The sequence below is a fragment of the Timaviella obliquedivisa GSE-PSE-MK23-08B genome (genome assembly GCA_019358855.1).
GTDB lineage: Bacteria > Cyanobacteriota > Cyanobacteriia > Elainellales > Elainellaceae > Timaviella > Timaviella obliquedivisa.
This window is the reverse complement of sequence record JAHHII010000008.1, coordinates 115,343-229,896: the sequence shown is the minus strand read 5'-3', so window position 1 is coordinate 229,896 and position 114,554 is coordinate 115,343. Positions and strand designations below refer to the sequence as shown.

At 48.6% G+C, this 114,554-nt stretch carries 110 protein-coding genes and 3 pseudogenes; 50 read left to right on the top strand and 63 right to left on the bottom strand.

Translation table 11 applies throughout. The features are described from left to right. Both KME11_15810 and KME11_15805 read right to left on the bottom strand, forming a co-directional pair. Positions 1-115 (bottom strand): photosystem II q(b) protein (locus tag KME11_15810; GenBank protein ID MBW4516674.1); only part of this gene is annotated, 115 nt, incomplete at its 3' end. A 213-nt stretch (positions 116-328) separates the two neighbouring features. After that, positions 329-880 (bottom strand): helix-turn-helix domain-containing protein, encoded by a 552-nt coding sequence (locus tag KME11_15805; protein ID MBW4516673.1) that lies wholly within the window; start codon positions 878-880, stop codon positions 329-331. Between the two features lie 1,152 nt (positions 881-2,032). Between KME11_15805 and KME11_15800 the strand changes: the two genes are divergently transcribed. After that, complete coding sequence (locus KME11_15800) at positions 2,033-2,689, top strand: hypothetical protein (GenBank protein MBW4516672.1); 657 nt, start codon at positions 2,033-2,035, stop codon at positions 2,687-2,689. Here KME11_15800 and KME11_15795 read toward each other — a convergent pair. Beyond that, positions 2,673-3,824 (bottom strand): extracellular solute-binding protein, encoded by a 1,152-nt coding sequence (locus KME11_15795; protein MBW4516671.1) that lies wholly within the window; start codon positions 3,822-3,824, stop codon positions 2,673-2,675. The two genes, KME11_15800 and KME11_15795, sit on opposite strands and share 17 nt — an antisense overlap. A gap of 42 nt (positions 3,825-3,866) precedes the next feature. After that, positions 3,867-4,523, bottom strand: coding sequence for a phycobiliprotein lyase (locus KME11_15790; protein MBW4516670.1), 657 nt, complete (start codon positions 4,521-4,523; stop codon positions 3,867-3,869). Positions 4,524-4,842: 319 nt separating this feature from the next. On the opposite strand from KME11_15790, the gene KME11_15785 reads away from it, so the two are divergent. Continuing rightward, on the top strand, positions 4,843-5,223 hold the full coding sequence (locus tag KME11_15785; protein MBW4516669.1) for a hypothetical protein: 381 nt from the start codon (positions 4,843-4,845) through the stop codon (positions 5,221-5,223). A gap of 69 nt (positions 5,224-5,292) precedes the next feature. On the opposite strand, the gene KME11_15780 is transcribed toward KME11_15785, so the two are convergent. Then, entirely contained in the window at positions 5,293-6,402 is a 1,110-nt protein-coding gene (locus KME11_15780) for a TIGR00303 family protein (GenBank protein MBW4516668.1), read from the bottom strand. 11 nt (positions 6,403-6,413) lie between these two features. Then, entirely contained in the window at positions 6,414-7,223 is an 810-nt protein-coding gene (locus tag KME11_15775; protein MBW4516667.1) for a DUF2232 domain-containing protein, read from the bottom strand. 256 nt (positions 7,224-7,479) lie between these two features. On the opposite strand from KME11_15775, the gene KME11_15770 reads away from it, so the two are divergent. The 4 genes from KME11_15770 (at position 7,480) to KME11_15755 (ending at position 11,258) form a co-directional block, all read left to right on the top strand. Further along, positions 7,480-7,911 (top strand): MarR family transcriptional regulator, encoded by a 432-nt coding sequence (locus tag KME11_15770; GenBank protein ID MBW4516666.1) that lies wholly within the window; start codon positions 7,480-7,482, stop codon positions 7,909-7,911. Between the two features lie 70 nt (positions 7,912-7,981). Beyond that, complete coding sequence (locus KME11_15765) at positions 7,982-9,316, top strand: efflux RND transporter periplasmic adaptor subunit (protein ID MBW4516665.1); 1,335 nt, start codon at positions 7,982-7,984, stop codon at positions 9,314-9,316. Positions 9,317-9,325: 9 nt separating this feature from the next. After that, entirely contained in the window at positions 9,326-10,543 is a 1,218-nt protein-coding gene (locus KME11_15760; GenBank protein MBW4516664.1) for an ABC transporter permease, read from the top strand. A 10-nt stretch (positions 10,544-10,553) separates the two neighbouring features. Next, positions 10,554-11,258: an ABC transporter ATP-binding protein gene (locus KME11_15755; protein MBW4516663.1), complete on the top strand. Its 705-nt coding sequence runs from the start codon at positions 10,554-10,556 to the stop codon at positions 11,256-11,258. A gap of 46 nt (positions 11,259-11,304) precedes the next feature. Here KME11_15755 and KME11_15750 read toward each other — a convergent pair whose 3' ends face one another. Beyond that, positions 11,305-12,609 carry a hypothetical protein gene (locus KME11_15750; protein ID MBW4516662.1) on the bottom strand — a complete coding sequence of 435 codons (1,305 nt, stop codon included), beginning with the start codon at positions 12,607-12,609 and terminating at the stop codon, positions 11,305-11,307. A gap of 53 nt (positions 12,610-12,662) precedes the next feature. Here KME11_15750 and KME11_15745 point away from each other — a divergent pair, with 53 nt between their 5' ends. Next, positions 12,663-12,845 carry a type II toxin-antitoxin system PemK/MazF family toxin gene (locus KME11_15745; protein MBW4516661.1) on the top strand — a complete coding sequence of 61 codons (183 nt, stop codon included), beginning with the start codon at positions 12,663-12,665 and terminating at the stop codon, positions 12,843-12,845. Between the two features lie 286 nt (positions 12,846-13,131). Here the strand turns inward: KME11_15745 and KME11_15740 are convergent, their stop codons facing one another. Continuing rightward, positions 13,132-13,776: a Uma2 family endonuclease gene (locus tag KME11_15740; GenBank protein MBW4516660.1), complete on the bottom strand. Its 645-nt coding sequence runs from the start codon at positions 13,774-13,776 to the stop codon at positions 13,132-13,134. A gap of 221 nt (positions 13,777-13,997) precedes the next feature. Continuing rightward, a complete protein-coding gene (locus KME11_15735; GenBank protein MBW4516659.1) occupies positions 13,998-14,180 on the bottom strand; it encodes a hypothetical protein in 183 nt (60 codons plus the stop codon). A 62-nt stretch (positions 14,181-14,242) separates the two neighbouring features. Here KME11_15735 and KME11_15730 point away from each other — a divergent pair, with 62 nt between their 5' ends. Continuing rightward, complete coding sequence (locus KME11_15730; GenBank protein MBW4516658.1) at positions 14,243-14,416, top strand: type II toxin-antitoxin system HicA family toxin; 174 nt, start codon at positions 14,243-14,245, stop codon at positions 14,414-14,416. 77 nt (positions 14,417-14,493) lie between these two features. On the opposite strand, the gene KME11_15725 is transcribed toward KME11_15730, so the two are convergent. From KME11_15725 to KME11_15690, 8 genes are all read right to left on the bottom strand, one after another. Further along, positions 14,494-14,634 carry a hypothetical protein gene (locus KME11_15725; protein ID MBW4516657.1) on the bottom strand — a complete coding sequence of 47 codons (141 nt, stop codon included), beginning with the start codon at positions 14,632-14,634 and terminating at the stop codon, positions 14,494-14,496. Positions 14,635-14,765: 131 nt separating this feature from the next. Next, positions 14,766-15,116: a type II toxin-antitoxin system RelE/ParE family toxin gene (locus KME11_15720; GenBank protein ID MBW4516656.1), complete on the bottom strand. Its 351-nt coding sequence runs from the start codon at positions 15,114-15,116 to the stop codon at positions 14,766-14,768. Beyond that, positions 15,109-15,369: a hypothetical protein gene (locus tag KME11_15715; protein MBW4516655.1), complete on the bottom strand. Its 261-nt coding sequence runs from the start codon at positions 15,367-15,369 to the stop codon at positions 15,109-15,111. The genes KME11_15720 and KME11_15715 overlap by 8 nt, the downstream gene beginning before the upstream one ends. Positions 15,370-15,396: 27 nt before the next feature. Next, entirely contained in the window at positions 15,397-15,561 is a 165-nt protein-coding gene (locus KME11_15710; GenBank protein ID MBW4516654.1) for a hypothetical protein, read from the bottom strand. A 21-nt stretch (positions 15,562-15,582) separates the two neighbouring features. Further along, positions 15,583-15,780, bottom strand: a complete 198-nt coding sequence (locus KME11_15705; GenBank protein ID MBW4516653.1) for a DUF2283 domain-containing protein — start codon at positions 15,778-15,780, stop codon at positions 15,583-15,585. After that, the gene (locus tag KME11_15700; protein ID MBW4516652.1) at positions 15,777-16,037 is read right to left on the bottom strand and encodes a DUF4258 domain-containing protein; all 261 of its coding nucleotides are present in this window, start codon (positions 16,035-16,037) and stop codon (positions 15,777-15,779) included. Before KME11_15700 ends, KME11_15705 begins: the two co-directional genes overlap by 4 nt. 87 nt (positions 16,038-16,124) lie before the next feature. Beyond that, complete coding sequence (locus KME11_15695) at positions 16,125-18,440, bottom strand: tetratricopeptide repeat protein (protein MBW4516651.1); 2,316 nt, start codon at positions 18,438-18,440, stop codon at positions 16,125-16,127. Between the two features lie 12 nt (positions 18,441-18,452). Then, positions 18,453-18,860, bottom strand: a complete 408-nt coding sequence (locus tag KME11_15690) for a hypothetical protein (GenBank protein MBW4516650.1) — start codon at positions 18,858-18,860, stop codon at positions 18,453-18,455. Between the two features lie 291 nt (positions 18,861-19,151). Between KME11_15690 and KME11_15685 the strand changes: the two genes are divergently transcribed. Further along, positions 19,152-19,301: a hypothetical protein gene (locus KME11_15685; GenBank protein MBW4516649.1), complete on the top strand. Its 150-nt coding sequence runs from the start codon at positions 19,152-19,154 to the stop codon at positions 19,299-19,301. A gap of 38 nt (positions 19,302-19,339) precedes the next feature. Beyond that, positions 19,340-19,807, top strand: a complete 468-nt coding sequence (locus KME11_15680) for a hypothetical protein (protein ID MBW4516648.1) — start codon at positions 19,340-19,342, stop codon at positions 19,805-19,807. Here KME11_15680 and KME11_15675 read toward each other — a convergent pair. The 5 genes and pseudogenes from KME11_15675 to KME11_15655 form a co-directional block, all read right to left on the bottom strand. After that, positions 19,804-20,772 (bottom strand): Gfo/Idh/MocA family oxidoreductase, encoded by a 969-nt coding sequence (locus KME11_15675; GenBank protein ID MBW4516647.1) that lies wholly within the window; start codon positions 20,770-20,772, stop codon positions 19,804-19,806. The genes KME11_15680 and KME11_15675 overlap by 4 nt on opposite strands. A 121-nt stretch (positions 20,773-20,893) precedes the next feature. Then, a complete protein-coding gene (locus KME11_15670) occupies positions 20,894-21,268 on the bottom strand; it encodes a group 1 truncated hemoglobin (GenBank protein MBW4516646.1) in 375 nt (124 codons plus the stop codon). Between the two features lie 432 nt (positions 21,269-21,700). Then, entirely contained in the window at positions 21,701-21,925 is a 225-nt protein-coding gene (locus tag KME11_15665; protein ID MBW4516645.1) for a hypothetical protein, read from the bottom strand. A 261-nt stretch (positions 21,926-22,186) separates the two neighbouring features. Further along, on the bottom strand, positions 22,187-22,600 hold the full coding sequence (locus KME11_15660; GenBank protein ID MBW4516644.1) for a PIN domain-containing protein: 414 nt from the start codon (positions 22,598-22,600) through the stop codon (positions 22,187-22,189). Further along, a pseudogene (locus KME11_15655) lies at positions 22,597-22,857 on the bottom strand (DUF2281 domain-containing protein). The gene KME11_15660 and the pseudogene KME11_15655 overlap by 4 nt, the downstream one beginning before the upstream one ends. Before the next feature lie 149 nt (positions 22,858-23,006). Here KME11_15655 and KME11_15650 point away from each other — a divergent pair. The 3 genes from KME11_15650 to KME11_15640 all read left to right on the top strand — a co-directional run bounded on the left by KME11_15650 (position 23,007) and on the right by KME11_15640 (position 24,045). Continuing rightward, positions 23,007-23,252 carry a hypothetical protein gene (locus KME11_15650; protein MBW4516643.1) on the top strand — a complete coding sequence of 82 codons (246 nt, stop codon included), beginning with the start codon at positions 23,007-23,009 and terminating at the stop codon, positions 23,250-23,252. Between the two features lie 72 nt (positions 23,253-23,324). Next, positions 23,325-23,579 (top strand): UPF0175 family protein, encoded by a 255-nt coding sequence (locus KME11_15645; GenBank protein MBW4516642.1) that lies wholly within the window; start codon positions 23,325-23,327, stop codon positions 23,577-23,579. After that, positions 23,563-24,045, top strand: a complete 483-nt coding sequence (locus KME11_15640; protein ID MBW4516641.1) for a DUF3368 domain-containing protein — start codon at positions 23,563-23,565, stop codon at positions 24,043-24,045. Before KME11_15645 ends, KME11_15640 begins: the two co-directional genes overlap by 17 nt. 72 nt (positions 24,046-24,117) lie before the next feature. On the opposite strand, the gene KME11_15635 is transcribed toward KME11_15640, so the two are convergent. Continuing rightward, the gene (locus KME11_15635) at positions 24,118-24,975 is read right to left on the bottom strand and encodes a hypothetical protein (GenBank protein MBW4516640.1); all 858 of its coding nucleotides are present in this window, start codon (positions 24,973-24,975) and stop codon (positions 24,118-24,120) included. Positions 24,976-25,558: 583 nt separating this feature from the next. Here KME11_15635 and KME11_15630 point away from each other — a divergent pair. From KME11_15630 to KME11_15605, 6 genes are all read left to right on the top strand, one after another. Continuing rightward, entirely contained in the window at positions 25,559-26,500 is a 942-nt protein-coding gene (locus KME11_15630) for an aldo/keto reductase (GenBank protein ID MBW4516639.1), read from the top strand. Between the two features lie 21 nt (positions 26,501-26,521). Continuing rightward, positions 26,522-27,037 (top strand): isoprenylcysteine carboxylmethyltransferase family protein, encoded by a 516-nt coding sequence (locus KME11_15625; GenBank protein ID MBW4516638.1) that lies wholly within the window; start codon positions 26,522-26,524, stop codon positions 27,035-27,037. Between the two features lie 8 nt (positions 27,038-27,045). After that, complete coding sequence (gene fumC / locus KME11_15620) at positions 27,046-28,428, top strand: class II fumarate hydratase (GenBank protein MBW4516637.1); 1,383 nt, start codon at positions 27,046-27,048, stop codon at positions 28,426-28,428. Between the two features lie 121 nt (positions 28,429-28,549). Beyond that, the gene (locus tag KME11_15615; GenBank protein MBW4516636.1) at positions 28,550-29,773 is read left to right on the top strand and encodes a hypothetical protein; all 1,224 of its coding nucleotides are present in this window, start codon (positions 28,550-28,552) and stop codon (positions 29,771-29,773) included. 78 nt (positions 29,774-29,851) lie between these two features. Next, positions 29,852-30,223, top strand: coding sequence for a metal-sensing transcriptional repressor (locus KME11_15610; GenBank protein ID MBW4516635.1), 372 nt, complete (start codon positions 29,852-29,854; stop codon positions 30,221-30,223). A gap of 88 nt (positions 30,224-30,311) precedes the next feature. Continuing rightward, positions 30,312-31,637 (top strand): PhoH family protein, encoded by a 1,326-nt coding sequence (locus KME11_15605; GenBank protein MBW4516634.1) that lies wholly within the window; start codon positions 30,312-30,314, stop codon positions 31,635-31,637. Positions 31,638-31,755: 118 nt separating this feature from the next. Here the strand turns inward: KME11_15605 and KME11_15600 are convergent, their stop codons facing one another. Continuing rightward, positions 31,756-32,208, bottom strand: a complete 453-nt coding sequence (locus tag KME11_15600; GenBank protein ID MBW4516633.1) for a DUF1311 domain-containing protein — start codon at positions 32,206-32,208, stop codon at positions 31,756-31,758. A 42-nt stretch (positions 32,209-32,250) separates the two neighbouring features. Then, positions 32,251-34,041 (bottom strand): ABC transporter ATP-binding protein/permease, encoded by a 1,791-nt coding sequence (locus KME11_15595; GenBank protein ID MBW4516632.1) that lies wholly within the window; start codon positions 34,039-34,041, stop codon positions 32,251-32,253. A 286-nt stretch (positions 34,042-34,327) separates the two neighbouring features. Between KME11_15595 and KME11_15590 the strand changes: the two genes are divergently transcribed. Further along, positions 34,328-35,068 (top strand): cytochrome c biogenesis protein CcdA, encoded by a 741-nt coding sequence (locus KME11_15590; protein MBW4516631.1) that lies wholly within the window; start codon positions 34,328-34,330, stop codon positions 35,066-35,068. 33 nt (positions 35,069-35,101) lie between these two features. Next, the gene (locus KME11_15585; GenBank protein ID MBW4516630.1) at positions 35,102-36,445 is read left to right on the top strand and encodes a cytochrome c biogenesis protein; all 1,344 of its coding nucleotides are present in this window, start codon (positions 35,102-35,104) and stop codon (positions 36,443-36,445) included. A 206-nt stretch (positions 36,446-36,651) separates the two neighbouring features. On the opposite strand, the gene KME11_15580 is transcribed toward KME11_15585, so the two are convergent. The 3 genes and pseudogenes from KME11_15580 to KME11_15570 all read right to left on the bottom strand — a co-directional run bounded on the left by KME11_15580 (position 36,652) and on the right by KME11_15570 (position 37,790). After that, entirely contained in the window at positions 36,652-36,966 is a 315-nt protein-coding gene (locus KME11_15580; GenBank protein ID MBW4516629.1) for a hypothetical protein, read from the bottom strand. A gap of 197 nt (positions 36,967-37,163) precedes the next feature. Further along, positions 37,164-37,569, bottom strand: a pseudogene (locus KME11_15575) (PIN domain-containing protein). After that, the gene (locus KME11_15570) at positions 37,569-37,790 is read right to left on the bottom strand and encodes a hypothetical protein (GenBank protein MBW4516628.1); all 222 of its coding nucleotides are present in this window, start codon (positions 37,788-37,790) and stop codon (positions 37,569-37,571) included. The pseudogene KME11_15575 and the gene KME11_15570 overlap by 1 nt, the downstream one beginning before the upstream one ends. A gap of 410 nt (positions 37,791-38,200) precedes the next feature. Between KME11_15570 and KME11_15565 the strand changes: the two genes are divergently transcribed. Beyond that, the gene (locus tag KME11_15565) at positions 38,201-38,401 is read left to right on the top strand and encodes a hypothetical protein (GenBank protein MBW4516627.1); all 201 of its coding nucleotides are present in this window, start codon (positions 38,201-38,203) and stop codon (positions 38,399-38,401) included. Positions 38,402-38,501: 100 nt separating this feature from the next. Here the strand turns inward: KME11_15565 and KME11_15560 are convergent, their stop codons facing one another. The 9 genes from KME11_15560 to KME11_15520 form a co-directional block, all read right to left on the bottom strand. Then, complete coding sequence (locus KME11_15560) at positions 38,502-38,696, bottom strand: hypothetical protein (GenBank protein ID MBW4516626.1); 195 nt, start codon at positions 38,694-38,696, stop codon at positions 38,502-38,504. Beyond that, positions 38,693-39,598: a ribokinase gene (gene rbsK, locus KME11_15555; protein ID MBW4516625.1), complete on the bottom strand. Its 906-nt coding sequence runs from the start codon at positions 39,596-39,598 to the stop codon at positions 38,693-38,695. Before rbsK ends, KME11_15560 begins: the two co-directional genes overlap by 4 nt. An 8-nt stretch (positions 39,599-39,606) precedes the next feature. Further along, the gene (locus KME11_15550; protein MBW4516624.1) at positions 39,607-40,788 is read right to left on the bottom strand and encodes a chromate transporter; all 1,182 of its coding nucleotides are present in this window, start codon (positions 40,786-40,788) and stop codon (positions 39,607-39,609) included. 71 nt (positions 40,789-40,859) lie between these two features. Further along, positions 40,860-43,097 (bottom strand): UDP-forming cellulose synthase catalytic subunit, encoded by a 2,238-nt coding sequence (bcsA, locus tag KME11_15545; protein MBW4516623.1) that lies wholly within the window; start codon positions 43,095-43,097, stop codon positions 40,860-40,862. Positions 43,098-43,119: 22 nt separating this feature from the next. Continuing rightward, positions 43,120-45,573 (bottom strand): cellulose biosynthesis cyclic di-GMP-binding regulatory protein BcsB, encoded by a 2,454-nt coding sequence (locus KME11_15540; GenBank protein ID MBW4516622.1) that lies wholly within the window; start codon positions 45,571-45,573, stop codon positions 43,120-43,122. A gap of 38 nt (positions 45,574-45,611) precedes the next feature. Continuing rightward, positions 45,612-46,871 carry a glycosyl hydrolase gene (locus tag KME11_15535; protein MBW4516621.1) on the bottom strand — a complete coding sequence of 420 codons (1,260 nt, stop codon included), beginning with the start codon at positions 46,869-46,871 and terminating at the stop codon, positions 45,612-45,614. Between the two features lie 20 nt (positions 46,872-46,891). Continuing rightward, the gene (locus KME11_15530) at positions 46,892-49,306 is read right to left on the bottom strand and encodes a tetratricopeptide repeat protein (protein MBW4516620.1); all 2,415 of its coding nucleotides are present in this window, start codon (positions 49,304-49,306) and stop codon (positions 46,892-46,894) included. A gap of 2 nt (positions 49,307-49,308) precedes the next feature. Next, positions 49,309-50,766, bottom strand: a complete 1,458-nt coding sequence (locus KME11_15525; protein MBW4516619.1) for a carbohydrate porin — start codon at positions 50,764-50,766, stop codon at positions 49,309-49,311. Positions 50,767-51,240: 474 nt separating this feature from the next. Next, a complete protein-coding gene (locus KME11_15520) occupies positions 51,241-51,660 on the bottom strand; it encodes a hypothetical protein (protein ID MBW4516618.1) in 420 nt (139 codons plus the stop codon). Positions 51,661-52,581: 921 nt separating this feature from the next. Between KME11_15520 and KME11_15515 the strand changes: the two genes are divergently transcribed. Together KME11_15515 and KME11_15510 are read left to right on the top strand one after the other, a co-directional pair. Continuing rightward, a complete protein-coding gene (locus KME11_15515) occupies positions 52,582-53,685 on the top strand; it encodes a glycosyltransferase (GenBank protein ID MBW4516617.1) in 1,104 nt (367 codons plus the stop codon). A gap of 145 nt (positions 53,686-53,830) precedes the next feature. Continuing rightward, positions 53,831-54,625: a pentapeptide repeat-containing protein gene (locus tag KME11_15510; GenBank protein MBW4516616.1), complete on the top strand. Its 795-nt coding sequence runs from the start codon at positions 53,831-53,833 to the stop codon at positions 54,623-54,625. A gap of 15 nt (positions 54,626-54,640) precedes the next feature. On the opposite strand, the gene puuE is transcribed toward KME11_15510, so the two are convergent. Continuing rightward, complete coding sequence (puuE, locus tag KME11_15505) at positions 54,641-55,546, bottom strand: allantoinase PuuE (GenBank protein MBW4516615.1); 906 nt, start codon at positions 55,544-55,546, stop codon at positions 54,641-54,643. Between the two features lie 64 nt (positions 55,547-55,610). On the opposite strand from puuE, the gene KME11_15500 reads away from it, so the two are divergent. Then, entirely contained in the window at positions 55,611-57,365 is a 1,755-nt protein-coding gene (locus KME11_15500; GenBank protein ID MBW4516614.1) for a hypothetical protein, read from the top strand. Here KME11_15500 and KME11_15495 read toward each other — a convergent pair. Together KME11_15495 and holA are read right to left on the bottom strand one after the other, a co-directional pair. Continuing rightward, positions 57,362-57,832 (bottom strand): DUF4168 domain-containing protein, encoded by a 471-nt coding sequence (locus KME11_15495; GenBank protein MBW4516613.1) that lies wholly within the window; start codon positions 57,830-57,832, stop codon positions 57,362-57,364. The two genes, KME11_15500 and KME11_15495, sit on opposite strands and share 4 nt — an antisense overlap. A 128-nt stretch (positions 57,833-57,960) precedes the next feature. After that, positions 57,961-58,941 carry a DNA polymerase III subunit delta gene (gene holA / locus KME11_15490; GenBank protein ID MBW4516612.1) on the bottom strand — a complete coding sequence of 327 codons (981 nt, stop codon included), beginning with the start codon at positions 58,939-58,941 and terminating at the stop codon, positions 57,961-57,963. Positions 58,942-59,034: 93 nt separating this feature from the next. Here holA and KME11_15485 point away from each other — a divergent pair, with 93 nt between their 5' ends. Then, positions 59,035-59,811 carry a DUF1868 domain-containing protein gene (locus tag KME11_15485; GenBank protein MBW4516611.1) on the top strand — a complete coding sequence of 259 codons (777 nt, stop codon included), beginning with the start codon at positions 59,035-59,037 and terminating at the stop codon, positions 59,809-59,811. A gap of 170 nt (positions 59,812-59,981) precedes the next feature. Here the strand turns inward: KME11_15485 and KME11_15480 are convergent, their stop codons facing one another. Both KME11_15480 and KME11_15475 read right to left on the bottom strand, forming a co-directional pair. Beyond that, positions 59,982-60,527, bottom strand: coding sequence for a tetratricopeptide repeat protein (locus KME11_15480; protein MBW4516610.1), 546 nt, complete (start codon positions 60,525-60,527; stop codon positions 59,982-59,984). A 142-nt stretch (positions 60,528-60,669) separates the two neighbouring features. Next, positions 60,670-61,395, bottom strand: a complete 726-nt coding sequence (locus tag KME11_15475; protein ID MBW4516609.1) for a Bax inhibitor-1 family protein — start codon at positions 61,393-61,395, stop codon at positions 60,670-60,672. A 78-nt stretch (positions 61,396-61,473) separates the two neighbouring features. Here KME11_15475 and KME11_15470 point away from each other — a divergent pair, with 78 nt between their 5' ends. The 3 genes from KME11_15470 (at position 61,474) to KME11_15460 (ending at position 63,940) form a co-directional block, all read left to right on the top strand. Continuing rightward, positions 61,474-61,632 (top strand): hypothetical protein, encoded by a 159-nt coding sequence (locus KME11_15470; GenBank protein MBW4516608.1) that lies wholly within the window; start codon positions 61,474-61,476, stop codon positions 61,630-61,632. A gap of 140 nt (positions 61,633-61,772) precedes the next feature. Continuing rightward, the gene (locus KME11_15465) at positions 61,773-62,558 is read left to right on the top strand and encodes an RNA polymerase sigma factor SigF (protein MBW4516607.1); all 786 of its coding nucleotides are present in this window, start codon (positions 61,773-61,775) and stop codon (positions 62,556-62,558) included. 50 nt (positions 62,559-62,608) lie between these two features. Next, on the top strand, positions 62,609-63,940 hold the full coding sequence (locus KME11_15460; protein MBW4516606.1) for a hypothetical protein: 1,332 nt from the start codon (positions 62,609-62,611) through the stop codon (positions 63,938-63,940). A gap of 62 nt (positions 63,941-64,002) precedes the next feature. Here KME11_15460 and bchD read toward each other — a convergent pair whose 3' ends face one another. Genes bchD through KME11_15445 form a run of 3 tightly spaced genes read right to left on the bottom strand, consistent with a single transcriptional unit; the run spans position 64,003 to position 68,099 of the window. Further along, complete coding sequence (gene bchD / locus KME11_15455) at positions 64,003-66,045, bottom strand: magnesium chelatase ATPase subunit D (protein MBW4516605.1); 2,043 nt, start codon at positions 66,043-66,045, stop codon at positions 64,003-64,005. Between the two features lie 35 nt (positions 66,046-66,080). Further along, complete coding sequence (locus tag KME11_15450; protein MBW4516604.1) at positions 66,081-67,001, bottom strand: LD-carboxypeptidase; 921 nt, start codon at positions 66,999-67,001, stop codon at positions 66,081-66,083. Positions 67,002-67,013: 12 nt separating this feature from the next. Continuing rightward, entirely contained in the window at positions 67,014-68,099 is a 1,086-nt protein-coding gene (locus KME11_15445) for a glycosyltransferase family 4 protein (protein ID MBW4516603.1), read from the bottom strand. 237 nt (positions 68,100-68,336) lie between these two features. On the opposite strand from KME11_15445, the gene grpE reads away from it, so the two are divergent. The 9 genes from grpE (at position 68,337) to dacB (ending at position 79,543) form a co-directional block, all read left to right on the top strand. After that, positions 68,337-69,041, top strand: a complete 705-nt coding sequence (gene grpE / locus KME11_15440) for a nucleotide exchange factor GrpE (protein MBW4516602.1) — start codon at positions 68,337-68,339, stop codon at positions 69,039-69,041. A 206-nt stretch (positions 69,042-69,247) separates the two neighbouring features. Then, positions 69,248-71,218, top strand: a complete 1,971-nt coding sequence (dnaK, locus tag KME11_15435) for a molecular chaperone DnaK (GenBank protein ID MBW4516601.1) — start codon at positions 69,248-69,250, stop codon at positions 71,216-71,218. A 217-nt stretch (positions 71,219-71,435) separates the two neighbouring features. Next, positions 71,436-72,566, top strand: coding sequence for a molecular chaperone DnaJ (gene dnaJ, locus KME11_15430; GenBank protein ID MBW4516600.1), 1,131 nt, complete (start codon positions 71,436-71,438; stop codon positions 72,564-72,566). Continuing rightward, positions 72,563-72,823, top strand: coding sequence for a sulfurtransferase TusA family protein (locus tag KME11_15425; protein ID MBW4516599.1), 261 nt, complete (start codon positions 72,563-72,565; stop codon positions 72,821-72,823). Before dnaJ ends, KME11_15425 begins: the two co-directional genes overlap by 4 nt. 2 nt (positions 72,824-72,825) lie before the next feature. Beyond that, a complete protein-coding gene (gene rsgA / locus KME11_15420) occupies positions 72,826-73,920 on the top strand; it encodes a small ribosomal subunit biogenesis GTPase RsgA (GenBank protein ID MBW4516598.1) in 1,095 nt (364 codons plus the stop codon). A 391-nt stretch (positions 73,921-74,311) separates the two neighbouring features. Then, a complete protein-coding gene (locus KME11_15415; protein ID MBW4516597.1) occupies positions 74,312-75,925 on the top strand; it encodes a pentapeptide repeat-containing protein in 1,614 nt (537 codons plus the stop codon). Positions 75,926-75,955: 30 nt separating this feature from the next. Further along, positions 75,956-76,252, top strand: a complete 297-nt coding sequence (locus tag KME11_15410) for a DUF3493 domain-containing protein (protein MBW4516596.1) — start codon at positions 75,956-75,958, stop codon at positions 76,250-76,252. Between the two features lie 28 nt (positions 76,253-76,280). Further along, complete coding sequence (locus KME11_15405) at positions 76,281-78,077, top strand: FAD-dependent oxidoreductase (GenBank protein ID MBW4516595.1); 1,797 nt, start codon at positions 76,281-76,283, stop codon at positions 78,075-78,077. Further along, positions 78,074-79,543, top strand: a complete 1,470-nt coding sequence (gene dacB / locus KME11_15400) for a D-alanyl-D-alanine carboxypeptidase/D-alanyl-D-alanine-endopeptidase (GenBank protein MBW4516594.1) — start codon at positions 78,074-78,076, stop codon at positions 79,541-79,543. The genes KME11_15405 and dacB overlap by 4 nt, the downstream gene beginning before the upstream one ends. 94 nt (positions 79,544-79,637) lie before the next feature. Here dacB and KME11_15395 read toward each other — a convergent pair. From KME11_15395 to KME11_15385, 3 genes and pseudogenes are all read right to left on the bottom strand, one after another. Then, a pseudogene (locus KME11_15395) lies at positions 79,638-79,949 on the bottom strand (DUF1815 family protein). Positions 79,950-80,316: 367 nt separating this feature from the next. Then, positions 80,317-80,529, bottom strand: coding sequence for a DUF2839 domain-containing protein (locus KME11_15390; GenBank protein ID MBW4516593.1), 213 nt, complete (start codon positions 80,527-80,529; stop codon positions 80,317-80,319). 60 nt (positions 80,530-80,589) lie between these two features. Then, the gene (locus tag KME11_15385) at positions 80,590-82,146 is read right to left on the bottom strand and encodes an ATP-dependent DNA helicase (GenBank protein ID MBW4516592.1); all 1,557 of its coding nucleotides are present in this window, start codon (positions 82,144-82,146) and stop codon (positions 80,590-80,592) included. A gap of 686 nt (positions 82,147-82,832) precedes the next feature. On the opposite strand from KME11_15385, the gene KME11_15380 reads away from it, so the two are divergent. From KME11_15380 to nadA, 3 genes are all read left to right on the top strand, one after another. Then, a complete protein-coding gene (locus KME11_15380) occupies positions 82,833-83,726 on the top strand; it encodes a sugar ABC transporter permease (GenBank protein ID MBW4516591.1) in 894 nt (297 codons plus the stop codon). A 10-nt stretch (positions 83,727-83,736) separates the two neighbouring features. Next, the gene (gene sfsA, locus KME11_15375) at positions 83,737-84,459 is read left to right on the top strand and encodes a DNA/RNA nuclease SfsA (GenBank protein ID MBW4516590.1); all 723 of its coding nucleotides are present in this window, start codon (positions 83,737-83,739) and stop codon (positions 84,457-84,459) included. A gap of 121 nt (positions 84,460-84,580) precedes the next feature. After that, a complete protein-coding gene (gene nadA, locus KME11_15370; protein MBW4516589.1) occupies positions 84,581-85,543 on the top strand; it encodes a quinolinate synthase NadA in 963 nt (320 codons plus the stop codon). Positions 85,544-85,563: 20 nt separating this feature from the next. On the opposite strand, the gene pip is transcribed toward nadA, so the two are convergent. Continuing rightward, a complete protein-coding gene (gene pip, locus KME11_15365; GenBank protein ID MBW4516588.1) occupies positions 85,564-86,511 on the bottom strand; it encodes a prolyl aminopeptidase in 948 nt (315 codons plus the stop codon). 67 nt (positions 86,512-86,578) lie between these two features. Here pip and KME11_15360 point away from each other — a divergent pair, with 67 nt between their 5' ends. Then, positions 86,579-86,992, top strand: coding sequence for a hypothetical protein (locus KME11_15360; protein MBW4516587.1), 414 nt, complete (start codon positions 86,579-86,581; stop codon positions 86,990-86,992). Positions 86,993-87,018: 26 nt separating this feature from the next. Here the strand turns inward: KME11_15360 and KME11_15355 are convergent, their stop codons facing one another. After that, the gene (locus KME11_15355; protein MBW4516586.1) at positions 87,019-87,213 is read right to left on the bottom strand and encodes a hypothetical protein; all 195 of its coding nucleotides are present in this window, start codon (positions 87,211-87,213) and stop codon (positions 87,019-87,021) included. A 680-nt stretch (positions 87,214-87,893) separates the two neighbouring features. Here KME11_15355 and KME11_15350 point away from each other — a divergent pair. Together KME11_15350 and KME11_15345 are read left to right on the top strand one after the other, a co-directional pair. Next, positions 87,894-88,238, top strand: a complete 345-nt coding sequence (locus KME11_15350; protein MBW4516585.1) for an STAS domain-containing protein — start codon at positions 87,894-87,896, stop codon at positions 88,236-88,238. Positions 88,239-88,349: 111 nt separating this feature from the next. Continuing rightward, the gene (locus KME11_15345) at positions 88,350-90,995 is read left to right on the top strand and encodes a TIGR03960 family B12-binding radical SAM protein (GenBank protein MBW4516584.1); all 2,646 of its coding nucleotides are present in this window, start codon (positions 88,350-88,352) and stop codon (positions 90,993-90,995) included. Between the two features lie 73 nt (positions 90,996-91,068). Here KME11_15345 and KME11_15340 read toward each other — a convergent pair whose 3' ends face one another. Continuing rightward, positions 91,069-91,218 (bottom strand): hypothetical protein, encoded by a 150-nt coding sequence (locus KME11_15340; protein MBW4516583.1) that lies wholly within the window; start codon positions 91,216-91,218, stop codon positions 91,069-91,071. Positions 91,219-91,461: 243 nt separating this feature from the next. Between KME11_15340 and KME11_15335 the strand changes: the two genes are divergently transcribed. Both KME11_15335 and KME11_15330 read left to right on the top strand, forming a co-directional pair. Then, positions 91,462-93,639, top strand: a complete 2,178-nt coding sequence (locus KME11_15335) for an Rne/Rng family ribonuclease (protein MBW4516582.1) — start codon at positions 91,462-91,464, stop codon at positions 93,637-93,639. 81 nt (positions 93,640-93,720) lie between these two features. After that, positions 93,721-94,395, top strand: coding sequence for a ribonuclease HII (locus tag KME11_15330; protein MBW4516581.1), 675 nt, complete (start codon positions 93,721-93,723; stop codon positions 94,393-94,395). Here KME11_15330 and KME11_15325 read toward each other — a convergent pair. After that, positions 94,346-94,948: a DUF1997 domain-containing protein gene (locus KME11_15325; protein MBW4516580.1), complete on the bottom strand. Its 603-nt coding sequence runs from the start codon at positions 94,946-94,948 to the stop codon at positions 94,346-94,348. The genes KME11_15330 and KME11_15325 overlap by 50 nt on opposite strands. 551 nt (positions 94,949-95,499) lie before the next feature. Between KME11_15325 and KME11_15320 the strand changes: the two genes are divergently transcribed. After that, positions 95,500-96,930: a DNA cytosine methyltransferase gene (locus tag KME11_15320; GenBank protein ID MBW4516579.1), complete on the top strand. Its 1,431-nt coding sequence runs from the start codon at positions 95,500-95,502 to the stop codon at positions 96,928-96,930. Here KME11_15320 and KME11_15315 read toward each other — a convergent pair. Beyond that, a complete protein-coding gene (locus tag KME11_15315) occupies positions 96,922-97,674 on the bottom strand; it encodes a SinI family restriction endonuclease (protein MBW4516578.1) in 753 nt (250 codons plus the stop codon). The two genes, KME11_15320 and KME11_15315, sit on opposite strands and share 9 nt — an antisense overlap. A 386-nt stretch (positions 97,675-98,060) precedes the next feature. On the opposite strand from KME11_15315, the gene KME11_15310 reads away from it, so the two are divergent. Further along, on the top strand, positions 98,061-99,410 hold the full coding sequence (locus KME11_15310) for a TIGR03279 family radical SAM protein (protein MBW4516577.1): 1,350 nt from the start codon (positions 98,061-98,063) through the stop codon (positions 99,408-99,410). Between the two features lie 3 nt (positions 99,411-99,413). On the opposite strand, the gene KME11_15305 is transcribed toward KME11_15310, so the two are convergent. The 9 genes from KME11_15305 to KME11_15265 form a co-directional block, all read right to left on the bottom strand. Next, positions 99,414-100,400 carry a glycosyltransferase gene (locus tag KME11_15305; protein MBW4516576.1) on the bottom strand — a complete coding sequence of 329 codons (987 nt, stop codon included), beginning with the start codon at positions 100,398-100,400 and terminating at the stop codon, positions 99,414-99,416. Positions 100,401-100,413: 13 nt separating this feature from the next. Continuing rightward, a complete protein-coding gene (locus KME11_15300) occupies positions 100,414-101,286 on the bottom strand; it encodes a M23 family metallopeptidase (protein MBW4516575.1) in 873 nt (290 codons plus the stop codon). A gap of 493 nt (positions 101,287-101,779) precedes the next feature. After that, the gene (locus tag KME11_15295; GenBank protein ID MBW4516574.1) at positions 101,780-105,412 is read right to left on the bottom strand and encodes an AAA-like domain-containing protein; all 3,633 of its coding nucleotides are present in this window, start codon (positions 105,410-105,412) and stop codon (positions 101,780-101,782) included. A 44-nt stretch (positions 105,413-105,456) separates the two neighbouring features. Further along, positions 105,457-106,848, bottom strand: a complete 1,392-nt coding sequence (locus KME11_15290) for an AAA-like domain-containing protein (protein ID MBW4516573.1) — start codon at positions 106,846-106,848, stop codon at positions 105,457-105,459. Between the two features lie 165 nt (positions 106,849-107,013). Then, positions 107,014-107,724 carry a PHP domain-containing protein gene (locus tag KME11_15285; GenBank protein MBW4516572.1) on the bottom strand — a complete coding sequence of 237 codons (711 nt, stop codon included), beginning with the start codon at positions 107,722-107,724 and terminating at the stop codon, positions 107,014-107,016. A gap of 103 nt (positions 107,725-107,827) precedes the next feature. Further along, positions 107,828-108,307, bottom strand: a complete 480-nt coding sequence (gene ispF, locus KME11_15280; protein MBW4516571.1) for a 2-C-methyl-D-erythritol 2,4-cyclodiphosphate synthase — start codon at positions 108,305-108,307, stop codon at positions 107,828-107,830. Positions 108,308-108,365: 58 nt separating this feature from the next. After that, positions 108,366-109,298, bottom strand: coding sequence for a hypothetical protein (locus KME11_15275; protein ID MBW4516570.1), 933 nt, complete (start codon positions 109,296-109,298; stop codon positions 108,366-108,368). 184 nt (positions 109,299-109,482) lie between these two features. Further along, a complete protein-coding gene (locus tag KME11_15270; GenBank protein MBW4516569.1) occupies positions 109,483-110,565 on the bottom strand; it encodes an AI-2E family transporter in 1,083 nt (360 codons plus the stop codon). 20 nt (positions 110,566-110,585) lie between these two features. Next, on the bottom strand, positions 110,586-111,755 hold the full coding sequence (locus KME11_15265) for a tetratricopeptide repeat protein (protein MBW4516568.1): 1,170 nt from the start codon (positions 111,753-111,755) through the stop codon (positions 110,586-110,588). Positions 111,756-111,873: 118 nt separating this feature from the next. Between KME11_15265 and KME11_15260 the strand changes: the two genes are divergently transcribed. Further along, positions 111,874-112,209 carry a YbjQ family protein gene (locus tag KME11_15260; protein ID MBW4516567.1) on the top strand — a complete coding sequence of 112 codons (336 nt, stop codon included), beginning with the start codon at positions 111,874-111,876 and terminating at the stop codon, positions 112,207-112,209. Positions 112,210-112,236: 27 nt separating this feature from the next. After that, positions 112,237-113,331 (top strand): hypothetical protein, encoded by a 1,095-nt coding sequence (locus KME11_15255; GenBank protein MBW4516566.1) that lies wholly within the window; start codon positions 112,237-112,239, stop codon positions 113,329-113,331. Between the two features lie 16 nt (positions 113,332-113,347). Here KME11_15255 and KME11_15250 read toward each other — a convergent pair whose 3' ends face one another. Further along, the gene (locus KME11_15250; GenBank protein ID MBW4516565.1) at positions 113,348-114,355 is read right to left on the bottom strand and encodes a hypothetical protein; all 1,008 of its coding nucleotides are present in this window, start codon (positions 114,353-114,355) and stop codon (positions 113,348-113,350) included. Positions 114,356-114,554: the final 199 nt, after the last annotated feature.

The window sequence follows — 114,554 nt, the reverse complement described above, 5'->3', positions numbered from 1 at the left end:
GAATCATCAAAACGCCGAACCAGCCTACGTAGAGGCGGTTGTCGGTGGAGGTGACCCAGCTACAAAAGCGATCCCACAGGGATGCACTTTCGCGTTGTTGTAAGGTTGTTGTCATGGTAATGATTGCTTGTCTATAAATTAATTATCAACGAGCGATTAACTCGTCTGAACTTATATTAGAGCCTTTATTGACTTTTGTAAAGCAGTGTTGAGCAATTCCTCACTTTTTGTTGGGTTTTGTTTACTAATCGAAAAGTAGGCGGGGTAAAACTTAGTTTTACCCCGCCTACTGTCAGTTCTAGGACTTATTAAGAAAGCGATCGTGTCCTTAAGCATTTCCTAAGCGCGCCCGTCGAGGACGAGAGGTTCTAGCATTCTCTTGGGTGACTGCATTCCGCTTCCACTTTTTGGACTCTGCCTGCTCAGATGGTTCACTGTCAGATCGATTATCGCGCCAGCGATATCGCATTGACTTGAGGTATTCCCAACCCCGCTGACGGCTAACTGTACGACCGAGTTGCTGGCTCATCCAATCAGCAACCTTGGCACCATTCCATCGCCCTCCATCAATAGGAGGTGATTGCAAAACCTGTCTCAGAAGAGCCTGCTGAGATTCGTCAAGTAGTGGCTCAGCACCCGGATGCTCGTGACGTTTATCACCTAATGTATCGGGCCCAATCCTGTTGTAACCCCAGACGAGTTCATAAATCCAACTGCGGCTGTACCCGGTAATGGATGCAACTTCTTCGCTAGGTCTACCTTGAGCCAGCAGCCAGATAATTTGATAGTGGCTCCGTTCAACCGGATCTTTTGCTTGACGATAGCGGGTTTCGAGTTCGTCAAGGCTAAGGCAAGGCTGGATAGTAATGCGTCTTGGCATAGGGATAATTGTGTTTGGCGTGAGAACAAAGTTTTCGGAAATATCTTTAGCAGTGAATCTTTTAATAAATCCCAATGAGATTAAGCAAAGCATCATCTCTTTAAACGTTTTTAAAGACCCATACTTTGCTAAGACGGCTTTAGGTAGCTATGCACCCGGACTTTGTTGATGCTCATAGTATTTCTCTTGATCTAAAGGATTACAACCAGGGAGAGAGCTAACAACCTAAAGAAAACTGAAGCAAGGTACCTATAAATTCTTCATATCCCGATCGCATCGAAAGCCGTATTCAACTGGCTTTAAACCTAGACTAGGGTTTTCTGCTGGTATGCACGCCCTGTATATGACAATGAATATTTGTCTCTCAAGTTTTGAAACTAGCTAACCCCATGGATCTGGAACCAAAAGCTATGGTTTGTGAAAATACAACACATACCTGCCCGTCGTGTCTGTCTCTCCTATCCTCACAGCAGACAAAAAATCTTCTGCTCTGCTCACGATCTAGAGGTAAATAACAATCACGGGTAACATCTTTCAGAAGAAATCATAGGTTGAATTAAGCCGTATTAAATTCAACTAAGTATTGACATTTATTACTTTTTAACTCAACCTACTTAGCTTCAGGTTAGAGCTCATCCGAATAAAGTGAATGTTACATTACCTTTATAGAAAAGTACAGTGGTTTAACTGAGAACGCAGTTTTTTTGAGACATAGATATCCTCAATATTTAGCTGGATGGAACGAAGGGCAGGTCTTACGCAAGTTCAACTTTATAAAAAAACGTTTTATTAACCAGGTATATACTGAGAAGAGCCAAGTCTCTTATACTACAGACCATGTGAAATTACTGACATTGTTGGATTTGCCATTTTGAACTTGTCATTCTATGAGATGATTACTCGAGCTTTAGTCTTTCAAAAAACTTTATGGGGAAGATCAACCTAGAAATTTTGATCTTCACTGACTGGCTAGACTTAATGGATTGTAGCGAGTCAGTCAGAGTTAAACTGTAAGTTTGCTAACTATAGCCATAAGGACGAAGTTGCCGTAGCGCTATATCAAGCTGACTGAATAAAGTTGAGTGCGATTTTCTAAGTCTCCAATCTTAAGGTGAAGCCAGTTGCCCTTGATGCACAGTAATCTTAAATAAGATGCAAGGTATAGTCATGTCGGTGATGAACAGCCAATTATTAAGTGGGTTGCTGGGTGGGATTATTGGGCTAGGTTTGGGGCTAAATGAATGCAATCCGGCGATCGCCCTTGATGCTCAAGCGCTATTGCTTTTAACTCAGCCATTAACGCCCTCTGAAGTTAACCTTTTGGAGCAAGGCGTAGCTCCAGCCAACCCTGCTTGGGTAACGGCAAATACCATTTCGCAAACTGGATTGACAATGCCTAGCTTGTGGTGGGCTAAACAACAATTTGGGGGGAAGTTGCTAACTAACTGGATTGCAAAGCCTGGAACTGACGATATGCCTAATCGGGTTGACTTACTGGTTAATCAACAAGCTTGGACAAGCTATAACTATCTCGATCGCTACGCTTTTCTCAATCAAATGGGAAGGGTTGCCCAAGACTTTGGCTACAGCACTCGAGTTTTTAATGCCCAAGGAGAACTGTTAGGAGCCTATATTTGTGATTTTGATTTGACTGAACCGATTTCTTCGAGCAATCCGCAAGAAATCACCTCTAATGTGTCCTTTACCGCACCTGATAGTTCAGCCTTGGCTACTTCAGCCTGTAGAATTTTTCTTGACCCTTCTGGCGTAGGAGCAGTACGGGGAGCAGGCACTACTGGCGCATTATGAGCCATTGACGGCGATATTGTTCGCTAGCGGTAGGAGTAAGGGGTAGGAGAAACTCGCTGCGTTGAAGAACGACAGCAGGGGGCAAGAGCAGGGGCTTTCGCTGGAGCGCGATCGGGATCTCAATATTTTGTCCTTTAAATAAGGGTGAAGCCGCCGAACTCAATAGCGAAAGCTGAGTGGCAATTTCAGGTTGCCAGCAAAAGTTGATCCATTTGAGGAGAAGATCGGCTTGAGAGGGATTGGGCTGGGCAGTCATGGGATGAACCCAGAGGTCGGCAGTCAAAAGGGTGCCAGTCGTAGGAACAAGGGCAGCGAGGGAGCGATCGCGGTTAATGGTCGGCAAAATTTCGTTTGACCAACCGACAGCTACCCAGGTATCTCCCAAAGACAGAGGCTGTAGGTAAGCATCAGAACTATAAAACTTAACTTGTTGATGGAGAGCTTGGAGTTCGCCTCCCAAGGAGGGAACCGTCTCCAGGTCTTGTAGATGAGCCGATTGCCCCAACTTCTTCAGCACTAAGCCAATGACTGTTCGAGCACTATCAGGCAAAGAAAGATGCCCTTTAAGTTCAGGTCGCCAAAGATCACTCCAATCTTTAGGAACCCAGCCCAGAGACTCAAATTTCTCAGGCTGATAAGCAATCATGAGCGTACTCCAACGGTAAGGAGCAGCCCAAATTTCGCCTTGGGGATCAGGTTGTCCTTGGCGATCGCGCCTGACCAGCGTTTGCCATTCGGGGGCAAGCAACTCCCACTGTAACTCCAGGTCAAGCGGACGAATCAACCCTTGCTGAATGGCTGGAGTTAGCCAAAAATCGCCTAGGGTTACCAAGTCTGCGACAGGAACGATGCGATTTTTGAAGGGCAGGGAAAAGCCCGATGGTTCCGGGCTGGGAACTATTTTCTGGTTTTTCCAAGTCTCTAGTAGGCTGAATAAGTCAGCAAGCTGTTCGTTTTGTAAAAAACTGAGATCTGCCGCTTGCTCTATTTGCCGCTGAAACTCCTTTAGAATTTGGGCGGGGACTGAACCTTTGAGCAACCGGACTTGAGCGGCATTACGGGGTTGGCTACAGGCAAGGAGAAGCTGGCTAATAGCCAAGGTGGCGGCGGCGAGGAAAGTGCGACGAGTGGGCATGGGCAAAAATAGTAGAAGTTTTAGAGGAGAGGGGGCATAATTTTAAGCAATTTGCTTCCGTTCTACCCCAAACCCAATCAGATTAATGACTGTCGGCATTGAGCCGTCTTGAGGACGTTCATAAGTCACAATAGTGCGCAGTCGCAGGTCAGGCTTCACAAACCGCATTTGATCCACCGCGACCGAGCGATTGTAATACGTGGTCATTTCTAAGGTTTGACGAGTCGGTTGATAGGTGAATCGTCCGGCGATCGCTCCTCCCTCAGAGTAACCTTTGTCCCGCAAATAATATCCTTGAATGACCTCGCCATCCGTTTGCAAAGGCACCTGAGCCGCCAAGGGAAAGGGAATAGGAGCATCGGTGGTTTGACCGGTCACGTAGACATCTGGCACAAATAGGGCGGTTAAACTCATCGAAACTTCTTCACCCGTTTCCGATCGAGTTTCAAAAGCAATGGCGAAACCAGGACAGGCAGAGGGATCATGCATACCTCGTTCAGTGTCAATCTTGATTCCTGGAAAGGCTAGATCAGTCGGCGTTGTTCCTGATAACATTTTCTGTTTTTGAGCTTGATTTAAAGTCTCGGCTCGAAACTCGGTGTAAGACCGTTCAATGGCATCTTCAAGCACCGAGTGATAGGTTCTTTCGGTCGTCCAAAACCCGTCGCAAGCAACGAAAAAGTCTTGAAAAGTCAGCATATTTTTTCACTATTTACTTAATTTAGATTTATGGCTTTTGTTAGCGACAAGGGATACAGATTTTACCTTAATAAATATTTATCCTACCTGGAATTTGTTGAATCTGAACAACCATGAAAGCTTGACAGCAGAGCTTTTCAAGTTTATCAATTCTTGCCTTGAGGCATGAGCGGACTTGGGCAGTACTGTCACTTCAGAATCAATGAATGACTTATTTAAAAGCGTTACTAAAGGTTAAATGATTCAGGAATATCTGCCCCCACGAGGAATGCTTCTCTAGGATGTAGGGAACTACTCTATGGAACAAATTGAGTCTGCTATGGATTTACTGAAAGACCAAGTCGCTATCTTGACGCTTAAGGTTGACTCAATGCACCAAATTATTGAACATTTGAGCCATCAAACGACCGAAGTTTTGTCGGAACTTAGATCGCAGGGAAAAGAGCGCGCCGAAGTGCCCCAGTTAGATGCGAGTGTAGGATGGTATTCGCAACAGCGCAGCAAGTTGAATGAGCAGATGGAACATAAGGATGTGCTGGTTGATGTGCGGTTTCCAGAAACTGAGCAGCAGAGTGGCGATCGCCTTTTATCTCCAGAGGTTCAGGTGCAGCGCTTAACGGCACAGCTAACCGCCGCTTACAACCGAATTGCAGCTTTAGAAGAGCAGCTTCTGTCTCGACGAATGCCTTCAAAGGGTTAAATCTCATTAGCAATTGGACTGTAGCAATTGGACTGTTAGCTGAGTTTCGTCTAGAAAATGGTTAATGTTTTATGAAGCGAATTGTTCATGTTCCTCTGCGATCGCTTCTATGGCATTAAGCATTTGCTTTTGCTCCCAATTTTGGTAGAGGTGTGCTGCGATCGCGCAGCCGCCAGCGCCCATACCCTCTTTTACAAAGCCCTGCTCGTAAGCCCGCAGCGTTGCATACTGAGATTGTGCAAAGCTAAGCTGAGTCGCAATGAGGGGCGCTTTCAAGATTTCTGCTAACCCTACTGTGTCTCCACTAGGGTCTTCTGCAACCCAGCGAGTCGTGCCAATGATGATTTGCGCAGGTTGCCACGGCAAACTTTGGGCATGAGTGATGGCTTGAATCAAAGCATAGACTGCTAGCATTTGCGTACCGCCTGCCAAGAGAACCCCGCAAGTTCGGCTAGCCGCGATCGCCATTCCTGCCACTACAACTTGCATTGGATCACCGACTGCGGCTATAACTTTTTGCCAGTGCTGAGTTTCGGCTGAGTGGCTCTGAAGTTGCTGGACCGACAGACCTTGTTGCACAATCTGCCATTTTTGTGAGTGGTTACAGGTGGGATGGCTGCTGTTAACTTTACCTGAGGCATCGTAGCCGAGTCCAGTTAAAACTGCCAGAGCCGTTGTCGTTCCACCTACCACACATTCTCCTAAAATCACGTAGCTCTGCGGAGTTTGAGCAGCTAGTTTTTCGCCCCAAAGTAGTCCTTGCGCTAACAGATGATTAACTATTGAGAGATCTAAGGCATTCCCTTGGCTCAGACAGCGGGCGGGCATTCCTTGTAAATCGATGGTTGGAATAGAAGGCGCATGAAGCAGTCCGGCATTGAAGAGGTGAACGGGAATGTTTTGTGCCGTGACGATCGCCCGCGTAATCAGCACAGGAGAAGCGCCTGCATGAAGAGGCGGCAGAGGATACTGAGGATGGGGTTGAGCGCCCTGGTAAAGAAATTCGGCATCGGCGATCGCTGTATATTGGCGATCGGTAGGCGTTGTGCCTGCGGCTGAGATGCCCGGAATGAGACCTGTTTCGGTAAAGCCCAGCACGCAGGCAAAAACAGGCAGTTGTTTCTGAAACCGCTCTAGCCATTGCTGACTCTGCTGTTGTTGGCTATAGATTTTGATCATTTAGAAACAAATTATTCTTCTTCCATTAGCACTTGCACCCATTGAGGCGGAGCGGGGATAGGGTTGCCAATGCGTTCCAGCAGTAGCCACGCCACTAGATGAACCGTAAATAGATAAATGAAATCGCTACAGAAAATTATTCCAACAGTGACTAGCTGAACTGTGGGTAAGTTGGTTTGTCCTAGAACATCCAGCCCTAAAAGCCCCCAGTCTACGAGTCGCGTCAAAGTCCACTGAATAAAATCAGTAATGCGATTAGTCAAGTAACTCCACAGATCTTCTCCTAGAAAAATCGACAAAATTCCCATGCGGAAGAAAAAGCCAAGGGTAGAAAGTAGCGTCCCAGTGGCGATCGACGGAATCCAACCAAAGCCTCGTCGCCACATTGCGCCCAATTGCACGCCCAAAATAGCATAGGGCACACAAAATAAAAGACTAAGGTAAGGTCCCATCAGCACCGAGAGCAACAAAGCGGTCACCAGTGCCGACATCCAAGCCGCCCGAGCACCCCACCGGAGGTAAACCAGGGCGATCGGGGTTGGGAATAAAATTCGCACCCAGGGGCCAATGCTGAGATAGTAGCTTACCATCCAAAGCAAGCTAGCTGTACTGGCAAGGAAGGCAGTTTCGACCATTGCCAAGGGCGGAGTAGGCGTTCGGACATGGGGGGTTGCCACGATGGGTGCGCTGGGCGGCTGGGCGGTATTTGCCCAAAACTCATCGTCCCAGCCTGCTTGCGAAGATGGATCAGGAACAATATTTCCGGGTTCTGATTCTTTTTTAATGGGATCAACCTGCCTATCTTGGGGGGAACCGCTCATGTATCTTGTGGAAAATCGCTAATCCACTTTAGCGCTATCTGACCCAGACGATGAGTCAAGGGCAAGTCGAGTCAAGGCTCTTCTGTAAGAATTTCACTTTGTTCAATACTTACTAAATATTTAGAACTTGCTATGATTTAGAAGAATATAAGAATAATCTTGATATTCGTGCAAGTTGGTCGCGAGGGGTAAGTCAACTGCTGTGAGCCAAGAACAGCCTTTTGAGAAGACTCATTTTGTCGAAGAAGTGGGCTTAATGTTTGAGACAGTCGGTCTGCCTCGGATGTCGGGCAGGCTTTTTGGGGCACTGTTGATTTCTAATCCGCCCTATCAGTCCAACAAAGATTTGGCAGAAATGTTGCAGGCTAGTAAAGGATCGATTAGCACGATGACCCGTTTGCTCATGCAGATTGGGTTGATTGAACGGGTCAGTTTCACGGGCGATCGCCGTGACTATTTTCAAATTAAGCCCCACGCTTGGGCACACATGACCAAGCAGCGAATGACCCAAATTACCGCCTTCCGACACTTGGCTGAGCGGGGGTTGACACTATTAGCTAACGAACCGCCAAAGCTCACCAGTCGGCTTCAAGAAATGTACGACATTCATGCTTTCTTAGAACGAGAGATGCCATTACTAGATGAACGTTGGGCTCAAGAACAGGCTCAAGAATTTCATCATTCATAATGGGTAGAGATAGCTTTGTCCGTAGTTCGTCTGCTGGTTCCCGCACTTTTGATTATTCAGGACTTTTTGTATGCAGCTACCTTTCATTGGCAAAGTCCGCCATCCCACACCCTGGTTAATTGGACTCATTGCGACAGGTCTTGTAGGTGTAGGCGGAATCACCACCTGGATTGTTCAGAGTAGCTCTAAGGTTGCCGAGTCTGCCAACTTGACAGTTCCGGTTAAGTCGCAGGCTTTACAGGTGCGCATTACTGCCAGCGGTGTGATCCAACCTATCCAAACTGTCAATCTCAGTCCTAAAAGCTCAGGCATTGTATCAGAACTGTTTGTCGAGCAAGGCGATCGCGTTAAGCAAGGGCAGGTGATTGCCCGTATGGAGAACCAAGAGATTGCAGCCCAAGTTTTGCAGGCAAAAGCCAGGGTAGCGCAGGCGCAGGCAAGGCTGGCAAAGCTTCAGGCAGGCAACCGCTCGGAGGAAGTGACTCAGGCACAAGCGCAGGTGGTGCAAGCGCAAGCCCAGGTGGCGCAGGTCAAGGCAAAGTTGGATCTAGCGGTACAGCGGGTTAAGCGGAATCAGCAGCTTGCAGCCGAAGGGGCGATCTCAAGCGATGCACTAGATGAAATTATTAGTACTGCCAACGTCTCTAATGCCGATCTGGCACAGGCAAATGCGACGCTGCGAGAACGGGAAGAGAATCTTCAGCAGCTTCAAAACGGCAGTCGTCCTGAAGATGTGGCGGAGGGAGAAGCGGCGGTGATAGAGGCGATCGGCAATTTACAGGCGATCGAGGTGCAGCAGCAAGATACCCTGATTCGGGCACCTTTTAATGGTGTGGTGACGCAGAAGTTTGCCAACGAGGGGGCGTTTGTCACCCCGACAACCACGGCTTCGGAAGCTACTTCAGCAACCTCTACGGCGATCGTGGCGATCGCCGAAGGCTTGGAAGTTTTGGCAGACGTACCCGAAGTAGATATTCAGCAGTTGAAGATTGGACAACCTGTTGAGGTGGTTGCCGACGCTTATCCCAATGAAGTTTTTCAAGGTAAAGTGCGACTGATTGCCCCTGAAGCTGTGGTCAAACAAAACGTGACTTCCTTTCAGGTACGAATTATTTTGGTAACGGGTCAGGGCAAGTTGCTGTCAGGAATGAATGCAGACGTAGTCTTTTTAGGAAATGAGGTGCCGAGTGCTGTAGTGGTGCCGACAGTGGCGATCGTCACAAAGGACGGCAAAACAGGCGTGCTAGTGCCAGATGAAGACAACAAGCCTCAGTTCCGTGACATTGTGCCCGGTATTGCCGTGGATGACCAAACCCAGGTTTTACAAGGGCTGAAAGCGGGAGAGGAGATCTTTACTGATATTCCACCTGGCTCAGATTGGGGTAAACCTGAGGAAAACGAATAGGGAGAACCCATGGATTTAATTGAAAGTATTAAAATGGCGGTCACGACGCTGACTGGAAATAAGCTGCGAAGTAGCCTGACCATGTTAGGCATCATCATTGGCAATGCCTCGGTGATTACGATGGTGGGCGTTGGACAAGGGGCACAGCGCTATGCCTCTGGGCAGTTTGAGTCGTTAGGGCCGAACGTATTGTTTATTTTGCCAGGAAGCGATTCATCGCGAGAACGATCGACTGAGATACCGCGCACGTTAACGCTAGATGATGCTAGGGCGATCGCGGCTCAAGTTCCCTCTGTCGAAGCAGTAGCGCCCCAATTGCAAACCCAACGGCTGATTACCTACGGCAATAAGCGCAGCGATACGCTGATCACGGGTACCACTCCAGAGTTCACCATTGTACGCGACTTTGACATGGAGCAAGGACGCTTTTTTACCGATATTGATGTCCAGCGTCGCAACCGCGTAGCAGCATTAGGAGCAGACACGGCTAGAAAGATTTTTGGCACTTCCGATCCGGTTGGGCAATCGATTCGGATTCGCAATATTAGTTTCCAAGTGATTGGAGTGATGGAGGCAAAAGGAGCATTTCTGGGCAGCAACCAGGATGAATCAGTGTACATTCCCATTACTACGATGGCAAGCCAAATTGTAGGACGCACGTCACCCTACGGGCTATCTGTATCCTTTATTTCGGTAACCGCGAAGGATGAAAAATCGGTCAGCGCAGCGCAGTTTCAAATGACGAACCTGCTACGGCTGCGTCATAAGATTGTGAACAGCAATGACTTCACCATTCGGACGCAAAAAGACGCGTTAGAGATCGTAGGAAATGTGACTGGGGCACTCACGCTGATGTTGGCAGCGATCGCTGGAATTTCCCTATTTGTGGGCGGCATTGGCATCATGAACATTATGCTGGTATCGGTGCGGGAACGAACCCAAGAAATTGGCTTACGAAAGGCGATCGGGGCAACCCAGCAGGATATTTTGCTACAGTTCATCATTGAGGCAGTTATTCTTTCGGCTTTAGGCGGACTAATCGGTACAGGCATTGGGGTCGGTGGCGTTTCGTTGATCAGTGCAGTCTCGCCGTTAAAAGCAGGGGTTTCGACAACAGCGGTTATCTTAGCAGTAGGTGTGTCGGGCGGAATTGGACTCTTTTTTGGGGTGTTTCCGGCTCGCCAAGCAGCAAAGCTTGATCCCATCGTGGCACTGAGGAGCGCTTAAGATGCAGACCATTATTCAGCTAGAAAACATCGCTAAAATCTACGGCTCTGGGGAGACAGAAGTGCGGGCGCTGGCTAAGGTTAACTTGATTGTGGAGCCAGGAGAGTATTGCTCCATTATGGGAGCTTCTGGCTCAGGTAAATCTACGGTCATGAATGTGATCGGTTGTCTCGATCGCCCGACATCCGGCAGCTATTACTTGGATGGCGTAGACGTAGCGCAACTTCCTGACACTGACCTGGCTCATATCCGCAATCGCAAAATTGGTTTCGTGTTCCAGCAGTTCCACTTATTGCCTCAACTCAGCGCCTTGGAAAACGTCATGCTGCCCATGGTTTATGCAGGCGTTTCGACTGCGGAGCGCAAGGAGCGATCGGTGGAGGCGTTAACGCGAGTAGGATTGGCAAATCGGTTAAATAATAAACCCAATCAGCTTTCGGGAGGACAGCAGCAACGGGTGGCGATCGCCCGTGCCATTGTCAACCGTCCGGTCTTAATTTTGGCAGATGAACCCACAGGAGCCTTGGACTCTCAGACCACTCAGGAAGTGTTGAATATTTTTACCGAGCTTAACGCCAGCGGTATTACGGTCGTGATGGTGACGCACGAAGCCGACGTTGCCCGCCAAACGAAGCGGATTGTTTGGTTCCGCGATGGGCAAGTAATTCATGCCAATCTGGCTCCTGATGAGATGAATCAGATGATGGTAGCTTAGTGACTTTAAAGATCTAAAGCAAGACGCTCAAAACAGGCATAATGCATTACGGCTCAAATTGGTTGAGTTTATTTTGGGCTGATGCTAATAGAATTTGTGCTTCTGAATATACGCGAGTTCCATTTTGAACTTGTTCTAATTGATCGATGATGCTTTGTAATCGGCTCATTATGGAGGCGCGGTTGGTGGGCGTGGCGACGATCGCAAAAAGCTCTACTTTTTCCTGTTGCACTTGTTCAAAAATTCTAACTGATTGTTCTTCAGCCTGTAGCCGAATTGTAATTTGTCCAAGGTTCTTCAGGTATTCTGCTCGCATTTTCTGTGCTTCGGCGTAGCCCGTGTCATCTTCAGAAACACGTTCAACTTGCGCGATCGCTTCCTCCCATACTTTAGCAATCTGCTGCCATTCTTCAGCTGTGTGGGGTGGGTTTTGTCCTTGGATTGCGGCTCTTTGAGAGTATTCTCTTGCTGTACTAAACAACATCAAAGTGTGCTGATTACCTGCTGCTAGCCCCACTATTTCCTGAAAATCTCGATGATAGGCAGCCAGTTTTTGTTGGGCTGATTTGCCTGCTAGGGTTTCGCCCGGAATTTGTTCTAGTTGATCGAGGGCAGTTTGCCATTGGGCGATCGCGGTTTGGCGATCGGTTGCGGTTTGTGCTTGGGGGTATTTTTGCCGAGCAGTAGCAAGAGTTTGTTCGGCTTCAAACAGCATAGTTTGGGCGTTCTTTTCTTGAAAGAGTTGACCTTTTAAGCGACCTGCTTTTGCTCGAGCAGCGTTGAAGTTGCTGGTACTAAATCGCCAATTGTAGCCGCTGTAATTTGAGTAAAATGAGTCGCTTAGCCAGCCCACAGGCAACTTATCCAGGCTTCTCTGAACTTCACGAAGCTTTTGTTCACCTAGATCTAAATCGGTGGGAGCAGTTGCATTATTAATTAATTGTTCAGCTTGTTCGAGGGTAGTAATAGCAATGCGATAGTTATGATCTAAGCTAATGTAACTAGGGAGCAATAGGATAGGGGCTACTTCGGCAACGGGACGACGAATGACAGCGTAAGGCAAATTTACCAGCCAAATTACGCCTATAGGAATACCGCAGAGTAGAGCAATGATAACGATCTTTTTGAGGGGCGATTGCTGACTTGCATTCTTAACAGGATGTGTAAACTGAATGCGAAGTCGTTGTTCTTCCTCTAGTTCGCGTTCTATTTCTGTGAGAGATTTGGGTTGAGGCGGTGAACTAATTGGGGGCGTAATGGCTTGCCCTGTTGAAGAAGGCGTAAGAACGACCTTAGGCTGGGTGGGTTGGCGGTGCAGGAACTTGAGATGGGAAAGTTTGAAGAGCGCCATAGGTTACGTCTGGTTGTTGCGCTCATTGTTCCCAAATTACGGGACAAACTCTTGTGATTGTGACTAATGATGTGTATAAAGTTAGGGTTCCTGTGATTCAGGTTGTTCCTATTACGGAACGGAGTGATAAAAAAGCAAGGATTCAAACTAACGCCTCGATCGCGCCTACAGATTCTAATGGATTAACGAAACGGTCTGTTGCGGATTGCTTACAAACTCGACCGATTGACCACTAAGCACGATTGGTTAGAGTTCGAGGGCAGCTTGAGGAGACGACGATGACTGGAATTGATCGAGCGCTGAAAATTGTGTTTGGGTTATTGCCTTAACGTATTCCTTTAGATTTTACATAGCTCTGTTTCTAGCCTTTCAGCCACCATGCGCGCTGCTTCGCAGATACCGCAAGGGTTGCTTCTGAAGTTGAGTGATCGACGACGGCGTTTGTGGTGGTTCATCCGAAGAGCAAGGGTGGTGGTATTTAGATGTTTTGGCGCACTCTGTGACGCTATTAGATAAAGCTGCTTAAGCCCGAAACTGTTCCATTAACCAGGCTGTGGTTGCCGATTGGTTCTCTTGACGGCTGCGTTGTAGTGCTTGCTCCAAAGTCTCTAACTTTAACCCAGGTAAAACTTGCGATTCACGAATCCGACGAATGCTATGGTCAGGGGCGATCGCAAACGCTGGAATTTGCATTTTCTGGACGTTGACTGTCCAATATTCTGCAATGCCCAGATCTTCGTATTGCAGTCGCTTTTCGCCTAGATCATCTGCGAGGGAAGTGTCTGAGATTTCGATGACCAAACTCGGCAAGGGATAGAGATCTAAGTTGATGACGCGGGTTCCCCAGGGAATGGCATCCGCAGTGTCGCCAATGTAGTAGGAGGCATCGGGTTGAAATTCGTCATATCCAGTTTTGCGATAGGAGCAACCATCGTGCCCATTCATCGGGATGCCTCGCAAAGTTGCGAATAATCCAACGCTGAGGATGATGGTGGTGTGGTCTTTGGAATGATCAGAGCCAGTAGACATAGGTTCAAATCTCATCCTGCCTTGGTAGTAATAGCTTTTGAGTTTGGCGGAGGCTGGGGCATCGGCGATCGCCACAAATTCTTCCCAAGATGCAGTGATCCAAGTGTTGAGGGGAGTTTGGGTTTGCAGCAGGGTCATTGGAGTTGCCTCTGGGTGCGGATGGATGCTTTATGCCTCATTGTACAAGGCGATCGCTGAATGCATCCCCAAGCGGCGATCGCCCCCAATGATGAAGCGCCAGAGGACGACTTCATTTCTTGAACCACCACGCGTGCTGCTTTGCAGATACCGCAAGGGTTGCCTCTGAAAGTCAACGAACTTTGCGTTCCTAGGTTTAGACTATGATTACGAGCCTCGACTCAAGGAATAACAATGGAACAAATAGTCCAAGCTCCATATTGAGAAATTGCCTGAAGGATTGTATCTTGCCACTTCAGAGGATATTCCTGGACTGGTTGCCCAAGGGCGTACCGTTGCGGAAACAGTAGAATATTGCGCGAGATGTTGCTAAAAAGTTGCTTGAGGCGCAAACTGAACGTCATAACCAAGTCCAACTAACTGACATTGAAGATGTCTTTGATTATCCCTTGATTTTGGGGGGCTGATGGGACGTTTGGCAGGTTTCAAGTATCGGCAAATTGTTAAGCGTCTAAAGCAACTAGGTTTCGAGTTCGATCGCCAAGCGGCGGGAAGTCATGAGATTTGGTACAACCCAGATTCTAATCGCTACACTACAATCCCTAATCATCCGGGTGATATACCAGAAGGGACGCTCTGAGCAATTCTCAAACAAGCAGATATCACTCCCAATCAATTCCTTGATAATTAACAAGAAACCTTGCGTCTGAGCACAGGTCATCCTTTCAGCCACCACGCGATCGCCAATACGATCGCCATCCCCACCAAGAACCAAACCCACCCAGGAAGCGTGGATCGAAAGTTGAGCGACCCTTGCGGTATCTGCAAAGCAGCGCGCAGTTTGACAGTCTTTAACATCGTTTTCAAGTTGAAGTTCTGCGTAAATCTGTTGGGCTTGTTGATAGTGTTGTAGTGCTTCTGAACGACGCTTGAGGTTTGCAAGTGCAATGCCATGAAAAGAGAAATTGCTTCGCCGTTGCGCTAACGCCCTAATTTTCTTTGTGGTTCATCAAAATTCGCTGGATTTCGTCAACTTCAATATTTTCTTGCTCAGACTTTGAGTAAATGTCGAGTAGAACTACCGTGGCGGGAGATTGCAGCCAATAAATCAGTCGATAGCCACCGCTTTTTCCTCTTTGAGCATCGCTATTTTTGACTCGTGCTTTTAAGATAGTGCTGCCCACGTCTTGTAGTTGATCGCCCACAAACTCACCTGCTTGCAACTTTTGCAACACTTCTTGAAGATCAATGCGAATCCGACGGTATTTTTTAGCAAGAATGCGAATTTTTCGTTGAAATTCGATCGTGAGTTCAATGTCAATTGGCGTAGGCTCAGTCAACGTCGATGCCCTCCCAAAGCTGACGCAGGGATAGAGTTTGCCCGTTGTTGGCTTGTTTCCAGGATTCTTGAAAGCTAGTAGCTGAGAAGCCTAATTCATTGTCTGTTGTGGATTGCTCGGATGACTCAGGCGGCTCAGAAACCAAGACGATGATTTTGATTTCTTGGTCTGAGGAAAGATGTTTAAGGACGGCTTCAGGAATTTCGAGGCTACCTTGAGCGTTGAGTTTGGATGGAAATTCGTAGGCTTTCATGGTTGGGGGTTCGGGGTGGCTTGTCGATCATTTTACCCTTTGAGCAGCCACGCGATCGCCAATACGATCGCCACCCCCACCCAGAACCAATCCCACCAAGGAAAGCGCACGCTGCTTTGTAGATACCACCAGGGTCACTTCTGAAATTGAGCGACCCTTGCGGTATCTGCGAAGCAGTGCGCCTTTTGGCATTGTTCGACTCTTAATCTGCACTTACCCCACGACAGTATGTTCCAGCGATCGCGGATTGGTCACTCGCTTAGAAGCGCTCAGGACTTCTATCCCGACTACATTGCCAGTTTCGTCATAGTCTAAGATGATGCCGGACTGGTCTTCATTGCTTTCTTCAATCCGTTCATCACTCAGCATAATTCGCAACACATCTGTTTCAGCATCATAAATAACCTTCATGGGTCTCTCCAATATCGAGTAATTTGACGAGTTCGATAGACTGTAATCACAATTGCAGGGTTCGTATTGTCTGAAATAATTGCCCGGACTAAGTAGACTTTGCCATTCTCAAATTCAATCTGTGATTGATAGGCTTTTTTTCCGTCTCGATTCTCAACGATCTGCTGTGGGTTGTTGAGGACGGTTTCTAAAGCTTCACGCGGAATGCCTCGACGTTCTTGTTCTTCCGCTGCATGGCGTGAAATGTAAAAGCTCATCTTGTAATCACAAAACATGAAACCTAAGTGTACCGCTCTTAGTGGTTAACGGCGATCGCTCCCAATGACGAAGCGCCAGAGGATGACTCATCCCTTCAACCACCACGCGATCGCCACCACGATCGCCACTCCCACCAAGAACCAACCCCACCAGGGAAAGTGACGACGAGTAGCACGACGAGCCACAGGACGGGGCGCAGTGGGTAAAGACTTTTCATACCAGTCAGGCAGTGCAGGTGGATCGTCGTGCAGGGGTGGCGCAACAGGAGCAGATTCATATTGGGGTGCTTGGTTGATATTGCGTAAGGCGTTTTGGCAGTGCTGAATGCCGGGTTCGTAGCCAATTTGGCTCCAAAAGTTGAGGGCTTGTTCGTAGCTGAGTTTGGCTTGATAGGCGTGTTTGAGTTTGAGATAGGTAGGGGCGATCGAGACAGTGAGGATTCTGGCTTGGCTATAAACATCCTCAATGGTTTGATAAATCTGAAGGGCAGGCTGCAAAAATTGCTCCATCGCTAACTTTGGATCAGTTTGCACATCGCCGATCGCTTTTAACGTATTCGCCTCGCCCAGCCGTGCGCCGACTTGCCGATAAATCCCCAACGCCTCGTCATAGCGCTCCACCGCTTCACGACTTTGCTTAAGAAATTGCAGCACATCGCCGATCGCTTGTAACGTATTCGCCTCGCCCAGCCGTGCGCCGACTTGCCGATAAATCCCCAACGCCTCGTCATAGCGCTCCACCGCTTCACGACTTTGCTTAAGAAATTGCAGCACATCGCCGATCGCTTGTAACGTATTCGCCTCGCCCAGCCGATCGCCAATTACTTGCATCAACGGCAACAGCGTTTGTTGATAAAGCTCTAATGCGTCAGTTCGTCTATCAAGCAAATACCAAACCTGCCCCAAAGTTAGTAAAGCCTTACCATACAGTGTTCGCTCTTCTTCCTCCGGTTGCCACTCCTCCCACAACCGCTCCAACATTTCTCGCCGCAGATCATTATGCCCCCGATGTTTCAAAAACTCATCGCAGTCGGCTTGGCTCTCCGTTTCAAACCAAATACTGGCAAACGCCACCCCATACCGCCCCAAATCACACCAATGATGGAACGCTTGCACATAGGCAAACACTGCCGCCCGTTCCTGTAATCGGTCTCCTGTCTGCAACAGCCCCCGCTGCGGCATAAAATAAGCCACCGCCCGCTCTTGGGCAGATTGCAAATCAGTTGCGCCTAGCTGCACAAAGCGCCGCAACAATGGTTGAAACTGAAATCGCCAAACTCCTTCGGGCTTATCTTCAAGCAACAACGAACACCGCGCCAACCCGCGCAAATCTGTCTCGCTCACCGTTTCTTCTGGCAGCATCGCCTGCGCCGCTGTCTCATCAAACGCAAACTCTGGACGGTATACGCTTACCCAACGCAATAATTGTTGTAGCTTGGGAGTCAGCGCCTGCACACTCTGGTCAAACACCTTGCCTAAACTGGCTTGCAAATCTCCTCGATGCTCGTAAACAATCGTGCGAAATAGGTTAACATCATCGGTTTCTACCAGGGCTTGTAACCTTCCTACTTCAGGCACCTCGCGGTCATATTGCGCCCGATTCAGCAACCAACCCGCTGCCAGATTGATCAACAGCGGCTGCCCACTGGCAAGTTCAACAAAGGCTTGCAGCGCGCCCTCTTCTCCCAAAATGCCCCGCGCCCTCAGCAGCGCCACCCCCTGCCCTGTTGTCAACCGATCCAACGGCTCTAGCCATTGATGCCTCTGGTGTTCGATCGCTAACCGCTCCTGGCTCGTGTAAACAATGGTGCTACGACTGTTTGCCGCTACCCATTGCTTAAAAAACGCCTCATAAGGCTGCCAATCTACCGATCGCTGCACCGTTTCCAAATTATCAAACACGACAACTACCCGCTGTTGCCCCAAAGCATTGAGCAAAGCACTGGCTAAATCTGCCTCCGATGCCGTATCTGCCACACGCTCACCCAGGCGATCGCACAAATTCCGCGCCACCCTAGCAAACAGCGGTGCCGACTGAAAATTGACCCATAGAACTTGGCTCAGTCCTAGCCGTCGTCCAAACTGTTTACCCGCCCGAAACATCCGCGCCGCCAACGCCGACTTGCCAAAGCCTCCGGCTCCCGTAATACCCACCACCCGCACTCCTCGGTCTGCCACCATTGCCAGCAGTGCCGTCTGCTCTGGCTTGCGCTTCTGCCAATACTCTACGGGTGGCGGCTGCTCATCGGCGATCGCTCCTTTAGGCAGGGGTGCCGCATTGTAAACATCTCCTACGTGCCCAATCGTCCTGGCATCAATTTGATAGCCCTTACCACTGCCATCAATCTGCTGACGTTTAGCCGGATTCTGGGCTGCATCTCCATCATCATTTGCCATAGTCATGATTTACCATAGTCATGATTTACCATAGTCATCCCCAAGCCGATCGATCCGATCTGACTGAATTTGATAGCCCTTACCTTGATCCCGAATATCTTGCTGCATCGTAGTTGAGCGTTGACTTTGATCTAAGTTCATAATCTGCTGCGCCAACTGCCCCACCTCTGCCGCAAACCCTGCATCCTTCATCTCGCGTCGCAAAAACGTCTCCAAATCCCTCGCCGCCTCTTGCCTCGCTTCCGGCAACTGCTCAGCCTTCACTGCTGCCAACGTTTCCTCAGCCGCCACATTCCCCTTAAACCGCCGCGCGATCGCCCCCCACAAGTCCCCCACCAGCTTCTTCCCCGCCTCACCCGCGCTGCTCTTAGCCAACTCTTGAACTAAAATAGTCGCGATCGCCGCTGCCGTAATCGGTTCTGTCATACTGTCCTCCGATGCATAAAAGGGATTACGCCCTTATTATGGCAAACCAGCAAGGAATCTCAGCATTCTAAAGCTTTATGAAACGAAACCGCAGATAGAGGGGATGTACAAACCATTGCTGCCTATGCCACAAATTTTCTAAGGTCAATCATTCCTGATCAAACAAAGATCATTCTCGTTGCAGCATTAACCATTTCCATCCCAACTATCATTCCGATCGCCCTTGCAAAGACTATTCTCATCGCAGCGTTAACCATTCTCATCACAACAAACAGTCTGATTCTTCTTGCAATGACCATTCCCGTTGCAGCAAACCGCGCGATCGCTCCAACCCCGATCGCGCCATTACCGCAAAATTACTTATCTTTTCAAACAAGATCTGTATATTCTTTAACTCGTATCCCTATTTTCTCCCAAGCCGCTGCCCTGCTTTATCCATAAATTGTGAAAAGAACCTTTATAACCACAGGACTCTACCCATGGCACGACCCAAACGCACCTCTGCCGCCCTGATCAAAGCGGAACAACGAGAAGCCGGAATGCGCTCCATCAACGAATTCCTCGATCTTGGCAACGGCTTAAACCTAGAAACCTATAGCCGAAAAATTCAAAACCTGCGATCGCACCTCTCCTTATACAACACCACCCTCGCCCAAGTAGACGACCTCACCCGCAAAATCAAAGCGATCGAAGCCGACCTGAACCGAACCAGCGAACAAATGCTCCTCAGCATCGGCGGCAGATATGGTAAAGATAGCAGCGAATATGGCAAAGCAGGCGGCAGCCCGCGAGGGGAACGTCGTCGTCGGGCATCGACATCACCCTCTGCACCGCCCACGGCACCATCTGAGGAAAAGAAGTTAGAACCCGTTATCCCATCTGCAATGAACGGTGGAACATCCACCGAGACGAACGGAAATGGTAAGGCTCCGGTAACGCAAAGCTAAACCGCGATCGCCTCTCCCGTTTCCGAAGCGCGGCGCACTGCATCTGCCACTCTGAGCGCGTACAAACTCTCCTCTGGAGTCACATACAGCGGTGCGTCCGTCGTCAGATGATCTAGCACCATCGTCGTATCTTGAACGAATAGCCCGCGACGGCTGCCCATGTCGATAGGCGTAGCTTGGTCGGCTTGGATCAACGTGCCCTGCTCGCCCTCAATGACGATCGCCCCCGCATCCCCTCGGATCTCTAGGGTGCGATCGGCTTTCCAAATGGTTTCGCCTTTACCGTACACCAGGTCGGCAATTAAGCCGCTGGCAAACCTAAGTTGCGCCGTGCAAATGCAGGTGCGATAAAAGCCCTCTGCTCCATCCCAAAACCGGGATTGTCCGCTAACCGTTGCGACCTGCCCAAACAGGTTTGTCAAGCGACTAATGCGAGACAGTGCGCCAATGAAGGGAAATCCAAACAAATCGGGCTGATAAGTCCACTTCAAAGGGGCAGGACTTTGGGGGGCAAGGCTGTTGTAGCGAACGTAGAGTGGAGTGGCGATCGCGGGTAAAGTCGCCTTGACTGCCCGATGAATGCCGCTCAACAGTTCAATATGTTCGACGTGGAGCATTTTGCCTTGAGCCTTTGCCAATTGAAGCAGCGCCTCAGCTTCTGCAACTTCCACGGAAAGCGGATACTCAACAACCACATGCTTTCCGGCTTGAAGGGCAGCATGGGCGATCGCCCCATGATCACGATTAACAGCAGTAATGATCACCAAATCTAGCTCTGGTTTTTCCACCAAATCTTGCCAAGCCGCCACGCTTCGAGCGCCGTAGGTTTGGCTAAAGGCTTCAACTTTTTCAGGATGGTGCCCGCTCACATAGGCAATTTGAGCGCGATCGTCAGCTTGCACACAATCTGCCCTCAGCTTTGCCACATAACCCGAACCGACCAAACCCACTTGGAGGGGAAGCATTAGCGAACCTCGTCAAAAACTGGAGCTTACCGCGTTATTATCGCAGGCGATCGCGTAACTATTAACGCGCAACTATCGATAGGCTGCAATCCCGTTGCAGTTCCAGTGCTGACACCTGGGCTTAGCGATTTAAAACATCGTTCCGATACGTAGTCGAGCCTATAATTTGCACGACCTCATCAATTAAGGCTTGAGGAACTTCTATCTCAGCCAGTGCCGCGACCAAATTCTCGGCGATCGCGTCAAAATGGCGATCGGTTAAGCCCATCTCAGCCACTAATTCTTTATGCGCGTCTCTTATAGTCCGACCCTGCCAATGCTGGGTACCGCCGAACGCATAGGTCATAAATCCTTTTTGATGCTGCTTCTGTCGCTGCATATCTGTATGCGCAAAAAAGTGCTGAACCCGCTCATCCGCCAAAACCTTTTCATAAAACTTTTCAACAGCTAAATCAACAGATGCTGCGCCGCCAAGCTTGTCATAGAGTGTACTCATTGAAAATTCCTCCACAGTGACGTTGAGTGCAAATTTGACACGGGACAGGGGAGAATTTGAAGTTTTTGATGGTCGATAGAAATAGGCTCATAGACAAACTAGCAATTCATCTATTTTGATAGCTTGCTTATTAGAACAATGACAGCGTTTAACTTCTTTGTAGAGAGAAAGTTTCCGTCGATCATCCGATTAGGTTGAGCAGCAAAAAGTCTCTGCATATCTTCAAATGCTCTTAACAACTGAAATCTTACTTCTTTAAGGCATCCTCTCAGGCGATCGAGCGAAAATCGATACATTCTAAAGAGCAGCGGCTCAAATCTTCAGAAGATAAACTTAAACTCAGTATTGGTAGCTTGCAACCTCGCATTGCCTTAGATCACGATCGCATTCTCAGGGCTACGGCATAGAGATACGTAGCCCTGGATATTCTAGTTATTGCACCAAGACACTCATGTACTTACCATTGGCAAACGGTGCTGGAATAATCGGTGTGAAATGAAGGCGCGCTGCTTCGCAGATACCGCAAGGGTCGTTAGCGATCTTCTTCACGTAAAACTCATTCATCAAGTGCGTCACCTGATCCCGCGTTCCGACTATCCACACCTGCGCTTTATCGCCATGGGTCACTGGCAGCAGTTCGTTGAACTCTGTAGTCATCACTATTTCCCTCGCTAATGTTGGGTTGAGAAGAAAAGCTTAAGGCGTGGTATTCCTAACCACTTGTGTAACATTAGCGAGGTGAAACGATAAAATCGTCACAGCCTAGCTTTCTGCTTACTCAGAAAGTCAGGTTAGCTGGTTAGTCGTGTGTCAGCACTTCTAGCCAGCGTCCTCACCTTAAGCCTGTCTACTGGTATCAAAAACCAGTGTTGATTAGCATAAGCGCAAAGGTGGTTTTGACACAAGCATTTTATAAACTTACTGATTTTGAATTACCTCAAAAGTATCCCGATCGCCAATGCGATAGAAAAAGAAGTCTGAGTCAAGCGTAAGAATTTGTCGGTAGCCAGTCTTTTCAGCCGCTAGAACCAAAGTTGCATCTGCTAAATCCATTGGGCGATCGCAATATTTCTCCATCAGTTCCAGTAAACGGGCATAGTCATCTTCTTGCATTTCGCAAATGAGCAGCAATTTGTCTAGGAGTAGCTGACCTGATTGTTTTTGCATCACCCACTCCCCACGATGGAGTGAGAGATACATGGCTTCTGTTAGACATGACCAAGTTGTAACCAGAGGTTTTGCCAAACCTGTAACGGTCATTCGATAAACGCTGTGCTGAGGTTGAGTGCGATCGACTAGGCAAAGTAAAACTCCAGCATCGCAGAGAATCACAACTTGAGTCCGTGTTGCTGATATTTACTCAGTAAGTGTTGCTGATATTCGCTGGTTGGCATTGTTGGAGCAATTTCCAAACCATCAGCAGCCTCAAACTACTGTGTCCAAGCTTCAGCACGATCGCTTTCAAGCGGGTGACTGGCTACTTTAACCTGATGGTTATGGGTAATAAAATCGATAAAGTCGCTAATTTCTTGCAACAGAGATTCTGGAACTTGCTGTACCTTTGCGATCGCTGTTTCTCGAATCGTCACAATTATCACCTCTGCAAAAGTCTTTAGTTTGCTTAACGTGATAATTATTCCTTCAGTTTAGCGGGTAGCGATCGCATTGCTTTGTAGAGGAGCGATCGCCTGTTGAAGTAAGCCAGTCAAAATTTCGTACAGATTCTGAATTTTATCCGATGCTTAAGGCGATCGTTGTTTGTGGCTTTGTAGGAGTTAGGTTGAGCTTCTGTAAGATTGTGATTGGGCGATCGCTGCAAAACCCTACCCTACAAGAGATTTCTGGATGCTTTAGACTTGAATGCCAACAGGAACCTAGGCTGTACCGCTGCCACCAGGAACGAAGCAGGCTAACGACTCAAATCAGCGGCGGCAAGCAATCTCTAACTCAACATCAGCGGCTTTTGACCGTCCGCTACCTTTGAATTGTTAAACCGCGTTAGATGATTGAGTGTATCATAATAAAATAGCCAAACCGTTACAGACCTTAGCTTAAGATGGAACTTCAAATCTCGATCTCTGACTCTATTGTTCAAGCTCTTCGCCTACCTGAGCAGCGGATTGAGCAGGAATTGCGTCGGGAATTAGCCATTGCTCTTTATGCACAAGACATCCTCTCCTTTGGTAAAGCGCGAGAACTCGCTGAGATGGACAAATACGAATTTGGGCAGTTGCTCTCTAGTCGTGGAGTGAGGCGGCATTATGGTTTTGCAGAATTAGATGACGATTTAAGCTATGCCCGTAGTGAGTAATACGTCACCAATTCTCAACTTGGCGATTGTGGATCAGCTTGAACTCCTACGTCGGCAGTTTGGCGAAATTTTAATTCCAAGTTCGGTACTGGAGGAATTGAGATCTGATGAAGAACGACCCGGCTCTCAAGTAATTCGTGAAGCAATTTCATCTGGATTGATTCAAATTCAAGAGGTGAACAATGAACCTCTTGCCCAACTGCTGAAGCAAACACTGGATCGAGGGGAAGCTGAGGCAATTGCCCTTGCCATTGAACTCAATGCAGATTGGACGCTTCTAGATGAACGTGAAGGTAGGAAAGTTGCCAAATCTTTAGGGTTGAGCGTAACAGGAATTTTGGGGATTTTACTTCGAGCTAAACAGGTAGGTGAACTCGAATCATTACAGCCTGTTATTGACGACTTGATAAATAAAGCTGGATTTCGGATTGCACCGAGATTATTGGCTCAAATCCTAGCACAATAGCGCATTTTCGGTACAGCGGACTGCTAGAAGCTCCCCGTAGGACAGCCGCTGTACAGAGTTTTCAGGTTGCGGTCATAACATGACTGCGATCGCTACAATAGCTCCAACAGTGGCTTGTCCCTCCTCAGAACCCAACCATTGTAGAAACTGATCTCCTCTTGCGCCTACCCTACTCAACCAGGTTGGGTTGTGACGGTGGATGATAGTGTATCCTCTAACCCGTTGCATAATGTCAGCAGGTACAGATGCGCTCCAGTTTTCGTTCCTGTTACATCTACCAATAGTACAACCATCAACGCCATAAGATTGCGTGTCGGAAGCCCAAATTGGCTGTCTGTTGCTGTCAAGAAGCACAATGCCTACTGCTCCAGTGAAACCAGCTAACCTAACCCCAGTGCGCGTATTTGTAACGGCTGTAAGACTTCCACCGTTAGTGAGGGTAAAGGATGTGCCCATCCGACCATTTGCAACGGCATCATCACGATTGCCCGTAAGTGGAAACTTCACTCCAACACATAGAAAATTATCACTCCAAGCATGAGGATCGGCATCTTCATGAATTCGAGTACATCCTTCGCGTGGGGTTCCTGCTTGCGTCCAGCTTAGGGTAAATGAAGCGTTTGAAGGCGCACACAAAAAGTTGTCACCCCAAGGAGCAGGATCAGCATCCTCATGGACTCGTGTACAACTCATTTCACTAATTGCACCTGCTTGTGACCAGCGTAGTCCTAAATTCTCATTGGAACATAAGAAATTATCACTCCAAGCATGGGGATCAGCATCTTCATGAATGCGGACGCAGGTCATACCGGAAATAGCACCTGCTTGTGACCATCTAAAACTGGGTAGAGCTTGTGACTCTTCTGCACAAACTCCTAAAAGTACACAACTGCCAACGAACACAGAGAATCCTGAAACTATCTTTCTCATATTTAATTCACTCAATTTTTAATTCACTCAATTATTGAAGCCAGCAAGAACTAGACCTGCTTTGCAAAGTCATTTGCAAATGTACATCTATTGCACCCCACCGCCAAATTTTGACTGCGCCCTGACAGATACCTCAGCGGTCTAACTTGTTATTAGAGAGAAACTTTCCGCCTATCCATCCTAAATAGGTGGATCGCAAGAAATTTTCTGCCTATCCATCCTAAATTGAGTGGATCACAAGAATCTTTCCACATATTATGCTGATTTAGATAAATCGCAAGAACATCTCTGCATATCTTCAAACCACTACAGAATTAAGTACAGATATATTTGTTTGTGAAAACCCTATTTCGTTTCTAGTCTTTGGCTAAGTCTGCTGGAAGTAACAGAACCAACAGAGAATGCTCCAAAAATTTCCTAGATTTTGATTACCTTAATTAATATGGAATGAGTATTTAAGGCTGAGTATTTGCCTACTACCGATCGCTTTCACCCCTCAACTTGTTGCCTCCTAAATCATCCTCCCAAGACGATCGCCCAAAATCGCTACACTAAATAGGTAAAAATAAAGTTTCATTAAGTCATGACTTCCCTCACCCTCGGCACAAACGGAATTACGGTTGCTCCCCTTGGCATTGGCACTTGGGCTTGGGGCGACAAATTATTTTGGAGCTACGGCAAAGAATACGACGCTACAGAGTTGCAGGATGCCTTCAGAACAGCAGTGGATTTGGGCGTTAATTTTTTCGATACGGCTGAAATTTATGGCTTTGGCGAGTCTGAACGGCTGTTAGGTCAGTTCATGCAGCAGACCGGACAGCCAGCACAGATTGCTACTAAATACTTTCCGTTGCCCTGGCGATTTAATGCAGACGCAGTTGCCGATACGTTAACGGCTAGTCTGAAGCGTCTCCAGGTGGCGAGTGTGCTGCTGTATCAGGTGCATTCGCCGTTTGACTTTTTTATGGGACAAAAGACGTTGATGAATGCCCTTGCCGATGAGGTAAAGCAAGGCAGAATTGGGGCGATCGGGGTGAGTAACTACTCGGTGGAGCAGATGCAACAGGCGCACAAGTTTTTGGCAGCGCGGGGCATTCCACTAGCGGTCAATCAGGTGCAGTATTCGCTGTTGGCGCGGCAGATTGAGCACAACGGCGTAATGGCGGCAGCCCGAGATTTGGGTGTAGTGATTTTGGCGTATAGCCCGTTGGCACAAGGCTTAGTGACGGGCAAGTATACCGTTGAAAACTATCAGCAGCCGACTGGCGCACGGCAGCTTGATCCGCGTTTTAGCCGGAAGGGTTTGGAGAAGCTGGCTCCAGTGATTGATACGTTGAAGGCAGTTGGGGAGGCACACGGCAAAACTCCGGCACAGGTTGCTCTTAATTGGTTAATTGCCCAAGGAAACGTTATGCCAATTCCGGGCGCAAAGAATGCGGAGCAGGTGCGGCAGAATGCGGGAGCGTTGGGCTGGTCGATGACGGCTGAGGAGTTGGGACGCATTGATGCCGTGACTCGGAGTTGAAAGTAAGTTGGGAGGGTAGATATGAAACTTTTGACAGATTGGGGATTTAGCTGGGAGGGCTGGCGGCAAGGGGCGCGGGGCGAGTACTGGGTAGCGGTGCAGGCTTTGCTGATTGTGGGGTTTGCGCTGTTGCCAATTTATCGAGTGCCGGGTTTTAAGCTGCCAATTTGGTTGGGGCTATATGGGGTGTTGCCTAGTGTCGCCATTCTCGTTGGCTTCGCCTTGGTCTTTTTCTTTAAAGGCTTCTGGGATTTGGGACATAGTCTTACCCCATTACCTTATCCACGGGCAGACGGCGAACTCGTCCAAACGGGAGTGTATGACACGGTGCGCCATCCTATTTACAGTGGCTTAATTTTGGGCAGTTTGGGCTGGGCGTTGTATCAGCTTAGCGTGACGCATTTGGTGGGGGCGATCGCCCTCTTCTTTTTCTTTAATGCCAAAGCCAGCCGCGAAGAAAGTTGGCTCACCGAAAAGTATCCCGATTATCCTGAGTATTGCCAGCGTGTGAAAAAGCTGATTCCAGGAATTTACTAAAGGGCAATATGCGGATTGAAACCGACAGCATGGGGGCGATCGAGGTTGCTGACGATCGCTATTGGGGGGCGCAAACTCAGCGATCGTTGCATTATTTCGCCATTGGCAATGATGTCATGCCCAGGGAAATGATCCGGGCGATCGGTATTTTGAAAAAGGCGGCGGCGTTGGTAAATCATAAGCTGGGCAAGTTGCCAGAGGAGCAAGCTCAGTTGATTGCTCAAGCGGCAGATGAGGTGATTGTAGGCACGCTGGATGATCATTTTCCGCTGCGAGTTTGGCAGACGGGGAGCGGCACGCAGACGAATATGAATGCCAATGAGGTGATTTCTAATCGGGCGATCGCCCTTGCTGGCGGCGTATTGGGCAGTAAAACTCCGGTTCATCCTAACGACCACGTTAACCTATCGCAGTCTTCTAACGACACGTTCCCAACCGCGATGCATATTGCCGCAGTCGAGGAAATTCATCGGCGGCTATTGCCCATGACAGCAAGGCTCCGGGATAGCTTGGCGGAGAAGGCAACGGCGTTTGACGACATTATCAAAATTGGACGGACGCATTTAATGGATGCTGTACCGCTGACCTTGGGGCAAGAGTTTTCGGGCTATGTGTCGCAGTTGGATAAGGATTTAAACCGAATTCGGACGACGCTACCCGATTTGTATGAACTAGCGATCGGAGGAACGGCGGTTGGAACTGGACTCAATACCCATCCGGCGTTTGCGGTAGAAGTAGCGGCGGAGATTGCCCAAATGACCGAATTGCCATTCGTCACGGCTCCCAACAAGTTTGCAGCGCTGGCAGCCCATGATGCGATCGCCATGACCAGCGGCGCACTTAAAACCCTCGCCTGTTCGCTGATGAAAATTGCCAATGATATTCGCTGGCTGGGTTCGGGGCCTCGCTGTGGCTTGAGCGAACTGATTTTGCCGGAAAACGAACCCGGATCTTCCATCATGCCAGGAAAAGTGAATCCGACTCAGTGCGAAGCCATGACGATGGTCTGTGTGCAAGTGCTAGGCAATGATACGGCGATCGCTATTGCCGCCACCCAGGGCAACTTCGAGCTAAATGTCTTCAAGCCGCTGATGATCTTCAACCTGCTTAACTCTATTCGGCTGTTGGCAGATGCCTGCGCCTCGTTTACCGATTATCTTGTAGTTGGCATTCAACCCAACCGCGATCGAATCGAGCATTTTCTCAATCACTCCCTCATGCTGGTAACTGCTCTCAATCCCCACATTGGTTACGACTCAGCAGCAAAAGTTGCCAAAAAAGCCTATGCCGAGGGCAAAAGTCTCCGAGAAGCCTGTGTAGAACTGGGTTTTTTGACCGCCGAGCAGTTTGATCAATTCGTGCGTCCGGAAAAGATGGTCAGACCGCTGTAGTTAGGGCAAATGCTGTCGCCAAAAAAATTACGGCTCCCATCAGCAGGAATATCTCAAGGAATATCTCAATGAGATGGACGCTAGACCTAAACTTTAATTTAAACAGGATGTAGGCAGGCTTATGAGTGTGACGGTTGGGACAACACTGCAAAACGACAAATTTGTCATTAAGGCAATTTTGCACCAAACCGACTTTGGAGTGACCTATCAGGCGGCGCATCCGTTCCTAAACCATCCAATTATCCTGCAATCTTTCAACGAAGCCCTCCGACACCGCAGTGATTTTGAGCAGTTGCGGCAGCAGTTTTTGCAAGAAGTGCTTATATTCTCGAAGCAGCCTTCCGAGGCAGTGCAAATCATTGACTGTTTTGAAGAAAACGGGATGCCGTTTGTAGTCTTAGAGGCGGCTGCCGGGCACTCTATTCCCCCTCTAAGCAGTTGGTTAGAAATTCCGGTGGAAGCTCCAGCGATAGAAACTGCCCAGCCCACAACTGAGGCTTCTGCGCTAAAAGCGGCTCTAGCGACAGCATTTCCTGAAGCGCCACTCGAAGCGCCACCCGAAGCGCCACCTAAAGCAACTGTTGTTGTCACGCCGATCGCTCCCGCCCCTGCGCCTAAAGAGACAGAAGCAATAGCGATCGCCCAGGCAAAAGAGATTGCTCCAGTTCCAGCAGAAGCCGTGATCACATCTCCCGCTCTCCAGTCTTTTCCACTGCCCGATTACGCCACAAATGGTTCTAGGAAAGAAGTCAACGTATTAGTTTCAGAGCAAAGCTCAAAGCCTAGAAAGTGGATGCCCTTATCGCTGATGATGACGGCTTTGATTACAGGATTTGGCGGCGTTGGGCTGGGCTTAGCGCTCCGGTTTCAACCGACTTCTCAAGAAGATAGTAGCAGTAGTTTGGGTTCGGGTTGGTTTGGGCGAGAGCAGTCCTTTCCACCTCAGCAAGAATGGCCCATCACCGAAACCCCTAACCTTTACTCGCCTAGCTCTGCCTTCGAGCAACCGTATCAGGCTAGCCCCTCACTCAGAGAATCTGGCATTCCCTTCAGGCAGCCGTCTACAGGCTACACTCCGCCCGCTCAAATTGCGCCCCCTGACTATCAACCCGCCCCTCCTGGAATCGCTGATTATCCTCCTACAATCCCAGATCCGGTTCTACCGCCGCCTGCCTTTATCGCCGATCCTGCTGCCCCAGAAACAACTCAGCCTGTTATCCCCCTGCCCCAACCCGTCATCCCTGAAGTTCCCCTAGAAGATCCTCTGGAAACATCACCCGAAATTAGTAAGCCGCTTTCGTCTTCCCAAATAGCTCCTGCCGAGGCACCCATCTTTCGTCAATAAGTCAGAATCTAAAACTCAAAATCGTCAGCCCTCTTGACTCGGCTAGAATTGAGATACTTCAGTAGGACTTGCTTTAAGATGACAGCTTCAGAGTTACCGCGCTCCCTCGAATCGTCTCACGTCCACGACCCTAACCATCATCACGACTCTGATCACGAAGCGTCTGAGCCGCATCCTCACGTGCACAGTGAGGCATCGCGTAAGCAAATTTTGAATCGGCTGTCGCGGCTAGAGGGGCATATTCGCGGAATTAAAACTATGGTGCAGGATAATCGTCCTTGCCCGGAAGTGCTGATCCAAGTTGCTGCTGTGCGGGGTGCCTTAGATCGCGTGTCGCGCATTATTTTAGATGAGCATTTAACAGAATGTATTGCCCGCGCTGCCAAGGAAGGCAATATTGAGATGGAAATTGAGGAACTGAAGGCGGCTCTCGATCGCTTCTTACCTTAGGGTTTCCTAACTCCGTACCCGGTTCTGTAATACTTGTGCCGCAGCCAATTGGGCATGATCAATTATATTCTAGTTCTGAGAGTTCTTGATGAAGAAAGTGTTCGTTCTTGATACTAATGTTTTGCTCCATGATGCATCGGCGATGTTGCGCTTCGAGGATAATACCGTCATTTTGCCCATGACGATTATTGAAGAACTCGATCGCTTTAAGAAACAACCCGAAATTACAGGTCGCAATGCGCGTCAAGCCTCTCGCACCTTGGATGCTCTTCGGAAACAAGGACATTTGGTTGAAGGGGTTGCAGTGAACGGCGGCGGATTATTGCGGGTGGCGTTGTGCGATCGCGAAACGCTGCAACAACTGCCTGCTGAACTTGAACGCGATAGCGGCGACAATATGATTTTGGCAGTTGCCTTGCAACTCAAAAAACAGCATGACTGTGCCGTCGTATTGGTTAGTAAAGACACGAACGTTCGTATTAAAGCCGATACCCTAGGACTAGATGCAGAAGACTACGAAGCAGGCAAAATTGACGTTGATGATCTGTACTCCGGAATGGCTGAGGTAATGGTAACGACTGAGGAGATCGATCGCCTGTTTCACTACGGTGGTATCACCTTAAACGAAGAGTTTTTACCGAACCAGGCACTCACGCTGATCGATATAGCGAATCCTTCTCATACGGCTCTTGCCATTGTCGATGGTGGTCATGGCAAAATTGTGCCGCTTAATAAATTGCCTCGGACTGGGGTTTCTCGGATTCAAGCTCGTAACCGGGAGCAGAATTTTGCGTTGGAGCTATTGCTGCGAGATTCGGTACAGTTAGTAACGCTAGTGGGGAAAGCAGGAACCGGAAAAACCCTGTTGGCGATCGCTGCGGGTCTGCAAAAAGTAGCCGACGAAAATCTCTACACACGCCTCCTGATTTCCCGCCCCGTTGTCCCCATGGGCAAAGACATCGGCTATTTACCCGGAGACATCAGCGACAAATTAACGCCTTGGATGCAGCCTTTATACGACAACTTTGATTTAATCTTTGGTACTCAAGATCCCAATAGTAAACCCGCACATTGGCGGCGCGGTCACGAGGAATTAATCGAGCGAGGCATCTTGCAAATAGAAGCGCTGACTTACATTCGAGGACGCACGATTCCTAAACAGTTTTTAATTGTGGATGAGGCGCAGAACCTAACGCCGCACGAGGTAAAAACAATTTTAACCAGAGCTGGAGAAGGCACTAAAGTCATCCTAACAGGTGACCCTGATCAGATCGATAACCCTTATGTGGACGCAGCCAGTAACGGATTAACGTATGTGGTTGAGAAGTTTAAAGGAGAAGCTTTGGCAGGTCACATTACCTTGACAAAGGGAGAGCGATCGACGTTGGCAGAACGGGCTACGGTGCTGCTTTAAACTCCTGCGTAAAGCGCTGGACGAACTAGGGCGATCGAACGCTGATACCCCTAAAATTATCAACTTATTCAAAGCCCCTTTCCTTCAGGAGAGGGGTTTGGGGAGAGGTCTTAAATTCTTACTCTTGAGAACGCGGTATTTCACGAGCAGGACAACTTAAATCACCTTCTTCACACTGAGCGAGTTGCTGTAATTCATTTAGCCGTGCCGTTGCTTTTGCCGCTATACAATTTGAAAAAATCGCTGGATAAGCACTGCCTCCTGCAACTCCGCTAGATTCAAACTCGCAGGAAAAGCGACGGAATAATTTCCAACTTTCCTGGGTATGTTGCAGCAAAACTACTTGCTCAGCAGATAGGCGAGTTTGATAATCTGCAATAAAGTCTGTCAGGTTTTGGTCAGCTTGCTGTCGAGCTTGCGTGGCGCATTGGTTAATTGCTCGTTGGGTCGTGGCAGAAGCACAGATGTTTTGAGCGATAGCTCCCTCAGCAGTCATTACCAATCCAGAAACAATCAAACTAGAAACACCCAAACCAGAAATACGAAAAAGCCCTAGGGTCGATGCTTTCATAAATCACAGAATCCTCTATAAATAATAAATAAGTTCAATCAACTAACCCAGCGCTGGAACAGGTGCGCCTAACTGTAGCGCATAAAAATTAGCATATACGCCTTGTTTCGCAATCAGTTCATCATGAGTTCCTTGTTCTGCAATTTCACCTTGCTGAATGACTAGCACTCGATCGGCTTGTGTCACGGTGCTGAGACGGTGAGCGATCACGAAGCTTGTCCGGTTTTTGAGCAGACGGGCGATCGCGGCTTGTACCAGTGCTTCAGTGCGGGTGTCAATGCTGCTAGTCGCCTCGTCCAAAATCAAAATGCGTGGGTCAATCAACACCGCTCGCGCAATGCTAATCAACTGTCGCTGCCCTTGACTGAGGGGCGCACCTCGCTCGCCCAATTGCGTCGCATAGCCTTGGGGCAATGAAATAATAAATTCATGGACGTTTGCAGCCTGTGCTGCCGCTTCGATATCTGCTTGCGAAGCCTGTGGATCGCCGAAGGCAATATTTTCGGCAACCGTGCCGCTAAACAAAATATTATCTTGCAGCACAATGCCAATCTGACGGCGCAAGCTTGCCTGCGTGACGCTGCGCACATCAATGCCATCGATCTTCACAGCACCGCTAGACACATCGTAAAAGCGCAAAATCAGATTAATAATCGTGCTCTTTCCAGCGCCCGTTTGTCCCACTAGCGCAATCATTTCACCCGGATAAGCGCAAAGATTAATGCCCTTAAGAACAAGCTGATTAGCGGTGTAGCCAAACTTTACCTCTTCAAACGTGACTTCACCTCGCAACGGCGGCATGATGGCAGCGTTAGGAGCGTCTTTAAGCTGTGCGGGTTCGTCTAACAGCTGAAAAATTCGCTCTAGCCCAGCAAACGCCGATTGAGCTTGGGTGTAGAACTGGCTGAGGATTTGAATGGGGCGAAAAAACTGCTGAACGTAGAGTAGGAACGAAGTTACAACGCCCACGGTGGCGGCTCCAGTCACGGCAAGATAGCCGCCGTATGCCAACACGCTAGCCGTTGCCATGGTGTTGAGGAAGTCGATGGAGGGCAAAAAGGCGGCGGTAATTGCCACTGCCTGAACGTTGGCATCTCGGTTGGCGGCGTTGAGCGTGTCGAATTCGGCAATATTAAGCGATACGCGGTTGAATGCTTGGGCTTCTCGGACGCTGCCAATGTCTTCTTCGAGCTTGGCAGAAAGTTCGCCAATGGTTTGGCGAGTAACGCGAAATCTGGCTCTTGCCCAACGAGCAAATAACCCTGTTGTAAAAATCATCAAGGGCACTGCTAAGTTGCTCAACAAGCCCAACTGAAGGTTGATAAACAGCATGGCGATAACAATGCCCACCAAGCTGAACAGGTTGCCCAGCATTTGGGCGACGGTTTGCCCGAAGGCTTGGTTAACGGTGTTGACATCATTAAGCAAGCGGCTCATGAGGTCGCCTGCTTCACTGCGATCGAAAAAGCTAAGGGGTAGACTTTGAATTTTGGTAAAAATATCTTGCCGCAACTGTGCCAGTAACCGCTGCATGATGGAGCCAATCCGCAAGATTTGTCCGCGAATGGCAAAAACGCCAATAAAATAAATGCCTGCTAACAATCCTAGTAGCAGCAATAATCCTTGCTGGTTACCTTGAGCAATTAAATGATCGATCGACCAGCCGATGAAAAAAGGTCCGAATGCCTGAGATGCTGCACCAATTAGAACCAAGAGGATGGCGATCGGCAGTTCACGGCGGTAGGGGCGGAGATACTGCAAGAAGCGCCGAAAGGTAGAAAGTTGCTGACTCACTTTTTGCTCGGAAGCGATGACTGGCTGGCTGACTCTCATGCGTTGTTTGCCGCAACTTGGCTTTTTCTAACTTTCTTTTCTAACTTTCTTAGTTTAGAAGATTTGAACGCATCGGTTTTGGCTCAGGTCATTTCATTGATGAATAGACAAGCGATAGACAAAATTTTTGGAAGAAGCGATCGCCCTCAAAATAGGAGAAGCTTGGCAAATTGAAATCCTTGCCTCCAACCAATTAGGTAGAATGAGATAGAACACTAGAGATTGCACTTCTATCTATTGGTTGATCTCTACTGACCATTGACCGATTTCGATCGCCGCTTCCCCTATGCTCGAATCTTTGCAAACCTGGCTATACTCCCTAGAACAATTTGCCAATCGTTCCGTATCTGCACAATTAACCCATCTCACCCCCTTTAGCGTTGGAGTCATTTTTGCCGCTGGTTTGCTAACCAGCCTGACCCCATGCATGTTGTCGATGCTGCCCATTACCGTTGGCTACATCGGCGGTCATGAGATTAAAAGCCGCTTACAAGCTGCTGTCCAGTCCACCTGGTTTGCGCTGGGTTTGGCGACGACGCTGGCAGGATTGGGCATTGTGGCGGCAGTAGTTGGCAGAGTGTATGGACAGGTAGGAGTGGGGCTGCCCATCGTGGTGAGCGTGATTGCTATTTTGATGGGGTTGAACTTGCTGGAGGCATTGCCGTTGCGGTTGCCCGCAGGTGTCGGCATGGATTGGATTTCTAAGGATTTGCCGAAGGGAGTGCGATCGTACTTGATTGGGCTGACGTTTGGGTTGGTGGCTTCGCCTTGCAGTACCCCGGTGTTGGCTTCGCTGCTGGGCTGGATTTCGACGACGGGCGATCCGCTATTGGGCAGTGCGTTGCTATTGGCTTACACTGCGGGTCATGTGGCACCGCTGATTATTGCCGGGACGTTTACAGCCTCATTGAAAAAGCTGTTAGAGTTGCGGCGCTGGTCGGGATGGATTAATCCGGTGAGCGGTAGCTTGCTGGTTGGGTTTGGGGTGTTTTCGCTGCTGTTTCGGATCTTTCCTGGGTCGGTTTAGGTTATGACAGAAACTTCTTTTTCAACTAAGTTGATGGGCTGGGGTACGTTGCCTGGACAGTATTTTAAGCGGGAGTTGTTGCCGCTGTTGGCAAATCTCAAGCTGGCGATCGCGCTTTTACTGGCGATCGCCTTCTTCAGCATTTCTGGCACCGTCATTGAACAGGGTCAAGCGCTCTCTTTTTACCAAGCTAACTATCCCGAAAGCCCCGCACTATTTGGATTTCTAACCTGGAAAGTGCTACTCACCATAGGACTAGATCATGTTTACCGCACCTGGTGGTTTTTGGCGCTGCTGATTTTGTTTGGCTCTAGTCTAACTGCCTGCACCTTTACCCGACAGTTTCCAGCGCTCAAAGCCGCCCGCAGTTGGAAGTTTTATGATCAGTCGCGGCAGTTTCAAAAGTTGGCGCTGAGCGCTGAATTTGAGGCAGGCTCTTTAGAGACTCTGATGACTCTCTTGAAGCAAAAGCGCTACAAAGTCTTTCAAGAAGGTGACAAGCTATACGCTCGGAAAGGCATTGCCGGACGGGTGGGCCCTATCTTCGTTCATGCCGCTATGTTGATTACGCTGGCGGGTTCCATCTACGGCGCAATGACGGGATTCTTTGCGCAAGAGATGATTCCGAGCGGGGAAACGTTTAAGGTCACGAATGTATTCGATGCGGGGCCTTGGGCGGCGGCGCAAATTCCGAAAGATTGGTCGGTGAAGGTAAATCGGTTTTGGATTGACTACACGCCTGCGGGGGCGATCGATCAGTTTTATTCCGATTTATCAGTGTTGAATCAGACGGGTGAAGAAGTCGATCGCCAAACGATTCACGTTAATAAGCCATTGCGCCACAATGGAGTCACGATGTATCAGGCAGATTGGGGCGTAGCGGCAGTGCAAGTTCACCTCAACAATAGCCCCACGCTGCAATTGCCTATGGAGCGACTGGATACGGGCGGCAAAGGGAAGATTTGGGGCACGTTGATTCCGACCAAGCCAGATTTGACAGAAGGCGTTTATGTATTGGCAAAAGATCTTCAGGGCACGTTGTTAATTTATGACCTGCAAGGCAAGCTGATTTCGACGGTGCGAGAAGGCAGATCTACAGAAGTCAATGGCGTGAATCTGGCGATCGAGAAAGTAATTGGTAGCACTGGGCTACAGATTAAGGCTGATCCTGGCATTCCGGCGGTTTATCTGGGTTTTGGGCTAGTGATGCTGGGTGTGGTGATGAGCTATGTGTCGCACTCCCAGGTTTGGGCGCTGCAAACTGACAAAGGCTTCTTTGTGGGCGGACGAACGAACCGGGCACAGGTAACTTTTGAACGGGAAATGATTGAAATGTTAGATCAGCTAGATGCAGAGGGAGCGCTGAAGCAGAGTTAGCGCGATTCGGGCGTTGCTAAATTGAGATATGAGTGGTGCTCTCTATTTCCTTGGGTCGTTAACCGAATATGACTGCCTGTTTGGCGATCGATACTATCATGTGATGCCAGGGAAATCAACGCTCACCAGAGCACCCGGATTAAATACCACTAAACAGCCTCTTCAGAGGATGTCTGAGAAGTCTAGATTGTTATCCGATCCGCCCCCTAAATCCCCCATTCTGGGGGACTTTGAAGGAGGACTGGTGCGGAAGTCCCCCAGAATGGGGGGTTGGGGGGCGAGTGTAAGAATCCTTGATACTTCTCAGACATCCTCTCACCTGAAAATAGGGAAGCGGCATGATGCAACGAGAAATCAACAATATCTGTTTGATCTTGCTCAGTCCAATAATCGCTCTGATGGATGACTGATGAGTTTTGTTGGACTAGCTCATTGAGAATTAGCGTTGCTAAGCGCAAGCGTTCAGTCGGCGATAAAGTTTGAATGACTGAGTTGTAGACCTCTTGAGCGGTAGGCGGCATACATAGCTCTCCCAAGCATCATTTAACAAGCCTAGCACTTAACGTTTTATGCAAGAGTCGATAACGCAACCTACAAGATCGGCGATTGCACTCATCTCCTTAATTCCCCAATCCCGCATTTAGATATCGGGGTTTTAATCCCTCAGCGATCGCACTATCCTCAATAGACAGCTTGAGAACTCATAGAAATTAGATTCTCAGATGGTGTCAAGTTCTTCAGGCAACGTGACTGGAATCTCTGCACCGATAAATCCAGATGCATCACGAGTCACGATCGCATTTACATGATTCACGACTCTACAGACATATTGCACTGCATCTTCAAAATCACGAAAATTCAGTGCAATGGCTTAGTTCTACTACTTCTCGATCCACTGCACAAATGTTTAGATCTGCCAGGACTTGAGCGATGGCATCTTGAGCTACTTTTGTCCCTGCTGCTCTACGAACAATGTAATAGATGTTCGTAATCGTCGTTGCTGCGATAAATCCCTCGATCTCACCCGCGTCAATACGCTCAAATAGTCTTGCTGCATTTTCTACAAATGGCTCTCGTTCTTGGAGGAAGTCAAGAACTACGTTGGTATCAACCAAAACTCGCATTACTGATACTTCTCAACGAGGTATGTAACATAATCCTCTTTCAAGTCAGAGTCAGCTACTGCTACGGGACTTTTAGCAATCCCTCTCAGCCGAGACAGGTTTCCCTTTTTTAATCCTGGGTGAGTTTTTGGCTTTAAAGACTCTAAAAGAGTTTGCACCAACTGCCAGCGATCGCTAGTTGGTAATTCTAGTGCTTGTTTTTGTAGATCTTGTAATGTCATTTGTCTTGACGTATGCGAATCTACTCTACTACCAATTGTAAGCATTCCTCTCAAGGGCTGAGCAACATAATGTTCCGGTCGATCGCCACGATCTTTCTCTTCAACGTGCGATCGCTCCACTGATGAGGCGATCGCCTCTACAAAATCAATTGCCCCAAAATACTTGTGTCAAACCCGCTTTTGCCCTTATGCTAATCAACACTGGTTTTGATACCAGTAAACAGGCTTAAGGTGAGGACGCTGGCTAGAAGTGCTACTAACACAACTAACCAGCTAACCTGACTTTCTGAGGTAGCAGAAGGCTAGGCTGTGACGATCTTATCGTTTCATCTCGCTAATGTTAAACAAGTGGTTAGGATACCACGCCTTAAGCTTTTCATCTCAACCCAACATTAGCGAGGGAAATAGTGATGACTACAGAGTTTAATGAACTGCTGCCCGTTCCGCACGGCGACAAAGCGCAGGTATGGATAGTCGGCACACGGGAGCAGGTAACGCACTTAATCAACGAGTTCTACGTTAAAAAGATTGCCAGCGATCGCGTCAGTTTCACGCCGATTATTCCCGCCCCGTTTGCCAATGGCAAATACATAAGTGTCTTGGTGAGATAAACTAAAAGCATCAGGGGCTACGTGTATCTATGCTGTAGCCCCGACAATGCGATTGCCATCGCTCAACATTTAATTGTGCTCTCTACAATGCCATTGCAATTCAACACAATGCGATCGTCAGTTCTACAATGCCATTGTGAGCCGACACAATGGCATTGTCCTTCCATGCAATACGATTGTGAACCGACACAATGCGATCGCGGGCTAACACAATGCCGTTGTCTTTTTTGCAATACGATTGTGAACCGACACAATGCGATCGTGGGCATTGCTGAGTGAATGCAATTCTAGTCAACTCATCAGTCGTATCAATTCGGCTCTTGTTGGCATGGCAGACTGCGCCCCTTTCACCGTGGTAGCTAACGCTCCGGCTGCGGCTGCCCACCGACAAGCCTCTGGTAACGATCGCCCCTCCGCTAAGGCAGCAGCTAAGCCCCCGTTAAAGGCATCCCCCGCTGCGACCGTATCGATCGCTCTCACAGCAAAAGGCGACACCCAAAACTCTTCTGCTGCCGTTGCACAAAGCGCCCCTTGTGCCCCCATTTTAATAATCACCGTTCCTATTCCTTGCTGTCGTAATCGTCTCGCTGCCAGAATTGCGGAGGCTTGATCTTGTACCGCAATGCCCGTCAGTTGCTCGGCTTCGACCTGATTAGGGGTCAAAATATCAATGGCTGCGTAGAGTTCTGCGGGTAACTGGTTTGCAGCCGGAGCCGGATCAAGGATAACAGTGATGCCTGCCTGTTTAGCAACTTGTGCCGCAGCCAGGACGATCGCCAAAGGAATTTCAAGCTGGAGCAACAGAACCTGAATTTCCAACAATGGCAAGCGATCGACATCGGATGCATCGACTTGTCCATTAGCACCCGCAACGATAATAATGTGATTTTCGCCAGAATCATCAATAGCGATCGCCGCCACACCCGATCGAGTTGTCTCATCAACCTTGATGCCCTCACAGTTCACTCCAGCCAACTGCAAACTCTCAATCAGCATTTTGCCAAACTCATCTCCGCCGACTCGTCCTCCCATGTGCACAGGCACTTCCAGCCGCGCCACTGCCACCGCCTGATTTGCACCCTTGCCACCCGGAACGGTTTCAAAGCTGTACCCAGCGATCGTTTCCCCGGCTTGAGGGAGGCGATGAGTGCGCGTCACCAGATCCATATTGAGACTACCGAACACGAGAACAGACATAAGCAAAACTAACTCACAGCACTAGGCACTATTAGATGAAGGAGCAAGCCAATGATTGCTCCACCCATGACCAACGCCGCCGAATTGACCTTAAACTTTAGCAGCAAAACCCCGCTGATGAGCGCGATCGCTCCTGTCCAAATATCTACGATGCCACTCTGCCCCAGTTGCACCGTCACCACTGCCATCAGCCCCAGCGATGCAGCATTCACGCCATCTAAAAAGCCACTCACCCAACTAGATTGACGTAATTGATCAATCCAAGGATTAATGAGCGCTACAAAAACAAATGCTGGCAGAAAAATTCCCACCGTTGCCGCGATCGCTCCTCCGTTTCCCCCCAGCAAATATCCCACAAACGTTGCGGTGGTGAAGATGGGCCCTGGTGTAATTTGCCCAATGGCGACAGCATCTAAAATTTGTTGAGACGTGAGGAGGGGCGATCGCTCGACAAATTCGCGCTGTAAAAAAGCCAGCAGCACATAGCCACTGCCGTAAAGCACCGAACCAATTTTTAGAAAAGTCAGGAAAATATTAACGCTGCTCATTGCGCCAAGGGTTGAGGGAGAAGCAATCTGTAAGAGCAGAGGAATGGGCAATCCCGCAGAAAACCAACTCGATCGCCTGTTCTTAATCAGCATCACTCCTAAACCCGCCAAGAGCAAAAGCAATATTTCTGAGTAACGCCACCAGGAAAATAGGACGACTAGAAACGTAGCGATCGCGGTTGGTCGATCTTTAATCGCAGTCTTGCCCAACTTCCATAGCGCTTGCAAAACGATCGCAATAATCACAGGTTTAACGCCATATAACAACCAGCCCACTTGCGGCAAAGATTGCGATTGCACATAAACGATCGCCAATCCCCAAACAATCAGCGTCGCAGGCAAGATAAAGCAACAACCCGAAATCAGCAGCCCCCACCATGCCCCGCGTTCGTAGCCAATATGAATTGCTACTTCAGTCGAGTTAGGGCCCGGAATGAGATTGGTGATGCCGATTAAGTCCAGGAACTTTTCGCGGCTCAGCCATTGACGGCGCTTGACCATTTCATCATCCATCATGGCGATGTGGGCAGCCGGGCCACCAAAGGCAAATATACCTAACTTGAAGAAGGCGATCGCCAGTTCCCACAACCGTTGCCGCTGTTGCAACGGCTCAAGGGATTGATAATTCTGTTGCTGCACCATGAAAAAACCCTCCTGCACAATAGCGTACAGGAGGGCAATGATTTTTCTGAGCTAAATGTAATACAACTAACCTAAGTACGCGCCCGCTGTACCGATCGCCCCGGACGAGGATCGCGGAACGCCCGAAGCACACCAGCCGCCAGAAATCGCAACGATTCCAAAGGCTTATCGACTTCTACCCGTTGCTGCGAGTACCACTGCTCCACATCCGAGTAAATCACCAACACCAGCGCATCAGACTGTGCCTGGGTTACATTCTCAAACATTAACGACAGAGAAACTTGATCGGCGCGAGTTGGGTCAAGCCGCGTGATTCTTCCATTTACAATAGCGCGCGTGTCAGAGTCACCCATTACCTCGACTTGCACCATTTCTGGCAGGCTATGGTTGCTGCTCTCCAACACAATGTGAGCACCATTCTCGCTAATGTTCACCGTCTTGCCGTGCCAAGTGGTCGTAGCATCACTCACAACCACATCAAGCTGCCGACCTAAACGGTGGGCTTGGCGAAGTTGGGGCTGCTCAAATGCAACCAACAGTGCGCCGCTGAGAAAAATTAGGTTAAAGATTGCCCAAAGACCGTTAATCACAACTGCCTCAGTCACTTCGGGGCGAAGCAGCAGCCAGAAGGGAACAGCGATTAAAGAAATAATCAACAGAATCGTCAAAATCAGAGAAATGCGAGTCGGGCCCCAGTCAAAGCTGCGGCGCGTGATAGAGCGCAAATCCTTATCGGTCACATCGAACTTGCCCAGCTTAGGATTAATCAACGCCAACACCGTAACAATCCCGTTTTGAAACGCCATTGCATACTCAAAAATCTCGTTCCAAAAAGAGAAGCGGGCGTTCTTATTGGTGATGTAGTTAGCGTTCATTCCCAAAATAATGTGGGGCACCGCATACGCCAAAGTTTCAATCCCCAACCCTCGAACAATGTTGATATTAAACAACAGGAATAAGACCGGAGCAACAGCGTACATAATCCGGGGAAACCCAAAGAAAAAGTGAGAAGAGGCTGAAAAATAACAGAGCCTTTGCGGGGTAGACAGCTTCAACTTTTGGTTAAATAAAGGATTCTCCATCCGCAGAATCTGCGCCATCCCCCGTGCCCAACGGGCTTGCTGCTTCACGTAGGAGGGATAGGTTTCGGGTGCTAAACCTGCCACCATAATTTTGTCGTAGTATACCGATTCATAGCCTTTACCGTGCAAACGCAGCGAGGTATGACAATCTTCAGTCACCGTTCCCGTTGCGATACCACCGACATCCAAGACATAGTCCCGACGAATCACAGCCGCCGATCCACAGAAGAACGCAGCGTTCCAGAAGTCGTTCCCTTTTTGAATCACTTTATAGAACAACTCGTTGGTCACAGGCACCCGTCCACGCGTTAACAAATTCCGTTCAAAAGGATCAGGGTTGTAGAACCAGTGGGGCGTTTGCACCATGGCGACTTTAGGCTTGTAGAAGAAGCCGACGGTTTCTTGCAGAAATTGATGGGTGGGAATGTGGTCACAATCTAGGATGAGGATTAAATCTCCGCTGGTGCGGGTGAGGGCGGCGTTAATGTTGCCAGCCTTGGCGTGTTCATTGTTGTCACGGGTAAGCAAAGTACAGCCTAATTCAGCGCACATCTGACGGAGTTGTTCCCGCCGATCGCGGTATTTTGGATCGCGTCCATCATCAAGAATATAAACTTCCTTTTTATCTTCGGGGTAATCGATCGCCAAAGAAGCCAGCACCGTTTTCCGCACGATCGCTACATCTTCGTTATAAGTCGGGATGTAAACATCAACGCTAAAAAGCTGGTCGCCAGGAACAGTAGATAAGTCTAAGGCATGGCGATCGCGCAGTCTCAAAGTTTGGAAATAAGAGAGCAGAAGAGTGGCGATCGCGTATAGCTCTGCGGCATACAGCAGAATGCTAAAAAAACCATTCACCCAACTATCCAACGCCAACGTGTAGTGGGTACGGTAATACAAATATCGCAGCGTTGTGACAATACTCAGCCATGCCAGAAAAACGTGCAGATATTCGCTATAACGCTTTTGCCCTTGCCGCGCCTCAATTTTGACGGCAAACCAACCTAGCACAATTAACATGCCTGCCACAAAAATCTGTTTCCAAAGATCAAGCGGCGTAATTATCAACGGCACCGAGAGCAGCAGCAACAGCATAACAATCCAGAACACTTGCCACTTTCCGGCTCTGGGAAACAACTGCTCAAACCAGTTCGGTAGATTCATAAACCCGCGAGTCAGCCAAGATTGTTGTCTACGCGGCTGCACGGGGGGAGTAATACTTGCCATATTAATTTTCCTTACTGATTCCTTACTGATCGATGCGATTGAGATAAAGCTGAGAGAAGCCATACAGAGGAAGCGCCACCAAAGCAATCCCAGCAGGCACCATGAACCAGTTGTCTTGCAAGAACAACACAACTCGCCCGACCACGCTAGTATTGGCAACGCGGCGCTGCTTGGCTTCTTGGAGGTACTGAGTGTTGTAATCATCGGGGTTTGAAGCGACAGGCGTGGGCGTATTGCTGCTAATTAACAACGTGTCGCCGCCCAGCTTTCTAAACAGTGACTCTTGCTGAAAAAGGGATTGCAACTCTTCCAGCCCTTGCTCGGTCTGTCCTGTAAAGGCAATGAGTTGGCGATCTTTGTTCCAAGGGGAAACGATCGCCTTAACCACTCCTTCGTTGTCGCTGGTGGTTTGCACTTGGCTTTGTTCCCACTGGCGAGTAAAGGCGTTGCCCAGGCTAAACCCTTCTTTTTCTTGGAACACTTCGGGCACAGTCAGGCGATCGCGGGTGCCAATGCCAACCACGTTGAGCCGATCCTTCGCTTCCTTCGGAACTTCACCGACAAATACCTGGGTTTTAACTGATTCGGCTTGGCTGACTCGCCCTAAACGCTCACTAAAAGCCAGCAGGGTTTGCACATCGCTTTCGGTTGGGTTAGTGGGAAGCGCGATCGCGGCTGTCGAGAGATCCTGAGGTTCGGTGAAGGGATAGCCGGTTCGCAGCAGCGTTAAGTCAGGAATGCGCACCACGTTATCGCGGCGCATCTCGAAGCTGGTATTGGCATGGACAGTGCCCCAAAGTTGTTGGTCGGCTTCTAAGCCACATTCGCTGCCTGCCTCCGGCTTCATCACAAAATGGACATCCATAACCGAGTCAGATTTAATCTTTTCTTCGGGCAAACGGAAGCTAAAGGTTTCCCGTTCACCCCCGTTAGAGCTCAGCCGCTTAGAGGCAACGGTCACCTGGTCAATACGGACTTCGACCGCCGAGGTGCGGCTGTCCATTTGGGGGCTGTAGCTGTAGCGCAGGGTCATGGCGCTCCCGTCGAGGAAGCGATCGTCGGGCAATGCCTTGAAGGCAATATGAACCGGAGGGGCACTGGTTCCTCGCACGGTCGTGTCTTTAATGAGTTCCCCGCTGGTATCGTAAAGAGCGCTCAACTGGAAGTTGTTTTCGACAGGCATATAGCCTGCCCAATTGCGCGGCGCGGGAGTCGGGACTTCGGTCAGAGCGTTGACCGTGAGCGCCTGCCCTGTACCTAGTTGAGCATCTTTGGCTTGAACCAAGAACTGCACTGCCTTGGCGACTCCAGCCGGAGCGTTGCCTGTTGCAACCAGGGTGGGAACGCGGCTGTCTTTAGTCAGCGCCATGATCACAATGCCCACGTCGTCAGGAATAGCGGCTTTTTTAGCATCGACAAATTTGCCGCCTTGGAGGGCAAAGGGTAAGGGCAGTTGGGCAAGCGCAGGTTGCTCAGCGGGCGTGCCAATGACAACCAGGCGATCGCCCCCTTTCACGTCGCCCAATCCTCCGACAATCTGGGTGTTTAGGAGTACCTTACCTAACCATCTGCCCAGGGAAGTCTCAAACCGAGAGGCTGCGGTCAGCCATTCAGCCGTGTAGGTCTGGGGACGAAGGTAAGTAATTTTGTTGGTTTCGAGGCTGAGGTTATCCAAAAAAGGATAGGGATAGCGGCTAAACCCCAGGGCGATCGGCTTGGGTCTAAAGTTCAAAATCACCTTAGAGTCGGGCAAAATCTCAGTCCACAGGGTCGGATCAGCCGGATTAGAGCAAGTGTCTGAGGTCTGCTGCTCTGTCAAGATAGACAGGTCGTTGCGGTCTTGCAGGAGGTTGGCAGGAATGTTGAATACAATCTCGTTGGGCTGCCCTTGACTCTTGCCTAAGGGAACGCTGCCTACACTCGTATCATTGATCCGTACCGTGATGTTAGAGCGATCGGGCAATAGGGAAGGCGAATGTTGAAGCCGGAGTTGCACCTGCGCCGATCGCACATCCCAACTCTGAGGACGCGTAAACTCGACATGTCCCTCAGGATAAACACCTTCTAGCCGAAGGCGGTTACCAACAGAGGGGTTGCGGTTGAACTCCCAAACATGCTGAATGATGGGTTCATTGGTCTTAGCAGCAACAGAAGTTGAGTTCGTTGGGGAAATGGCAGGAGCGGCTGAGCTAGGAGATGGGCTAGGGGTTGGGCTGGGAGATGCCGCTTGAGCCAAGGTGAGGGAAGCCGCCAGTTGGGGCTGATAAATTAACGGGGTGCGGGGATGGGGGAGGGCAAACTGACGCACGACTGGCGGACTCTGATCTTTGCCCCTAGCTTGGGCTTTGACCAAGGTGGGCAATAGCCCTAATCCTGTGCCCAGGCAAGTTAAACAAAAGAACCAGACTAAAGGGCGTTTATGCCAAGCTCGACGATTGCGAGAGGGAGAAGTACGGTGACGATTGAAAGGAAACATAGACAGGTGGGTTGCTAAGGGGTTGTGAAGGAATAAATCTATGGCTGGAGCCAGTTGGCTGCTACCCTGTCTGGAGGGTACAATCCAAGCCAGCCCAAGTTTTGAATGTAGTAAGCAGAGTCGTTTTCCCAAAAGCCATCTCGGAAAGCGGGCAGAAGCTTTTGGAGGCGAATCTGGTTTGCTAGAGCGGGGTTAGTAATGGCAAAAGCGGCATATAGCATGGCGTACTGTGCGATCGATTCGTAGGGCACGAGGGCTTGACCTTGGAGATCAATCTCGGCAGGAATTTTCTGTTGCGATCGCCACATTGCCTGCAACGGCTCTAGATGCTGTTGCAAATACTGCTTTGCTCGAGGTTCATCAAACCAGGCGGCATCAAGCGCCAATCGCCACCACACGCGGTAAGCATCGTAGCCATAGCGGCTGTTGAGGCGGCTGGACAAGTCGTTCGGCAAGATTTTGTAGGTACTCGTGTTTAACACCACCCAATTGCTGGGTAGACGCAAGCTAGAAAGTTGAGCCGAGTCGGCTAATAAGTCGTAGCTGCTCTCTACTAAGCTCAGCCAATCTCGCTCAGGGTCAATTTGAGCAAAAAGGCGAAAGGCGTAGGGAGCAAGGTAGGAAGGGTTCAGCAGAATTTGGTTGGGTTGAGGCTGAAAGACGGCTTTAGGGCCGGGTAGAAAGTAGTTTTTTTTATCATTTGGGTTACTTAAGGGCAACACCGATAAGCTCCACAAATCCTTCAGCTTCAGCTTTGCCAAATCGAGATAATCCGATCGCTGCCAGCGTCGCCCAGCAAAAATGAGCGCTGTGATGGCATCGCTATCGCCATCGCTAGCAAAGTTGGCATCTAGGGGCAACCATTGATTTTTTTCCAGATTGTGTCCCCACTGCCAAGCCCAAAGTCGATCGCTGCGATTTCCATCTAAACTTCGCCGCTGAAGGTTGTTTTCTCCCCAGTTCAGCACCCGTTCAAAGGTGGCGGCATCATCCATCAGCACCGATCGCAGTAAGGCATATGCCTGTGCCTCGGAGGTAGTGCGATCTGCCGATTCGCGGTCAATTACCCGTCCATCGCCTTGAATAAAGCGATCGCGGTAGGCATTCCAGCTTTGTGACAATAGCTCAGAGGTAGAAATTGGACGCACTGCCGCGCTAGCCGTTGAAAGTCTCCCTGAGGACGTTTGGATGCTATCGACACAGCTTGGCAAACTCAACAACAGCGCTGAAGCCGTAAACAACAGCATCGGGATCACCAGGGTCGAACGTTGAAAGTATCGGAGGAGCGATCGCATCATGGAAACCTTGGGTGAGAGGGCTAGTACCGTTCCCAGGGGGGTTGAAATCCTCGTTGCTGGAGGAAATCAGCCTCAATCCGCTGCTGCCGTTGCACCAGATTGGGGTCAGGAGTTGGGTCAGGAGTTGGATCAGGAGTTGGGCCAGGGGTTGTGTCGGGGCGAGAGCTAGAAGCATCTTGGCGCTGAATTTCTTCGAGTTTTCGGATGGCTTCTAAACGATTGCCCTGTGCCGCTGTAAGTTCAGCGATCGCTGTTTGAGCAATGCGATTGCTCGGCTCTAGCTGCAAGACTTCAGCATAAAGATCGGTGGCTTCACTGTACTGCCGCTGCTGAAACCGCACGCCGCCCAATGCCGCCAGAGCGTCGGTGTTGCGAGCGCTCCTTGCCAAAATGGACTCATATGCCTCGCTGGCTAAGTCTAGGTCGCCCAAACCTTGGGCAAACTCGCCTTGAATGAAGTAAGAACCCAGGTTTTCAGGATCATTCGCAATGAAATCTGCCAGTTGTGCCCTGGCATCATCGGGGTCGCGCATTGCCACAACCTGCAACAGGCGCAAGCGCACAGGCACCGACTCAGGGGTAGCCGCTAACAGGCGGTTGTAAAGCGCCTCTTTTTGAGGATCAGCCGGCAATGCCGCTACCAAGCTGTAAAGCTCTAAGGGGGTGTCGCTAGCGGGGCGAGTGGTCAGCCATTGGTTGAGGATGGCTTGTGCCTCTGCCTGAGTGATTTCTTCGGATTGGTAGGCAAGGCTGGCTCGTCCGAGGGGCTTGGCAAGGTCATCGGGATAGCGGGCAATAATTTGGTCATAAAGGGCGATCGCTTCTGGCAGTTGCCCTCTAATTCGGTAAATACCCGCTAATGCCTGGAGCGCACCGCTGCGAATTCCCCGATCGACCTTAGGGGCAGCAATAATTTCTTCGTACTTCTGGATACTGCCATCGAGATTACTCTCCCGGCGATCGATTTCGGCTAGCAACAGCAGGGTGCCATAACGATCTTGCTGCCCCTCTTGAGTGGCTTGATACTCTGTTAAAGCCGCTTTTGCCGCCGCCAAGTTGTTACCCTGAATTTGCATCTGGGCAATGCGGAACCACAGCAAAGGTTCATTGACCTGGGCATCGACAAAGGGTTGATAGAAGGGCAGCAGAGAGGGATCAGGAGAATCGAGCCGTACCAATGCCTGAGCCAGCAAGCGCTGATCGTAGGTGCTGGGGGGCAGGGGCTGAATGTAAGGCTGGATGCGGGTACGTAGCTCTGTCCGCGAAATCAAACCCATTTGCCGTTCAATGATGGCAAGGTTGACAGGCAGAATGCGATCGCCGGGCAGGCTTTCGACAAGCTGAATGTAGAGCTTGCGCGCTAGGGGTCGCTCTGATGGAATACTGCTTAAAACATCTGCCATCTCACGGGCAATGGAGTTAGTGAGGTAGAAGTTCTCGCGCCCCTGATTGTCAGGCGGAACAACATAGTCTGGTGGCAGCGGCGCTTCTAGAACTCTGTAGTAAATATCAACGACTTGCTGCTCTAGCTCAATGCTGTCCAAATCTCCATTAATTTGATGGAGCGATCGCGCCACAATCATCCGAGAGTCAAACCGACCGTCGAGCGGTGCCAGGGCGGTCATGGCTTGCTCCATCTGCTCAACCTGAGCGTAGGAAACGCTGAGGGCGGCGCGGGCGCGAATGGCAATACCGTCTAGCCTTGTGGTATTCGCCAGGGCTTGCTCAAGAATCTCAACCGATTGAACCGGGTCGCCCGTCTCCCGGAGCACAATACCGTAGGCGATCGCTGCATACTGCTCAATCGTGCCGCCTGTACTTCTGTAGCGAGTAAATAAGTCCAGCGCCTTGCGGTAGTCTCCGGCGTAAGTGTACGACTGAGCCGCTGCCAAAATAACTTCAGGTGGAGGATTGGTGGGAATGACGATATCGTAATCGGCGATCGCATTGGGCAAATTGCCCAAGTATCCGTTTAACAGCGCCCGTTGTGAGCGCGCTTCAATATTGTCAGGCTCCAGTTCAATCAGCCTCGTCAGAGCCGCAATGCCCTCAAACCGCCAATCAAACTTGTACTCACCCATCAGACCCACAGCAAACAATGCCGCTTTATTTGTAGGGTCAAGCGCTAGAACTTCGTTATACGTTCTAAATGCGGCTTCATTGTTGGTATAAGTGCCCGCCCTAAAATAAGCGTTTGCTAACGCCAGACGTGCCTCTACCGATTGAGGATATTGTTTGACTGCTGCTTCCAGCACCGGAATGGCTTGATTAATGAGCCCTTGATTAATTAGGGCATTCCCGGCTTCTACCGTAGCGGGAACCTGTGCTATGGCAGGAACTGCGCTCATCATTAGAGAGCTTAGCCCTAAGCCAAGCAGCCAGCCATCAGGTCGAGATTTTGGTTTTTGATTAGAAGCCTCTATCTTGTGGGTCATAGTTACAGCCTTCTCCTTGGAATCAAGTCAAAGTCAGTCCGAATGCGGAATCCAGCAACGCTTTCTGAAAATTCATTTAAAGCCTGGAAGGTAACGCCCACCCTAAGGTTGGGCAGAACTCGCACATCATAGAAAATCTCTATTACATCAGGGGTTTTGTCGTCTCGCAGACTGCTGTTAGAAAGCTGCCGCCCGTAGCCTAGCCCCAGGCGATCGTCAGGCACCATTAAGTCCAGAAGATTTAAACCAAAACTATAGGTATCAGCCGTATTTTCGCCTTCTAGATCCTGATTTGTATAGTGTCCGTAGCGCCCAAACAGCCCCAGCTTAATGTCGGGGAAAAAGTACTCAGCATTGATACCGTAAGCGTCCTCGCGATCGCCATCCAGTAAGCCAATTCGCCCATTGCCTCGCTCCAAACCATAAATTTCATCAAACCCAGTCCGAGTGCCGCTATCCACAGCAGAGGTGTAGGTGCCTCGAATGATGAAATTTTCTAACCGCAAACCCAGTTCGCCAGCAAATCCATCAACGGCAAAATCGCCCAGATTTGGCTCTGACGAAAAAGCGGCAACTTTCGCCTCCACATTGTCAGTAATTGTCCAGTTCAGCAAGGCACCTGGACGCGACGTAAACGTAGTTGCTTGCAATGCCGGGTTAGACTGAAAAACCGAGTTAAAAAAGTGAGTGGTTCGATCTTTGGCAAAACTGTTGCGATCGAAGTAAGAGGTAAAGTCAATTTGCCCCACGACAAACCGTAGATTTGGCAAGCTTTGGAAGGGCGCTGCTGCTACGTATAGCTCAGTGAGGTCTACGCCACCCCCTTCCAAAATGTTGAAGTCATCGTCATCAGTTAGATCAACTACGGCTCCTACCTGAATCCAATCGGCCAAAGGATAGATGCCAACTGCTCGAGCCCGAATGCTGTCCTCATCGCCCTGTAACACATATGCGCCTTGTAATCTGAGGGTTGGCGTGGTGATAGGCGCGCCCAAATCAAGACTGCGTGTAGAATCACTGGCTCCGAAAGGGTCAGTCGGAGGAGGCTGCCCCCTAGATGGCGGAGTAGGGTTTAGAGGCAGGTTCGGTGACATGGGCAAGGGCTGGCTTTGGGGTTCTCGGTTGGTCAGCCCGGGTGGTACTACAAATCGGTTATTAATTGGGGCAGGTCGAGGACGGGTTGAAGCCGATGGAGTTGCTTGAACAAGTTGCCCCTGTTCAATTTCACTCATCCAACTATTAGCCAGATTCCCGTCAAGAGAAGATGCGGTAGCTCCATGGGTCAGCGCATGTTCCAGGGAGGGTTCTAGCCTGAGGACAGACTTAGACAGTGGCGCTGACACCGCTAGTGCAGACTTGGTTTCTGCACTAACCAGTGCGAGCGTTAACCCTGCCCATAAAACCTTTGTGTGAACCGCTGTCAAGCAGTTAGGGAAAATGACCTGAGATAAATTAGGCATGGCAAAAAGTAACTTTAATCCGCAGGGAGGTGCAGGTGAACATCGGCATAAGATCCTTATAATTTGCAAAAAATAATGGACGTTACACTCTCGGCGATCGCCTGAACCGTGTTCATAAGGAATTTTCGAGACCATGGGCAGTTTAGGAACAAAAGAGAATCCATGCTCGTCCAAAGGGAAGTACGACCTTCAAGCCGAACCAAACTTTGCACAGACTTTTCCGCTGGGAATAAATCGTCAAAAACGATTACGACCTTTTAACGATTACAACCTTCTGAGGAACTCTAGTACGCCAAAATATGGAGAAATCTACTCAAAAAAACCTAAATTAAATAAACACCCTGAATTAATCTGCCGACATTAGGCGATCGACATTCGTAAAGCTCAACGGCTCTATCGTGGCAAGATAATGCTCTTCAAAAAAATTGGGTGCAAAGTCCAACTTTTATCGGCATCGTCAGGCAATCAACCTTGTCAACCTGCAAACTGTCGACCTGCAAACTGCCGACCTGCAAACTTATCAACTGCAAACTCTAAAAGGCTGATAAGATCGTCACAATCATTGCTGCCAAAGCTCTGTGGCTCCTGGTGCAACAAAAAAATTAATTGAAAATCCCCCCGACTGCCCCAAACCTGTTGGCTATACCAAGCATTCCGTAAGCCGGAGTTTAGATTAGCTTTACCTTGTTCAAATCGGCAAAGCCTCCCTTCTCTTTCAGGGAGATGTCCGCTACCTTGATACGACAATGGGTGCCTGAATCGCCCTTTTTTCATCAAAGGAACTGCTGCTAAGTGACCAAACACCGTGACAAACTTGACCGATAATCCAACTACCAAGTAGTACAACATCCTCGCCAAGATGGCTGAGGATAACAGGGAACAAATAGTGGTCATAGTTCAGGAACTTACAAAGGATGACGAAATTAAGTCGCCTAGGTTGATGCAGCCAGAAAGTTAGACAATCCAACAGGACATTTAACCCACTCTCAGATACCGAAATCAAATTCGGCTTGTCCAAACTTGTACAGAACACATCAGGCGAACCTTTCTCCGTACCTAATCCAGTAGAAATACTGATTCGGTGCTGAAGTACGTTTTGCTGCACGTGATCTAACGTATTGGAATTTATGAAAAGTTTATGCAGAGTAGCGATGCATGTCAATACGCACTAGTAATTTTTTGTCCTCAAAGCTTAGCTTTTCACTGTTTTTCGGGTGGGTTTTTAGCAATTCTCAGTCGGCGCATTTGTTGTTTTTGGATGTCGAGAATGCGATCGGGATAAGACTCAGCCAACGCTTCATGTAAAAAAAAATACATCTAACGACGAACCTACAAACCTAAATTAAAGCTTTTATGAAGCTTTAAAATTTGCTCAATTTATAGAGTGATGAAAGATCCGTAATCCTTCTGATGCTTCGAGAAAAGTACTTTGTACTGTTTGAAGTTAGAATCTTACCTATGGCGATATGGACTTCTCGTTAGATCAAATTCCTTATAATTTACGTAGCGAGTTTTGGCAGGCTAGGCTACCTTTTTTCTATTGATTTCCGTAGTGCTAATCTTTCACTCGCATGTGGGATTTATTCGGTTTTTAGAGCAAGTTTTGAGAAGGCACGCTGATTCTAAAATAATGTAAAGTTTTTAGGGTTATGTACGGAAATACTGCCATAGACATTGAAGATAATTCCTAGATATTGGCTGCGATCGCCATATTTCGTTTTTTGAAACGTCGTTATCACCCTTGTTTTGACTGCCCAAACTGGTTCATAGCCTTGTTAATACTTCAGCCATTTCCCTTAGCTTGCAGCGTTGCCCATGACAATTAGCCGTCCCCCTGCCCAATGGTCTAACTTAGAACCGTTAGAGTCACTGCCTTATCCGGTTTACTTTGTTTGCAAGGACGTGGAGCGCTGGCAAGATTTAATAGAAAGTGAGTCTCTACCAACAGATGTTTCGCCTTTGTATGAACGTTGTCTGAGCGTTAGAGATATTTGGTCAGCCCAGTCTTACATCAGTCTCAAGCGTTTAGGCTTAAATGTTTACCTTGTCCCTGATTATGTTCCTGGCAAAATTTGCATTGTGCCGTATGATGACTTGGTTTCGAGCGATCGCGCCTTCAATAGCTACGTTGTGGCTTGTCGCTACGATCGCGGTCGTCCTGAAATTTGTGAGCAGCGCCTCGTCATTAACACCCTAAATGTTATCGATAAAACTGATCACTACGTCCCCCATTGGCCCCAACCTAATTTGATTCCTCGTCATAGCGATCGGGGTACCCAAGTTGAAAACCTTGTCTTCAAAGGGATGGAGCGTAACCTTGCTGCCCCCTTCAAAACGCTTCAGTTTAAAGAGGAATTGAGCGCGATCGGGATTCAGTTTGTCGTCACTGCCGACCCTTCCGCCGACCCCACCACCCGCCTGTTTCAAGAATGGACTGATTATACCCAAGCCGATGTAGTCCTAGCCGTCCGTAATAACACCCAGCATGACCTGACTGTTAAGCCTGCCCTTAAACTAATCAACGCTTGGTTCGCAGGGTGTCCTGCCATTCTTGGCCCCGAACCCGCCTACCAGGCTATTCGCCAATCTAACCTCGACTTTATCGAGGTTCGTACCCTCAAAGAGACTATTGATGCGCTTCAACGCCTAAAAAATGACCCAGATCTTTACGCAGCAATGGTTGAAAACGGCTTCCAACGGGTCAAAGACTTTACAGCCAACCAAGTCGCTTGGCAGTGGCGGCAGATCTTGGCAGGTTCGATCGCCCAAGATTACGAACAATGGCAGCAGCAATCATTTTTACAAAAACGGCTAGGAAGACCCCTCAAATTTCTCATACGCCGCTCTCGGCACAACCGCAGCGAACGGTATCATAGGCAGAACATTCTTCAAGGCGCTAGGCTATTTGGTGAAGAATAGTGGGGTGAGATTAGTTTACGAAGGAATTAGGGAACTCTTGCTTTGTTTCTTGCATTTTGACAAGAGATCTGCACTTTTCCCAAAATCTTTAGTAAACTTTTGGTCTGGGTATAGTCTGCTTAATCAACCTCCATCGGTTAAACGTATGAAACCGCTCATCTTTCTAGCCTTAACCCTTTCTACTGGGACTTCACTTGGCGCTTTCTACTTCACCCCACCTAGCTACGCCGAAGATTTAGAAGATACCCAGCAATTAATTACCACCCAAATGTGTCAAGGCTGCGATCTGAGTGGGGCAGGACTGGTGTACGCCAACTTAGCAGGCGCTCAAATTAACCAGGCAAACCTTAGCCAAATTAATTTAACTCGGGCTAACCTCAGCGGCAGTAACCTCAGTGGCAGCAACCTCAGCGGCGCTGTTTTGTTCAATGCCAATTTAACGGGCGCAGACCTGAGTGGCGCAGACTTGAGTGGCGCAGACTTAAGAGGCGCTCGGTTGTCTGGGGCGAACTTAGAAGGGGCAAATCTAGAGGGGGCAAATTTTTTGGGTGCAGTTGGGCTGCCTTCTCAAGTAGCTACCCATGACAACCTTTATAATTTGGGGCTGGCAGAAGCCCAGCGCGGCAACTTTAGAGGCGCGATCGAAAACTACAATCAGGCGATCGCAGCAGATGGCAGCTTTGCTAATGCTTATCTAGCGCGCGGCATTTCTCGTATTCAGCTAGGCGATCAAACCGGGGCACTGCAAGATTCTAAGCAAGCGGAGCAGCTTTACACTGTCCAGGGCAACACGGCTGGAACTGAAGCATCAACCCAGTTTTCTTCAGGCATTGAAGCAATGCAAGCAGCAGCGGCTCAAGGACAACGCGGGGCACGGGGCAACTTTATGAATGTTTTGGGTGCTGTTGCAAGTTTGCTTGTTCGGTTTGCCCTGCCTTAGGGTTTGCGCCCGCCTTTAAGGCTGATGGTGCTTGTGCCAATGCCGAGCAATATCAATCCGCCGACAAGTCCAAACCTGTTCATGTTCTTGCACATAGTCTAAAAAACGGGCAAGGGCAGCAATTCGTCCAGGTTTACCGACTAAACGACAGTGCAGCCCCACGCTCATCATTTTGGGAGCCGTAGCGCCTTCGGCATAAAGCACATCGAAGGTATCACGCAAATAGGCAAAAAACTGGTCGCCACAATTAAAGCCTTGATAGGTTCCAAACCGCATGTCATTCACGTCTAAGGTGTAAGGAATAACCAAGTGAGGTTTGTTAAAGTCATGAACCCAGTAGGGCAGATCGTCGGCATAGCTATCAGAATCGTAAAGAAAGCCGCCTTCGGCTGCCACTAAGCGTCGAGTGTTGGGGCTAATGCGTCCTGTGTACCACCCTAAAGGACGTGACCCCGTGACTTGCGTATGAATGGCGATCGCCTGCTGCAAATGCTCCTGCTCCACCTCCTCACCCACATACTGATAGTCAATCCAGCGATAGCCATGACTTGCAATCTCCCAGTCTGCCTCCAGCATTGCTGCCACAGCTTCAGGATTGCGCTCTAAAGCCATGGCTACGCCGTAAACCGTCACAGGCAGCGATCGCTCTGTAAATAGCCGATGCAAGCGCCAAAAGCCTGCCCGGCTCCCGTACTCATACATCGATTCCATATTCATATTCCGCACCCCTAGGAGGGAAGTTGCCCCTACGCTTTCTGACAAAAAAGATTCCGAGGCAGCATCACCATGCAAAATACAGCTTTCTCCCCCTTCCTCGTAATTAATGACAAACTGCACTGCAATACGAGCCTGGTTTTGCCATTGAGGATGGGGCGTATTACGCCCATAACCAACTAAATTGCGGGGATAGGATGCAGCCATTTACTAGAGCTTAGGATGAGGACTCCATTATGGTAAACTCTTGCGGAGATCTGGCAAAACTTTTATGTTAAAAAAACTTTTAAACACGCCGATTTTTAATCAAGAAGCTAAAGAAAACTATTGGTTTTTCTGGTTTATTTTTAGCTGTTTCTTTCCAGTATATTATGGTGTTATTTCACTGATCAATGCTTTCAGTCATCCTTACTTAATTCAAGATGATGCCCGACAGCATATCTTCTGGATGCATCGATTTATTGATCCTACTCTTTTTCCTAACGACATCATTGCTGACTATTTTCAGGCGATTAATCCAAAAGGATATGAAGCTTTTTATTATTTCATGGCTCAATTAGGAATTGAGCCTTTATTATTAGCCAAATTATTGCCCATTGTTTTAGGTTTCATTACTTCTGCCTACTGTTTTGGCGTAGTGATGCAGTTATTTCCAGTACCATTCGGAGCTTTTTTGACTACGCTGATCCTCAATCAAGGGCTCTGGATGCGAGATGAAATTATTACAGGAACCTCAAGAGCATTTTTATACCCGTTATTTCTAGCATTTATTTATTACTTGCTTAAACAATCCTTTATCGCTTGCATGATTAGCGTGGCACTACAAGCCGTCTTTTATCCCCCTTTGGCATTAGTAGAAGCTGGCACCTTGTTGATGCGGCTAGTGCAGTGGAAAACCGGAAAACCTCAGCTTTCTAGGCAACGATCGCCCTACCTATTCGGTCTCGTTGGGGCAGGCTTAGCGATCGCTCTCATCCTCAGGTTCTTCCCCGATCTGTCCGCTTTTAATCCCATGGTTACCGCCGCTCAAATGCAAGCTATGCCAGAGTTTGGAGCAGGTGGAAGACTGGGGTACTTTAATCAAGACTTTTGGCAAACCTGGATCAGCGGTGATAGTGCCATACTTCCTAGGTTCGTTCCGCCCATTATTCTACTAAGCGTTCTTTTTCGCATCTTTCGGAGACGATCGCCACTATCTCATCTTGTTTCTGAAAAGATTACACTGCTGCGTGATCTACTGTATGCTTCGCTTTGTCTTTTCCTACTAGCACATATCTTTCTGCCCCGGCTGTACTTCCCAAGTCGTTTCACAGGGCATAGCTTTTGGTTTGCAATGGTAATCACGGCTGGAATTGGTATTACATTAGAGTTAGAGAGATTTAGAATAGGGTTGCTTCAGCACAACTTGAATCACATAAAGATAAGAGTAGTGATTGTCCTCACGACAATCTTTATTCTCGCCGACCTATTAATTCCTACTATTCCTGCAATCTTCCTGAAAGGACAATCTCAAATTATTGGTGGCACGCCCAAAGTTTATCAGTTCTTTGCTCAGCAACCCAAAGATATTTTGATTGCATCGCTAGCTGAAGAAATCGACAATATTCCAGCATTTAGCAAGCGATCGATCCTAGTTTCTAAAGAATACGCTCTACCGTTTCATTTAGGCTATTACAATCAAATTCGGCAACGAGCGATTGATCTGATCAACGCACAGTACAGCCCTTCTCTCCCTGCACTTCAAAACTTCATTAGAAAATACAACATCGATTTTTTCCTGGTCGATCGCAATGCCTTCCAGCCCAAAGCTATTCTTAATAACCCAGGTCTGAAAAACTGGCTGATGCAATTTCAACCTGCTACTAATGAAGCGATCGCCCGTCTCCAAAAACAGGAAAAACTGGCGATCGTTCCCCTCATCAAACCTTGCACCATTCTGAAAGCCAACAATTTATCTGTCTTAGAAGCTCAGTGCTTGCTCTCAGGCGGTGTGAAGACACCGCAAATGATTAAGACACGTCCCTAGCGCAATTCCATAATCGCCTGCTGAATTCGATTCAACAAAGACGAATCTGCATCTTGCGCCACCCGAATTTCATTAAAGCGAGTGATGGTTAAGCCATTTCCTTCAACAATAGAAATAGCTTGATTGCAATAACTTACTGCAACTTGCCGCACATTACCTGGCAGATCATTCAAACTGCTGGGACGATGACACTCAATTCGAGGCACACTTCCACTAATGCCCTTAATTTCCTCATACGCCGACTGCCGTAAAGGCTCGATCGCCAACACTGAACGCGCATAGCTCTGCACATCTGAGTTAGAAATAGACTGCGCATAAGCCGCACTGCTGAAAGACACCCCCACAGAACTTTGAAAACTAGGCACAAGCCCTAAACACAAACTGGCGGCCGCTCCCACTCCCACCATCAGCGATCGAGCGAGCAGGTTCTTGAACTTGAAGTGAGACATTTGATGAGCAATAACCATAGCTGACACTTGGGCTAAACCCTAACGATTGAGTACGATTAATTGTTTTGAATCATTTTATAGGTAGGAAGTTCCACGCATTGACAATCTTGCAGAAAAGATCCTGCAAAAAGAACTTAGCCATAAACTTAGACATAAAGCTGACACAGTTCCATCACCTTCATCTGCATTAACTCCAACGGATCAGCACCAAACTTTAACCCAAACTCCAACTCCATCAAAATCGGCAACGTCTGCTGGAGACTTGCCAACCGTAGCGGCTTCACCTCTTTCTGCAAAAAATAAACCTGCTTCGGATTGCCAATCTCTGCTAATCGGGCAATCTCTCGTTCGTCCCGCTCTCCTGTCTCCATCATCAGCTTGATCCAGAGCCTCGTCCGAAACTGTCCCACCAGCGTTGCCACAATCCGCAACCCAGGCTCATTACGGCTAAACAAGTCAGACACTAAAGTCAACGCCTTCGCTGTGTCTCCCTGCCGAATTGCCACTGCCAGCTGCAAACTATTTTGAGTATGAGCCGTCACCAAGTTCAGTACAGCCGCCTCATTTACAGGAGCTTGGCTCTCTCCTACATACAGGCGCAGCTTTTCCATTTCACTATAAAGTTGCCGAGAATTATTTCCGACTGCCTCCGCCAATAGCTCGATCGCCCCATTCGTCAGCTTCACACCCACCGATTGCGCGACCTGCCGCACATTTTGTATCAACAAATCGGTCTTCCAGGGCGAAATTGGCGAAAACTCCCGAATCTCTGCCACCTTCTGAAACAATTTTGTAGACTTCAAGCGTCCGTCTAATTTGCTTGAAGAAGTGAGCAGCAGCACTGTGGTTTCAGGTAAAACGGGTAAAGTCCGCTCTAGTTCTCTTAGCAAATCGTCTGGACATCGCTGCGCCAAAAGGGTATCTGCCAACCAAACCAATCGGCTCCCGGTTCCAAACACAGGAGTCATTGCCAAATTCAAACCCTGAACGACTGCATCGGTTTGATCTGCGGGCAGCTTATCGTAGTTAAAACTTGCCCAATCTGGATCAACCGTGCGATCGCGCAGTGCCGCTACCGCCTGCCCCAATGCAAAGTCATCTTCTCCCCAAAAAAAATAAATTGCCATGCCCTACTCCCTAATTTTTTAGCTCAGATTCCCGTTACATTAATTGAAGCTATAAAATGCGATCGCCCCAGTTGGAAAAAGAGGACAGGTAGATTGGACGACTCTTATCAAATTTACGTTAATCGAGTAGCGCGGATGACCTTACCAGAGGCTTATCAGTCTCAAGTACAGCATATTCAGCCATCTCCCAAGTTTCAGCCATCCGAAGGGCAAGTTCAAGCTACCCCATTCCCTGGCTACACCCTCCTAACGCCGCCTTGGGTCGAAGATGATAAAAACACCGCGTTCTACCAATATCTAGAACACCATCAACAGCAGATTACCGCGCAGCTTGATCCAGGCGTGTTTTTCCCGGTGCCCTCCTCCAGCTTCCACATGACTATTGCCGACCTCATCTGGGACAGCGCCTATCGTCACGCTAGCGAATCTCCCACCTTTGAGGCAGAGCTACAGCAGCGAGTTGCCCAAAGCCTTCAAAAATGTAAAAAAGGAGAAAAGCCAATTCACTGGCAAGTTATGGGGCTATTCCTCAGAACCCGTGCCATCGGCGTTTGCCTTGCCCCTAGCGACGAATCTTCCTACGAGCAAGTATTGCAGGTTCGTCAAGCCATCTACCAAAACCCTGACCTAATTGCCCTAGGCATTGAGCAGCAATACAACTTTACTGCCCACGTCACTCTAGGCTATTTCGGCGATGCAGCAGCCACAGCAGACCGTCAGAGTATTAGCCAAACGCTCACGTCCTTGAGTCAGCAAGCATTGGATGTAGACTCACCCCAAGAAATTTGGGTGCATCGAGCAGAGCTCCGGAAGTTTGACGACATGACCCGCTACTATCGCGAACCCGAGTGGGCAGCGTTAGACCTCTAAATGCCCTGTGTTACCTGCAAACAGTACGGAGATTACAGATGATCTGGTGGGCTGCCCCTTTGACCACCCATTAAATAGGGAAAGCGAATTGAGCAAGAGTCAGATTCTAAGAGGGGCGTTGTTAGAAAAGAAATCCACTCAAAGCCCCTCTAGAGAACCAGCGTTGAAGACTATTCCGCAACGCCAGAAGAAGGGACTAAACGCTTCCGTAGAGAAGCAGATCGACGCTTTGCCGTTGCATTCTTAGGATCAGACTTTAAGGATTCGTCGTAAGCTTCGAGAGCTTGAGTGGTTAATTGCTTCTTCTCATAAGCAAATCCTAGGTTGTTCCAAGCTGTAGAATATCCAGTCTGTAATTCGAGGGCTTCTTTATATTGCTTAATTGCCAAGTCATACTGCTCTTGCGCTGCGTAGGTAAACCCTAACGCATTGTAGATAATGGCAATATTTTCAGATCCTTCCAGGTCTTTTGCTTTGAGCGCTTTTTGAAACTGAGCGATCGCGGGTTTGTAAAGCTGCTTATCTAGTAAAATACTGCCCAATTCATAATGCTCTTTCGCGGTTCCTGTTCCCTCATTGAGCTTATTTTGAAGCCGCGTCATTGTTCCTTCTACTCGGCGGGTCTTAAAGATTTGGCGAAATAAAAACCAGCCAACCCCTGCTAGTAGCGCCACCAAAATGCTTAGATAAACCAACAGAAGCTGACTATCGTTCATAAGTCCTAAGTTTTAAATCAACAGTTTTCATCAGTTTATTTCAGCCTACCGCATCCCTACCCCCCAAAAACAAGTCGGGCGCGATCGCTCCCGCCCGACTCAACCTCATAGGTCACTCACTTAGCTTACGAACACTCCACTTTTAGTCGCGGTTCATGGCTAGCAAGAACCGTAAAATAAAAACAAACAGGTTAATGTAAGTCAAATACATCGACAAAGCCGCCGGGATCCCTTGGTCATCGCGATAAATGCGAGGCAGCGTATGGAAATCCACTACAGCCGCACCTGCAAACAGCAAAACGCCAATTCCAGAGATGCCTATTTCTAACCAAGTTGGCGTGTAAAAGCCTAACAGCGAACTAATTAGCTGTCCAACCATTACCACTAACAGAGCAATCACCCCTAAGCGAACTGTCTGAGATAGCGCATTACCATCTTGTTCAGAAAGATTAGACCCCACTTGCCGTGCTACCACAAAGGTAACGCCACAGCCTAGAGCAGCAACTCCTACGCCGCCAATGCCAACGCCTGCTGTTCCTAGCGCAACCGCTACTAAGCCGCTCAAGGTATAGCCAGTCAGTAGGCTATAGGTTGCCAATAGCGGCAAAGCCACAGCATTATTGCCTTTTTCAGCCACACCACGCGCCACAAAGAAAAGAATCAGTTGCAGCACCATTGCCCCAATAAAGGTGGGCATAAAGATGCTGTAGTTACTTTGAATAACGCTCAAACCACCGTAGGTTCCAAGGGCAGTCAGAACTAAGCCGCCGCCAAGGTAAGGCAAGGCATTGGCAATCACATTAGGACCTACTAATGCTTGCCCTTTGGATTTCCGAATCGCTTCTCTAAAGTTACTAGTGTTGCTCATGTGCTTCGTCTCTTAATTGACAGTGAATCAGGTTTTTTGTACGGAAGCTCCAGGATGCCCTAAGAGAGGTTGACAGACTTGCAGATAACCGTAACCCTCCCCAAAAAGGCGATCGCCCTCAATCTCAAATCCAGACCTGTCTATATTTTAAGCCATCTCACGGACGAGCGGTCGCTCCATCTTTACCCCATCGTTCTACAAGCCTTTAGCCATCAATCTTTCTGTCTATCTCCGTAGGGTCAGTGTTTCTGCTTACACCTCTACGGAGACAAAATTCTATCCCAGTGGAATAACGATGGTTTGCCCTGTCTCTAATACCGACAATGAGCCATATCGGACGCATGGCAACAGATTCAGACGCAAGGTGGATTCTTAAGATGATAGCTGCTCAATCCTCTCTCCGCTCCCGTAGCATGGAACTGCTGATGGCATACCAGCACAAGCCCTCGGTAGCCCTTCGCAACAAGCTAGTCCGCCTCAATGCTGGATTAGTTCGCAAGATTGCTCATCGGGTCAGCCATCAGTGTGCTGAACCCTACGAAGACCTCGAACAAATTGGCTATTTAGGTTTAATCCGGGCGATCGAGCGCTTTAACCCGGCTCAGGGCTGCGCCTTTAGCTCGTTCGCAGTCCCCTATATTCGGGGTGAGATGCTGCATTTTCTGCGCGATCGCAGTAGTTCGGTTAAAGTCCCTCGTCGTTGGCAAGACTTGCAGAAAGAAGGGCAGAAAGTCCGGGTTGAACTAACTAAAGACCTGGGACGACAACCCCTCGATTCTGAGATCGCCGATGAACTAGGCATTTCTGTCTACGAATGGCGCGAAATCAAAATGGCGGTCAAAAACCGTCTGCCCCTCAGCCTGGATGCCACCGTTTCTCAGCAAATTGATTCCTCCATTACCCTCGGCGAAACCCTACCCGACACACACTACCAGGTCATCCAACGTTTAGAAGAAGACCGTCAACAACTCCAGCATGCCCTCTGCCAACTCGAAGATAAAACCAGAGCGGCGATCGAGTTTGTCTTCTTCAACGATCTTTCCCGCAAAGAAGCTGCCGAACGCATTGGGGTTAGCCCCATGACCGTCACCCGTCGCATTCAGCGAGGACTAGAGCAGATGGTGACGTATTTACAGCCCCAGGCTTTGCAGACTGACCCTTAAGCGGCTAGTGGTCTAGACCTAATGGTTGAGCTTCCGTAGAGACGTTACCTATGACACCTCAACAGACGAAAACAATATTTCTAGAACATATCAGCGTTTTCGATATCAATACGATAATTTTTGGAGTAGAACCTCATATGAGTTCTGTGAATTTTGAAATGCTGGTGCTCGATCCAGGTAGGAAAACACGATATGAGAATGCGTTGAGCCTATTATATGCAATACGTAGCTTCTCAGGACTCTGGCATACTCCTGAGTTGAATCAAAAAACTCTGAAAATTGAAGATGGCACGACTTTCCTTCAAGTCGCCAATCAAGCCGCAAAGGTAAGTAAAGAGGCACCGCCTAAAGCAGCAACGCGGGCGTTTTCCATTAGTCTGACTGGCGAATTTGACGCAATCGAGCCATTGAGGGTTCTGATCGTCGATTACATCAAAGCGCAAGAATTTGAGCATAGATACATCACGAAAGATGAGGTATCTGAGCATATTGCTTGCGAACTATACCCCTACCTGTACCGAGTAGAGAATAGATTACGCGGATACCTGACGCATGTCATGACAACGCGCTTCGGCGGTGGTTGGTGGAAAGTCAGCGCATCCAAAGAGATGGATGACAAAGTGAAAATGCGAAAGAAAAATGAACGTGTCTTTGGTTCAAGTATTGACAATAGCGCTTTCTTAATCGATTTTGACGAACTTGGTGAACTGATCTTTGAACAAACTTCAGGATTTCTAACCCGTGAAGATATTGAGTACCGCGTAAGGCACCTGCCTGAAGATATCGAGGCTCTCAAAAAACTTAAATCTGATCTCCAATCAAACTACCATAAATTTTTCAAGACAGCATTCGCAGACCGAGACTTCAAATCAAAGTGGAAAGATTGGGAATTGCTTAGAAATAAGATTGCACATACTAATCTTTTTACTAAGGAGGATTTGACTAACGGTAAACGAATTGCAGATGAACTTATTCTAATCATTGGTGAGGCTTATGAATCACCTGAGCAACCAGTAATTACCCAGGTTGAACGTGAGGCGGTTCAAGAACAAATCATTGCACGTACCATAGATGAAGATCCTTTACCACCTGACAGCTTAAAGGACACGCCAATATTACAAACCAGTTCTTTGACAGAAGCAGAGTTTTTGGATGAGTTACGTGATCAGGAAGAATTCTACTCAAATCGACCCAATGGTTTTGTTGGTCTTGTTCGATTTCTCCGCTTTCACTTAACTGAATTGGGGCATAGCGAATCAGCAGCGAAGGAAGTGCTAAAGCAACTTCAAGGAGAAAACAAAGTTGAAGTCTATCGCGTAGACAACCCATACAATTCGGCACAGACTTTGGCACAAACTGCCGCGTTACGGAGGATAAAGTAAGCCAGTGCAAGGTTATCAGTGAAATACTACCAAGTTTATTTATGCGTAAGAAAAGGGCTTTTTTAGCGGGTCATGTCGCGTAGTGCGCCTTTGGTCATGGCGGCGATCGCCTGATCGGTTGCTTTCGGCAAGTGATAATACTTTCCACCTGCGTGTTTCGCCAGTTCTTTAGCAAACCCCGTCGAAACAAACTTATTCTCGGTATCAATCACCAATAGCTGAATTCCTAAAGCTCGAATCTTCCCAGCAATATCCAGTAATTCTGCCTTAATGTCCGGCTTTTCCCCTTCCACAATCGGCTCACCCAGCGATCGCGCCAACGAAATATTGCCTCGTCCATCAGTAATCGCCACAATCACAACCTGCCCAATATCTCCCGACTTTTGGGCGTTCGTACCGACCCGCACCGCCTGAGTTAGCCCGTGCGCTAGCGGCGATCCACCGCCACAGGGCATTCGCTCCAGTCGCCGCCGCGCTGCCGAAATTGAGCGAGTTGGGGGCAGCAACACTTCTGCTTGTTCTCCCCGAAACGGAATCAATGCAATCTCATCGCGGTTTTGGTAAGCCTCAGTCAACAGCCGCATCACAGCGCCCTTAGCAGACTGCATCCGATTCAACGCCATCGATCCCGACGCATCCACCACAAATACAATCAACGAGCCAGCCTTCCGAGCCAATCGCTTTGCCCGAATATCCCCTTGCTCCACAAAAACGTTCTTGCGAGATAGCGAACCTTCTTGTGTCTGCTCATACCGCTGTCGTCGCGCTTTTTGATAGGGTGCGGCACTCCGCAAAGTGGCATCGACCGCAATGCGTCGGACTTTTCCACCTTTGGGCAGCATTGGCTTAATGTAGCGCCCCCGATCTTCGGAGAAGATAATGCTGTTCGCACCTGATTTTCCACGCTTTTGCGCCATTTGAGCGAAGTAAAGCACCGTCGGGTCAAGAATTACACCCTCTGGGTCAAAGATAAATTCTTCAGGAACGATTGGTGGCTCTTGCTCAGGCTGCTCGTCGTCATCCTCTTCGTCTTCTTCCTCTGGCTCGTCCTGCTGCTCGTTTTGCTGTGGGGGCTGAGGTGGCGGCGGTGGCGGCGGTGCTTCATCGGGCGGAGTCTGAACGATCGTTGAGCGGGGCACAATGACCAACTCAACAGCCCGCCGCAAATCTTCTGCGGTTACGTCGGTTCGTCCATCTAGGGCAGCATGGGCTTTTGCTACCCGGACGGCAAATAACTCTGCCCGATGTCCTTGAACGCCACCCCGCAGCGCCTCGCTGACCAAATAGGTAATTTGCTCACGGGCAATCTGGACCTCTTTGAGCCATTCCCGCGCCAGAATGATCTGAGTTTTCATTGAATCCAGGTCTTCGGCGTACTGTTGCAGAAACGCTTGGGGAGAGTCGGCGTATTCAGTGGCTTGATCTACTGCTGCAACGCGCTGATCGAGCCCTAGCACAGCATCGGCAGAAAGGGCGATCGCAATTCTATCCAGTAAATGTTCTCGCAATTCCCCTTCTTCTGGATTATAAGTGGCGATCAACAGCGGCTTACAAGGATGCTGATAGCTGATTCCTTCCCGTTCAATCTGGTTGTGCCCATCAGTTAACGCCCCTAGCAGAAGATTCGCCACCTGGTCGTCTAACAAATTGATTTCGTCAATGTACAAAACGCCCCGATGTCCTTCTGCCAAAAGCCCTGGCAGGAAGATAGTTTCACCTCGCTTAATTGACTGAGTAACATCGACTGACCCCAATAGACGGTCTTCTGTTACACCTAAAGGAATTTGAATGAATGGCGAAGGAATGATTTCGGTAGGCAATTCATTGGAGTGGCTGGCTCTGTCGATCGTTTCGTCATCCCACTCGCTGGGACGGCTGGGATCGCAGTTACAGTAAGAGCCTTGAATCACTTCAATCGGTGGCAGCAACGCATGAATCGCCCGTGCCATCACAGATTTTGCTGTGCCGCGCCGCCCCGCGATTACCACACCTCCTAGCGCTGGATCGATCGCAGCCAACAAAAGAGCAAGCTTAATTGCCTCTTGTCCAACCACTGCGGTCAGAGGAAAAGCATTCGTCATGGGGGAACTGGTCAGGGCAGGCATGGTTTTCATTTTGGCGAGTCGCACCTTCTAGCATATCAAGCAACGCCTACAGTTAAGGTGCCTTGCTCACCATCTAACTGGGCTGGAACGCCAACGGGCAGGGCAGCATTTTCGCCATCATGACCAAAGGGCAAGCCTGAAACGATCGGGATTCCTAAATCGGAGAGGCGATCGCGTAGCACTTCTTCCACAGTAAAACTGGGCACATTGACAGGCGGCTCACATTGGCTAAATCGACCTAGGGCAATCCCTTTAACTTGCTCAAATGCGCCGCTCATTCGCCACTGGGTCAACATTCGATCGATGCGATAGGGCGCTTCAGTCACATCTTCAAACGCCAAAATTACATTTTCTAAGGACGCTTGAATTGGCGTTCCGAGTAGATGAGTCGCCACAGTGAGATTGGCAGGTAACAAAAGTCCGGTTGCCTGACCCTTGCCCCAGCCTTCGCCGTTCAACGGAGGTAACGCCCTCTTTGAGACACCCGCAAGCGATCGCCCTTCTACCCAATCAAATAATCGCTGCACCGACCACTCTGGCTCCGCCGCCAAAGTTGTTAGCAACGGGGCATGAACACTAGAAATCCCCTCCAGGCTGAAGCGCCACAGTAAGCTAGTAATATCCGAAAACCCAATCAGCCACTTAGGTTCAGAAGTAATCCACTGCCAGTTCTCCAACAGTCGCGCCCCACCATATCCGCCTCTGGCACAGAGAATCCCTCGGCATTCTGGATTTTTGAGGGCAAATTCAAGCTGCGATCGCCGTCCCTCATCCGTCCCAGCCAAGTAGCCCCAGCGATTGTCGTAGCCTGGACATAGCTCCACGCGGTAGCCCCGCGATCGCCAAATTTCAACACCCTTTTGAAAAGCGGTAAACTCCCTCAGCGCACCGCTGGGCGCGATGACGTAAAGCAGATCACCGGGGCGCAAAGGAGCGGGAACAGTACAAGGGCGCATGAATTTTAGATTTTAGACTTTGGCTTCTAAAATATCGTAAAACCAGGCTTCCATACGATCGCCCATTGACAGCATTGAATATTCTGCTTCAGCACGGTAGCGGCAGGCTTGGCGATCGATCTGCGGCAGATGGGCGATCGCCTCGACTAGCCCATCTAAGCTATCTGGCTTCACTAACCAACCCGTCACGCCATCTTGCACAATCTCGGCAGGGCCGCCTCGCTGGTAAGAAATCACAGGAACGCCACAGGCAAGCGCTTCGATCGCCACATTTCCAAACGCCTCCACCCATTTGTGGGTCATCAGTAATCCTTGACAGCGACCTAAAGCTTTCTGTAGAGCTTTGGTAGATAGAAACCCTTCGTAGGTGAAAGCGGCATCAGGATAAAACATACAAATTTTGTCCCAGTAATCCAAGTCGGGCATAGCTCCCCAAATTTTGAGCGGGATGCTTAGGCGATCGGCAGCCGCGATCGCATCTTCAATTCCTTTCTCAGGCGCAATCCGCCCTACCCAACCCAAATAATTCTCTGGCTCGGCACAAAAATCGTAGATCTTTAAATCGATGCCATTCCCCAAACATCGACACCTATCTGCAAACTCGAACGTCTCTGCCTGCGCCCGACTATGCACCCCAATTGTTCCGGGAAACCGAACAGCAGTTTGCCCAATGACAGCATCCATCGCCAAAGTCAAAGAACCCATACTAACCAAATGGGCGATCGGAGTCTCCAAGAAAGGAGTCAGGTAGAAAGGCAGCCAATCATAAGCAAAATTCACCAGCAAATCGTACTTGTCCTGATTCTCACGGGCGTATTCCCACATATTCGCTAACACCGAATCTCCAGGCATCTCAATAGGAGCATTGCGTCCCTGGGTTTGGGCTGTGGTATGAAGCTTGCCGCCAATTGGGGCGATCGAGAGCCCTGGCATACCCGAACCCATCGGAGCCAGAATGTCTACCGAGTGCCCTCGTCCCATCAACTCCAATGCAATATTTCGCAACGTTAGCTCTACACCTCCTCCCAACCCTGAGCCTAAAGCACCTACTGGGGTTGAAAGCAGCAGTAAATTAAGAGGATTTCGAGCAGAATTCACGGGCTTCCAGATTTTATAAAAAGTTGAACCAAGAGATCAGTAACTCGTGAGATGCTACTCACATTAAATCGTTACAATCAGAAGTGATCTTTTAGAAGTTTGACCGATCCCATCTCATCAGCGCTAGAAGTTCTGTTGGATTAGGATAGTCTGAAATTAGTAATAATTATGAATGAATGGAACCCACTAGAAAATATTCAAGAGCCAGCGGCTAAGATCTCAGAGAATTTAGAGCAAATGGAACAACAGCCCATGTCTGCTGAAATAAATCTAGAAACCGCAAACGAACCTCAATCTCAGGACGAAAATTTGGTTCCTGAGCCAGCGATCGCAGAGGAGCTTATCCTGGACGCGGAAACAGAGCCGTTTGACCTTAGCCCAGAACCAACCCCTGAGGCACAGGATGCCCATGTTAAAGAATTAACTCAGAGCATTAATACATTGAAGGCTCAGCTTGACGATCGCTCAGCCCAAGTTGAAGAACTGACCAATCAGCAAAAGCGCTTGGCAGCAGATTTTGAGAACTACCGGAGACGGACAGCGAAAGAGAAAGAAGACCTGGAAGTTCAGGTAAAAATTGCCACCATTAACGAACTGCTTTCTGTAGTCGATAACTTTGAACGGGCGCGATCGCACATCAAGCCGCAAAACGAAGCCGAAACCACCATTCACAAGAGCTACCAGGGCATCTACAAGCAACTTGTAGATTCTCTCAAGCGCATTGGCGTATCTCCCATGCGGGCAGAAGGTCAGGACTTCGACCCCAACCTGCACGAAGCCGTAATGAGAGAACCCACCAGCGAGTTCCCCGAAGGTTCAGTTATGGAAGAACTGGTGCGCGGGTACATGATGGGCGATCGTATCCTTCGGCACGCCCTGGTCAAAGTCGCTGCTGCCCCCGATGGCGATAGTCCAGACGACGGATTATCAGATATAGGCTAATTTATTCCTAAAATGCCAATGCTTTTCTAATCTGCGGCGATTACTAGTCTCTGCAAGGGTCATGCATTCGTTACAAAGTTTTTCGAGTGTCCTTGATCGTATTTCCCATAGATTGAGGAATACTTCAGCAAGGATGAAATGGGTTCTATTGAGCCGTACTCTCAGTTGTGCGCTCATTCACTCGAACACAGACACGAACGCAAATTATGGGAAAAGTCATTGGCATTGACCTGGGCACAACCAACTGTTGTGTAGCCGTTCTTGAGGGCGGTAAGCCTGTTGTAATCTCTAACTCTGAAGGAGGGCGAACCACGCCCAGCATTGTGGGGTTTGGCAAAACAGGCGAAAGGCTCGTGGGGCAACTTGCCAAACGGCAAGCCGTTACCAACGCCGAAAACACAGTTTTTAGCATTAAGCGATTTATTGGTCGCCGCTGGAATGATACCGAACAAGAGCGGTGTCGGGTTCCCTACGTCTGTGTCAAAGGGCGCGATGAAACAGTAGACGTGCAAATTAGAAGCAACGCCTACACCCCCCAAGAAGTCTCCGCCATGATCCTGCAAAAATTGAAGCAGGATGCTGAAAACTACTTAGGCGAAACAGTTAATCAAGCTGTAATTACCGTTCCGGCATACTTTACTGATGCCCAGCGCCAAGCCACCAAAGACGCTGGAACTATTGCAGGGCTAGAAGTCCTGCGCATCATTAACGAGCCGACTGCCGCCGCCCTATCCTATGGATTAGAGAAGCAGCACCAAGATCAAACTGTCTTAGTCTTTGACTTGGGCGGCGGTACGTTCGATGTCTCTGTGCTGCAGTTAGGCGATGGCGTTTTTGAAGTCAAAGCCACCTCTGGCAACAATCGTTTAGGCGGTGATGACTTCGATAGCCTCTTAGTTGAGTGGATGAGACAGAAGTTTCAGCAGCAAGAACAAATTGACCTTTTGACTGACAAAATGGCGCTTCAGCGTCTGAGAGAAGCTGCCGAAAAGGCAAAGATTGAACTCTCTACAATGCTGACGACGACTGTCAATTTGCCATTTATCACGGCAGATGAGACAGGCCCGAAGCATCTAGAAATGGAGCTGACCCGTGCCCATTTTGAAGAGTTAGTCGCGCCCTTAGTCCAGGCAACCATCGACCCGGTTACCCAGGCTTTGAAAGACTGCGATCTCTCTCCCGATCAAATCGATCGCATTATCCTCGTTGGCGGCTCAACTCGTACCCCAGCTGTTCAAGAGGCAATTCAAAAGCACTTTGGCGGCAAAATGCCCGATCGCTCTGTCAACCCTGACGAAGCCGTAGCATTGGGTGCGGCCATTCAAGCAGGCGTACTGGGCGGCGAAGTCAAGGATCTGCTCCTGCTAGACGTGACTCCTTTATCCTTGGGTATCGAAACCTTAGGTGAAGTTTTCACTAAAGTTATTGAGCGCAACACCACGATTCCCAGCAGCAAAACCCAAACTTTCTCTACTGCCACAGACGGTCAAACCTCTGTTGAAGTTCATGCACTGCAAGGCGAACGGGCACTGGCAAGAGATAATAAGAGCCTTGGGAAGTTCCAGCTAACAGGCATCCCATCTGCACCTAGAGGCGTTCCCCAAATTGAGGTGTCTTTTGAAATTGACGCAAACGGTATCTTGCAGGTTGCAGCCCGCGACAAAGGCACAGGACGCGAGCAAGGCATCACGATTAGCAACACTGGCGGATTGAGTGAAGCCGAGGTCGAGCGAATGCGCCAAGAGGCAGAGCTTTACGCTGAAGATGACGATCAACGTAGACAGCTTGTAACGCTGCGCAACCAGGCAGATAGCTTGTTCTACAGCTACGAATCAACTTTACGAGACAGCGCTGACTTCATCACCGACGATCTCAAGCGATCGGCAGCAGATCGCGTCTCTGATTTACGAGTAGCTCTGGCAAGCCGTTCTGTGACCGTGGAAGAGATGAAACAGTGTCTAGACGCACTTCAGCAGACTTTATACACACTGGGCGAAGCTGTCTATCAACAGGCAGCAGAACCTAGCTTGGGCAATAGTCGCAGCGAAGGAGAATATGCCTATGCAGCGGCGGCTCCTTGGGCAAGCGATACAGATGCATGCAAGAGTTCTAATGATTACGACAACGACTTCGCAAACGACGAAACGATCACAGCTGATTATGAAGCCGTTGATTAAGCTGAGAGAGTCTTATCAGGCTTGACTTAGAGGGAGTAAGCTCAAGCCTGTTCCCCCCATTCATCTTGTCTTAAAAAATGGCATGTTTAAATGGACAGCCGTTCCCTGTCTGATTAGTTTAGGATGGAGTGGGTGGAAATTGTGAGCCATGAGCTATCATGGCGCAAAGCAAATCTCCACTTTCAACTTCTTCATCCCCCTTATTTAGCAACGCTCTATGGCAGGTGATTACTACGAACTCCTTGGCGTTCAGCGCAACGCAGACAAAGAGGAACTGAAACGCGCTTACAGACGGCTCGCTCGTAAATATCATCCTGATGTCAACAAAGACGCAGGTGCCGAGGAGCGCTTTAAAGAAATTAATCGAGCTTACGAAGTCCTTTCTGAACCCGAAACGCGATCGCGTTACGATCGTTTTGGTGAAGCTGGGGTAGGTTCTGCTGCGAGTGCTGGCTACCAAGACTTTAGTGACCTGGGCGGCTTTGCAGATATTTTCGAGAGCTTCTTCAGCGGCTTCTCAGGTGGCGCGGGTCAGCAGCAACAACCTGGGCGCAGACGGGGTGGACCGACCCGAGGCGATGACTTACGCCTTGACCTTAAACTAGATTTTCGAGAAGCAATCTTTGGCGGCGAAAAAGAAATTCGGATCAGCCACTTAGAGACTTGTACCACTTGCAGCGGCTCGGGTGCGAAACCTGGCACTCAGCCACGAGTTTGCTCAACTTGTACTGGGGCTGGGCAAGTGCGCCGCGCCACCCGCACTCCTTTTGGCAGTTTTACTCAAGTTTCTGTTTGCCCCACCTGCAACGGCACAGGGCAAATGATCGAAGACAAGTGTGATGTGTGTGGCGGCAGCGGACAGAAGCAAGAGGCGAAGAAGCTAAAGATTACGATCCCTGCTGGGGTCGACAATGGCACACGCCTCCGAGTTTCCAGTGAGGGAGATACTGGGCAACGCAGCGGTCCGCCTGGGGATTTGTATGTCTACTTATTCGTAAACGAAGATGCCGAGTTTCAGCGAGATGGCATCAATATTCTCTCTAAAATTAAGCTCAGTTATTTGCAGGCAATTTTGGGCGATCGCATTGAAGTTGAAACTGTAGATGGTCCTGCGGAAGTTACGATCGCGCCCGGAACTCAGCCCAATACCACCATTACCCTGGAGAATCGTGGTGTTCCCCGTTTGGGCAACCCTGTGAGTCGGGGTGATCACTTGATCACCGTTGCGATTGACATTCCTACTAAAATTAGTGCCGAAGAAAAAGAACTATTGGAAAAATTGGCAAAAATTCGGGGCGATCGCCTCAGCAAAAGTGGTGGATTATTTGGAGGACTCTTTCGAGGATGAGCCATTTAATACCTGACGCTCAACTCGACCTCCGGGGAACTCCCTGCCCCATTAACTTTGTTCGTACCAAACTTCGTCTAGAAAAGATGGCTCCTGGTTCTCTTCTGGAGGTTTGGTTGGATGCAGGAGAACCCATGGAGCAAGTCCCAGACAGCCTCAAAATGGAAGGTTATGGAATCGAGCAAATTGAGGAGCGCACTGACTTTTTCACCCTCAAGATTCGTCGTCCCTATCAGATAGACGAGCCTGAACTATGAGTATGGGCAACAATTCCCAAGTTGTCCCTGCTCCAGTTGGAACTGTTGTTGCTGTTCAAGCCAATTACTATCGAGTGAGGCTGGATGCTTTTATTCCAGAAGAAGCAGGGGAAGTTGATTACTTACTTTGTACCCGCCGATCGCGGTTAAAAAAAATTGGGCAGCAGGTTATGGTAGGCGATCGCGTAGCTGTTGCAGAACCAGATTGGGTAGACCGACGAGGCGCAATTTCTGATGTAGAACCTCGCCAAACTCAAATGGATCGTCCACCCGTTGCCAACGCCAACCGAATCTTGCTGGTATTTGCGCTTGCGGAACCAAATTTAGATCCGTTCCAACTCAGTCGCTTTTTAGTTAAGGCTGAGTCTACGGGTTTGTCGGTAAGTCTTTGTTTGAATAAGAGTGATTTAGTAACGCCAGAGATGCGGCAGAAATGGTGCGATCGCCTTCATCAATGGGGCTACGATCCAGTTATTATTAGCCTTCAGGAAAGCAGCAATTTAACTGTCCTACAACAACAATTAGCCAATACTATTACGATCGTTTCTGGCCCTTCTGGGGTTGGCAAATCTAGTTTAATTAATCGACTTATTCCCGCTATTGATTTGAGGGTTAACTCAGTTTCTGGCAAACTGGGTCGAGGACGACATACTACCCGTCATGTCGAGCTATTTCGTCTGCCCGGGGGCGGTTTACTAGCCGACAGCCCTGGTTTTAACCAGCCAGATTTAAACTGTACACCCACCGAGTTAGCACAGTATTTTCCTGAAGCACGCCAACAGTTAATGGGAAACTCCTGCCAGTTTAGCAATTGTTTGCACCGTACCGAACCTAACTGTGTTGTTAGAGGAATGTGGGAGAGATACGACGACTATTTAACATTTTTAGAGGAAACAATAGTTTATCAGGAAACCCTTAATCACTCTAGCGAAGACGAGGAAAGCACAAAATTAATGAATAACAAAGGAGAAAATCAACTGCAAGTTGAACCTAAGTTGGCGACTAAAAAATATCGTCAGCCCTCTCGTCGAACCCAAAAACAAACGCTTCGAGATCTCTGTCACGACATCGAAGAATCCTTAACAGAAAGTGATTGATGTGCCCTTAGAGTGTGGCTCTCCCTAGGATGTCAGGGTTCTAAGAAATTTTAGGCTTAAAGTTAAATACAGACAGGGCTAATCGGTCATTCATTAGCACTTCTCATTCTTGAGAGAGTACGGCTAGGCACAATTATGTTGCTCGAAACACAGAACATTGATTTCTAGGAGTATAATTACTTACTTCAGTTGCTTAGATAAGAATAATGTACGAGTTACTCACACAGAAACTCTCGTGAAACTATCGGGTTCTTCAGCAACTCTTCAAATAGATTGCCTGATCAAACTGAGCTTCTATCCATCTAGCCAGGGAATAGTAAGAAAGCTGAAGGGTGTCAGATCTGCTGTAAAGATGGCGATACCTGGCAATTTATCAAGCGAGTGATGCTGCATGAGCTACTGCTTAAATCCTGCCTGTCCTAATCCCGAGAATTCTAATACTGTTGACCAATGTGCAGCTTGTGGAACCAATCTTTTAATGCGCGATCGCTATCGTGTTCTTCAGGCATTAGGGCAAGGTGGTTTTGGAGCCACCTTTGTAGCAAAGGATGAATCTTTACCCGGTTCTCCTTACTGCGTAATTAAGCAATTGCGACCCGTAACGACTTCTTATCACGTCTTACAAATGGCGCGAGATTTATTTCAGCGGGAAGCCAAGACTTTAGGAAAAATTGGGAACCATCCTCAAATTCCGCGCCTGTTAGATTATTTTGAGGTAAATCGAGAGTTTTATCTGGTTCAAGAATATGTCAGTGGCTCGACGCTACAGCAAGAGGTCAAGCGATCGGGGGCTTTCAATGAATCTGGGATCAAACAGTTCCTCAGCGAAATTTTGCCGCTGATGCAATACGTTCACAGCCAGCAGGTGATTCATCGTGATCTCAAACCCGCCAACATTATTCGGCGTTCTCAAGATAAAAAGTTAGTTCTAATTGACTTCGGCGCTGTAAAAGATCAGGTTAGTCCTGTCCTGTCTACAGCTTCTGAACAAACCGCACTGACGGCATACGCTATTGGAACACCCGGCTATGCACCTCCCGAGCAAATGGCAATGCGTCCTGTCTATGCCAGTGACATTTATGCACTAGGAGTTACTTGTCTCTATCTGCTCACCACTAAGTCACCCAAAGATATGGCGTACGACCCTGCTAGCGGAGAATTGGTCTGGCGAGATTTGGTACACATCAGCGACCACCTGGCAGAAGTTCTCAAAAAGATGCTGGAGGTGTCTGTTCGTCATCGCTACCAGAATGCAACTGAAGTACTGAGGGCACTGGAATTAGAACCTTACATGGATAGTTTGGCAAAGGGTATGGCAAATCAGGCAGGGCGAACCCCACGTCACAATACCCATTCCACGATCGATCGCAATGATTCAACGTCTTCTGCTTCATCCTCTCCCTCTGCTCGCATGGCTGCTGCTATTCGCGCCCGTCATGCCAAGAGCCACTCTGAAGCAACAAGTTTACAAACTGGAGTATCGCGCCATCCAGTCATGCAACAGGCGATCGCCGCTATTCCATCCTCAGAAAGAACGGATGAGCAAACAACAAGCAAGACTTCAACTAAAATTCCTAACCTAACAGCCGCCGCTTTGTTAGAAGCGTATGCCAAAGGCAAGCGAGATTTTAATTCTCATGATTTGAGCTTGCTAAATTTAGCTAAGACGGATTTGTCTGGAGCCAATTTTCACCAGGCAAAACTTTATAAAATTAATTTACAAGGCGCTAACCTATTCAATGCTGACTTTGGTAGAGCCAGTTTGAGCCAAGCCAGCGTTAAAAACGCAAATTTGTCGAGAGCCTACCTGAGCCACGCTGATTTAGAAGGTGCCGATTTGCGGGGAGCAGACCTGAGCTACTCCTATCTCAGCAATGCCAATTTGCGCGGGGCTAACCTTTGTGGAGCAGATTTAACAGGAGCAAAAGTTTCAGCAGAACAACTGACACTGGCACGAACCAATTGGGCAACGGTTCACCCTAACGGCAAACGAGGATTGTGGTAAGTTTTTGATAGTCCTGCTTCCCTAAAACCCATGCCTGATCTTTCGACTCAAAACGCTTCAAAAAGTCCTGAAAACCCACGAAAGCTCGACCCTCAACTCTATGCCCAGCTTCAAGCAGAGGCAAAAGCTCCTTATCGTGGGCTGAGAAAATTTGTTTATTTTGCTTGTGGTGCATCAGGGGCGATCGGGGGAGTTGTGTTCCTCACCCAATTAATTGCAGGACGAGATATTGGTAACGCTCTGCCCAATTTTGCCTTCCAGATGGGGATTGTTGCCTTAATGGTGGCATTATTTCGCTGGGAGCAGCGGGCAGAACGTAAGCCTTAAGGTGAAAGGAACTCGCATCTTTAAAGTTATGGAAGAACTGAAGACTGATGTCCTGGTTGTAGGAGGCGGAGCGGGTGGCACTGCTGCTGCACTGCAAGCGGCGCGGCGCGGCGTACAAACGATTTTGGTTAGCGAATTTTCTTGGCTAGGGGGAATGTTAACGTCGGCGGGGGTTTCGGCTCCTGATGGCAACGAGTTACTGGCATTTCAAACGGGCATTTGGGGTGCATTTATTAAAGAACTCCAACGACGGCAGCCGCTGGATCATGGTTGGGTGAGTTTCTTTACCTATTCCCCTAAGATAGGCGCAGAAATTTTTGCCGATTGGGTTAAGACATTACCGAACTTGCGTTGGATTAGTCACCAAACGCCTTTAGAAATAGAGAGGAAAAGTGAAAGGATTACGGCAGTAAGGTTTGCTGATTTTCTCATCCGGGCAGAGGTTATTTTAGATGGAACTGAACTAGGGGATGTGTTAGCGCTGGCGGAAGTTCCTCACCGTTGGGGGTGGGAATGGCGATCGCAGTGGGGAGAGCCGAGCGCGCCAGTTCGAGCCAATGCAATGACTGAGAAGTATCCAGTTCAAGCTCCGACTTGGGTAGTTGTGTTACAGGATTTTGGAAGGGGAGCAGTATCGCCAGAAATTCTTGCTCCAATGGTAGATATGCCTGAAGCGTTTGTGGGAACTGAGGCTAGGTATGGCTGGGAGCAGCTTTTGAGCTATGGGCAATTGCCTGAGCATCAGTTCATGATGAATTGGCCTCAGCAGGGAAACGACTATGGAGTGAATTTAGGGCGGCTGGTCAAATCAGAGGAAGCACGGAAAGAGTTTTTACAGGAGGCTTATTGGCATTCTCAAAGCTTTGCTCGGTTTCTACGAAATCAGCTTGGACAGCGGTATGGACTGGCAGATCATGTTTTTCCTCTGCATGAGGGGTTGGGAGGTGGAGCCTTTGCCTTACATCCCTACTACCGAGAAAGTCGGCGGGTGAGAGGATTGACGATCGCCCGTGAGCAAGATATTTTGCCGATCGCAGGAGGAACTGTAGCTGCTTTACCCCTTAACGAGCATCAACGGTGTGAAGCGATCGCCATTGGCAACTATGCTAACGATCATCACTATCCTGGCTACGACTTTCCCCTTACGCCCAAGTCAATTCGTTGGGGTGGACGCTGGACGGGTACACCTTTCACGCTGCCCTATCGATGCTTGATCCCGGCAGAAACCGATGGGCTATTAGTGTGTGAGAAAAATATTTCAGTATCCCATATCGCCAACGGGGCAACCCGTTTACAGCCAATTGTTTTGGGCATTGGGCAAGCGGCAGGAATGGCGGCAGCCCTGTGTATAGAAAAAGGGTGTCAGCCAAGGGAGTTACCAGTGAATTTGGTGCAAGCTGCGCTATTAGCAGACGCGATCGCTCCTGCTGCGCTGGTGCCTCTATTCAACTTGTCTTCCCATCATCCAGATTGGCAACACTGGCAAGATTACTATCTCAACCATCCTGACAAGTATCCATTAGATGGCAATTGTCCGACTACGTTTTCTGCTAAGACAGTCGTTGCGATCGATGGAAGCTTAACCTTTACCGGAATTTTTCAACGTGGCGCTGACCAAGACTATACGCTTACCGTATCAATGGATTCACCGCAACAAAGATTGGCTTTGGTCACTATTCATCCTGAGGTCAACCAACAGTTAAAAGAATGTTGTGATGGGCAACTTCTTAAAGTCCGAGGACGGCTAAATCGCTCGGGGAATTGGATACTCGTGGAACACTTGAAGGATTTGGAGACGCAGTCCTCTGATAATCTAAGAAAATGACGCAAAACAGACTTTTCTTGTGGCTCCTCAGCTTAACGACACTGATTGTTACGTTATGGCTAAAGCCTGCTGCGGCTCAGACAGGCATCTGTTCGGCGCAGCTTCCAGATAAGATTTCGGCAGTTACCAACCGTCCTGAGTTTCGGCGATCGCGCTGGGGAATTTTGGTGCAAACGCTAGGCGACCCTTGCGGCATCTGCGAAGCAGCGCGCGAGACGCTTTATGCCCAAGATGCCGATCGATTTTTCATTCCAGCTTCCAACTTAAAACTGCTGACGACGGCAGCAGCATTGGAAGTATTGGGCGATCGCTACACCATTCGGACTTCTGTTTACCAAGTGCATTCAGATCAAGTAATACTAAGGGTTGTGGGGCGGGGCGATCCCAGCTTGACAGATATTCAACTCAACCAGTTAGCAAAGCAAATCCGCGATCGCAATATTACCCAAATCGACCAACTGATTGCCGACGATAGTTATTTTCAAGGCGATGCCACCAATCCCACTTGGGAATGGGAAGATGTCCAATCTGGATATGGTGCTCCAGTCAACAGTTTAATTCTCAACGAAAATTTGATCGGCTTGACCTTCTTTCCTCAAAACTTAGGACAACCCTTGCGAATCGTTTGGGATGACCCAGCGGAAGCAACTCGTTGGCAAATCAGTAATCGCTCTAAAACAGTCGCAGCCGCAGCAGAAGAGTCTTTGCAAGTCGGGCGTGATCTAGAACGATCGCAACTCAATGTTCGAGGACAGTTGCGAGTCGGCTCAAGGCCAGAAACAGCAGCGATCGCCATTACTCAGCCCTCCCGCTATTTTCTTCAGCGTTTTAAGCAAGCCCTGCGCCAGTGGAATATTCAGGTCAATCAATCTTTTGTGACCACAGAACGCACTGGAGCCCAGGGAACAGAAATTTCAGCCGTAGAATCTGAATCTCTGCCAGGGCTAATTGCAAAGGTCAATCAAGAAAGTAATAATCTTTACGCCGAAAGCCTGCTCCGAACCTTAGGAATTACCCGATCTCCCCAAGCAAGCTCTAGCTTAGAGGCGGGAGTGGAAGCAGTGAAAAAAGCCTTAACTCAGTTAGGCGTAGATGTGGCAGGCTATAACCTGAGGGATGGATCTGGGGTGTCTCGTCATAACTGGGCAACACCCGAGAGTTTAGTACAGACTCTCCAAGGGATGGGGGCATCACCTCACGCAGTACCCTATCGAAATTCTTTAGCAGTTGCGGGCAGAGTTGGCTCGTTGCAAAATCGATTTCTCAATAGCCCCGTCGCGGGCAAGCTTCAAGGAAAAACCGGGTTTCTCAGTGGCTCAACCGCGCTGTCTGGCTACTTAGAACCACCAGACTATTCTCCCCTGGTATTCAGCATCCTGATTAACCAATTTGACCGACCTGTGGAGGAGATTCAAGAGGCGATCGATGAGATTGTAGAGCTTCTAGCACAACTACAAAAATGCTAGAGCAGAAAGATGCCCTTCCAGGAAGCTAAACCAATCCATGATCCGAAATCAACTCTTCTCGTGCTCCCACTTTGGTAAGCTCTGGGCGACACTTTGAAGGCTGAACCTGATATTTCACCAAGTTCTCTAATTCCTGAAGCTGGCTGATTGCTTCAGCGCCCTCTAATTTCATCAATTCCCGATCATCTCGCATTTCTGTCCAGGTGATTCCGTAGTCAGAAACAAGAAATCGAATGAGATGATTCTCCGCTAAGCTCACCATAAAAGAAGCACTGTTCATTTGACCGCCACAGGTGTAGCAAGAAGCCAAATAGCCTCGACGCTCTAGCACAGTTGCCAAAGCTTGAAGGTTCATCACCAGATCTTGAACAAATTGGCGGTGTTGCTCCGCAAGTCTGAGAAACATACCTGTCCTCCTTTCACCACACGTAACCCTATCATTCTAAATCTATTTAAGTATTTCTTAAACATTTGCCATCTAGGACTGAACCCTTAATCGCTTTGCATTGATTTAGAGTGCTGCTCCGAAGCAATGCCTAATCTATAGTTAAATTAGTTTAATTATAGGTTTGACTGATTCTCTACCAGGGTATCTAACCCCTCAAGATTTAAAGGTATCTACAACAACACTCGAACGGATTCCACAGTCTCTTCTGTGAAAAACGCTGCAAGATTGGGGTAGACAGGGTAGTTGACCCCTTCAACCTAACGTCTTAGGGGCAAATTTGTCGAGACTAGAGAGAATAAACTCTTAAGATCACATTAAAATTTACTCAATTAACCTGCCACCATCCCAAAGCCGGACCCAAAAGACGAATTGTGACCCAGTATGCAACTAACACGCCTATGCCCAACCAGGCACCAAACGTACTCCACTTGACGAATTGAGCAGCTTGTCCTTTTTTAATGGGGACAAAAGGCAATACGTTTTCCTCTTGTCCATATTTATCTCCTAGTGTTTCCTTGCGGCGTTTGGAATCACCCATGACTGTCCATCCTTGTCGCTCTTTATGTTGATGATATCAAGAGATGGATGCTCCTGGGTTTCAGTCTCGTATCTTCAACTCTTCAGGATGGCTGAACAAGCTAGCATCAATATAATTAATTCGGGCTGATGGGCTGAGGGCAGCCAGTACTTGCTGTCCGTAGCTGCGGTGATTGACGCGGTTATCTAGCAGTGCCACAACGCCTTGGGTTTCTCGAATGGGAGCGATCGCCCGTTGCAGTTCGCTCAAAGTTTCGGGCAGCAAATAGAGTCGGAACCAGTCCTGATGCATCTGTTTGTAATGCGCGACTCGTCCTGCCACTAAAGGATCTTCTAACGACGGAATTGGCAGCGTTGTAATGATCAGCAAGTTGGGGGCGGGTAAGACTGCCTGATACTGCCGCCAAAAGCCCCAGCCCGTAATTAAGACACCATGGTCATCTAAGCAGGTTTTTTCGACTTGCACTCGTGAGCCATATTCGGCTGCCAGCATTGATCCCACCTGCGCTTTTAAGGGCACATCTTCGACCAATACAACCGTCAAACCTTGGTTAACGGTGTTAGTTGCTCCTAACAATGCCCGAATTTCTTGCATCAGCACGGGCTGAAATTGGGGCGTATTGGGCATAGGCAATCGATCGGGCACATAGAGTTGAATGAGTTCATTTTGGCGATCGACCGAAAACTTCAGGCAGGTTAAATCGCCTAAGCCCATCTGCTGCCGATAAGTCTTTGCCTCGGTTTCAGGATCTAGTGTGCCACCAATCAATACTATGGGCTGCTGTGACCAAATCGGCTGGAGGTGGGAGCCTACTTCAACAGGACTAGCGTAGAGCAGGAATTGCCCCTGATGTCTGACTAAAGCTGCCCAAAGCATTTGTTCGCCCGTCCAGAGAGCGTGCCCAAACTTCTGCCAGGCACGAGGTAAGTAACTTGATTCTGCTTGAGCCGAATGGCTCTTTTGAAGCGATTGATAGAGTCCGGCTAAAATTTCTTGCTCTTGGAGATCAACCAGGTAGCGATCGTAAGGATTAATCGGATGTTGAAAGATGGAGCGCGTTAGCTGCACTCGAGTATCTCGAATTAGCTCTATTTGTTCCGGGCACGCCATCATCAGAGCGTCCCAATCTTGGGGGTGCAGTTGAGTGGTGAGTTGCTGTCGAGTCCAAGTTTCTAGATCATCTACGCCATCAATAATAGTAGGAATGCCACCTGGGAAGCGCCCCTCATTGTGGAGGCGATCGCTCAACCAAGCTTGAGGAGTCGTGAGGAGCAATCCTTGAAAATCATTGGTAGGGAAGCGATCGCCTGTCAGAATCGCCTTATGAGTCTGAATCCATTGCCGCAACCGAGGAAGCTCTACCATTAATAATCGTTGCTGCACTACCTCCGTTGCTACTAGAACCACAGGCTCCTGCCAAATTAGCAGCGGCATGAGGTAGCTCAGACGATAGCGCCCGTGATAGCCAGAGGGAGCACCCGCCTGAATTAAGGCACTCCGCCCGATGCGCAATGCCCGCGCAATCAACCGCGCCATCGTTAGGTGATGGTGCCAATAAGGCTCACCCTGCTCTCGCAGAAAAGCACGGAGTTGTTGATGGACTTCGACCTCAATCACAAGTTTGCACGCCCTGCTCTACCGAATAGCAATTCTAGATAAAACTCATTGTATTTCTAAAGCCTGGCTCTTGGCTGGGTAAGCGCTGAGATAGTGCGCCAAAAGCCTTTTAGCATCAACCTCCGACACCAGTCGGCACTTTACCATGAACAAAAAGGGTCTGACTCTAACTTCGTTTTTAGGGGCAGGCTCCCAAATGCTTAAGAGAACTCCCCTTTCAAGGGGGGTGATGTTGTATTTGAGAGGGTGAGACATATACACGACTGGATAATACACGACTGGATAAAACAACAAGGAAGGGAAGTCACTTAATCAATTTAGAATCACAGGTTAAAACTAGCGCTTAATGCGCCAAACCTAGATTCTACACTCCTTTCAAAACCAGTTAAAACCAGAAACCTTGTCTGCACCCATCATCATTCAACTAACGCGATCGTTGAAATTAACCGCCTGCGGCAAAAACTGCCATCACGATCACCGACAGCAACAAACCAGGGCTAAGCATCAATATGAGCGTGAATAATTCGCTAAGTTCCATGTCACTCTTCTCCGTTGCGCTCGGAGCGCTGGGCAGTTAAACGTTCCCCCATTGTGGGGTGAGGATCAAATTTGTGCAAGTTCAGAACCGCATTCTAAGATAGACTTTCCCTGTCATCCTCGACAGTTAAGCATTCAGTCAATACATGATGTCGAAACGTTGGAATGCTCTCCGTCAACAGTCAACGCCGTACTTATTTCTGCTGCCTGCCCTACTGGTGCTAGGGCTAACGGTATTCTATCCGGCTATCCAAGCTTTTCTACTCAGCTTTACCCGCTACGAGTATGACATCACCCAGCCACCCCAGTGGATTGGGCTAGAAAATTTTGGGCGGCTATTCAAAGATCAGGTTTTCTGGAAAACCTTGAGTAATACGATCGGTTATCTGATTGGCGTAGTGCCCATTTTGGTGATTGCACCCTTAGGGTTAGCAATTCTGGTTAACCGCAGTATTCCAGGGGTTCAGTGGTTTCGGGCAGCTTATTACACGCCCGTCGTGATTTCGATGGTGGTAGCAGGCATTGCTTGGAGATGGTTGTACTCCGAGACGGGTTTGTTTAATCAGCTATTGATCTGGTTACGTCTTTCTAAAGAAGGGTTACCTTGGCTAACTAGTCCTAAGTTTGCGCTGTTTAGCGTGATGGTGGTCACCATTTGGAAAGGGCTGGGATACTACATGGTGATTTATTTGGCTGGACTACAGTCGATTCCGTCTGATCTCTACGAGGCAGCAGCGATCGATGGTTCTGATGGGTGGCGCAAGCACTGGGACATCACCGTTCCTTTAATGCGTCCCTACCTTTTTCTAGTAGCCGTCATTTCAGCAATTTCAGCGACCAAAGTGTTTGAAGAAGTTTACATCATGACTCAGGGCGGACCTCGGAGCAGTTCTAAAACATTGGTCTACTACGTTTACGAGCGAGCATTCCAAGATTTAGAAATCAGCTATGCCTGTACCATTGGACTCGCCATGTTTTTGCTTATTCTTCTCCTCTCTTCGGTTCGCCTAGCCTTAAGTCGTCAGCCATCCACCATTCTGTAACCTATGTACCATGTCTGACTGGATTTATCCTTACCCTCCCCTCTATTCTGGCATCTTGATCCAACGCTACAAGCGATTCTTCGCAGATATTGAGTTGGATTCTGGAGAAACAATTACGGCTCACTGTCCCAACACAGGTCCTATGACCGGAATTTGTATTCCTGGCAGCCGAGTTCAAGTTTCCCTGAGCAGCAGCCTCACTCGCAAGTTGCCTTACACCTGGGAATTAATTGAGGTGAATGATTTACAGCCAACTTGGGTGGGGGTGAATACAGCATTGCCGAATCGGGTGATCAAAGCAGCTTTAGAAGCACGCCTGTTTCCAGAGTTAGGAGAGTATCAACAAATTCAAGGGGAAGTTCCTTACGGAATTGATAGAAAGAGCCGGATAGACTTTCTACTGACTGGAGAGGATGGGCGATCGCTTTACGTAGAAGTCAAAAATACAACCTGGACGGATGGTCATCTGGCATTGTTTCCTGATTGCGTGACCACGCGAGGACAAAAGCACTTGCGGGAACTGATGGCACTGCTCCCCCGATCGCGATCGGCAATGCTCTACTTAATTAACCGAGGAGATTGTACTCAATTTTCTCCAGGAGATAGCGCCGACCCAATTTACGGCAAGCTTTTACGAGCAGCGATCGCCCTGGGTTTGGAAGTTCTTCCTTGTCGCTTTGATGTAACTCTTGCAGGTCTGCGTTACCTAGGCTTAGCTGAACTAAAGCTTTAGTTGGGAACTTCACCAGTTTACCTAGAAACATTTTTAGTAAAAATAACTATAATAAAAGAATCAAAAGTCTTAGCTAGTCGTTGTAAAGATCTGACTATCCACACAAACTTCCACAAAAAACGTGTTTGCAACCACCCTACCTCACCAAAATTCTGTTACTTTACCTACTGATTTGTTTGCAGCGATCGCCGAGTTAAAGCGCGAGCTTAACGCAGTTGTTCTAGCGCACTATTACCAAGATCCAGATATTCAAGACATCGCTGATTATATCGGCGATTCCCTAGGACTTTCTCAGCAAGCAGCAAGCACCGAAGCCGATGTTATTGTGTTTGCTGGGGTTCACTTTATGGCAGAAACCGCCAAAATTCTCAATCCCCATAAGCTTGTTTTACTGCCCGACCTAAGTGCAGGCTGCTCGTTAGCCGATAGCTGCCCACCCGCTGCCTTTGCCCAGTTTAAGGCGGCTCACCCCAATCATATTGTCATTTCTTACATCAACTGCACCGCCGAAATTAAGGCGATGAGCGATATTATTTGCACCAGTTCCAATGCGGTTAATATTGTTCGCCAAATTTCTAACGACCAGCCCATTATTTTTGCACCCGATCGCAACTTAGGGCGCTACGTTATGGAGCAAACTGGGCGAGACATGGTGCTTTGGCAAGGAAGCTGCATTGTGCATGAAACTTTCTCAGAGAAGAAGCTAGTTCAGTTGCAGATCGAGCATCCCGAAGCTGAAATCATTGCCCACCCTGAATGCGAACCGCCTGTCCTGCGCCACGCCAGCTATATTGGCTCTACTACCGCGCTACTGAACTACAGCCAACGCAGTCCGCGATCGGCTTTCATTGTTGCGACCGAACCAGGCATTATTCACCAAATGCAGAAGCAAGCGCCCAACAAGCTCTTTATTCCGGCACCACCTTTGAATAATTGCGCTTGCAACGAATGTCCTTACATGCGGCTCAATACATTAGAGAAGCTTTACTGGGCAATGAAAACCCGATCTCCTGAAATCACTTTGCCAGAGGAGATTCAGGTTGCAGCACTGCAACCGATTCAGCGGATGTTAGCCATGAGTTGAGAACTGTACTAAAAGACGGGCTAAAGAGTAGCAAAGCGATCGCCCGCTTCAATCAGGGCACTCCGAATTCCGGGTTCGGTCATGGAGTGTCCTGCATCAGGAACAACAATAAACTCGGCTTCAGGAAAGGATTGATGCAATTCCCAGGCAGAAACCATGGGACAAACCACATCGTAGCGACCTTGAACAATCACAGTAGGAATGTGACGAATGCGATCGCACCCTTTCAACAATTGATCTTCTGCCTCTAGAAATCCCTTATTAACAAAGTAATGGCACTCAATTCGTGCAAACGCGTCGGCAAAGTTACTTTCGCCAAATTTTCGCTGCAAATTGGGGTCGAGTAACAACTTGCTGGTGCTTGCCTCCCAAATAGACCAAGCCTTTGCAGCTTCTAACCGGATGCTCGGATCAAGACTCGTGAGCCTTTGATAATAAGCACTAATCAAGTCAGTTCGCTCTTCAATGGGAATAGGCTTTAAGTAACCCTCCCAAGCCTCTGGAAAAATATAGCTTGTCCCTTCTTGATAAAACCAGCGCAACTCCTTTTGCCGGAGCAAGAAAATACCTCGTAGAATCAAACCTTTGCAAGATTCAGGATGGGTTTGGCTATACGCCAGCGCCAGTGTGCTGCCCCAACTGCCACCAAACACAACCCATTGGTTAATGTTCAAATAAAGACGCAGCTTTTCAATATCGCTAACCAAATCCCACGTCGTATTCTCTTCTAGCTCAGCATGGGGAGTACTACGCCCACACCCACGTTGGTCAAACAGAACAATTCGCCATTTTTGTGGATCAAAATACTGCCGATAGATAGGATCAATACCGCCACCTGGACCGCCATGGAGAAAAATAAGCGGCTTGCCATTGGGGTTTCCGGCTTGTTCAAAGTAAAGGGTGTGAAGGTCGGAAACTTTTAGCGTTCCGGTATTGTAAGGAGCGATCGTAGGATAAAGTTCTAGCATCAAATCACATTTCATCATGACCTGCTCAAAAGGATAGAGTATTCTACATCCCTTAGATTTAATCTCTGTGACCATAGCTTCACTGACTGTCGCCCTACCCGAATTTCAGGATGGACAAATCATTTACCTCCAGCATGAAGCAACCCGTCTCTATGCCGAAACCATTCAGATTATCAGTTCTCGGCAACTTTGTTGGGCAAGACCACTAGCACTCATACAATTCCCAGACGCGCTAGACAGTAGTTTCTACAAGCCCTTCATTCTGTATGATCTACGTCACGGCTCAGACCTACTCTTACCCATATCTTTGTTCCGCATCGCCCTAGACATAGAAGCTATTCCAGTCATCGCTCAACTTAATGCACCCAAAAATGACTTGCCCACAGGACAATTGACGGACAACAAAGAGATTCCTTTACCCCTGCTTCAAAACTTTGTTCACCAAGTTTGGCAAACTCATTCAGAACAATTTTCTAAATGATTGATACTCTTTAAAATCATCCAGCGCTATAGGTTAGAAACTAGCTGAATTCGTCCTGCATCCAGTTCTAACATCAGTAGTTCTAGTGCCTCATAATCTACATCTGAGATATAACCTAAACGAGTCAACTCGTAGTTAATTTCATTCTCAATATCGGGAGTAAGCTGTTTAATCGACAGCGCTCTTGCAACTAATTTCCGAATCATGTCAGTAGTTTTCATAATGAATGGCATCACAATACTGTCAGCTACACTCTCTTTGGGCTAAATCTTCCACTAGATAAAGGTCAGTCGGTATGATCGAAGACACTTCTTTTGAATGATGCCGATCACTGGGCTTGCAACTAAGGTAGTTATTTGCTTAGGACTTTAAGTTGTAGCTTTCAACTCAAGCAGTCGTACTTGGGGGATACTCTAAAAATTCTTAGCTTAGTGCGATCGCAAATATTCTGACGCTCTAAATCAATTTGCTTCAGAGCAGTTTGGCACACAAGTATCTTTAGGCATAGATAGATTTTGAGCGCCCGTATGTCTTTATACTTTTTATCTTGATTGGTGACGTTACTGTTGCTGTATAAAAGTAATTGTTTTCAAGCTTACATCGTAACTAACCTAAGTTTTCCTGATCTATCTTTTTAGCCAACGTATTGCATTAAATATCTAGACCCAGTGCAAACTGACGACAACAGAAGAGAAATGTATCGTTAAATACTGGATCACAGAAACACTTGCTCAACACTTCAATTGTAGGAATTTGGTTGGTGAAGATTGTGCAAAGTGACTTTGTTTTTCTGGTCTCTTCTAAAGTTGCAAGGTTATGTTCATTTACATTCATCTACAGTCTCGAAAATCGTTCCTGACTTCTCGTTGCCCCTTCATATCAGAGCCAAACCATGCTAATAATGTCAAACGTCCTTACCCATTCCAAAACGAAAATTGTCAAGCTTCAGGGCAACATTAATGCAGAGAATGCAGCCGAAATAGGGGAGTATTTAGCAGACATAATTTCTGCTCAAGAGAACTCTTCGCTAATGGTCGATATGAGCCAGGTCGTGGCATTAGATAGCGCTGGGTTAATGATATTGGTATCTACCCTAACTTTGGCACAGCATCTCAATAAGCAGTTTGGGCTATTTGGAGTTTCTGCTTCTGTTCGCATCATTTTTGAATTGACGCAGCTCGATCGCGTGTTTGAGATTTCGTCGGAGAGCCAACCCTTCCCAGATCTAGACTTGGTGGCTGCGTAAGAGCTTTTGTTGAGGCTAGTTTAGTTGAATGAACTCGGGGTAGCTCTGTTAATCGTGCCGTTCTTGACTATAGTGGACTATTGAAACCCGTCCATTTAGAGCGTAATTACCGTGGCAGTTGCCGTTGACCAGCTATTAACTTCAGAAATTTCTCGCCCTGCTCGTTATTTAGGTAATGAGTTAGGGGCAGTGCATAAGGCGTGGGAAGCGGCAAAGGTTCACTGGGTTCTGACTTATCCTGAAATGTATGAAGTCGGGGCTTCTAACCTAGGGCACATCATTCTTTATAGTATTTTGAATGTTCAGCCTAGGCAGTCATGCGATCGCGCCTATCTTCCGGCTGCTGACTTGTCTCAGCAACTCCGTGCCACTCAAACGCCGTTATTCGCGGTAGAGTCTAGGCGATCGCTCACCAACTTCGATATTTTGGGCTTTAGCCTCAGCTACGAGCTAGGGGCAACCAATATTTTAGAAATGTTGGACTTGGCAGGCATTCCGCTGACCTGGAAAGAGCGTGATGCGATCGGGGTTTGGAATGTTGAGCAAGGCAGTTATCCGCTGATCTTTGCTGGCGGACAAACTGCCACCTCTAACCCAGAGCCCTATGCCGACTTTTTAGACTTTGTGGCGCTAGGCGATGGCGAAGAACTGCTTCCTGAAATTGGTCTGGTTCTGGAGCAGGGAAAACTGGCTGGCTTAAGTCGGGAAGAACTACTCCTAGATCTGGCACAAGTTCCTGGAGTGTATGTGCCCCGGTTTTACAATATGGCGGCAGATGGCTCGGTGGTGCCGAATCGCTCGGATGTGCCTGAGCGCGTATTGCGACGGGTAGCAACGCCGATTCCGGCATATTCTATTGGATTGGTTCCCTACGTCGAAACAGTACATGATCGATTGACTATTGAAATTCGGCGTGGCTGCACTAGAGGCTGTCGCTTTTGTCAGCCCGGAATGCTGACTCGCCCTGCACGAGATGTGGAACCAACGCAGGTAGTAGAGGCGATCGAGCAGGGAATGCGAGCAACAGGCTACAACGAGTTTTCTTTACTTTCTTTAAGCTGTTCAGATTATCTGGCATTGCCAGCAGTCGGCGTAGAGATTAAAAATCGCCTTAAAGATGACAATATTTCCCTTTCCTTGCCTAGTCAGCGAGTCGATCGCTTTGACGAAAACATTGCCAATATCCTGGGTGGCACCCGACAAGGCGGACTGACCTTTGCCCCCGAAGCCGGAACGCAGCGGATGCGAGACATTATTAACAAAGGGCTGAACAATGAGGAACTATTGCGCGGGGTCAAAACAGCATTTGAGCAAGGCTGGGACAAGGTTAAGCTCTATTTTATGATTGGGCTGCCTGGAGAAACTGACGAGGATGTATTAGGAATTGCCGAAACGCTGCGGTGGCTTCAGCGAGAGTGCGGCAGCCGAGGTCGCAAGCGCATGAGCTTCAATGTAACGATTTCTAACTTTACGCCTAAGCCGCACACTCCGTTTCAGTGGCATTCGGTGTCCAAAGGCGAGTTTAAGCGGAAACAGCGGCTGCTGCGAGAAGAATTCCATACAATTCGCGGGTTGAAGAGTAACTTTACTGACGTGCGAATTTCAGCAATGGAAGATTTTGTGGGACGGGGCGATCGCCGTCTGGCTCCAGTGATTCGTCGCGCCTGGGAGTTGGGCGCAGGCATGGATGCTTGGTGGGAAAGCCTGGAGCGAGCGTATTCTGCGTGGACAGAGGCGATCGCTGAATCTGACCTAACCTGGAAATATCGGCAGGTAGAAAGCGGCGAGTGGAATCTTTTTCAGGAACAAGCAGAGGGTGAGGAATCTATAGCGCCCTCGTATGATGCTCCTTTACCTTGGGATCATATTGATACTGGAATTGACAAAGAATGGTTGAAAGCCGATTTACAGAAGGCACTTGAGGCAGCGATCGTTCCCGATTGTTCGTTTGATGGGTGTTCTCATTGTGGCGTGTGCGGCACAGATTTTGGTCACAACGTAGTCGTGCCGCCGATGCCCATTCCCGAATTCACAGGGCAGTTTGTGCCGAATGTGGAACGGGCACAGCGGGTCAGAATTTGGTTTGGGAAGTTAGGCGACATGGCATTAACAAGCCATCTTGATCTGGTGCGTCTATTTGACAGAGCCTTGCGACGAGCAGCGCTGCCCATTAGTTTTTCGGGTGGATTCCATCCCAGTCCTAAGTTTGCGTTGGCGAATGCTCTGTCATTAGGCATTACGAGTTCAGGGGAAATCATTGATTTTGACCTGACTCGCTCAATGGATGTCGATGAGTTTCGGGCAAAGTTGGCGGCACAACTTCCTCCTACCATGCCCATCTATCAAGTAGAAGAGGTTGCGCTCAAGTCGCCTTCTGCAACGCAGATTTTGGAAAAGGCTGAATATTGGATGACGCTAGGTTCTTCAGAAACTGCCTCTTGGCAAAATTGGGTCGATGCAATTTTGGCGGCAGAGGAGATTACAATAGAGCAGACTACAAAGTCAGGTCAAGTCAAGCGGGTAAATTTGCGCGATCGCCTGTTTGCCCTAGAACTTCTGCCTCCTAATACCGAACTTCCTAAGTTCGTCCCTGCCTTCTCTGCGGCTTGGGCAACCCTCCGCTATGTTGGCAGTTGCCAGAATGATGGAACCTTGTTACGTCCTGAGCACGTCATTTACCTGTTAGAGCAAGTTTCTCAGCAAGAAATTCACTGGGTTCATGCTCATCGTCAACAGCTACTCTTGGCTAAAATTTGAGACATTTTTAAGATTTCTAGAGATTTCTTATTGGAATGTTTTATATCATTGATAGCGTAAGAGTATCTCTGCGTTATAATGCTTTGCAAGAGAAGCTGAATGTGAGCAAAATGTTCAGGTTGCTGCCAGTGGTCTTCGGCATTGCATCTTGAACAAAGTTCACTTCCGCCAAGCCTTTGATTTCAATTCGATCGCTGGGTGTCCTTTTTTGTAGATCAGTCATCTATAAAAAAGCGGGTGGTTCAGTTGCTAACTGCACTATCGCCGTGATCAATCGTCGTGGAACTGTTTGTTCCGTTACATTTTCTAGGGCTTCCCCTACCTAAGAATTGACTCAAGGCAGGCATTAATATGCTTTCCTTCTCACTCTGTCAGAATTTTTCGTAATTATCCCGTACTAAGTTGCAGCATGGATGGCGTTTGTGAAGCCATTGCTTCCATGACTGCCAGTTTTTGAGGAACTTGAATGTCAAAGCAAATTATTATTGCCGAACAGCATCGGATTGCCGCCGTTTTTTCAGAAGATCAAATCCAAGAGTTAATCGTTGCTAAGGGTAGTCATCAGGTTGGAGACATCTACCTGGGCATTGTAGAAAATGTCCTTCCTGGGATAGATGCTGCCTTCGTTAACATTGGTGATAGCGAACGCAACGGATTTATCCACGTCACAGATTTAGGACCTTTGAAGCTGAGAAAGTCGGCGGGCTCAATCACCGAGTTGCTGGCTCCCCAGCAGAAAGTGTTGGTTCAAATTATGAAGGAGCCAACTGGGAACAAGGGTCCCCGGTTAACGGGAAACGTCAGTTTGCCAGGTCGCTACCTAGTCCTCATGCCCTATGGTCGAGGGGTTAATTTGTCTCGGCGGATTAGAAGTGAAGCAGAGCGTAACCGCTTGCGGGCGTTAGCAATTTTAGTGAAGCCTGCGGGCATGGGCTTACTGGTGCGAACGGAGGCAGAAGGGATTCCTGAAGAAGCCATTATTGAAGATTTAGAAACGCTGCAAAAGCAGTGGGAAAATGTGCAGCAAGAGGCTGGAACAACCCGCCCACCCAGTTTACTAAACCGAGATGATGACTTTATTCAACGGGTATTGCGCGACGTTTATGGCAGTGAAGTCAACCGAATTGTGGTGGACTCTAGCACTGGGCTAAAGCGAGTAAAGCAGTACTTGACAAGCTGGAGCGGCGGGAAAACTCCGCAGAATGTACTGATTGATCAACACCGCGATCGCGTTTCCATCTTAGAGTATTTCCGCGTTAATGCAGCCATTCGAGAAGCGCTGAAACCCAGAGTGGATTTGCCTTCTGGAGGTTACATCATCATTGAACGCACCGAAGCCCTGACGGTTATTGATGTTAACTCTGGCTCATTTACCCGCTCGGCAACAGCGCGTGAAACGGTACTTTGGACGAACTCAGAGGCAGCAACCGAGATTGCTCGACAGTTGCGGTTGCGCAACATTGCAGGAGTCATCATTGTCGATTTTATTGACATGGATGCTAACCGTGACAAGCTGCAAGTGTTGGAACAATTTAACAAGTCGCTCCGAGCAGATAAGGCACGACCCCAGATTGCTCAGCTTTCTGAGCTAGGACTGGTGGAGTTGACCCGGAAGCGCCAGGGACAAAACATTTACGAACTGTTTGGACGAGTTTGCACGACCTGTGGTGGGTTGGGACATTTGGTGCACTTGCCCGGTGAAGCGGATTCTTTGGCAGCAGAACCGCTAGAAACCTTCCGGTCTGTGGGGGCGATCGCTGAACCTCGCAGTTTGCCGTCACGAGAGCCTGCACGAGAAGTTTGGGAAAAACCAGGGGAAGATCTGGATCTAGATTCTTCGTCTGATCTGCAAGAGCTAGATTTGGCAAATCATCCCAGCTACTCGCCCAGCAGAGGGAATGAGAATCGTCGCCGTCGCGGTCGAGTACGGGTCGGAGAGCCTATTGCGAGAAATCCGGCGGGTCGTATTACCCCAGCAGAAGTGAACGAGGATCTGAGCGATCGCTTAGAGCAAGATATTGCGGTAGAAGAAACTCCTACGCCCACCCCTCTACCTACTCGTAACCTAAATCGGGAAGCACGCCCTGAAAAAGCAGCGAACGGGCGATCGGCTCGACGCGAACGTCCTCCAGCCGAACCCCCGCAGATAATTTCGGTTGAGATGACTGAGGAAGAGCAGGATGTTTACTCATTTATGGGCATTTCGCCGCTGATTTTATCGGCTGAACCTATTAAAGATCCAAAATCGATTATTGTCGCTGTGGCATTACCAGGGCAGAGTACCCGGATGCCGAATGGAGCCTCTGTCATATTGCCACCTCCTGCTAAGCTCACGGCGGCAGATGTTACTCAAGAAATAGATGAAGCCGATGAAATGGACGAGGTCGATGAGGCGCGTAGGTCTGACTCCGTGCTTTACTTAGAGCCTGATGTTGTGTCTTCTTACACGGCTCCAGTGTTAGTCAAGTCGGTTGAGCCTGAACCTCAAGAGGTTGATCAAGACAATAGTCTTGGAGAGAGTACCGAAGGCAATATTTTTGAAGGCAATATTGCTGAAGAGGGTGTTGCCGAGGAGAGTATTAGCGAAGATAGTGCCGACAATACGCGTCGCCGTCGCCGTCGCCGTTCTTCTACTGCCAGTTAAGCACTATTGCCTAAAGTAGGAAAAAGCGATCGATAAAAGCTTTAGCGCAATGCTGAGGCTTTTATTGTTTGAGGAAGTATGATGACCCGGCAACTCAGTTTTTTGGCACTTTCAGAATTATCAGAGGCTTCTGGGTATAACCCTCACCGAATTGCAGGTGTTGATGAGGTAGGGAGGGGTTGTTTGTTTGGACCTGTTGTAGCGGCGGCTGTAATTTTGCCAGTAGCAGCAGCAGATAGTTTAGTGGCAGCAGGGGTGACTGATAGTAAGAAGCTATCAGCAGCGCAACGATCGCACCTTGCAGAACAAATTCGGGCAGTTGCGATCGCCCATCAAATTGGCATTGCCTCGGTTCAAGAAATCGATCGCCTCAACATTCTTCAAGCTTCGTTGCTAGCAATGAAACGGGCGATCGTCCGCTTGGCAGTGCAACCTGATTTTTGCTGGGTAGATGGGAATCAAAAAATTCCCTATTTGTTGATTCCTCAGCAAACTCTGGTCAAGGGCGACGAAAAATCATTGGCGATCGGGGCGGCTAGTATCCTGGCAAAGGTCTGGCGCGATCGTCTCATGGTGCGCTTGGCAAAGCGATATCAGGGCTACGATATTGCCATGAATAAAGGATATGGAACAGCCAAGCATCGGGCAGGGTTGCAAAAATTGGGGGCCACAGCACAGCACCGCCTGTCGTTCAGCCCTTGTCGCCTTAGTCTGCTTGAGGCAGAAGCCCAGCCGCTGCCGACCAATGAGGATTAATGGCTGTATTATGAACTTCAGCAAGCTGAGCGATCGCCCAATTTCGATAATCAGCTAAAAGCTGATGCATTAGTCGATGGCGAATCGTCAACAGAACACTATGTAGCAAAGCGTTCCCAGTACTTTCTAACAAAGGTTTAGGCGTGAGCCAAAAGAGCGGCGGCATAGCGACCTGCACTTCTAAATCGGCTTTGCCCACCAGATAAGTCACCCCATCAATTTGCTGAGGCGTTAAGCGACCGTTGAGGTTGAGGCTAAATCTTTGATTGATATACTCAACGCCTCGAATTTCGCAGCCCACAGACTTGAGATGAATAGTCCCATCCAACTCTGCCCAAACCTGCATATCAACAATGGGCTGAACGCTAAGCATGATAAAACTAAGGGGCTGCATCTTCAGCCGAAAACACTCAGCGCTCAATTGCTCCGTGCGATTTGAGTCAACTAGCGCTTTGATGAGACGCTGGGGCTGACGCATGTAATTTTGAATGGGAATAGGCTGGTCGGGTACAGCTAGTTCCACCGATTGAGAAGCAAGAAACCGGGTAAGCATATGGGCTAATCATGAAGTGAGGAGTGACTCCTATAAACTAAATTTTACAGGGTTTCCGAGGAATCTACCTTGACAGAAGGAAATACATCGTTTGGAAGAATGCTGGAGACTTAAAACTTAGAGAACGTTAGGGGTTTGCATCAAAATAACGTCCTAGTGGGCGAATGCCCATTCGTCCCTACAGGGTATTGACGGCGAGAATTCATTGGACAAACATGCTCCGGCAACAGCAGGGCGGATGGTCATTCGCCCCTACATAAGATTGATGCAGGCTTAGGTGCAGTTGCCATCGGCGTGTTCTGGGGGCGAATGACCATTCGCCCTTACAGTAGGAGGATTAACGGGTAAGGGCGAATAGTGAAGTTGTGCGGCAGCAGACAACCTTAAACTCTGACCGATAACCTCTGTTCCGTCCGCACTAACGCAGTGTTCGACGGCTGACGCTATCTTTAGTCAAAACAGCAGTATTAGAACGTTTGTTCACAAAACTTGCAAGTAAATTGTCTTGACATTACTATAGGGTACCTTATTTTAGTTTCGCACCCGAAATCATGCTCAACCAATACCTCTCTGTCAAAGAAAGCTCTGAAATCCTGAACTGTTCGGAGCAATATGTCCGTCAACTGCTCCGGTATGGTGAAATCAGCGGCGAGAGGATCAGCAGTCGATGGATTGTAGCATCAGAATCTGTTCATGAGTACCGTTGCAAGGGAGATGATGCAACTACAGGCATTCCTGATCATGGGCGACGATCCTTCAGTAAACCAAATCTCAAAGCCTTGAGCTTTTTTTCTGGCTGCATGGGTCTAGACTTAGGGCTAGAAAAGGAAGGAATCAAGGTACTGCTTGCCTGTGAAGTTGATTCAGCCGCCCGCAAAACAATCGAGACAAATCGACCGGATATGGCTCTGATCGGGGATATTAGGGATTATTCAGCGACAGAAATTAGAGAAAAAGCAGGATTGAGTTCGACCGATGAGATTGATGTAATCATCGGCGGTCCACCATGCCAAGCCTTTAGCAGTGCAGGAAAGCGGCAAGGCTTCAATGACGATCGAGGAAATGTCTTTTTGACATTCATTGATTTAATCACTGAACTTAAACCCAGATTTGCAGTCATCGAAAACGTGCGAGGCTTATTGTCCGCTCCATTGAATCATCGACCGCATGAAATGAGAGGAAAGAATTTCCCGCTTTTATCCCAAGACGAACAAAGAGGGGGAGCATTGCTTTTTATCACCCGAAAACTCAAACAGGCAGGATATAGCATTTCCTTTAACCTATACAATTCCGCTAATTTTGGATCGCCACAACAACGGGAAAGAGTTGTGATTGCTTGTAGCCGTGATGGAGAAAAGCTTCCCTATCTCACACCGACTCACGCGGAGAAGGGTTTATATGGGCTGCCACCGTGGAAAACATTGCGGGAGGCTTTAGAAGGTCTGCCCGAAGATGGACATCATTTTGTCAAGTTTCCTGAAAAACGTCTCAAGTATTATCGGCTGCTGAAACCTGGACAATACTGGCGGGATTTGCCAGAAGATTTACATCAAGCAGCACTAGGGGCTTCTTATCATGCAGGAGGGGGGAGAACTGGTTTTTATCGGAGGCTAGCTTGGGATAAGCCTGCCCCAACGTTAGTAACCCATCCAGCAATGCCTGCCACCGACCTAGCGCATCCAGAAGAAGATAGACCGCTCAGCATCGAAGAATACAAGCGTATCCAAGAATTTCCAGATGATTGGATGATCACAGGCACTTTGCTCGATCAATATCGGCAAGTTGGAAATGCTGTACCCTGCTCTTTAGGGAGGGCGATCGCCAGGATGTTATTGACGCATCTGAAAGGCGAAACACCGATCGTTTATCCAGACTTTCCCTATTCGCGCTACCACAAGACTGACGATATAAGTTGGACAGTTGAAACATTAGGTGATCTTGCAGAACTAGCAGGAGAACAGCTTTCTTTGAATTTAGTCTGACGGCTCAGACAAAAATTTCCAAGGATTATTTACTTCTACCGCTAAAGCTTCTCGATTACTAGTCACAACCCGTTGAACAAATATGATAAAGCTCTCTTCCGAGAAACGATCTGTGTCGTATTTCTCATTGAAGTATGACCATCGGTATAATCCTGTCCTGGCATCAACTCTATACCATTTTTCAATCGGTTGGTTGATCCTTACTCTGGAAGACGAGCTATTTTCTGAATTACTCCGGTTCTTCACCTGCAATAGAGAACCATCTACGTTGCAAAAATCAACATGACGAACGGACTCGCCCCAGCAACAATGCCAACCATGTTCAGCTAACTGTTCAGCTAGAAATTCTTCAAGAAGTAAGCCTTGAATATTTTCTGCGGACATTGATAGTCTATGAGCATATTTGATCTGCTCAAGATGTCCTTCTGTTAGCCCTGTCAATCTGGCATTGATGATTGTAGTGACGACTGGATCAGCAACTGTTCCAGGAGGCTGCGAGATTCGTCTTGAAATTCTGTTCTCGTAACTATCACAGTACTTTCTCAGCCAAGACTGGGCTAAAACTTCTGGCGTGTTGCTTTTCAGCGTTGGAGAAAGCCCTGGGTTCCTGTAACAGGCTGTTAAAATCGTGCGGTGTGCCTCCAAGAATGGCTGGTCTTGCTGGGAAAAGGCATTTTGAAAAATTTCTAAAAAGCTTTCTTCAGAACTAGAGGCACTGATGATGTCATCAAAGGTGACGGGCATGGAAATCTTTCCTCTCTGGGCATGAAAGACTAATCAGAAATGCCCAGATTGTAAGTCAGAATGCTTGTTTACGCTCTATCCAGTTACACCCAGCCTCTTGAGATAGCGAACTCTTACCGATAGTTTATCAACTACTGCCCTAACAGATGACTTAAAGCCGTCGAATGGTCGTTCGCTCTCCCTTTGAGGTCTTTTATTTCCCCGCAAGTACCTTATTGTTCAGGAGACTTCAGGAACATTTGAGGGACTGAGAGCGCAGGCAGGTGGCAGGCATACAGCAGTCATAGAAAAATGCACAGCAGTTACAAAAATGCCTAAAATTAGGGCTGATGGGTAGGCTGCGTCAAATGTCTACCTGCTGACCCTTTGTCTGTGCATTGCTAGTCATGAGCGAATCTTCTTTGCGTCCGGCTCAAATCACCCGCGTTTTACCCGATTCGATCGCCGCTGAGGTGGGCTTTGACGTGGGCGATCGCCTGGTTAGCATCAATGGTCAACCTTTGCGCGACCTCATCGACTATCGTTTTTTGTGCGCTGACGAATTCTTAGATTTAGAAGTCCTGGATGCCAAGGGAAAAAAGCACCAGGTTGAAATTGAAAAAGACTACGACGAAGACTTAGGCCTAGAGTTTGAGACGGCTTTATTTGATGGTCTGATTCAGTGCAACAATCACTGTCCGTTTTGCTTTATCGATCAGCAGCCTCCTGGAAAGCGGCGATCGCTCTACTTCAAAGATGACGATTATCGCCTTAGTTTTCTCTATGGCAGCTACCTAACGCTGACTAACTTGACCCAACGAGAATGGGACAGAATTGCCCAGATGCGCCTATCGCCACTCTATGTTTCAGTTCATGCAACTGAAGTAGAAGTTCGGGTTCGGCTTCTTAAAAATCTGCGTGCAGGACAAATTTTGGAGCAGTTAAAGTGGTTTCAGGAACATGAGCTACAGATTCATGCGCAGGTTGTGGTTTGTCCTGGCATTAACGATGGCGAACATTTAGAGCAAACGTTGATGGATTTAGCGCAGTTCCATGGCGGCGATATTCCGGCAGTGGCTTCAGTGGCGATCGTGCCTGTCGGGCTAACGCGCTTTCGCCCGGCAGAGGATGAGCTAGTGCCCGTAACGCCAGAAAAGGCGCAGGAAGTGATTCATCAAGTGCAGCGCCTACAACAGAAGTTTCGCCAGCAGTTTGACAGCACGTTTGCCTGGTTAGCCGATGAGTGGTTTTTAATTGGCAAGGAAAGTTTACCGCCAGAATCTCATTACGAAGACTATCCCCAGATTGGCAATGGAGTCGGTTCAATTCGGCAGTTTCTGAAAGAATTTAAATCGGCGGCAAGACGGTTGCCCGTTAAAGTTTCCTTGCCTCGGCAGTTAACGTGGGTGGTGGGCAACGCTGTGGAGCAGGCATTTGAGCCGATCGTGCAACGGCTGAATCAGGTTGAGGGATTGCAGGTCAAGATGGCAGCGTTGAAGAGCGAATATTGGGGACAACAAATCTCAGTGACGGGTTTGATCACAGGGCAGGATATTTTTCAGGCGCTCAAGGGAGAAGATTTGGGGGCTGGAATTTTACTGCCGTCGCTCATGCTTAAGCACGATGATGCCAGATTTTTGGACGACATGACGGTTGATGAACTGGCGCAGCAGCTTGATACACAGATTTGGCAGATTGGCAGTATTGAAGAATTACTAGAGATCTGCGTCGCGGCGATCGCTCCGGGTAAAAAGTAGCGGCTACACACCCAGTTTTTTTCGGACTCGTTGCAGAAACAGCTTGGCTTTTCGGGGTGGGGTGAGCGTGGGAATATTGTCAGCACACGAGGGTTTGTGATCGAAGAAATTGTTGAGTTCTGTGAGGATGACCTGAAGGCGTTGGGTAATATTTTCGCTGCGGTATTCTTCTAAAAAATTGGGTTGAGGCGAGAACAAAGGCGTTTTGGACTGAATGACGTTGAGGATACGTTGAAGGTCATAGTCCTGAGAATATCCGGCAATTTTGTGACAGTTGAAGCCAGGGTCAAGGTAGTCAGAAAGCCCGCCGTTAACGCTGGAGAAAACTTGGCAACCACAGGCGATCGCCTCCATGGGCTGCAACCCAAATCCTTCGCTGACTCGCTGTTGTGCCCAGTACTCAGCCGAGTCATAGAGATAAACTTTCGCCCGATTAAACAACTCACTCAGATCTTCTACATAAGCATCCACGACCAGCACCTTGCATTTTGCTTTAAGCGCGGGAACAAGGTGCTGAAGAAGATACTCTGAAGACTTGCGGGCTTGCACTAAAACATCAGTATCACGCGACAGGTTAAAGTTGCGAAACTCGTCGGAAATTTGGTTAGGGAGGTAGTAAAGGAGCGAGTTAGGAGCCTGTTGTCCCCAGTAGCCTAAAGTGTTGCGACTGACCGTAATGATGGGAACAGACGCAGGCAACTTGAAGCCATATCCAGCGCTATGGGCATGGTAAACGGCGTTGAATGCTCTGAGCTTTTTAGCAAGCTTGGCGACATCAAACCCCCAACTCATGACAAAGATGATGTCTTGCAAGTTGCTGCTTTGCAAAACGTCGTCCAGGAATAAGGTATCAGGTTCGCGTTGACGATAGGTGACAACTTCTGCCGAACAGAGTTGTTGGGCTAAGCGCAGAGTTTTGAGTTCTGCCCACAGCCCACCGCAGGCAAATTTACCGCCTGTACCCGGAACGAGAAAATAAAGTTTTCGCATAGGACTACGGTAACTACTGAGAAGAGCGATCGCCTGGAGCAGATGCCTGTTGGTTAGAGTACATAGCCCGTAGCACCAGCGCCGGATCGACCCAGTTACTGTCATATTTTAAGCCCCAGTGGAGGTGCGGCCCGGTGGTGCGTCCGGTCATGCCAACCCGTCCAATCCGTGCGCCTGCCGGAACATCTTGTCCGCGTGCAATTTGAATGCCGCCTTCTCGATCAATCAAGACCAATCCATTAGCAGTCTGTTCAACATGCCCTTGCATATGACAATAAATATGTGTCCAAGGGCCCGATTCCAGAACCACCGATGACCCGCAGTTGGTGTTATCTGTGACTTCTACCACTCTGCCAGGCCACCAGTTGCGAACATAGCTGCCTTCAGGAGCAGCCATGTCTAGCCCATAATGAAATTCTTGGGAATAGCCCCCATAAGGAGAGGAGCGATAGCCAAAGGGGGAGGTGTACTCTTGAAAATCTTCGACAGGGAAGGACGCGCCTGACCATTCATTACTAACGGCAGCTAGCTGAACAGCGGCAACGTTCTGAGCAATAGGCTGTTGAGTAGAATCTGCTGTACCGCTGTTAATGGCAAGAGCTTGAGGTTGCTGTTGGGCAGGAGCTAATTGGAATTTAGTTTGAGCCGATTGTTGGACTGATTGTTGGACTGATTGAGTCGGTGCCTGATTTGATGGCTGGGTAGGCGTTTTTGATTGAGGAGCAAGTTGGGTCAAAGGAGCAAGTTGGATCAGAGGAGCAGGTTGGATCAGAGGAGAAAGTTGTCCTGTAGGAGCAACTTTTAGCTCTTGAGACAGATTTTGCACAGAATGGGCTGTTAAGGCTGAATTTGAAGCAACTTTGCCTAGATCCAGTGCCTTAACCATTTGCTGACCCATTTCTAGGACAAAGAAACTGCACAAGCTTAGTCCAAATAGAAGGAGAACTTTTCGCGTCGATCGTCTAATCTTTTTTTGCATCATGAGGGAGCGCAGACTTTACGTTTAACTTCTTAACTCTTCCAAGCTCCAAACTACTGAATCAGTCAAAATTCAAACAAAATTCAATCTTTAGGAGGGAACAGCAGGAATTGGTGAGTGACTGGGAAAAAAATGCTGCTGAAAGCTGACTGGGTGTAGAAGACTGCAATTCTTTTTAGGAATAATCTACCCTGTCAAGAATAACTGACCTCTTAGATATTGCACAGATCCATTGATAAACTTTTTGAGAAATGCCTCAGCATTACTGAAAAAATGCTGGAACAAACCAAACTTACCCTCATTTGCCCGATCGCTTACAAGAGAACCCTTACGTATTTTCTACATATTCTCAGTAATTCAACACAATGCTAGATGAGGCTGGAGTGAAGAAGTGAAGAGGCTATTGAGGTAAGCAAACCTGGCGATCGCTCTCTGCTATTTCTGCGTTCGTTTTGAGGTAATCCTGAACCCAATTACAGCCATATTGCAACAAATCTAAGCTGACAATTCGCTGCACATCCCAAAGAATCACAGTTTGGTCGTCTCCTGCCGAGGCAAGAGTTTGACCATTAGGGCTAAACTCAACGCTCAATACGCCCGCCTGATGACCAATGAGGGCAGTGAGCAAAGTGCCATCGCGTTTCCACAGCCGGATGCTACCATCGACGCTGCTGCTTGCTAAGACCTGACCATTGGGGCTGAACGCAATTCCGGTGGCTGCGGCTTGATTTCCTTTAAGAATTAGCGTAGGGCGATCGGGGAATTTGCCCTGATCTTGATGCCAAAGGTGAACAGTGCCATCTCCGTTTGCCGAAGCAATGTACTGCCCATCAGCACTAAAAGCGATTCCTGTGGCGGTGCTGCCGTTTTGAAGAGTTTGGGCGGCGTGAGATTGAAACCTGCCTGTGCGATCGCGGTGCCACAGTTTAATGGTTTCATCGCCACTGCTAGAGGCAAGCAATCGGCTATTGGGACTAAACGCCAGGCTGGCAACCCTAGCGTTATGACCATTAAGCGTAATCAGTAAATTGCCTTTTTTATCCCAGAGCCGGATCGTGCGGTTACTGCTGCCCGATGCCAGGAACTGGTTGTCGGGGCTAACCGCGAGGGAAAGCACAGGAGCAGGATGAGCCACAAAATCTTGAAGCAATTTGCCGTTTAATGTCCAGAGGCGAATGCGGCTATCGTCACTGGCGGTGGCAAGCCATTGACCATTGGGGCTAAATACGGCTTGGTTGACTGCGGCTTTAAATCCTGACAGGGTTTGGGTAACTTTGCCGTTCATGTTCCAAAGCTTAACACTAGGGTCAGAACTGGCAGTGGCGATCGCTTGCCCATCGGGGCGAAAGCTAACATCCCAAATGATAGATTCATGACCGTATAGCCGCTTCTGCAAAATTCCACCCGTCTTCCAAAGTTTAAGCATGCCATCAGAACTTGCAGAAGCCAGCATTTGACTATCAAAACTAAAGCCTAGATCCCAAACAGCGGCTCGATGACCTTTGAGCACAGTCAGAAGCGAACCATCGCTTTGCCAAAGTTTAAGCGTGTTATCGCTGCTGGCAGAGGCAAGGATTTGTCCGTCTTGGTTGAAGGCGATCGAGTTAACAGCGGCATCATGGGCGGCGATCGTCTTTATTAAGGTGCCGTTGTTATCCCATAAATTAAGCGTATTGTCCTCGCTGCCCGATGCCAGCAGCATCGCCTTCGGATCAGCATTGCGAGGATTCCAAACGGGGTTAAAGGCAAGGCTTAAAACAGCCGCGCTGTGCCCTTTTAAGGTTTTGTAAAGGCGCGGTTCAGTCTTGCCACGGTTTTGCCATCGCCACAGTTTGACCGTATTATCACCGCTGGCACTGGCGATGATTCCGTTGCTGGCACCGGGGCTGAATGCCACATCCCAAACCGGAGCTTCGTGCCCTTTCAGGGTCGTCAGCAGTGTGCCATCCAGCTTCCAAAGCCTGACAGTGCTATCTTCGCTGGCAGAGGCAAGAAATCCGCCTCCCTGACTAAATGCCACACTCCAAACCGGAGCTTTGTGTCCTTCAAAAGTTTTGATCAACCTGCCGCCAACGTCCCAGAGCTTAAGAGTGCCGTCTTCACTGGCAGAGGCGAAGGTTTGACCATCGGGATTAAACCGAATTTTTAGGACTCGGGACTTATGGGCTGGTAGAGTTTTGAGCAGGGTACCATCCCATTGCCAGATTTTGATCATGCCATTGCTATAGGCAGAAACAGCGATTTTTCCGTAGGGGCTGAGGGCTAGACTAAGGGCTTCGGTGGCGTTGGCAGAGAAGCGATTGTACTCAGTTGCACCGTAAATGGTACGGCGTAGGGCAGCATCTACTTCTGATTGAGCATAGGCGGACAGATCGCCAATTTGGTGCAGCCGTTGTTGGGCTTTTAGGGCAGCTACAAGCGCTTCCAGACGTTCGTCGGCGGTGTAGAGTCCTTTAGAAAAGGCGGCGATCGCTTTCACTTCATTGACGGCTGCCCTTCGGTATTGCACGTAGCTAGCAATGCCTAGAGCCGTTGTCCCCACCAAAGCCAAGCTGACGATCGCCAGTAAACCCCGTTGACGTTTGCTACTCTGCCGTTCGACCGCCAGTCTAGCTTCTACCTCGTAGGCGCGATCGGCTTCTAAAACCAGTTGAGATTCCCGGCGATCGACCCGTTGGCTAGCAGCAAAGAATTGATGATCTTGATTGCTCAGGCGTTTACCCTGTGCCCAAGCTTGAGCATCCAACAGTGCTTGCCCGCGCAGTAAACGAGATTCGTCAAAGCCGCCTGAACTCAGCCAGCAGTTCATAGATTCGGCGTAGGGACGCAAAGAGGTAAGGTGAGTTTCAACCCACTCAAGGTTAAAGACTTCTCGATAAATGCGGTTTTTAACCTGAAGTTGACCCTGCTGTTTTTCAACTAAACCTGAAAGTAATAGCTCCACTTGCTCTAGGCTGTCGGGTTCATCTTTATCAATTCCTGAGATACGGCGTTCCAGTGGCACAGGATAGGTTGTCGGAGTGCGGCGCTCTATAGCCACATTCTCAGGACGCTGATGTAAAATTTGTTGATAAATGCCCAGCAAGCGTCCGGCACACTGCTCATCTCTCAGCAAGCGATCGCGGATGGTTCTTAAATGTTCGGGTTGGTCTTGGGATTCCCAGTTCTGAACTAAGTGCGATCGCACCAGTTGGGTCATCCAAAAAGCTTCCGAACCTGAAGGTACTTGAATGGCGACACCTAAAGACTTTTTTTCTGCGGCTAACCCCTGAACTAATTGACACAGCTTTTGAGTTAAAAAAGGCTGCCCCCCTGTCCAGGCTAAAATGGTTCGCAGCACTGCCTGAGGATTGCTAACGCTATCCTTTAGCCCTAGCAGTAAGGGTTGCGCCTCATGCTCTTGGAAACCCCGCAACTCGATCGCCTGACCAATATTAAAAGGGGTGCGAGTGCGATCGCGGATTAAATCAGAAGGAGTCGCCACACCAAACAACGCCCAAGTCAAACGCTGATAAACAGGATTTTCGGCACGTTGATTGTGACAATAGCGAATGAGTGCAAAAAAATCATCGGTCGGGAAGCTCAGGCTTAAGGCGCTGTCAATTTCATCCACAAAAATGAACAGCCTTTCATAGGGAAATTTAACCATCAGCACTTCTTCTAGCAGCAGACTCAGGCGATGAAGAATGGGCAAATCTTCGCGCTCCCGCCACCATTCCTTAAAGTCAAAACCGCCTAGCAGGTCAAAACTCCGCAGCAAATCCATTGCAATGCCCTTGTACCACTGCTGCGGAGTTACTTGTTCGCTGCCAATGCGGGTCATATCCAAGGTGGCGCAACGCATCCCAGCTTGCTGAAGCTGAGAACGCATTTGCACACGCAGACTAGATTTTCCCATTTGGCGAGAATTAAAAACGCAACAAAGTTCTCCAGCAATGAGTGCCTTGTAAAGGTCAAGGTCTGCTTGACGGACGACGTAACTCGGCGCATCAAGCTTAAGACTGCCGCCAACCTGATATTCGTAAGTAGGCATGGATCGGGCAACGGGAGTTAGTTGATATTTTATTGAAGCGGTTTTTATTGAAGCTGATTATTAAAGAAACGACGGTAGAGTTCGCAGCTAGGTGTGACCTGGTTGCCGTAAACTTTGACCAGCCCCATGCTTTCTAGACGGTAGGCTGCGATCGCCTCTAGCTGTACCGCCTCCGGCGAAGACACAACTTGCCGATAGGCTACCCAAAGCTCTGGATTTTGATTTAAAGTCGTCAAATGACGGAGAAAATGATCGCGGTAGATGCCCGACTGAGTGGCAGCATCTTGCAACAACTGCGCTGGCGATACATCTCGTTGCCGCAGCCAATACAAGGCAAGCTGCACCAGATGAGGATGTCCTCCCACGAGTTCTAGCAATGGCTCTAGGTCTTGGGGTTCGATGCCATCATCATCCAACCCATAGCGTTTTGCTAAGTCATGAACTTGGGTGAGGGTAAACTCCTGAAGCTGAATGGGTAAACCCACATTAAAAGGTGACTGACTCAGCTTCAGCGGCACATATACTTCAGTTGAGTGAACAATAACAATTCGGAGCTTCTGCCAAATTTCCTGTTCAGCCGCTTCTTCGTGCCAAGCTCTCAGCAAAGGCAAAAACTCTTGCGCGAGTTCAGGACACTCAAAGATTCGGTTAACTTCATCTAAAGCCAGAACCACTGGGCTGTCTATATTTTGCAATAAGTAATGCTGAAAATAAGTTGTGCAACTCACCTTACTGCCAACTTCTTCGTCCCAGTAATCCTCTAGTCTCGATTCTAAGTTCAGGCGATGCCCCACATAAACGCAGAACCAGCGCAAGAAGCGGCTTAAATCTCCTAAAGCTGAACTCTCTGCCTGCTGAAAATTAACCATGACTGGGCGCAGACCGCGCTCTCTGGCATAGGCAAGGATGCGAAGCACAAGGGAGGTTTTTCCCATTTGTCTGGGTGCTTTAATCCGAATGAGGCTGCCGGGTCTACACACTTCGGCAAAGGCGCGTTCTTCTCCAGGAGGGCGTTCAATATACAAAGAAGACTGAAGGGGGACGGCATCACTAGGAAATTCTAGGGTGTCGGGTGTGCGAGGAGCCTGTAAACTAGATGCGATCGCCTGCCCAGTGGCTACAGAATAGTTTGCCAACACTAAGCGAGCATTTTTTTTAGAAACTTTTTCGCCTAGCGCATCGGAAAGGGCACCCCATAACTGAGAGCCGACTTCTTTGATGTAGTCCAAGTCATAGCCTGACTCGGCAGCAATTTGTCGATAGATTTTCCCAGTCCAAGATTGCAAAAAAACTAGCTCTTGAATATAACTCAAGCGCTTCGGCTCTAAAATCTTGTTCACTAGCTCTAATGCTTCTTTAGGCATGACTACTGAGGCATTTTGAGGTGAAGGTACCAAACTTGTCGGCTGATCTTCGTATAAGTGTAGCGTTGTCATGCCCACTCCCCTAGTTTTTTTGCTCGTCCCTGCACCGTTTTTACCTAACCCTATCTCTTCAAAAATTAGAGTGTGATGTTGTGATCTATCGTCTTGACTTAAACAAGACACATCTGCATTTTGCTTCGGCAAGTTAGTTCTTTCGAGATAATACCAAACAAAGTCTTAAAGTCGTTGCAATAAACTCAGCCCGTGGGTATCTGTTCCGCAGGTATTCAGCAGCCGATCGGCTGTGCCTAGTTCTAAGACCTGTTGGGTTTCTTTAGGGCTGGGCTGCCAAGGTGAAGGGTTGTTATAGGCGTAGTAAGTTTCAATGCCATCAATCCCTAGCTGCGCAGCGGCAGGAATAAGTTCCTTAGGCGATCGCTTGTAACGCACCGGATGAGCCAGCACCGCGATGCCGCCAGCTTGGTGAATTGCCCCAATGACCTGTGCTGCTGGAGAAGACTGACCGTTCAGTTCTTTGCCCAACAAGTAAGGCTGAACTGCTTCGTGATCTGGATTAAAGGCATAACAAAGGATGTGAACTTCGGTGTTAAGCAAGTCGGCATTAATTTCTACTCCCGTCCAAAGCATGGGTGCAGAGTTAGGCTGAGGGTTTTCGGGCGAGTGCCTCCATCCATTTAGCCATTGCTGGGCTTTGCGATAGCCTTCAACGCTGTGGTGGTCAGTAATAGCTAAACCTTTTAACCCGATAGCTACAGCTTGTTCCATCAATTGTTCAGGCAATAACCGCCCATCTGAAAAGACGGTATGCATATGAAAGTTGTAGGATTTGGGACAACTTTCTGCGGTTAAAGATGCGAATACCTGTCTGAGCGCTGTGGCATCCTGTGCTGTTGAATGAACACAATCCTGAGCCAAGTTAACAGCCATAATGCTTTATCGTGATTTACACTTCCTTACTATAGCGGAGGAATATGTGGGCAGAGAGTTTATCTGGTGAGTCTTCGATCGCTAGTCTTTGAGCGTTGAATGATTAGTCTTTCATTAACAAGGCAACGGCATAAGCGGCAATGCCTTCTTCTCTACCAACGGCATCCAGTTTTTCGTTTGTAGTGGCTTTAATACCAATTTGAGTGGGGGCAATTTGCAAAGAATCGGCGAGGCGATCGCGCATAGCCGCAATATGGGGCTTAATTTTGGGTCGCTCGGCGACAATCACTGTATCTAAATTGCCAATTCGCCAGCCCTGAGATTGAACCAAATCATGAACTTGAATCAAAAGCTTTTGGCTGTCTGCCCCTGCCCACTGAGGATCGGTTGGGGGAAAGTAATGTCCAATATCGCCTAAGCTTAATGCCCCCAATAGGGCATCCATAATGGCATGGGTGAGCGCATCGGCATCGCTGTGACCTAGTAAACCCAGAGAGTGGGGAATATTGATGCCGCCCAAAATGAGGGGGCGATCGCTAACCAGTTGGTGAATGTCGTAGCCATTGCCAATGCGAAAATCCATCTTGAAAGAACCCAATATTGATCTGATCGATCTCTACCGACACTTAATCTACCAATACTTACTGAGCGCTGTTTGCCTTTTGGGTGGCTGCCTCGCTGTTTTGGCGATAGGTTTGAACCCGATCTTGGGCAATTTTGAAATTCTTACTATCCGGAGGAACTTGCTCCATTAAATCTGAAGCTCGTCGCCAGCGAGCGGCTAAATCTAACCACTCTGCCGGAGTTTTGGCACTTTGCCCTAGCCTTGCCGAGTCTTCCGCTAACCGGACTGCTTGGGTAAAAGAATCTTCAGGTGCAGCAGGCTGGACAAACGGGGAGGCAGTGGTCGTTGTCGGGGCGATCGCTGGAGCAGCATTAGGGGCAGGATTGACCGTTGTTGGGGCGATCGAGCTACCTTCTGGATTGACCGCTGTGCCCTGAGGCGCAGTCGCTTGAGATAGGTTAACAAATTTTGGATTCAGCCAAGTTTTGACCGCCCAACCCACGAGCAACAAAAATAGGCTAAGGCTAGCACCACCCAGCAAGCCCCGCCAAAAAACGCGCTTCTCACGAGCTAGCCGAATCGGAGAACCTTTAGGGGCGCTGGACTTAGGGGAATGTTTGTCATCTTTACGGTCTTGGACAAGGCGCTGAAAAAAGTTAGGCTGCGTTAAGGTAATTTCTTCAGACCATAAAAGCTGACCCTCTGGATCCCGGTGAATTTCGTCGAACCAGAGCAATTGTTGTTCGCGGACAATGCGGCTGTTGATATTGACCCGACGAATGTTGCGGGGCTGCAAAGATTCTAGAATTTGCTGCACTTGGGGCACCAGATGAGGGCGATCGAGTTGTTCAGGCTTGGGCGCTTCGCAGAGCAATTGCAAAATGCCCTGCTCAAAAATGGCACGGGTTCGGATACCCGAGTCGGCTAACTTTTCGTTCAAAATTTGAATGACCGCCGCCACGCTGCCCTGGCGCGCCTGTCGGGCGATATCGTCTATTGGATCTACCATCATTTGATTTTCAATTGAGGTGTTGTGAACCTTAGAAGTTATAGCTCAGTATCTCACAAAGATTTAAGCGTACTTGTTGCAACTAGTAACCTTTGTCAAGCCACATCTGAACATTTTTGAAACTTTAATTCATCCCAAGGGATTAACTAGACATATTAAGGGCAATTTCTGCACTTGGAACGCTCTACTCCTGCCCCACTGAAATAAGTTCAGCAGCGGGAGCAGGCTGTCTAACTTGACTTGTGCGAATCGTATCAGCGGTTCCCTTAATAAAACTGGCAATAGGTACGGCAACAATCAACCCCAGCACACCTCCTAGTTTGACACCAATAAATAAGGAAATTAGCGTCCAGACTGGGTTTAATCCTGTGATTTCGCCTAAAACTCTGGGACCCACAATATTTTCGTTAACTTGAAGCACGACTTCTGCCACCAGCAAAACCTTTAGCCCTAGCCCAAAATCTTGTAGCGCCAAGAGGAGGCTGACCACCAAAATTGCAGTGGTGCCGCCAAAGGGAATTAGGCTGGCACTGCCAATCACTAGCCCAAACAGCAGCGCCAGGGGTGCCCCTGAAACAAATAGGGCGATCGTTTGTGTAATGCTCAGGACAACAGCTAACGTCACCTGCCCAGCGATATAGCCCTCAAAGTTTTGGGGTAAAGATTGGCGAACTTGGGTATTCCAGGCCAGCGGCAGCCAGCCCAAGATGCCAGCCCAGAGGCTTTCTCCTCGCAAAACTAGAAATACAGCAAAGACAAGGGTTAGGAAAACGTTGACGAGGCTGCTGATGGCGCTTAAGGTCAGGCTAATAAGCTGGCTGGTGAGCGATCGGAGGGTCAAGGAAACTTTTTCAATAAGCTGAGCAATGTTACTGCGTAGATCAATGGGTAGCTGTTGGGCTGCCGCCCAGTCTTCCAAACTGCTTAGCTGCTGCTGCCCCGATTTAATCCAGTCGGGAAGGCGAACAATCAACTCGTTGGCTTGACGTAAAATCAATGGGCCCAGAATGAAGACGAGACCACTCAGAATTAGCGCAAAAATCAAGAACACGAGTCCAACTGCCCATCCTCGCTTAACGCCCATCTGGTGCAAAAAACGGATGGGGTAGTCCAACAAAAAAGAGATCAGGGTAGCAGTGATTAAAATGCTGACGAGGGGCTCTAGCTGCTGCGTTACGATCCACAGCAGCCACCCGTTCAAGAACAGCATTGGAAAAATTAGACCAATGGCAACAACACGAGGAAGTTTAGTCAGGGATTGAAACATGGGATCTGGGGAGGCGGAGCTTAGGGGCGAATATTGCGCTGGAGGTCTGCTAGGGCATCTTCTGATTTTTTGACACCTTCTTCATTATTGCTTTGAGCATACAAATTCCGGGCTTGTTCCAGTCGAGTGATGGCTTCGTCGGTGCGATCGCGCGTGCTTAATGCCATCCCTAAGTAGTAGTGAGCCTCTGGGTCTTCGGGTGCAAGCTCCACCAGTTCTCGAAACGCAACGATCGCCAAGACATCTTTCCGTTCTAAATACAGTTCGCCCAATGCCAGGTGCGCCTCCCTCAAACTAGGCTGCACCGAAACCGCACGTCGATATTGGATCAGCGCCTCGTCTAAGTTGCCTTGAGCTTTGTAAATATCTCCTAGCTGAAGATAAATCAGTCCGTTGCGAGGCTCTAACGTCGCTGCTTTTTGCAAGGCTGCCATGCCTTCGGGCACGTTCCCCGAGTTCAGGAACGCCACGCCCAAGTTAAGAAAGGCACTTCCTTGGCGAGGGGAGAGTTGAACAGCGCGACGTAGGGCTTCTAGGGCTTCGGGGTAGCGCTCTTGCTGAATGTAGGCAGTGCCAATGGATTCCTGGATGCGGGCATCGTTGGGGCGACGAGTAAGAACTTGTTGGTAAGCCGCGATCGCCCCGGCATAGTCTTCTTGCCGAGATAGGACAATTCCTAAACCTAGAAAAGCTTCCACGTAATCGGGCTTAAGTTGGGTGGCTTTGCGGTAAGCATCAGCGGCTCCTGCGTTGTCATTCAGGTTGGCTTTGCTATATCCCAAAGCGTAGTAAAAGTCGGCGTTACGAGCATCAAGCCTGATCGCCTGTTCGTAAGCTTCAACAGCCGCCTGATAGTCGCGCTGTTGGGCTTGTAAATAGCCGATCGCCGAAAAGACCCGGGCGTTATCTGGGGCAAGCGTCGCCGCCTGTTGGTAAGTGGCGATCGCTTCGGAAACCTTGTCTGCTTCGACTAATTCTCGACCTTGACGGATCAAATCATTCAGGCGATCGTCGTCAGATTGATCAGCCTGAGCCAGTAAAAGTGCAATTGGGAGCGCAACCCGTGAAGGCGCAGCAGGAGAAATTTGTGCAGAGGCGACCCTTGCAGTATCTGCAAAGCAGCGCGGTGAAGCCATAGCTGCCAGCCCGCCAAGGATGAAAAGCTGAGCTAGCAAAACGTTCTTATTCACGGTCAACTCCAGGGATGGTACTGTCATCTGGTGACATTTGTTAGACTTTTTAAACTTTGTCTGAACTTTGTTGGTTGGACTTTAACGAAACCCTTACAAACATGTGCGGAGACAACTAATGATTCTATCAACAACCGATGGCATTCAAGGAGCAGTGGTTGAAGAGTACCTTGGAATTGTCACCGCTGAGGTGGTTTATGGCAGCAATGCACTACGAGATTTTTTTGCAGGTATCCGCGATATGATTGGTGGTCGAACGGGTAGCTATGAGCGAGTGTTTGAGCGAGGACATCAAGATGCCCTTGCCGAGCTTGAAAGACGGGCTGATCGGCTGGGGGCAGATGCGGTCATTGGGATTGAGGTTGATACTGGCTCGATCAACGTTGACGCAACGGGGGCATTGTTACTAATTACGGCAACCGGAACTGCTGTACGGCTACAGGCTTTACGTTAAAATCCACCAGGTATTTGAAAGGGCACTATGAAAGTACTGGCTTACCTTTTTTATGGCGATCGCAGAGAGTACCAGTTAGAACTTTTTTTCAGTATCTTTTCGGCGCTCCAGCAGCTTAGAGCAGCAGGGGAACAAGATGACATTGTGATTAGTGTCATTAGCAATCGCCAAGATTTTGATCCTCAGTTGCCGATCGATCATCTCCAATTTTCTGCCGCAGAGTTTGAAGACTGGACGCGATCGCCCCACGGTATCTATAACCATCGGGTTAAAATTCACGCCTTGATTAAGGCGCTCGATCATTACCAGGCACCCGTGGCTCTGATTGATACAGATACGTATTTTACTGCCTCTCCAACCCGCCTATTCGAGCGAATTTCACCCCAGAAAACGGTGATGCATCTGATGGAATTTGCTCATATTATCGACCATCCGCTCTGGCAGCCCATGATCGAAAAAATTAGTGAGGGTCTTGAGATTAGCGGAATTAAGGTTTCGCCTCAGTCCAGCATGTTTAATTCAGGGGTGATTGGCGTTGAACCGAGCCACCGAGAATTGTTGGAGCGGTCTTTGGCAGTCGTGGATGAGTTATATGGGCGATCGCCCATTTTTAATGTCGAGCAGTTTGGGGTCGGAGTCACTCTAAACCAAGCCACCCAGCTTTCAACCAGCGAAGACCTGATCGAACATTATTATGGGTTTGCCAGACGCTTTGTTCACTTACAAACAGCAGGATTATTTCCAGACTTTAGCGCCGACACCCTAGAGAACCTTCTCAAAAGCTCCAGTTCTCCAGTTGTAGGCTATCCGCCCAAAGCTGTATCCGACAAAATCATTACCCGCCTTTTGACAGCCATCAAGCGCTGGACTCCAGAGTATAAATTTGCCCATCTTTGCTACCGAACTGCTTTTTTCTACGCTACCCAAAACCAAGAGTATGCCAATATTTGGGCGGCGATCGCCTTACAAATGGTTCAATCTTTTGAAGGACAAAACGATTTCAGCTTAAAGACAGCCCAGCATGATTTTCCACGCTTCCAAGCAAACAAAATCGCCTTATTAGATTGGCTCGATCCTGCTATTAAGAACAACTGGATAAAACTCTGGGAACCTTCATCCTGACTTGTATGATTCAGGATTAAACAACTCGACAAGCTTCTACATAAGCTGCCTCTTGGCGTTTTCTTTTAGTTTTCAAAGCCTTTCCCATGACCCGATAGTGCCAGGGCGCAGGATGGGTAAGAGAACCTAGAGGTGCCAGCCAGTCTGCAACTTCAGGATGGGTATTTTTTAAGCACTGAATAAACTCTGCCCAAAACCAATGCCACATTGAGTCGTGGTAATGAATAATTTTTGCCGATCGCAGCAGTTCTTCTTGGTAGCATTCTTGATGGCTGCGACTGCTCATAATGTAGTCGTGAGAGTAAGGCAAAGCCCGCCAAGATAGCCCCATGCGAAACATAGAAAGTCCAACGGCAATCTGTTCATGGGCAAAGGCACCTGTGCCAATTTCAGCAGAATTATGATCGATCATCTGAGCATCTAGCATTTGTTCGCACATGTGCAGGTAGTCCTTCGCGTAGCCCGTCGAGCGACGATAGACTAAAATGCCACCGTTCCAATACAGTCTAATTTTTTGATGCTCTTGCTCAGTGGTTACCCAAGGCAGGTCATCTACGTTGATGCCAACCGATCGCCCAATTTCCTGCCAAAAGCGATCGAACGGATCGTCAGCGCCTGCGGTGCCAATATTTTTGTCGGAAGCGCAAGCAAGGAAATCTTCGCCGGGCTGTAAGATTAATTCGCTAGGTTCGCCCACAATCAACAGGTCGCTATCAAGCCAACAAATTGCTTCGGTGGTGCTGTGTTGTTCGGCGGCAAGGAGGGCACTCGGCTTATTAATAAAATTAAACCAAATGTATTGATTGTGAGATTGAAAGCGGAGGTGTTGAACCTGGAGGCGATCGAAAGCTGCTTGAGTGGCGTGGGTAAGCGGCGGCCCAAACCGAGGTGTAACCGCAATCATCGGAGCATTGGCAAATTTTCCGCCCCACCGCCGGAGGCTTTCAATCATGCGGACGGTTTGAACTTCGAGAGGGCCCGATTCGACGCAGCAGACAAAAGTAATAGGATGGGTTCCAGTCACGGTAAATCTCTCAATAAAAACTAAGTAGAATTTGGATGAGCGAAAGGTTGCGATCTCTCTTGAGGAATGAGTGCAAGATTGTCTACACAACTATTTTTTGAACAGGTAACTTCCTAGAGCGGATGTGTCAGAAGTTTTGTTAAAGCGAGTGCAATCATCCTGACGATGATTATAGGTTTCTAAGCTTTAAAATTACGTA

Excerpts from the sequence above, each read along its gene's own strand:
- KME11_15805 (MBW4516673.1), bottom strand. The coding sequence starts at position 880 with ATGCCAAGACGCATTACTATCCAGCCTTGCCTTAGCCTTGACGAACTC.
- KME11_15800 (MBW4516672.1), top strand. The coding sequence starts at position 2,033 with ATGCAAGGTATAGTCATGTCGGTGATGAACAGCCAATTATTAAGTGGG.
- KME11_15795 (MBW4516671.1), bottom strand. The coding sequence starts at position 3,824 with ATGCCCACTCGTCGCACTTTCCTCGCCGCCGCCACCTTGGCTATTAGC.
- KME11_15790 (MBW4516670.1), bottom strand. The coding sequence starts at position 4,523 with ATGCTGACTTTTCAAGACTTTTTCGTTGCTTGCGACGGGTTTTGGACG.
- KME11_15785 (MBW4516669.1), top strand. The coding sequence starts at position 4,843 with ATGGATTTACTGAAAGACCAAGTCGCTATCTTGACGCTTAAGGTTGAC.
- KME11_15780 (MBW4516668.1), bottom strand. The coding sequence starts at position 6,402 with ATGATCAAAATCTATAGCCAACAACAGCAGAGTCAGCAATGGCTAGAG.
- KME11_15775 (MBW4516667.1), bottom strand. The coding sequence starts at position 7,223 with ATGAGCGGTTCCCCCCAAGATAGGCAGGTTGATCCCATTAAAAAAGAA.
- KME11_15770 (MBW4516666.1), top strand. The coding sequence starts at position 7,480 with ATGTTTGAGACAGTCGGTCTGCCTCGGATGTCGGGCAGGCTTTTTGGG.
- KME11_15765 (MBW4516665.1), top strand. The coding sequence starts at position 7,982 with ATGCAGCTACCTTTCATTGGCAAAGTCCGCCATCCCACACCCTGGTTA.
- KME11_15760 (MBW4516664.1), top strand. The coding sequence starts at position 9,326 with ATGGATTTAATTGAAAGTATTAAAATGGCGGTCACGACGCTGACTGGA.
- KME11_15750 (MBW4516662.1), bottom strand. The coding sequence starts at position 12,609 with ATGGCGCTCTTCAAACTTTCCCATCTCAAGTTCCTGCACCGCCAACCC.
- KME11_15740 (MBW4516660.1), bottom strand. The coding sequence starts at position 13,776 with ATGACCCTGCTGCAAACCCAAACTCCCCTCAACACTTGGATCACTGCA.
- KME11_15735 (MBW4516659.1), bottom strand. The coding sequence starts at position 14,180 with ATGACGTTCAGTTTGCGCCTCAAGCAACTTTTTAGCAACATCTCGCGC.
- KME11_15730 (MBW4516658.1), top strand. The coding sequence starts at position 14,243 with ATGGGACGTTTGGCAGGTTTCAAGTATCGGCAAATTGTTAAGCGTCTA.
- KME11_15725 (MBW4516657.1), bottom strand. The coding sequence starts at position 14,634 with ATGTTAAAGACTGTCAAACTGCGCGCTGCTTTGCAGATACCGCAAGGG.
- KME11_15715 (MBW4516655.1), bottom strand. The coding sequence starts at position 15,369 with ATGAAAGCCTACGAATTTCCATCCAAACTCAACGCTCAAGGTAGCCTC.
- KME11_15710 (MBW4516654.1), bottom strand. The coding sequence starts at position 15,561 with ATGCCAAAAGGCGCACTGCTTCGCAGATACCGCAAGGGTCGCTCAATT.
- KME11_15705 (MBW4516653.1), bottom strand. The coding sequence starts at position 15,780 with ATGAAGGTTATTTATGATGCTGAAACAGATGTGTTGCGAATTATGCTG.
- KME11_15700 (MBW4516652.1), bottom strand. The coding sequence starts at position 16,037 with ATGAGCTTTTACATTTCACGCCATGCAGCGGAAGAACAAGAACGTCGA.
- KME11_15695 (MBW4516651.1), bottom strand. The coding sequence starts at position 18,440 with ATGACTATGGCAAATGATGATGGAGATGCAGCCCAGAATCCGGCTAAA.
- KME11_15690 (MBW4516650.1), bottom strand. The coding sequence starts at position 18,860 with ATGACAGAACCGATTACGGCAGCGGCGATCGCGACTATTTTAGTTCAA.
- KME11_15685 (MBW4516649.1), top strand. The coding sequence starts at position 19,152 with ATGACCATTCCCGTTGCAGCAAACCGCGCGATCGCTCCAACCCCGATC.
- KME11_15680 (MBW4516648.1), top strand. The coding sequence starts at position 19,340 with ATGGCACGACCCAAACGCACCTCTGCCGCCCTGATCAAAGCGGAACAA.
- KME11_15675 (MBW4516647.1), bottom strand. The coding sequence starts at position 20,772 with ATGCTTCCCCTCCAAGTGGGTTTGGTCGGTTCGGGTTATGTGGCAAAG.
- KME11_15670 (MBW4516646.1), bottom strand. The coding sequence starts at position 21,268 with ATGAGTACACTCTATGACAAGCTTGGCGGCGCAGCATCTGTTGATTTA.
- KME11_15665 (MBW4516645.1), bottom strand. The coding sequence starts at position 21,925 with ATGACTACAGAGTTCAACGAACTGCTGCCAGTGACCCATGGCGATAAA.
- KME11_15650 (MBW4516643.1), top strand. The coding sequence starts at position 23,007 with ATGCTTAAGGCGATCGTTGTTTGTGGCTTTGTAGGAGTTAGGTTGAGC.
- KME11_15645 (MBW4516642.1), top strand. The coding sequence starts at position 23,325 with ATGGAACTTCAAATCTCGATCTCTGACTCTATTGTTCAAGCTCTTCGC.
- KME11_15640 (MBW4516641.1), top strand. The coding sequence starts at position 23,563 with ATGCCCGTAGTGAGTAATACGTCACCAATTCTCAACTTGGCGATTGTG.
- KME11_15635 (MBW4516640.1), bottom strand. The coding sequence starts at position 24,975 with ATGAGAAAGATAGTTTCAGGATTCTCTGTGTTCGTTGGCAGTTGTGTA.
- KME11_15630 (MBW4516639.1), top strand. The coding sequence starts at position 25,559 with ATGACTTCCCTCACCCTCGGCACAAACGGAATTACGGTTGCTCCCCTT.
- KME11_15625 (MBW4516638.1), top strand. The coding sequence starts at position 26,522 with ATGAAACTTTTGACAGATTGGGGATTTAGCTGGGAGGGCTGGCGGCAA.
- fumC (MBW4516637.1), top strand. The coding sequence starts at position 27,046 with ATGCGGATTGAAACCGACAGCATGGGGGCGATCGAGGTTGCTGACGAT.
- KME11_15615 (MBW4516636.1), top strand. The coding sequence starts at position 28,550 with ATGAGTGTGACGGTTGGGACAACACTGCAAAACGACAAATTTGTCATT.
- KME11_15610 (MBW4516635.1), top strand. The coding sequence starts at position 29,852 with ATGACAGCTTCAGAGTTACCGCGCTCCCTCGAATCGTCTCACGTCCAC.
- KME11_15605 (MBW4516634.1), top strand. The coding sequence starts at position 30,312 with ATGAAGAAAGTGTTCGTTCTTGATACTAATGTTTTGCTCCATGATGCA.
- KME11_15600 (MBW4516633.1), bottom strand. The coding sequence starts at position 32,208 with ATGAAAGCATCGACCCTAGGGCTTTTTCGTATTTCTGGTTTGGGTGTT.
- KME11_15595 (MBW4516632.1), bottom strand. The coding sequence starts at position 34,041 with ATGAGAGTCAGCCAGCCAGTCATCGCTTCCGAGCAAAAAGTGAGTCAG.
- KME11_15590 (MBW4516631.1), top strand. The coding sequence starts at position 34,328 with ATGCTCGAATCTTTGCAAACCTGGCTATACTCCCTAGAACAATTTGCC.
- KME11_15585 (MBW4516630.1), top strand. The coding sequence starts at position 35,102 with ATGGGCTGGGGTACGTTGCCTGGACAGTATTTTAAGCGGGAGTTGTTG.
- KME11_15580 (MBW4516629.1), bottom strand. The coding sequence starts at position 36,966 with ATGCCGCCTACCGCTCAAGAGGTCTACAACTCAGTCATTCAAACTTTA.
- KME11_15570 (MBW4516628.1), bottom strand. The coding sequence starts at position 37,790 with ATGACATTACAAGATCTACAAAAACAAGCACTAGAATTACCAACTAGC.
- KME11_15565 (MBW4516627.1), top strand. The coding sequence starts at position 38,201 with ATGACTACAGAGTTTAATGAACTGCTGCCCGTTCCGCACGGCGACAAA.
- rbsK (MBW4516625.1), bottom strand. The coding sequence starts at position 39,598 with ATGTCTGTTCTCGTGTTCGGTAGTCTCAATATGGATCTGGTGACGCGC.
- KME11_15550 (MBW4516624.1), bottom strand. The coding sequence starts at position 40,788 with ATGGTGCAGCAACAGAATTATCAATCCCTTGAGCCGTTGCAACAGCGG.
- bcsA (MBW4516623.1), bottom strand. The coding sequence starts at position 43,097 with ATGGCAAGTATTACTCCCCCCGTGCAGCCGCGTAGACAACAATCTTGG.
- KME11_15540 (MBW4516622.1), bottom strand. The coding sequence starts at position 45,573 with ATGTTTCCTTTCAATCGTCACCGTACTTCTCCCTCTCGCAATCGTCGA.
- KME11_15535 (MBW4516621.1), bottom strand. The coding sequence starts at position 46,871 with ATGATGCGATCGCTCCTCCGATACTTTCAACGTTCGACCCTGGTGATC.
- KME11_15530 (MBW4516620.1), bottom strand. The coding sequence starts at position 49,306 with ATGACCCACAAGATAGAGGCTTCTAATCAAAAACCAAAATCTCGACCT.
- KME11_15525 (MBW4516619.1), bottom strand. The coding sequence starts at position 50,766 with ATGCCTAATTTATCTCAGGTCATTTTCCCTAACTGCTTGACAGCGGTT.
- KME11_15520 (MBW4516618.1), bottom strand. The coding sequence starts at position 51,660 with ATGACCACTATTTGTTCCCTGTTATCCTCAGCCATCTTGGCGAGGATG.
- KME11_15515 (MBW4516617.1), top strand. The coding sequence starts at position 52,582 with ATGACAATTAGCCGTCCCCCTGCCCAATGGTCTAACTTAGAACCGTTA.
- KME11_15510 (MBW4516616.1), top strand. The coding sequence starts at position 53,831 with ATGAAACCGCTCATCTTTCTAGCCTTAACCCTTTCTACTGGGACTTCA.
- puuE (MBW4516615.1), bottom strand. The coding sequence starts at position 55,546 with ATGGCTGCATCCTATCCCCGCAATTTAGTTGGTTATGGGCGTAATACG.
- KME11_15500 (MBW4516614.1), top strand. The coding sequence starts at position 55,611 with ATGTTAAAAAAACTTTTAAACACGCCGATTTTTAATCAAGAAGCTAAA.
- KME11_15495 (MBW4516613.1), bottom strand. The coding sequence starts at position 57,832 with ATGGTTATTGCTCATCAAATGTCTCACTTCAAGTTCAAGAACCTGCTC.
- holA (MBW4516612.1), bottom strand. The coding sequence starts at position 58,941 with ATGGCAATTTATTTTTTTTGGGGAGAAGATGACTTTGCATTGGGGCAG.
- KME11_15480 (MBW4516610.1), bottom strand. The coding sequence starts at position 60,527 with ATGAACGATAGTCAGCTTCTGTTGGTTTATCTAAGCATTTTGGTGGCG.
- KME11_15475 (MBW4516609.1), bottom strand. The coding sequence starts at position 61,395 with ATGAGCAACACTAGTAACTTTAGAGAAGCGATTCGGAAATCCAAAGGG.
- KME11_15465 (MBW4516607.1), top strand. The coding sequence starts at position 61,773 with ATGATAGCTGCTCAATCCTCTCTCCGCTCCCGTAGCATGGAACTGCTG.
- KME11_15460 (MBW4516606.1), top strand. The coding sequence starts at position 62,609 with ATGACACCTCAACAGACGAAAACAATATTTCTAGAACATATCAGCGTT.
- bchD (MBW4516605.1), bottom strand. The coding sequence starts at position 66,045 with ATGCCTGCCCTGACCAGTTCCCCCATGACGAATGCTTTTCCTCTGACC.
- KME11_15450 (MBW4516604.1), bottom strand. The coding sequence starts at position 67,001 with ATGCGCCCTTGTACTGTTCCCGCTCCTTTGCGCCCCGGTGATCTGCTT.
- grpE (MBW4516602.1), top strand. The coding sequence starts at position 68,337 with ATGGAACAACAGCCCATGTCTGCTGAAATAAATCTAGAAACCGCAAAC.
- dnaK (MBW4516601.1), top strand. The coding sequence starts at position 69,248 with ATGGGAAAAGTCATTGGCATTGACCTGGGCACAACCAACTGTTGTGTA.
- dnaJ (MBW4516600.1), top strand. The coding sequence starts at position 71,436 with ATGGCAGGTGATTACTACGAACTCCTTGGCGTTCAGCGCAACGCAGAC.
- KME11_15425 (MBW4516599.1), top strand. The coding sequence starts at position 72,563 with ATGAGCCATTTAATACCTGACGCTCAACTCGACCTCCGGGGAACTCCC.
- rsgA (MBW4516598.1), top strand. The coding sequence starts at position 72,826 with ATGGGCAACAATTCCCAAGTTGTCCCTGCTCCAGTTGGAACTGTTGTT.
- KME11_15415 (MBW4516597.1), top strand. The coding sequence starts at position 74,312 with ATGAGCTACTGCTTAAATCCTGCCTGTCCTAATCCCGAGAATTCTAAT.
- KME11_15410 (MBW4516596.1), top strand. The coding sequence starts at position 75,956 with ATGCCTGATCTTTCGACTCAAAACGCTTCAAAAAGTCCTGAAAACCCA.
- KME11_15405 (MBW4516595.1), top strand. The coding sequence starts at position 76,281 with ATGGAAGAACTGAAGACTGATGTCCTGGTTGTAGGAGGCGGAGCGGGT.
- dacB (MBW4516594.1), top strand. The coding sequence starts at position 78,074 with ATGACGCAAAACAGACTTTTCTTGTGGCTCCTCAGCTTAACGACACTG.
- KME11_15390 (MBW4516593.1), bottom strand. The coding sequence starts at position 80,529 with ATGGGTGATTCCAAACGCCGCAAGGAAACACTAGGAGATAAATATGGA.
- KME11_15380 (MBW4516591.1), top strand. The coding sequence starts at position 82,833 with ATGTCGAAACGTTGGAATGCTCTCCGTCAACAGTCAACGCCGTACTTA.
- sfsA (MBW4516590.1), top strand. The coding sequence starts at position 83,737 with ATGTCTGACTGGATTTATCCTTACCCTCCCCTCTATTCTGGCATCTTG.
- pip (MBW4516588.1), bottom strand. The coding sequence starts at position 86,511 with ATGCTAGAACTTTATCCTACGATCGCTCCTTACAATACCGGAACGCTA.
- KME11_15355 (MBW4516586.1), bottom strand. The coding sequence starts at position 87,213 with ATGAAAACTACTGACATGATTCGGAAATTAGTTGCAAGAGCGCTGTCG.
- KME11_15350 (MBW4516585.1), top strand. The coding sequence starts at position 87,894 with ATGTCAAACGTCCTTACCCATTCCAAAACGAAAATTGTCAAGCTTCAG.
- KME11_15340 (MBW4516583.1), bottom strand. The coding sequence starts at position 91,218 with ATGACTGATCTACAAAAAAGGACACCCAGCGATCGAATTGAAATCAAA.
- KME11_15335 (MBW4516582.1), top strand. The coding sequence starts at position 91,462 with ATGTCAAAGCAAATTATTATTGCCGAACAGCATCGGATTGCCGCCGTT.
- KME11_15330 (MBW4516581.1), top strand. The coding sequence starts at position 93,721 with ATGACCCGGCAACTCAGTTTTTTGGCACTTTCAGAATTATCAGAGGCT.
- KME11_15325 (MBW4516580.1), bottom strand. The coding sequence starts at position 94,948 with ATGCTTACCCGGTTTCTTGCTTCTCAATCGGTGGAACTAGCTGTACCC.
- KME11_15320 (MBW4516579.1), top strand. The coding sequence starts at position 95,500 with ATGCTCAACCAATACCTCTCTGTCAAAGAAAGCTCTGAAATCCTGAAC.
- KME11_15315 (MBW4516578.1), bottom strand. The coding sequence starts at position 97,674 with ATGCCCGTCACCTTTGATGACATCATCAGTGCCTCTAGTTCTGAAGAA.
- KME11_15310 (MBW4516577.1), top strand. The coding sequence starts at position 98,061 with ATGAGCGAATCTTCTTTGCGTCCGGCTCAAATCACCCGCGTTTTACCC.
- KME11_15305 (MBW4516576.1), bottom strand. The coding sequence starts at position 100,400 with ATGCGAAAACTTTATTTTCTCGTTCCGGGTACAGGCGGTAAATTTGCC.
- KME11_15300 (MBW4516575.1), bottom strand. The coding sequence starts at position 101,286 with ATGGTTAAGGCACTGGATCTAGGCAAAGTTGCTTCAAATTCAGCCTTA.
- KME11_15295 (MBW4516574.1), bottom strand. The coding sequence starts at position 105,412 with ATGCCTACTTACGAATATCAGGTTGGCGGCAGTCTTAAGCTTGATGCG.
- KME11_15290 (MBW4516573.1), bottom strand. The coding sequence starts at position 106,848 with ATGACAACGCTACACTTATACGAAGATCAGCCGACAAGTTTGGTACCT.
- KME11_15285 (MBW4516572.1), bottom strand. The coding sequence starts at position 107,724 with ATGGCTGTTAACTTGGCTCAGGATTGTGTTCATTCAACAGCACAGGAT.
- ispF (MBW4516571.1), bottom strand. The coding sequence starts at position 108,307 with ATGGATTTTCGCATTGGCAATGGCTACGACATTCACCAACTGGTTAGC.
- KME11_15275 (MBW4516570.1), bottom strand. The coding sequence starts at position 109,298 with ATGGTAGATCCAATAGACGATATCGCCCGACAGGCGCGCCAGGGCAGC.
- KME11_15270 (MBW4516569.1), bottom strand. The coding sequence starts at position 110,565 with ATGTTTCAATCCCTGACTAAACTTCCTCGTGTTGTTGCCATTGGTCTA.
- KME11_15260 (MBW4516567.1), top strand. The coding sequence starts at position 111,874 with ATGATTCTATCAACAACCGATGGCATTCAAGGAGCAGTGGTTGAAGAG.
- KME11_15255 (MBW4516566.1), top strand. The coding sequence starts at position 112,237 with ATGAAAGTACTGGCTTACCTTTTTTATGGCGATCGCAGAGAGTACCAG.